Source organism: Pseudomonas sp. S3_C06 (assembly GCF_054667675.1).
Window position 1 is genome coordinate 5,815,085 of record NZ_CP162747.1, and the last position, 114,673, is coordinate 5,929,757.

The following is a 114,673-nucleotide window of genomic DNA, read 5'->3' on the forward strand; positions in this document are numbered from 1 at the left end:
CACGGCGGGGACGATTCCGATTGCCGGACGTAATGAAGACATCCAGATTTACGAAAAGGCCTTCACGCGCATTGCTCAGTATCTGAAGGACGGCGAGCTGGTGTGCATCTTCCCGGAAGGCAAGTTGACTGCCGATGGCGAGATGAACGAATTCCGGGGCGGGCTGACGCGGATTCTTGAGGAGACGCCAGTGCCGGTGATTCCGTTGGCGTTGCAGGGGTTGTGGGGGAGTTTCTTCAGTCGCGATCCGAATAAAGGTGTATTTCGGCGGTTGTGGTCGCGGGTGACGTTGGTGGCGGGATCGCCGGTGGACGTTGAAGCGGCTGTGCCGGCGCAGTTGCAGGTGTTGGTCGGGGAGTTGCGCGGGGCAGTCAGATAGTCGCTGATTGTGTTGGCGTTATCGCGAGCAGGCTCACTCCTACATTTGAAATGCGTTTCCCTGTAGGAGTGAGCCTGCTCGCGATTGCGGTAGATGCCTAAGCGCTGACCTTAAGGCCAATCAACCCGGTAATGATCAACGCCACACTGGCCAGGCGAATCAACGCCATTGATTCGCCAAACAGGATAATCCCGGCAATCACCGTACCCACGGCACCAACACCGGTCCAGATCGCATAGGCCGTGCCCAGCGGCAATTCCTTCATCGCAAGACCCAGCAGGCCCAGGCTGATGGCCATGGCCGCGATGGTCAGAACGGTGGGGAGTGGGCGGGTGAAACCGTCGGTGTATTTCAGGCCGACGGCCCAGCCGACTTCGAACAGGCCGGCGAAAAACAGAATGATCCAGGACATGAAAGACCTCCATCGATTGACGGGGTCGTCCCCAGATTAATGACTCGATCGAGCCGCAGGGTCGTCCCCGCGTTGCGCAATAGTTTGACGAGCATTAACCCGGGGATCAAGTTTCGAGGTCAGTCAGCCGCTCGCTGCGCCAGTGTTTCGCGATCTTCCTTTTCACTCATACGCCGGAAGTACGTCGACAGCAGTGCGCCGGAAATATTGTGCCAGACGCTGAACAGCGCACTCGGCACCGCCGCCAACGGCGAAAAATGCGCACTGGCCAATGCCGCGCCCAACCCTGAATTCTGCATGCCCACTTCCAGCGCCAGCGATTTGCGCTGGGCCAACGGCAACTTGAACAGGCGCCCGGTGAAATAGCCCAGCAAATAACCGAAGCTGTTGTGCAGCATGACCACGGCCATGATCAACAGGCCGGACTCGGCGATTTTCGCCTGACTGGCGGCCACCACGGCGGTGACGATAATCACGATGCTGACCACCGACACCAGCGGCAATACATCCACTGCGTGACGAACCTTGTCACCGAGCAAACGCTGGGCAACCACACCGAGAATGATCGGCAGCAGCACCACTTGCAGGATCGACCAGAACAGCTCCATGAACGACACCGGCAACCACGCTGAAGCCAGCAGCCAGATCAGCGCCGGCGTCAGCAGCGGGGCGAGGAGGGTGGTGACGGCAGCGATGGCCACCGACAATGCCAGGTCGCCGCGAGCCAGCCAGGTCATGACGTTGGAAGAAGTACCACTCGGGCAGCAGCCGACCAGAATCACCCCGACGGCGATTTCCGGCGGCAGGTGAAACACCTGGCAGAGTAACCACGCCACGCCGGGCATGATCACGAAATGTGCAACCACGCCCAGCGCCACGCGCCACGGATGGCGGGCAACGGCAGCGAAGTCGTCGAGTTTGAGGGTCAGGCCCATGCCGAACATGACAAGCCCGAGCAACGGTACGATCGCGCTTTTCAGGCCGAGGAACCATGCAGGTTGCAGGAACGCAATCACCGCGAAAATCAGAACCCAGTAAGCGAAGGTATTGCCGACAAAGCGGCTCAGTGCAGCCAGTGCGCGCATGGCCTGATCCTTATTATTAAATGAACAACACAAAACAAATGTAGGAGTGAGCCTGCTCGCGATAGCGGTCTTTCAATCAACACATTAGTTGAATGTCAGTCCCTCATCGCGAGCAGGCTCACTCCTACAGTTTGGACATCACAAGGCGTTAGATCCCCTGCGGAGTCTCTTCGCCACCCAACGCTTCAACCAGCGCTGGCAGGAAGTCGCCGAAGGTCAGCATCATCAGGGTGAAGCTGGCGTCCAGTTGCCCCAGTGCCTCATCACCGCCGTCCTGTTCCGCTTGATCCTGCAGCAGATCTTCGAACTTCAGACGTTTGACGGTCATCTTGTCATCGAGCATGAACGACAGTTTGTCCTGCCAGGCCAGCGACAGTTGAGTAACGACTTTGCCGGTGCTCAGGTGCAGCTGGATTTCTTCGCTGGTCAGGTCCTGACGTTTGCAGCGGACGATGCCGCCGTCCTCGTGGGTGTCGCGCAGTTCGCACTCGTCCAGTACATAGAAGTCATCGGCCGCTTTCTGCGTGGTGACCCACTCGGTCATGACGGCTGTCGGTGCCATTTTTACCGTCAGCGGACGGACGGGCAGGGTGCCGATTACTTCGCGCAGGGTCGACAGCAGGTCTTCGGCGCGTTTCGGGCTGGCCGAGTTGACCAGAATCAGGCCTTGTTTCGGCGCGATGGCGGCGAAGGTCGACGAGCGACGGATAAAGGCGCGCGGCAGGAACGCCTGGATGATTTCATCCTTGATCTGATCGCGTTCCTTCTTATAGACCTTGCGCATCTGCTCGGCTTCGATCTCTTCGACCTTTTCCTTGACCGCGTCGCGCACGACGCTGCCTGGCAGAATGCGTTCTTCTTTACGCGCGGAAATCAGCAGGAAGTCACCGCTGACGTGCACCAGCGGAGCATCTTCGCCTTTGCCGAACGGCGCGACGAAACCGTAGGTGGTCAACTCCTGGCTTGCACATGGACGCGCCAGTTTGGTGGCCAGTGCAGTTTCCAGCGCCTCGGCATCGACAGGCAGGTCTTGGGTCAGGCGATAGATAAGCAGGTTTTTGAACCACATGGGGTGAGTCTCTCCTTTATACAAAGGGGGGCATTATTGTCTTCGCCGTCTCATAGGCCAACCCTTCTCTAAGCCTTTGGAAGGCCTGAGAAAATTATTTAAAAAAGTGCTTGCCAGAGGTTGGGTCGCTCCGTAGAATGCGCGCCACACCGAAGCGAAGGGTGATTAGCTCAGCTGGGAGAGCGTCTGCCTTACAAGCAGAATGTCGGCGGTTCGATCCCGTCATCACCCACCATTCGTTTCAAGTGTTTAGCGCAGCGGTAGTTCAGTCGGTTAGAATACCGGCCTGTCACGCCGGGGGTCGCGGGTTCGAGTCCCGTCCGCTGCGCCATATTCGGTAACCTGGACCACTGAACGCCAGGTCACCACGGAAGAACCCGCCAAGGCGGGTTTTTTTCTGCTCCAAGGTTGTACCCGCGGGATGTGTCGTTTCACCGGTTTTCGGATTTATTTGAAAAAAACTTCAATTAAATCAACACTTTACGAAAACTTGTGGCATAATGCGTCCCGTAACGAAGCGAAGGGTGATTAGCTCAGCTGGGAGAGCGTCTGCCTTACAAGCAGAATGTCGGCGGTTCGATCCCGTCATCACCCACCATTCGTTTCAAGCGTTTCGCGCAGCGGTAGTTCAGTCGGTTAGAATACCGGCCTGTCACGCCGGGGGTCGCGGGTTCGAGTCCCGTCCGCTGCGCCATATTCGGAATCTGGAACACTGAACGCCAGATTCCACAGAAAGCCCGCCTTGTGCGGGCTTTTTGCTGTCTGGCGTTTGGGTGATTTTTCGCTGCGTATAACTATGTAGTGCCTGCCGGGCGTGCCGCTTTCGGAGAATGGGCGATGTTTTTCATGACTCTCTGCCGTCATGAAATCAAACCCATTGCCTGACGAGAGCTGCCCCAATGTCTGCAAATCCTGCTGAAACCCTTGCTCCGCCCGTCGCCGATGATGTGCAGGCGTTGTCCTTTCTGTCGTCCAGCCCAGCCTTTCTTTCGAGCGATGACGCCGCGGCATGCCTGCACGCTCTGTTGAAGCATCCGCGAAACAGTGAGTTCAATGGATTCATTCTGAAAACTCGCGATGCGCGATTCATTTGCGCACAGCTTATCGAAGCGCCAATAACCGCTGCCGATAATCATCCGGGCGCCACGGTATCCGTTCAGAGCGGCACACCGGCTGTAACAGTCGGCGTAGCGGGGGAGCTGATTATCCCGAGTGGTCTCACTCTCGAAGCAAGTTTTCACGCCCGTCCTGTCAAAGCTCAAGGTATTGATGAGGCCACCGCCGAATGGATTCAGCGCACTCGTTTTTTCGCGATAGCGGATTTGTCGGCCGTGATGAGTTCGCATCGTAAATATTCAAAATGTTATCTGGCCGCACGTAACGGTGGCCTGCTTTCCTACACATCGAAAAATCGGCCTTTTGAACAGGAGCTAGCGCCCCGGCTTTCCAGGAAAAATGATGGTCAGCCACGACAATTCGAGACGTTGTATGAAAATGGTTCGATTCCCAGCAGTCTGTGGATCTTGCTGGCTTTGGCGGCCGGGGATGTAAGGGTCGTGGTAAACGGTGATCTTTGGCGGCGCCGAGGGCAGCTCAAAGCCAGTTGGAGGGCGGACCTTCTGCAGGTGCCGGCTAAAATCGAATCAATGCCGATTTTCGGGCCGATTTTTCGCGATGCCAAGGATGTTGCGCTCTACCTGCGAAACCAATTGCCTGCGCCGACCGCTGTTCTGCCCAACACAGGCTTCATTCTTAAACATAATGTCAGTGACTTCTTTATCGTCACCGAGCCGGTTTCCAGTGATTACGCCACCTTTGACCAAGAGCGAATGTTTCCCAAGGGGCGGCAGGGCACGCCATTGATCCCTCGCGAGTTTCGGATGCATGGCCTTTACCATTCAATCCTGCCTCTGCCTGCGGCGCTCCTGGCACCTCGTGAGGCGGAACTTCAGCAGAATTTCTTTTCTGCAGCGGATCTCAAGGTCGGTCTGGAACGTGTCAGCGTGGCACCGCATCAACGTTTATTTGTCGTCACCCCCGACGGGGCGGTGCTGCGTTTTGCCAAGCCAATAATGCCCAAGGTCCGGGCGTTGCTCGTTGAGTTGGCGGACAGTCTCGAGCAGAAAATAATCTCAGGTGCGATCACACCGCAGATGCTGGTCGACAAAGTGGCGAGCGCCGGCATTCTCAGCGTCCTGCTGGCAAGCAAAACCTGGCCCGACACTGGAAGGATCCGCGCATCAGCCACTGCCATTACACAATGATCACTCGCCATTTCGCTGATGGCGATAGTCACTGACGGCCTCGTAAACCGCTTTGCGCAACCGGTTGATTCCGCCGATCGGTCGATGCGCCTCAATGCCAAACCACGGGTTGAACGCCAGATTGTCGCATTGCAGATTCAGCGCCGGAGTATCGAAATCCTGCGGTGGCAAAGTGATCCGCGCGACGGTTTCGAAGGGCGAATCCTGCTCGCGCCATTCGATGCTGGTGTCCTCGATCGGCATGTATTGATGGGCATCCTGACGCTGGATCTGCAGTACGAAACAGGCCGGCACGCGATCCGTCGACAACTGCTGATTCAACGCGCTGCGCAGGAAGTTCGGCAGGTCGTGGTTCTGTTTGGGCAATGTGTACGCAGGGCAATTGTCCGGATCCGGCGCGACCCGGAACTTTGCATTCGCCTCACCGAATTTGTAGGGCGAAACTGAAAAGTAGGTAGTCCCGGTCGGGCTGTCCGGCGGCGGCGACAAGGTTGCCAGTGCAATAAACAAATGACGGATCTGCCAGGTGCGTGGATCCCATCCGGGGAAAAACGCCATGACCTTTTTGCCTTCAGCCTGTGCCGCCACGTTCTGACGGTACTCGGCGACATCACTGACAAAGAAGTTCGGGTGGCTGAACATCACGAAGTCCTGTTCAGGCTGTGCCTGGCGGTTGCCGAGCAGCTGTTTTGCGGAAACGTCGAGCAGTTTGATCGCCATACCCCTGGCGTCGCGAATGCTGTCGAACTGCGGGTAGGCATTGCCGTTGGACAGACGAATCATCGCTTGCCAGGTTTTGCCTGGCTCACTGAACACGCCCTGTCGCAGCGACTGCGCGAGTTCCGGCAGCACCTGCACTTGCGCCTTCACACAGCCATGGGCCTTGGCATGGGCGTCGCGAAGATACCGTGTGCTTTCGCGATGCTGATCGACGATGCGCACGGCGGTCTGGATCACGTCCTGGGTCATTGCCGCTTCGCCGGGTGGAATCTGTTCCAGCGCCGACACCGGGCCGCGGTGTTGCCAGGCAAACCATGCTGCGGCGATGGCCCAGCCGAGCAGGCCAATGGCGAGCGCTATCAGCAGCGCTTTGCCAAGCAGACGCCCAAGCCATAACCAGATTCTGGCCAGCAGTGACTGTTCTTTCTTGAAGGTCGAGATCATGGCAATTGCGCCTCCAGTGGACCGCCAAGGACTTTCAGGTATTCAAGCAGCGCCCAACGTTCTTCCGGCTGCAACAACCGGCCAATAACGCCGTTACCGCGCTCGCCTGCACGGAATTCATGGCCGCTGTTATGGTTGCCGGTGATCCGCGTATCGAACAGGAAGCCATTGGTAAACGCTTCAGTGCGATACCCCAGGTGGCGCGGATCGAATTCGAAGGTGCCTTTGAAGAAGGTCGTGGCGCGCTCGTCCTGTGGCGACAGCAACTGATAAATGCTCGGCACCGAACCGTTGTGCAGGAACGGCGCGGTGGCCCACACGCCAGCCAGCGGGCGCGCCTTGTAGGCGACTTTTTCGCGCACGCCGATGGGCAGGCCGAAACCGTCCATGCGGGGTTTTTCCTGCGGCGTGATCTTGGCTTCGCGGTAGGCGCGCTCTTCGACAAAAGCGGTGACGTAAGCCAGGCCCTTGGCCACCGACAACTGACTGAGGTCCAGCGGCTCCTTGGGCGTCGGGTGCAGTTTGACGTCCATGGTTTCCAGTTCCTTCAGGTCCCATTGCAGGGCGGTCAGATCGAAACGGTGAGTGGCGATATTGTTGGCGGCATTCGGATCGGTGCCGATGACAGCGACCGGCAGCATGTGCAAATGCTGCACCCAGCGATCACCTTCCTGAGTCTGGCGCGGGACGTGGCAGCCGGCGCAATTCTCGCTGAACAGCGTGCGTCCCTTGGCGGCGAGGGGCTTGTCGATGGCGCCAAACAGCTCCTCTGGCCAGGCGGGCGGCTTGAGCTTTTGCAGGGTTTCTTCGATCTTGTGCAAATCACGCACGCGCACGCTCGAGGCATAACGCGCATCGCCTTGCAGAGGCTGGCCGTTGGTGTCAAAGAAATTCAGAGTGGCGCCGACGCCCAGTGCCTCGCCGATGTTGCGCGCCATCGGCTGCTGCGCCGAGCCGTTCCACTGCACCCAATCAAATGTCCACATGTCCCACAGTTGCGGGTAATCCACTGGCGCATTGGCCACGCGGTAGTTGGCCGGGGATATCGCATCGCCGAACGTCGCATTGGCAATGCGGCCAAAGGCATCGGTGCGACCGGGGCCTTCTTCGGTCGGATAGAGGCCGCGATGGGTATCGTTCCAGGCGACCTTGAGGAATGTGTTCAGAGAGGTTTTGAAGTCTTTGCGCAATTGCTCGTGGCGCGCGTCGTACTCGTCGCCCAGCACGGTTCTGGCAAAACGTTCGAACTTCCATGGGTTGTAGTAAGTCGAGGTCAGGCTTGCCACCAAAGCCTGTCCGAAACTGCCGCCTCGTAAAGTAGGAACACTGGAAGGCAGCACGTGTTGCGCTGTACCGCCGTCAATCCGCACGGCCTGGCCTTTAAAGCGCAATTCGCCGGTGTGGCAAGCGGCGCAAGTGATGTCCAGATATTGCTCGGAGCTGCCCGGATTTTGATGCCGGGCAAAACCGACGGGGAGGTTGCCGGGGTTGTTCGACGTGGCGTTCTGCTGCGGATCGATCAGAAAACCAAAGCGTGCGAGGTAATCGGGTGCGGCGAAACGTTGCTGCGAGAAGGGCAATTCCAGCGCCTGGAACCACTCATAGCGCAGGCCTTTGACCTGCGTGCCCTGAGGCGTGAAATAGTAGGTTTGCCGCTCTTCGTCACTCCACTGATTCAGGTAATGCACCTGCTCGGCGGGGGTGTAGAAGGGCAATTTCGGGTTGGCGACGTAATACAGCACCACGGCGAGAACGAGCACCAGCAGCACGACGATCAGGGTCAGCACACGGATTAAGAGGCGCAAGATAAACATCCTTGTCGAATTGTTGCGCAGTTATGCCTGAGCCGGACCCTATGCGGCAAGTGGCCATTACGCCAGATGATGCAAGCAGAGTCGCCGGGCATTGTCGGGACAAGATGACAGAAGCTTCATCGCGCCTTTGCCCAAATGCGTTTTAATCCCTGAACTTATCGTCGCTTTACTGCTCTCATGCCGGTAGCCATTGGTCGTGGCGGCCTGATAAGCTCGCGGCTTTACTCGATTGCCCTTTCGGCGCATGAACAAGGAAATAGCATGAAACAGCATCGGTTGGCGGCGGCGGTTGCCCTGGTTAGCCTGGTCCTCGCGGGTTGTGATTCGCAGACCAGCGTAGAGCTGAAAACCCCGGCGCAAAAAGCTTCCTACGGTATCGGCCTGAACATGGGCAAGAGCCTGGCTCAGGAAGGCATGGATGATCTGGACTCCAAAGCGGTAGCCCAGGGCATCGAAGATGCCGTCGGCAAGAAAGAACAGAAGCTGAAAGATGAAGAACTGGTCGAAGCCTTTGCCGCGCTGCAAAAGCGTGCTGAAGAGCGCATGGCCAAGATGAGCGAAGAGTCGGCTGCGGCTGGCAAGAAATTCCTCGAAGAAAACGGCAAGAAGGCTGGTGTGACTACCACCGCTTCGGGCCTGCAGTACGAAGTGGTCAAGAAAGCCGACGGCCCACAGCCTAAGCCGACTGACGTAGTGACCGTTCACTACACCGGCAAGCTGACTAACGGCACCGTATTCGACAGTTCCGTCGAGCGCGGCAGCCCGATCGATCTGCCGGTAAGCGGCGTGATTCCGGGTTGGGTTGAAGGTCTGCAACTGATGCACGTTGGCGAGAAGTACAAACTGTACATCCCTAGCGATCTGGCTTACGGCGCTCAGTCGCCAAGCCCGGCAATCCCGGCCAACTCGGTTCTGGTCTTCGACCTGGAACTGCTGGCCATCAAGGATCCAGCCAAAGAAGCTGCCGCTGCCAAGTAATTGGCAAAGGCTTCAACAACAACGCCTCGCTTATGCGGGGCGTTGTTGCATCTGGAGTCTGGCAAGGGTAAACAGAGCGAACCGATGGCGGTCGCGAGAGTCATAGCCATTGAGGCTGCCCGCGCTAGCCGCCCTGAGCAGCCAAGTCAATGAAATGTTGGGGTTTTTTATGTGAGTAAAAAACGCCCGATCTGAGCGCAGCCCTTATGAAACGGGGCTTTCAGCGCTGAAATGCAGCTCTGTTCACAAGGTTATCCACAATTTGTGTGGATAACATTTCAACGGGAGGAATAGATGAAAGCTCCGTGGAATTTCGCTCGATTCCTGCCTCTGGCCGGCCGTTTGTTAGCCCGTGGACGTTTGCCAACCTTATTGTTTGCGGTCGCCAGCAAAGGCGCCGCGCAAGGCAATCGCCTCGGCAAACTCAAAGACGATTTACGTTTACTCCAGGCATTGTGCCTGGCCTATTGGCGCGGTGAGTATCGGGCCATCAGCGGCAAAGCACTGGTTTCGGTGGTGGCGGGTCTGATGTACTTCCTCAGCCCGGTCGATGCGATTCCGGATTTCATTCCCGTGTTCGGCATGCTTGACGACATCGCTGTCCTCGCCTGGCTGATGAAAACCCTCGACGATGAACTCAATGCCTTCCGCCTCTGGCGCAACCGCCAGCAGCCGGAAAAACTGGCAGTCGTCGAACGCCTGCCGGATACCCCCGAACAATTGCAACTTCAGGGGCCGAAAAAGTCCTGATTATCAACCGCCTCTTACAGATAGATACCCCCCGCGACCTTGGCCGCTGTTAGGATTACACTTCTAGGGAAAAGTGCCGACTCGCTAAGTGTTGTTGTCCTACGGGGTAGTCATGGATATTCAGATAATTGCACGCGATGGCGAACCCGAATACGCGGTTCTGCCGTGGGCTCAGTATCAGGCTCTACTAAAAGCAGCAGGCATCAACGAAGCACCGTCGCGTCCGGCAGCCACGCCGCTCGCGGCCTCACCAGACACGATTCTTCCAGGTCTGGATCAACTACGCAGTTTGCGCGAAGGGAAGGGCATCGCCATTGAGGCGTTGGCCCGCACGGTAGGCATCAGCCCGTCATATCTGGCCATGATCGAAAGTGGCGAGCGTCAGCCCGACGCCGCGATTCGCCGCAGCCTGGCCTGGGAATTGACGGTGCCAGGGTGGAGGGATGAATCGTGAGCGTACGCATTAGTCGTCAACATTGGGACGGATTGCTGGGGGAACTGGATCAGGCGCGTCGCCAGCGCCATCTGCTGACTTATCGGGCCTTGCTGGAGCGGTTGCAACTGCCGACACCGGCGATGCAGACCCTGACCGCCGCCCTCGAGCATCTGGCCGCGCTGGATGCGAAGGCCGAACAACCGTTGCGCAGTTCGCTGGTGATCAGTCAGGGCGCGAGCCGTCTGCCACGCACCGGTTTCTTTGAGTGTGTCGAACGTCTGGGGCGTTTTTCCGGGCCATCCGATGGTGTAGCTGCGGCCTCTTGGCATGCTTCGGAAGTCGTCCGGGTTTTTGAATACGAGTACCCGGAATCGGCGGAGGCCTGAGTGTTTTTACGACTCAAGGCGCGGGCGAGCTACTGGCTGGCCCGCCGGCTGTTTCACTGGTCATGGTTTGTCCGCCAACCACGTGGCTGGCGTTGGCTTGAGGGTCAGTTTGCGCGCATGGCCAATCTCGGCGATGTCAGTGCGCAAAGCTTTTATGGGCACATCCTGACCTTTCGTGGCGTCGGCCTCGGAGCACGTGAAGAAGGTGTGCGCCTATTGCGGCTGGCGGCACTTGCGGGTGATGGCAAGGCGGCTTATCAGGTCGGCGTGATCAGCCTGGCCGGAACCCCGAGCAAGCCCCCGGATCCTGTTGAAGCCGCACGCTGGTGGGGTATGGCTGCCAAGGCCGGACACCCGTTGGCTGAGCTCAAATTGAAAGAGCTGAGCGCTCGGGATTCAACGCAGTAAATCCAATTGTGTCCGTCCTGATAAACGCGGCGTGAGGTTTTCCTCACGCCGCGTTTGCGTTTTGCGTGCCTGTTTATCTATTGCTCTTTTATTACAGACAAGTCCTACAGCCATCGCCTACTTGCCTGACTTCTTTCCTGATTGATCCCCCGCACAGTTCCCGCGCCTAATTTTTTTGCGCGAGGGAACGCTCATGTTTGATCCACTTATTCAGTCCACTTCGCACACCCGCGTGCGCTGATGGAAGCCGTCACCCGCATCGAGCAAGCACTCGACAGCTTTCCCGCCACCCTCAGTATTTACCGCGAACAGCTCAGGCATTGGGCCAGTCGAGCGGCGGACAAGGTCAGCCACGCGGCGGATCTGCCGTCGTTGATGGGTATGGAGCGGGTCATCCGCTTCGGTGCCGACAGCACTGCCGTCAGCAGCACTGACAACGAATTTTTCTCAGGTGTCGTCCAGTGCCCGAAGAGCAGGGTGATGGAGATCGAGAGCAAGTTTGAGTCGGTGTACGACATTGCGCTCGGCAACATTGTGGTCGATGTGATCGCCATGGATGGTGGTGAAACCACGCCCGTGACGCTCGACGCGCAGGGCAAGGGCTCGTTCAGAGGCGTCGCGGGGAAGTTCTACCGGGTGCAGGTGCACAGCGAGGTCACTGAGAGTCAGGTCGAGGCCCTGTTCAAAGCCTATGACGGCCTGACCGCTGAGCTGGACGGCTGGTTACGCAGCGAGTGGCAGGGTTTCAAACCGCAGTGGTCGCAGTCGGTGGCGACGGCAGCGGGCAACGGCATGCTTGCCGGGAGTTGGGCGGCGATCGAGGGGGTGTGGGACAGCATTGGCCTGCTGTCGGACATTCTCAAGGATCCCGGAGCGTTCGCCGAGCGGCTGGGTGAGGGCGCCACGCAGTTGATGGCGCTGGCAGCGACAGCCCCCGACGTCATGGAAAAGCTTCAACTGCTGGTCAGTGACGAAGCTGCACTGTGTTTATTGCTGCGCACGGCCAGCCTTTGGCTGGAGATGCTGCCGCCCAGTGAAATCGCCGGCAAAACCGCGGAAGCGGCGTCGATGATGATGGTGCAGTTGCTCATCGATGTGCTGATCAGTGTCGTTCTGACGTTCGTCAGTGGTGGCGCAGGCATCGCTTATCTGACGTTGCGTCTGGCGGATCGCGCCGTTCAATTGCTGTCGGCGGTGAAGCGTTTGGTGAAGGCGATGTTCGGCATCGTCGAAGGGTTCATCAAATACGTCGATCAATACAAAGCCGTTGCCGCCCGCGGCATCGCCGCCGGGGTGAAAAAGGGCCGGATGCAGTTGCGCTGGGATGCGCAGCGCAACACCTTGTTGAAGAAAGACGAGCATCACGACGACTCGCCGGATCAGGCGAAAAATCCCAACGGTGACGGCGCTGATTGCGTGCCCTTCACCTGCACCAACGGCTGTCCGGTGTCGATGGTCACCGGCGAAGAACTGCTGACCCTGACTGATGGGGTGCTTGATGGCGTGTTGCCGTTTGAGTTCACGCGGTTGTATCGCTCTAGTGCCGCTGAGATCGATGTCGGGCTGGGGTTTGGCTGGAGTCATTCGCTGGCGCATCGGCTGGAGTTTTTCGCCGATGAGGTTGTTTGGGTCGATCACGAGAACCGGCGCACCTGCTTTCCGCTGCCGAGTATTGAGCGCCCGGCGATTCACAACAGCCTGTCACGGGGGGCGATTTTCCTGGGCGATGAACCGGAAGAGCTGATCCTCGCACTGGCCGGGGAAACGGCGCGGTTTTATCACTTTCGTGCAGGACGGCTGACGGCGATCAGCGATGCCTATGGCAATCGTCTGACGGTGCAGCGCGATCGATCTGACCGGGTGCAACGCCTGGATAACGGCGCCGGGCGCTCGCTGCTGTTGCGCTATGACCGCGCGCAGTTGCTGGGTGTCGATTACCAGGTGTTTCGCGAGGGTGTCTGGAGCACCGAACAGGCGCTGGTCAGTTACCGCTACGACGCCTATCAGCACCTGATCGAAGCCAGCAATGCCGTCGGTGAAAGCGAGCGTTACGACTACGACGACACGCACGTGATTCTGCAGCGGCAACTGGCCGGCGGCGCGAGTTTTTTCTGGGAGTGGGAGCGGTCGGGGAAAGCCGCACGTTGCGTGCGTCACTGGGCGTCGTTTTCGCAGATGGACACCCGTTACGTCTGGAATGACGACGGCAGCGTCGCGGTGCATTACGTCGATGGCACCGAAGAGGTTTACGTCCACGACGAGCGTGCGCGGCTGGTGCGCAAGGTCGAGGCCGACGGTGGCGAGCAGCTCAAGGCCTATGACTCTTCGGGTCGCTTGATTGCCGAGCAGGATGCCTTGGGCGCGGTCACCGAATACCGCTACGACGAGGTCGGACGGCTGGTGGCGCTGATTCCGCCGGACGAGGCGCCCACGTCCTACGAGTATCGCAACGGCTTCCTGCATAAACGCTCTCGCGGTGACGCGGTGTGGATCTACCGGCGCAATGCCGAGGGTGATGTCACCGAAGCGGTCGACCCCGACGGCCAGGTCACCCATTACTACTACGACACCCGGGGTCAGTTGCTGTCGATCCGCTATCCGGACAGCAGCCGCCATCGCCTGGTCTGGAATGCCCTCGGCCAGTTGACCGAGGAAACCCTGACCGACGGCGGCGTGCGGCGTTTTTCCTACGATGCGCTGGGGCGACGGACCACAACCGCGGACGAACACGGTGCGGTCACCCGGCAACATTGGGACGCCGTCGGCCGACTGATTCAGGCGACATTTCCTGACGGTGCGACCCGCGCCTACAGCTACGGCGCCTACGGTCAGGTCACTGCCGAGCGCGATGAGCTCGGGCACATCACCCGCTACGAATACGACGATGACCTGCACCTGGTCTCGCGGCGGATCAACCCCGATGGCACACGGGTGCAGTACCGCTACGACCATGCGCAACTGCTGCTCACCGAGATTGAAAACGAATCGGGGGAAAAGTACCGGCTGGATTACACACCGACCGGGCTGATTCGTCAGGAAAGCGGTTTTGACGGCCGGCGCACGGCGTACGCCTATGACCTCAACGGCCATCTGCTGGAGAAGACCGAGTTCGGCGATGACGGCTCTTGTTTGCTCACTGCGTATGAGCGCGATGCTGCCGGGCGTCTGCTGATCAAGACCCTGCCCGACGGCCTCAAGGTCACCTACCAATACGACCGTCTCGGCCGTTTGATTGGCGTCGACGACGGCCAGCAACACCCGCTGGCCTTCGAGTACGACCGCCAGGACCGGCTGATCACCGAGCATCAGGGCTGGGGCACTCTGCGCTACCGCTACGACGCCTGCGGCCAGCTCAAGCGCATGCGTCTGCCGGACAACAGCGTGCTCGACTACCGCCACGCCAAGGGTGGCGCGCTGACCGGCATCGACCTCAATGGGGCCGAGTTGAGCCGTCACGTCTACCGGTCCGGCCGCGAACGGCAACGTCAGCAAGGCCTGCTGCTCAGCGAATATACCTACGACGATCAGGGACGATTACTCGCCCACGCCGTAGGCCATCAGCGCGATGCGTTGTACCGCCGCGATTATGCCTACAGCGCCAACGGCAATCTCGCGCATATCGCCGACAGCCGCCACGGCCAGCGCACCTACGGCTACGACGCCCTCGACCGGCTGATCCGCGTACGCCACTCACGCGACGAACTGCCGGAAAGCTTCGCCCACGACCCGGCCGGCAACCTGCTGATGCAGGACCGCCCCGGCCCGAGCCAGATCCAGGGCAATCGCTTGCTCATGCAGGGCGACCGTCATTACGACTACGACGCCTTCGGCAACCTGATCCGCGAGCGTCGTGGCCGCGCCCAGACACTCGTTACCGAATACCGCTACGACTGCCAGCACCGCCTGATCGGCCTGACCCGCCCGGACGGCCAGACCGCCAGTTACCAATACGACGCCTTCGGCCGGCGCATCCGCAAAACCGTCGGCGACGCCACCACCGAGTTCTTCTGGCAAGGCGACCACCTCGTCGCCGAAAGCAGCGAAAGCGAATACCGCAGCTACGTCTACGAACCCGGCACCTTCCGCCCCCTCGCGCTGCTCGACGGCAAAGGTCCGAAAAAAGCCTGCCCGTTCTACTACCAACTCGACCACCTCGGCACCCCGCAGGAACTCACCGACTACAGCGGCGACATCGTCTGGTCCGCGCAATACCACGCCTACGGCAAAGTCGCCGCACTGACCCTGGCCGGCGAGGACTACCTGAACCAGCCACTGCGCTTTCAGGGGCAGTACTTCGACGGCGAAAGCGGCCTGCATTACAACCGCCACCGGTATTACGACCCGAGGCTGGGGCGATATCTGACGCCGGATCCGATCAAGTTGGCCGGTGGGTTGAATCAGTACCAGTACGTGCCGAATCCGACAGGGTGGGTAGATCCGCTGGGGTTGAGCTCTAACTGCCCACCGCCGAATAAGCCTGGGTGTGAGGTGCCGGGTGGGATTGACGGGGCCAAGGTTGATGAGGGTGAACCAGCGCTGCCGAAGATGACGGCGCAGGAGCGTAGGGCGAGGATAGATGAGTTGGCGGAGGCGAATGCGAAGCGACGGGTATTGGAATATGAAAATATTTATGGCATGCACACCGTTGAAAAGCACAGCCCGGAAATTTCGGATAGAGCACTTAAGCAGCGCGCTATTAATGGTGCGAACCCTCATACAGGAGTTGTTCCAAGGCGTGCACGAGGCAACCTTAGTTCGCAGTTTTATAATTGGCGCATGCACTTAGGGGCGTTAAATAAAGCGATGACGAAAGATAAGCATGGTCTGATAATGCATAACGGAGTGGATCAGAATAACAATCCAATAGTGAGGCTAGAGTTGCCGGGTGCGGGGCGTGGGTACAGGCCAAATAGAAGGGATGTTCAAAATCCTATTTTAAATGAGCACCTAAATTGGTTTGAGGTAAAATTTGATGAAGTAAATACGCAAAAACCATTTACAGGATTCCCTACATAGGTGAAGTGATGCTGAAAAATCCCTACCTTAACGAAGCGTTTGAACCGAATTTAATGTGGTTTGTAGGAGTGCTTGATGTTTATGATCGGGAAGAAACTCGAGGTGCAGAGCTTGAGATCTATAACCCCAATGTTTCTGCCGATAGAGAGTTGTTAATTAAAAGGTATTGTCTGAATCTTCCGTATCTTACCTGTAGACATAAACTAGTATTGGTTGAAAGCTTGGAAGAGAAACTCAGAAATCCAAAGTATGACTTCCAGCTCCTGTTTGAAATCGATCCGTACGAAGCTGCAAGTTGGCCTCGTGAAGAGTGGGATGCCCTAGAAAACCCCCGAGGTTTTTTCCAGGATATCTACCGGTTTGCGATGGAGGTTTGGGAGCATGATCTAGCAAAAGCCGCTAGTGAAGATCGGTCCACATGGTAGTTTTCGGTTGTTCTATAACATCAACGATGGCCTGAAACGAGCGCTTCGATAAAGGGCAGCGCCTTCATGCTCTCGATAACATGCACGCTATACCCCGGAACATTCTTCGCATGATGCTTCGCCTGGGAAGCCATTTCCGCAAGCTGACTGGCGTCGAGTTGTGCGCAGGCTTCAGGGTGTAGATGCACCACGCCAATGGAAAGCGACAACAGCGGAAACTCCTGCCGCACCCCTTGGCGATTCGGCGCAATAAAACATCCCGCCTCAAGGTGTTCAGACCGGTAGAAACGTCGGCATTGGCTCTGAAAGTCATCAAGCAGTTGATTGAGGCGTTTGCGCCAGTCTTCCGGGCCGAGGACGAGCAGGAAGTCGTCGCCGCCAATATGGCCAACGAAGTCGCGGGACGGGTCGACCCGTTCATTCAGGCATTGCGCCAGGCACAGCAGAACTTCATCACCCCGTCCGTAGCCGTAGATATCGTTAAAGGGTTTGAAGCTGTCGATGTCGACGTAGCAGATGACGGATTCTCGTCCCTGTTGCAGCAGGCGAGTCAGGCACTGCTGGATCGGCACATTGCCAGGCAGCAGAGTCAGTGGGTTAGCGTAGCGAGCCTGTTGGATTTTCAGTTCGGTAATCAGTTTGAGCACATCAATCACTCTGCCAAGGCCGAGATACCCGCCGTTGAGGGTGATGATGAAGTCTTCTTCGATGCGCTGACGGGCACGGCTGGTGATCAGGCGGCTGACCTGTTGCAGCGACTGGCTCATTTCCACGGCGAGGAAGTCGTCGTTCATCAGGCGACTGATCGGTTTACGGGCGAACAGGTCGGTGGCGAACGGTTTGAGCAGGGCATCGGACAGGGAATGACGATGGACGATGCCGCAGGGTTGGCCTTGTTCGTCGAGTACCGCCAGTGAATTGAGGTTGGCCTGGCGGCGAAAGGCCTCCAGTACGTTGGCGGTGGGTGTGTCGCGATGCACGGCCGGTTGCTCGTTGAGCAGGGCGCTGAGGTCGCTGCCTTCGTCGTTCAGCGCAACGCTGCTGCTGTCGTGTTTGGGCATCAAGGCGCGGGCATCGCGCGGTGGTTGTTCCTGAGGGCGGCCGAGCAAGTAACCCTGAACCAGATCGACACCCATCTCGGTCAGCACCGCGAGTTCTTCCGGCAACTCGATGCCTTCGGCGATGACTTGCGCCCGAGAGGCTTTGGCGATTTGCAGAATCGAGCCGACGAACTCGCGCTTCAACGCATCCTGATGAATGCCGTCGATGAAGTGTCGATCGATCTTCACGTAGTCCGGACGAAGTTCTGACCACAACCGCAGGCTCGAATAGCCGGCACCGAGATCATCCAGTGCAATCGAAAACCCCATTGCCCGATAGTGATGCAAGGCAGTTTGCAGCAACTGAAAGTCGTCGATCGGCGTTTGTTCAGTCAGTTCGATGACGACCTGGCTGGGCGGAATGCCGAAATCCTGCAGCAACTGCAACGTGCGCCCCGGTTGATGCGCGGCTTCAAGCAAGGATTCCGGCGAGACGTTGAGAAATAGTTTGCCCGGCAGTTGCTGCTCGTTGAAGCGGCGACAAGCGCTCTGGCGGCAGGCGATCTCCAGTTCGCTCAAACGTCCGGCCTGACGTGCCACGGCGAACAGCGCGATCGGCGAGTGGAGAGGACTGTTGGAAGGGCCGCGCGTGAGCGCTTCGTAGCCGAGAATGCGGCGTTCGGAGAGGCTGATGATCGGTTGGAACAGGCTGTGTAAACCGCTTTGAGTCAGGATCGAGCTCAAGGCACTCAGCTGTTCGGTCGTGGTCATGGCAATCTCTGGCGATAAAAAAAGGACTGGGAGCGTTCTCGATGAAGAGAGTGGCTCCCAGTCCTTTATTGCACGACAGAATGATGACTGTTTGATGACGATCCGGGGATCGTCAGCATTAAATTGCCATCACCTTACTTCTTGGCCACCTGATTGCTCAGCTTCAGGTAATCCAGCAGCACGCGCCCGGTTTCGCTCAGATAGGCATCGTCTTCCGGTTTGACCTTGTCCGGGTCAGCGGCCGCAAGGGCGTCTTCGTCTTCTTTCTTCAGTTCTTTGAGCGGCTCTTCGCCTTTGGCTTTGCGACGGATGTTTTCCATCGTCAGTTGCTTGGCGTCGATGTCGTTGTGCTGGGCACGGCGTTCGGCTTCGTTGAGGCTGACGGTTTTTTCTTCCATCAGTTTCTGCGCCAGGGCCAGCTTGTCGCGGATGAACACGAACTCGGCATCCTTGGCGGTGCGCGTGTCATGCTCGGACTTGAGCTGGGCCAGGAACGGCTTGAACGGATCGGCCGCCGGTTTGATTGCCGCGCGGATGGTGTCCCACGGCATGGCTTCCGGCAGGGCGCTCTCGCCGATTTCCTTGGTGTCGATCAGCGACGGATAGTCGATGTCCGGCAGCACGCCTTGATGCTGGGTGCTCTGACCGGACACACGGTAGAACTTGGCCAGCGTCAGCTTCAGTTCGCCATGGTTCAGCGGTTGAATGGTCTGCACGGTGCCTTTACCGAAGGTCTGGCCACCGATGATCAGCGCGCGGTGGTAGTCCTGCATGGCGCCGGCGAAGATCTCCGAAGCCGAAGCGGACAAGCGGTTGACCAGCAACGCCATCGGGCCTTTGTAGAACGCGCCCGGGTTTTCATCTTCGAGTACGTCGACACGGCCATCGGCATTTCGTACGAGTACGGTCGGGCCCTTGTCAATGAACAGGCTGGTCAGCTCGGTGGCTTCCTGCAGGGAACCGCCGCCATTGTTGCGCAGGTCGATGACCACGCCGTCGACTTTGTCTTTCTGCAGCTCGGTGAGCAGCTTCTTGACGTCACGGGTAGTGCTCTTGTAATCCGGATCACCGGCACGGAACGCCTTGAAGTCGAGGTAGAAAGCTGGAATCTCGATGACGCCGAGTTTGTAGTCCTTGCCGTCCTGTTTCAGGTTGAGCACGGACTTCTTCACGGCCTGGTCTTCGAGCTTCACCGCTTCCCGGGTGATCGGCACGATCTTGGTGGTCTGGTCGTTCGGCGCATTGCTCGCCGGAATCACTTCCAGACGCACCACGGTGCCTTTCGGACCACGGATCAGTTTGACCACTTCGTCCAGACGCCAGCCGACCACGTCGACCATTTCTTTGTTGCCTTGGGCAACGCCGATGATCTTGTCGGCCGGGGCGACCTGTTTGGTCTTGTCGGCCGGGCCTGCCGGCACCAGACGCACGACTTTCACCTGGTCGTTGTCGCTCTGCAACACGGCACCGATGCCCTCGAGGGACAGGCTCATGTTGATGTCGAAGTTTTCCGCGTTATCCGGCGACAGATAGTTGGTGTGCGGATCGTAAGACATGGCGAAGGTGTTGATGTACGCCTGGAAGATGTCTTCCGGACGGGTCTGGTCCAGGCGCGCCAACTGATTTTTGTAGCGCTTGGTCAGGGTTTCCTGGATCTGCTTCGGCTCTTTGCCGGCGATCTTCATCCGCAGCACTTCGTCCTTGACGCGTTTTCGCCACAGGTCGTCGAGTTCAGCGGTGGATTTGAGCCAAGGGGCGTCCTTGCGATCGATCAGCAAGGTTTCCCTGGTGGTGAAGTCCATCTTGTCGACGCCTTTGTTCAGCTCGGCAAGGGCGAAGTCCAGACGCGACTTGACGCGGTCCAGATAGCGCTTGTAGATGGTGAACCCGGCGTTGAGGTCGCCGCTTTTGAGGAAGTCGTCGAACTGCGTCTTCCACTTGTCGAATTCGCTGATGTCGCTGGCCATGAAGTAGCTGCGCGACGGATCCAGCAGCTTGAGGTAGCTGTCGTAGATGATCACCGAGCGCGCATCGTCGAGCGGCGGCTTGCTGTAGTGGTGACGCTTAAGCAACTCGACGACGTTCAGGCTGGCGATGACTTCATCGCGATCAGGCTGCAATTTGTCCCAGCTGTTGGCTGCGAATGTATTGCCCGACACCGGCAACAAACCGATACCGATGAAAAGAGCGAGGGCGGTGCTGGGGAGCAAATGCTTCATGCTGATTCGACGCGGGGACAATTGATAACGCATATTAGGCCGTCTTTGAAGTCGCCGGTTCTACGAGAGCCGGTCGCATAATGCAAAAAGCCCGGCGCTACAGCTTCGGGCTCAGTCCAGACTCACTATGGAGGCACTGTGAAGGCATTGCAAGGCGTTGACGGTCAAGTGGCATGGGTTGAAGAGCCGAGTCCTACGTGCGATGTAGGACAAGTCCGCATTCGAGTGGCGGCTGCGGGTCTCAATCGCGCCGATTTATTACAGAAAGCAGGGCTCTATCCGCCGCCGCCAGGGGCCAGCCAAGTGCTCGGTCTTGAGTGCTCAGGGGTCATCAGCGAGGTCGGCGCGGGCAGTGCGTGGCAGGTCGGCGATCGGGTTTGCGCCTTGCTGGCCGGGGGCGGCATGGCCGAAGAGGTGGTGGTCGACGGGCGGCACGTGCTGCCGGTTCCCGAAGGCGTCTCGCTGATCGAGGCGGCAGCATTGCCTGAGGTTTATGCAACAGTCTGGCTGAATGTGTTTCAACTTGCGGCGCTCAAACCGGGTGAGAAAGTTCTCTTGCACGCCGGCGCAAGTGGAATCGGTTCAGCCGCCATTCAGTTGTGCAAGGCGTTTGGCAATCCGTGTTGGGTCAGCGTCGGTTCGACCGAGCGTTTGGCTTATTGCGAGGCGCTGGGCGCGCAGGGCGGGGTGGTGCGCACCGATGATCTGGAGAGCCTGCGTGATTTCGGGCCGTTCAATGTGATTCTCGATCCGGTGGGTGGCAATTATTCGGCGTTGAATCTCAAGCTGATGGCGCTGGATGGGCGATGGGTGTTGATCGGTTTGATGGGCGGTCGTGAGGCGAAACTGGATCTGGCGCAGGTCTTGGCCAAGCGTGTGCAGTTGCTCGGCTCGACGTTGCGTAGTCGTGACGATCAGTTCAAGGCGGATCTGTTGAGTGATCTGGGCCAGCAGGTGTGGCCGTTGTTTGCTGAGGGGCGGTTGCGTCCACAGTTGGCCAAGGCGTTTGCGGTGAAGGATGCCGAGGCGGCGTTTGCGGAGTTGGCGAGCAATACTGTTGCTGGAAAACTGGTTTTGGTGATCGACGACAGTCTGAGCTGAGCACGGAAAAGCCCCTCACCCTAACCCTCTCCCAAAGGGAGAGGGGACTGACCGGGTTGTTCTGTCGGGCTACATCGACCTGATGCATCGGGTCGAACTCAGGTTTGGAATATCAGCCTGCCTGTGCAGATTAAATCTTTGTCATTTCCAGAGATGGATTGGCCAGTTGGATTTTTCGGCGTGCTCCAGCAGCACTGGGTCCGGATTCACCACGTGCGGGAAATCCACCTTCAGCAACAGCGGCAGATCATTGCGCGAGTCGGAATAGAAACTCGCACCTTCCAGGTTCTCCTCTTCAGCATCCAGCCACTCCAGCAAGCGAGTGATTTTACCTTCGCGGTAGGTCAGGGTGCCAACGGTGTGTCCGCTGTACACGCCATGGGCGATTTCCAGTTCAATCCCCAGAACTTCATCAATGCCCAGTCGATCGGCAATCGGTCTGACCAGATGCGTGCCCGACGCCGAGATCACCAGAATCCGGTCGCCGGCCTTGCGGTGGGCGGCGATGGTTTTGGTCGCGTCGCTGAAGATGATCGGTTCGATAAAGTCTTCAACCCATGGCCCGACCAAGTGCTCGACTTCTTCCGGCGTGCGGCCGATCAGCGGCTCCAGGCTGAACTCCATGTAGTCTTCCATGCGCAATTTGCCATGGCTGTAGGCGTCCATCAGTTCGTTGTTCTTGCGCATGAACGACTCGGGATCGACCCAGCCGAGGCGCCCCATCTGCTCGCTCCAGAGGGTGGCGCAGTCGCCGTGGATCAAGGTTTCGTCCAGATCAAAAATTGCCAGGGCCATCAGTGCAGTTCTCTCTTCAACGTCAGCAAAGTCATCAGGCTACCTCACACAGGGCCGTTGGATCGATGGAAAGCGCCAGACGCTGACCGTCGGGATGGAGATCGGCCGCCGAGCGGTTGAGCACATCCACCACCAGTTCCACGCCGCGCGCTTCGATCCGGTAGCGGATGACGTTGCCAAGAAGGCTGTGGCTACGGATCTGCGCGTCGAGTTCACCTTCGAGGCTCAATTCGATGGCTTCCGGGCGAATGGCGATGCGGTGGCTGATCGGGCGCTGCAGCAGCTTCGACGCATCGTCGGCATCGAGCAGGTTGTAGTTGCCGATGAAGCCTGCGGCGAACACATCGACGGGTGCGGTGTACAAGGTTTCGGCATCGCCGCTTTGTACGATTTGTCCCTGATTCATCAGGAAAATGCGATCAGACATGGTCAGCGCTTCTTCCTGATCGTGGGTGACGAAAATCGTCGTCAGGCCGAGTTCGCGCTGAATCTGGCGGATCTGTTCACGCAGGTGTTTACGAATCCGCGCATCGAGCGCCGACAGCGGCTCATCGAGCAGCAGCAAACGCGGACGTGTGACCAGCGAGCGGGCGAGGGCCACGCGCTGACATTGTCCGCCGGACAGTTGATGTGGATAGCGGCTGGCGAAGTCGTTCAGTTCAACAAGTTTCAACACCTCGGAAACGCGTTTATGGCTGTCGTCGGCATTGACCTTCTGCATGCGCAAACCGAAGGCGACGTTTTGCTCGACGGTCATATTGGGGAACAGCGCATAACTCTGAAACACCATGCCAATCCCGCGTTTCTGCGGGCTCAACGGCACGATATCGACGCCATCCAGCAGAATCTTGCCGCCATCGACCGGCGTCAGACCGGCAATGCAACGCAGCAGGGTCGACTTGCCGCAGCCGGAGGGGCCGAGCAGGGTGACGAACTCGCCCTTGTTGATCTCGCAGTCAATGTCGCTGAACACGGTGGTGCCGGCGTAACTTTTCTGCAGGTGTTGGACGCTGACATAGCTCATTCGCTTTTGTCCTTGTTCAAGATGTTGGCGATCCAGGTCAGGACCAGCACGAAAAAGAAATACGAAATAACCAGCGCGCTGGTGAAGTGGCCGCTGCTGTTGCGCATGTTGTTCAGATAAACCTGCAAGGTTTCGTAACGCGTGCCGACCAGAATATTGGCGAAGACGAACTCACCGAACAGGAACGAGAACGACAGCAGCAACGCGACCATCAGGCCTTTGCGCAGGTTCGGCAGCACCACCAGAAACGCTGCCTGAAAGGTGCTGGCGCCGAGCAGTTGCGCAGCGTCCATCAGGTCTCGCAGGTTGATCGCTTGCAGGTTGTTGGTGATCGCCCGGTACATGAACGGCAGCGCCACGGTGAAGTAGCAACCGATCAGAATCCACGGCGTGCCGACCATCGCCATCGGCCCGGAACCGTAAAGTTGCAACATTCCCACCGACGACACCACTGGCGGCACCGCGAAGGGCAGCAGGATGAGGATGTTCATCAGCGCATCGAGTTTCGGAAAGTGGTAATGCACCACGAACAGCAGCGGCAGGATCAGTACCACCGACAGCACCAGCGCGCCGACACACACCAGCAGCGACTGGCCGAAGGCGTGAAGAAAGCGCGGATCGCTCCACAACTGGATGTACCACTTGAAGGTGAAACCGCTGGGCAGGATGGTCGCCGACCAACTGCTGGCGATCGAATAGACCAGCGTGCCCACGAGTGGCAGCAAGAGGATGGCGAACAACAGATAAACCACGACGCGGTGGTAGAGGCCGGCCGGGCCGGATTCAGCGCGAGACATGGTAGCTCCTCTTCAACAGCAGTTGATGCACGACGGTGACGATGGTCATCAGCGCCACCAGCACCACGGCCAAAGCGCTGGCCAGATTCGGGTCAAGGGAAATGTCACCGGAGACCATCGCCGCAATCCGGATCGGCAGGACGTTGAAGTTGCCCGTCGTCAACGCGTACACCGTGGCGTAGGCACCGAGGGCGTTGGCCAGCAGGATCACGAATGTACCGAGCAGCGCCGGGGTCAGCACCGGCAAGCCGATATGCCGCCAGAATTGCCAGCCATTGGCGCCAAGCAGTGCGGCGGACTCGCGCCAGTCTTCACGCAAGGCGTCGAAGGCGGGATAGAGCAGCAGCACACCAAGGGGAATCTGGAAGTAGGTGTAGAGGATAATCAGCCCGGTTTTCGAGTACAGGTTGAAATCCTGAATGATCCCCGACTGCTTCAGCATGATCGTGATGCTGCCGTTGAAACCGAGCAGGATGATGAACGCGAAGGCCAAGGGTACGCCGGAAAAATTGCTGGTCATGTTGGCGAAGGCATTCACGAAATTGCGCAGTTTCGAATCGACCCGGCGCAGGGAATACGCACCCAGTACGGCAATGATGATGCCGAACACGCTCGACCAGAAACTGATTTCGAGGCTGTACTGGATCGCCTGCAAATAGAACTTCGAGCTGAAGATCTTGCTGAAGTTGGCCAAGCCCCAGCCGAATTCTTCTGATTGCAGGCTGCTGATCATCACCCAGGTCAGCGGAGCGATTTCGAAGACGATAAAGAACAGCGCGAAGGGCACCACGCACAGGGCTGCCAGCCATTTACCGCGAGTCATTGAGTTCACTTGAGCAACTCCCGGCACACCGGTTTGTCATGGGGCACGCCGAGCAGTTCGCAGACCGTGCCGCAGATTTCGGTCTGCTTCGGTGCGGCGTCAGCGTCGAGGCTGAACGCGTCACCGAGGACAAACAGCGGCACCTGACGCTCTTCCGGCAGCAGGCCGTTGTGCGAGCGATCGTTGTTCATGCCGTGGTCGGCGGTCACCAATACCTGATAGCCAGCGTCGAGCCAGTTCTGCAGATAGTCGGCGAGGATGATGTCGGCGAAGCGCGCGCTGTTGCGGTATTGCGAAGAGTCGAGGCCGTGTTTGTGCCCGGCGTCGTCGATGTTCATCGGATGGATCAGCAGGAAATCCGGATCGTGGCGCAGGCGCAGGTTTTCTGCGTCGGCGAACAGGTGCGAGTCCGGGTAGTGATCGCTCCAGTAGAAATGCCCGTGCTGGATCGGCAGCGACAGATTGTCGGTGTGGCGGTCGCGTGCTGCCACGAACGGCGAACGGTTATACAACTCGCTAACCCAGTGATACGCCGCTGCCGCGGTTTTCAGGCCGGCATCGCGGGCGTAGTGATAAATGCTGCGCTGATTGGACAAGCGCGAGACGTTGTTGTGGACGATGCCGCTGTCGATCGGCGGCACGCCGGTGAGGATGCATTCATAAAGCGGTCGGGACAGGGCCGGCAGTTCGCACTCCAACTGGTAGAGCGCGGCGCGTCCTGCGCCAACATAAGCCTGCAGATGCCCCATGGCGTGACGCGCGACCTCGTAGTTGAGGCCGTCGAGCACGACAAGGATGACGTTGTGCTTCATAGGGGCAAAAACTCCGCGAAACAGGAAATTTCAGATTCAACCGAGATCCCCTGTAGGAGTGAGCCTGCTCGCGATAGCTGTTGAACATTCAACGACAATGTTGACTGAATTACCGCTATCGCGAGCAGGCCCACTCCTACATGGGTTTTGTTTCAGATCACACAGTAGTGATCAGCCGCTTTATTTCATCTCGACGATGACTTCTTCGTTCCACTGCTGTGGCAGGGCCTTGGAAGTCTTTTCCCACGCATCGGCGTCTTTGATCGGGGTGACCTTTTTGTACTGCTCGTTCGGCAGCAGTTTGGCTTTCACGTCTTCCGGCAGTTGCAGGTGTTCGGCGCGGATCGGACGGGCGTTGCCGCGCGCGAGGTTGGTCTGGCCGGCGTCACTGAAGATGTATTCGCGGGTCAGCTTGGCGGCGTTCGGGTTTTTCGCGTACTTGTTGATGATCGTGGTGTAGCCGGAAATCACCGAACCGTCGGACGGGATCAGCACCACGTAGTCATCCGGGTTGGCCATCTTGGCTTTGTAGCTGAGGCCGTTGAAGTCCCAGACCACACCGACTTCGATCTCGCCTTTTTCCATGGTGGCGATGGTCGGGTTAGCCATCGACAGACGACCTTGCTTGGCGATGTCGGCGAACAGCAGCAGCGCAGGCTTGATGTTTTTCTCGTCGCCACCGTTGGCCAGTGCTGCAGCCAGAACGCCGTTGGCGGCTTGTGCGGCGGTGCTCACGTCACCGATGGAAACCTTGTATTTGCCGCCCTTGAGGTCTGCCCATTTGGTCGGTACTTCGGAGCCGTGCAGCAGTTTTTTGTTGACGATGAAGGCGATGGTGCCGGTGTAGGCCAGCGCCCAGTTGCCGTCCTTGTCCTTGGCCCAGTCCGGAACCTGATCCCAGGTGCTTGGCTTGTACGGTTGCACCACGCCTTGCTTGACCGCGATCGGGCCGAAGGCCGCACCGACGTCGCCGATATCGGCGGTGGCGTTATCTTTTTCCGCGGCAAACTTGGCGATTTCCTGGGCCGAGCTCATGTCGGTGTCGATGTGTTTCAGGCCGTAGGTTTTGGCCAGGTCTTCCCAGGTGCCTTTCCAGTTGGCCCAGTCATCGGGCATGCCGACGCTGTTGACGGCACCTTCCGCTTTCGCAGCGGCTTCGAGGGTTTTCAGATCGGTGCCGGCCGCCATGGCGGAGGTGCACATTGCAATGGTCGAGCCTAACAGTGTTGCCAGGAAAAGCTGTTTCATTCCGAAGCTCCTTGGTCGTGTTCAACGCTGCGATTGCGGTGTGTGTTGGTCTAGGTCAGCAATACCTGAGCCAATTTAGGCGGGCTGGATGACACTTTGATGTCGGCGGCCCTGCGGCAGGTCTTTTGTTTGCTCGGTATCAGCGGTTGCCAGATAAGCGTAGACCATGCCCAAGCCCCGGCGGACAAGGGACTTGGCCGATGTATTGCAAGTCATGAGGACGACCGTTCGGTAGTTTTGTCATCTCTCGGTCATCTGCACTGCCTAGGCTTGCAATACCACGCAACGGCTCGATTGCCGTGCGATTTTGCCCTGAAACAGTGCTGGTCTAGTCCAGATAGGTAACGTTGATGCGCGATGAGGCAACAAAAGCGGTGACAGCGATTGGCCAGGTGCTGCAGGAACAACTCGATCACGGGTTGCTGGCGGCGGGCAGCAAGTTGCCGGCTGAGCGCAAGCTCAGTGAGTTGTTCGGTACGACGCGGATTACCGTGCGTGAGGCGTTGTTGCAGTTGGAGGCGCAGGGGCAGATTTATCGCGAGGAGCGACGGGGCTGGTTCGTTTCGCCGCCGCGTCTGGCGTACAACCTGATGCAGCGCAGTCACTTTCACGCAATGGTCAGTGCGCAGGGGCGGGTGCCGTCGACCGAGGTGATTTCGGCACGTTTGCAGCCGGCGTCGGCGGCGGTGTGTGCCTGGTTGCAGTTGCCGGCGTTGTCGAGTGTGATTCAGATTTGTCGGTCACGGCGGATTGATGGGCGGTTGGTGTTGTATGTGGAGCACTATTTGAATCCGCAGTTTTTTCCGGGGATTCTTGAGTTTGATTTGAATCAGTCGATGACCGAGTTGTATGCGCGGCATTACGATTTGCACTATGGGCGGGTGCGTTTTGAGATTGTGCCTACGTCGTTGTCGGTGGATGCGGCGGCGGCTTTACGGGTGTCGGTGGGGAGCCCGGGGTTGCGGATTGCTCGGGTCAATTATGATCAGCATGAGCGGTTGATTGATTGTGATCTGGAGTTTTGGCGGCATGATGCGATTCACGTTGGGGTTGATGTTGTTTGAGCTTTGACCTTGGCGGCCTGTGGGCCGACCAGGCTATTGGGTTCTGTGTGAATATCCGTTTCTGCGGGTGTCGCGGCTGGCGGTTTCGCTCTTACAGCGACTCACTTTTCCAGGCGCCGAAAAGTAAGCAAAAGGCTGGGCCCCGGCGTTCGGCCCGCTCGCTGGGGCTCGGGGTTCCTTCGCTCCGGGATCGATCCGGGGGCATCGCTTCCGGTTTGCTTCGCTGCACCTCCTTTCGATGTGTTCGACTTCGTCGAACGGTCGCTACGCTCCCACCCCCGGATCAATCCCTCCACTCAGCCTGCCGAAGGGGCCGGCACGGCAAGATCAAGAGCGGTACTCGAGCTTGCGCTCATTGTGTTGAGTGGGGCGGCTTTGCCGCGTGGGTTGTTCGCAAATCAAAACTGTGGGAGCCAGCCCTGCTGGCGATGGCGGCCTGACAGCCGACCTGTTTCTGGCAGGCTGCACACGTTCCAAATGTGGGAGCGAGCCTGCTCGCGAAAGCGCCCCCACAGTCACCTCATCCCTATTTGCCTGCCCCCGCATTGGCATACAAATAATCCGTCGCCAACGAGGCCAATGTCCTCACGCCCACCACCAGCGCCGACTCATCCACAAAGAACCCGGGATTATGATTCGGCGCTGCCTTGCTCATGTCCTGATCCCTCGGTGTCACGCCGAGAAACACAAACAGCCCCGGCACTTCCTTGGCAAAGAACGAAAAATCTTCCGCGCCCCCCACCAGCGGTGCATTCACCACATCATCCTTGGCCGCCCACTTCAACGTCGGCAGCATCTTTTCCGTCAGCACCGGATTGTTGATGGTCGGGTCGTATTTTTCGATGATGGTGACGTCGGCTTTGGCGCCGCCGCTTTCGGCGATTTTTTCCACGGTCTGGCGTACGTCGGCATGCAGTTTCTGGCGGATGCCGTAGTCGTAGGAGCGGATCGTGCCGGTCATGTCGACCGTTTCGGGAATGATGTTGTAGCGCGTGCCGCCGTTGATGGTGCCGATGCTGACCACTGACGGATAAGAGGAGATATCGGTGCGGCGGCTGACCACGGTTTGCAGGCCGACGATGGTTTGTGCGCCGACGGTGATCGGGTCGATGCCGTCCCATGGGCGGCCGGCGTGGGTTTGTTTGCCGAGGATTTTGATGCGCAGGTCGTCGGAGCTGGCGAGGGTGGCGCCCGGGCGGTAGGCGATCTGGCCGGCAGGGACGCCGGCCCAGACGTGCAGGCCGAAAACCGCATCGGGTTTCGGTGATTTCATCACGCCTTCCTCGACCATCATTTTCGCGCCCCAGGTGTTTTTGCCGTCGGGGATGAAGTCGCTCGGGCCTTCCTCGGCGGGCTGGAAATAGAACACCACGGTGCCGGGCAGGGTGTCGCGCATGCCCGTGAGAATTTTCGCCGTGCTCAGCAGGATCGCGGTGTGGGCGTCGTGGCCGCAGGCGTGCATGACGTCGACTTCTTTGTCCAGATAGATGCCTTTGGCTTTCGAGGCGAACGGCAGGTCGGCGACTTCCTTGACCGGCAGCGCGTCCATGTCGGCGCGCAGGGCCACGGTCGGGCCGGGCAGGGCGCCTTTGAGGACGGCGACCACGCCGGTACGGGCGACGCCGGTTTTCACTTCCAGGCCCATGGCCTTGAGTTGTTTCGCGACCAGTTCGGCGGTGCGTTTTTCCGTGTTGCCGAGTTCTGGATGAGCGTGGATGTCGCGGCGGGTTTCCAGCAGTTCCGGCTCGAGCTTTTGCGCTTGTTCGGCGATTTGCGTGCGGGTGCTTTCCAGTGTCGCGGCGCCAGCGTGGCTGGCGAACAGGGTGAATAGAACGGCTTGGGCAATGCGCGTCAGTTGCATCGGGTTCTCCTTGATTATTGTTGTCGGGCTTCCCTGCCTGTGACTGCAACCGCGCGCCTGAGTGCTATTCCTTCGGCTGACCGCCACCGGCAGTGATCACTTGCACGCTCATGCGCGGCGTTGCCAGATCGAGTCCGGCTTCGTCGAGATGGCGTTTGAGCGAAAGGTTAAACGCCCGGGACACTTCCCACTGTTTGATCGGCGCGGTCTTGAACCGCGCCCGCAGAATCGCGCTGCCGGATTCGAAACTTTCGACACCCTGAATCTCCAGCGGCGACCAGATGTTGCGCCGCTGCAGCGGATCGGTACGCATCTTCTGCCCGACTTCGCGCATCAGTTTGATCGCGTCGTCGATTTCCATGTTGTACGGCACCGCGACGCGGAAGATCGCGTAGCCGAATTCGCGGGAGTAGTTCTTGATGCTTTTGATTTCGCTGAACGGGATGGTGTGGACGATGCCGTCGATATCCCGCAGGCGCACGGTGCGGATGGTCAGGCCTTCGACGGTGCCGAGGTGGCCGCCGACATCGACGTAGTCATCGATGGCCAGCGAGTCTTCGATGATGATGAACAGACCGGTGATCAGGTCAGCGACCAGAGACTGCGCACCGAAACCGATGGCCAGACCGATCACACCGGCACCGGCCAGCAGTGGCGTGACGTTCATGCCCATGTTCGCCAGCGCGACGATCAGCGCAATGATGAAGATCGCCACGAACAGCACGTTGCGGATCAGCGGCATCATCGTTTGCGCACGGGCATTCGCCAGGCCTTTGCGCGAGCGGGTGAGGGCGTGGTGCACAGCGGTGTCGGCGAGGATCCAGATCAGCCAGGAGAAAATCAGCGTGCCGATCAGGCTGAACAGTTTGACGCTGACGTCATGCCCTTCGCCCTCGGCGAAACCGATCAGCGACTGGCCCCACACGCGCAGGCCGAGTTCGATAAAGACCAGCCACACCAGCAGATGCGCGAGGGTGTAGAAGAAGCTTTTCAGCCGCTCCGAATACAGCGCGTGACGTTTCGGCCCGCGTTGCGGCTTGAGTGAGTGACGGCGCACGAGGCCGTTGATCACCATGCACAACACCAGCAACACGGTGCAGATCAGTGACTGGCGCAGTGCGGTGCTGGTGTCGCCGGCGGAAACGAACGTGGCAAACAGCGAGATGCCGACCAGCACCAGCGCCGGCACGTACCAGAAGGTGCCGAGGATTTCGATGGTGTCGCTGAGGGCGCGGCGGGTCAGGCGTCGTGACAGCGGCTGGTTGCGGATCAAGTGCGCGATCGGTCGACGGAAACGCAGAATGAACAGGCCGGTCGACAGTGCCGCGAGGACATTGGCGATGGTCGCGGCGGTGTGGGCCAGATGCACGCCGAGGCTTTCGATCAGGCGCGGATCATTCAGCGCTTCGCCGAACGCGGCGAAGCTGCCGATCAGCCACAGCGGACGGAACGCCTGATGACGCAGGATATACAGCGCACGATGGCGGTGCGGGCCATCGAGCAGGGAAAACGCGATCACGCAGATCGCCGAGAAGCAGGTGCCGACCACCAGCGCATAGGCCAGCACCATCGCCAGGCTTTTGCCCAGCGACGACGGCAGGGCGTAGCTCATGTAGACGGTCATCACCAACGCGATCAGCCACGGCCCGAGCTTGCGCAAAGCGAAGCGCAGCATGTCGAGGGCCTTGGGGTGTTGCGGCAATTCTTCGGTGAGGCCGAAGCGCATGCGCACCCGGTGACCGAGCCAGATCAGCGCAGCGGCGAGCAGACTCCACACCATCAGGATCATGGCGAAGCCGAAAATGATCGGCAGCCATTCGTTGGCCGGTAGCATCATCGCGCTCAGTTCGTCCTTGGCCAGATCGAACTCGTTGCCCCAGCGGTTGAGCGGGCTGTCAGCGCCGGTGAATTGTTTTTCGAAGTTGGACAGAGTGCCGCCGATCAGGCCAAGCACGCCTTCTTCGGGACTGGCTTGGGCTTTTTTGGTGGCGTCGCGCAGCTTCTTCAGATCGGTCAGCAACTGTGCGCGTTGCTTGTCGTTTTCCAGCGACTTGATGACTTCGTCGAGGGACTGGCCGAGCGGTTCCTGGGCTTCCGGTTGGGCTTTGTTGGTGTTGAGCAGACCGGGCAAGCCGACCGCGTGGGCGGGCGCCAGCGGCAACAGCGTCATCAGGCAGATGAGGAACAGACTGGGCAAAGCAAAAAAACGAGCGAACACTAGGCGGTCAACCTCGCAAGGGGCGGATTCGCTGGAGTGTACGAGGCCCACTAAAGCAATGCGAGCCGGGCGCGGATTTTATTCGTTGAGTTTGGCGAGGATCTTGTACACCACGGTGGCGAGGATCGTCAGCATGCCGACCCACATGGCAAACACCCCGGCGTTCTTGTCGCGGAAGTTGAAGCCGATGGCCAGCAGGATCATTCCGCTCAGAATCGGAACGAGCATGGCGTGGAACGAAGACATCGAGATCATGGAGACTGCCTTGTCGAAATGAATGATGTAAGTCTAGGTCGGTTTTGGCGGAGCGGTTCTGATGTGTATCAGAATTGAGCCGGTTTCAGGATGAAATTTGTAGGGTCTGAACTGGCGCTTTCGCGAGCAGGCTCGCTCCCACAGTTTGGAATGCATTCCAGGGTGGGAGCCAGTCTGCTGGCGAAGTTTTACGGCAACTCGCGGCAGGCGTAGAACGCGCTGAGCACTTTAACCAGGTGCGCCAGGTCGTGGCTGCCGCACAGTTCGCGGATCGAGTGCATGGCGAAGGTCGGCAGGCCGATATCAACGGTGCGCACGCCGAGGTGGCTGGCGGTGATCGGGCCGATGGTCGAGCCACAGCCCATGTCGCTGCGTACCACGAAGCTTTGCACCGGGACTTCTTCGGCCATGCACAGATGACGGAAGAAGCCGGCGGTTTCGCTGTTGGTCGCATAGCGCTGGTTGCTGTTGACCTTGATCACCGGGCCGGCGTTGAGTTTCGGGCCGTGGTTGGCGTCGTGCTTTTCGGCGTAGTTGGGGTGTACACCGTGGGCGTTGTCGGCCGAGACCAGCAGGGATTTCTGGATGGTGCGGACGAACTCGTCACCTTCCGGCAGCAGACGGCGCAGGGTCTGTTCGAGCATCGGGCCGTCGGCACCGCAGGCCGAGCAGGAACCGACTTCTTCGTGGTCGTTGCACACCAGCACGCAGGTTTCGTCGGTTTCGGCGGTGAGCAAAGCTTGCAGGCCGGCGTAGCACGACAACAGGTTATCGAGGCGCGCGCCGGCAATGAAGTCGCCATTGAGGCCAATCACTGCAGCACTTTGCGTGTCGTAGAAGCTCAGCTCGTAATCGAGCACGACGTCGGCGTTCAAGCCATGTTCGCGGGCCAGTTGATCGGTGAGCACGGCGCGGAAATCGACACGCTCGTCACCGGCAAACTGCGCGAGGATTGGCGGCAGTTCGGTCTGCGCGTTGATCGCCCAGCCCTGATTGGCTTCACGGTTGAGGTGAATGGCCAGGTTCGGAATGATGGCGATCGGCGCTTTGAAGTCGATCAACTGGCTTTCGACTTTGCCGTCGCGGCGGAAGGTCACGCGGCCGGCCAGCGACAGGTCGCGGTCGAACCACGGTGCCAGCAACGCACCGCCGTAGACTTCAACGCCCAGTTGCCAGAAACCCTGACGCTGCAGTTCAGGTTGCGGCTTGACCCGCAGGCACGGGCTGTCGGTGTGTGCGCCAACCAGGCGGATGCCGCCGTGCAGGGGGGAGGTGCGGCCCATTTTGATCGCGACGATCGAAGAGTCGTTACGGGTGACGTAGTAGCGGCCGTTAGGCTCGGTGGTCCATGGCTCACGCTCGTCGAGGCGCACGAAACCGGCGGCCTCCAGACGCTGAACCAGACTGGCGGTGGCGTGGAACGGGGTAGGGGAGGCCTTGAGAAAGTCGATCAGGCCTTGGTTCAACTCTTCGCGCATAAGAAACTCCAGACAGCAATGGGCGGGAGTTTAACGCATCGGCCGGGGAATTGAATCTGCACCCGAACCCTTGTGGGAGCGAGCCTGCTCGCGAAAGCGATTGATCAGTCAACATCAATGCTGAATGTAAAACCGCTTTCGCGAGCAGGCTCGCTCCCACAGGGAGTCAGTGTGGTCTTTCAGAACGGCGCGGGGCACTCGAAGCGCAGGCGTTCGCCGGTTTGCGGATGGGTGAAGCTGAGCATGCTCGCGTGCAGGCACAAACGGGGCCATGCCGCCAGCGCCTGCTCATGGGCGTAGAGCCCGTCACCGAGCAGCGGATGCCCGATCGACAGCATGTGCACGCGCAATTGATGCGAACGGCCAGTAATCGGCGTCAGCTCTACACGACACCAGTCACCGCAACGCTCCAGCACACGCCAGAAAGTCAGCGCATGCTTGCCGAATTCATGGTCGACCACATGACGCGGCTTGGTCGGTGGGTCGTAACGCAGCGGCAAGTCGATGCTGCCACTGTCGAGTTCCGGCTGACCCCAGGCCAACGCGGTGTAGGCCTTTTCGGTTTCGCGGTCGTGAAACTGGCGCGACAGTTCGCGATGAGTGTCGGCGTCACGCGCGAGCAAAATGATGCCGGAGGTTTCCCAGTCCAGGCGATGGACGATGCGCGCTTCCGGGTAGCCGTTTTCCTGCAAACGGGTAATCAGGCAGTCTTTGTTGTCGTCAGCGCGACCGGGCACCGAAAGCAGCAAGGTCGGTTTGTCGACCACCAGTACAGCGGCGTCCTGATGAATGATGCGGATGTTGGACAGCGGCATTAAAACAGCCTCGTAACAAATGCCAACGGCGGCTCGGAACTGCTGATAACCCTGTAGGAGCTGCCGAAGGCTGCGATCTTTTGACTTTGAAGATCAAAAGATCGCAGCCTTCGGCAGCTCCTGCACAAGCATCAATAGTCCGAGCCGCCGTAGCGACTGCCAAATCGACTCAGCGATCGGGCAGGGTGATGTTGAGTTCCAGAATCGAGCAACTGCCCTGGCTTTCCAGTGCAACATGTACGTCGTCGTTGCCGATGTTGACGTACTTGCGGATCACGTCGACCAGTTCCTTCTGCAAGGCTGGCAAGTAATCCGGCGTGCTGCGCTGGCCGCGCTCATGCGCCACGATGATCTGTAGACGCTCTTTCGCTACCGAGGCGGTACTTGGCTTTTTGTTGGCACGAAAGAAGTCAAAAAGGTTCATTACCTACCTCCAAACAGGCGCTCGAAGAATCCCTTCTTCTCGACATCGAGGAAACGGTGGGCTTTTTCTTTGCCCAGCAAACGGTCGACGGTATCGCTGTACGCCTGACCGGCATCGCTCTGGTCGTCGAGAATCACCGGAACGCCCTGGTTGGATGCCTTGAGCACCGCCTGGGATTCCGGGATCACGCCGAGCAGCGTTACCGAGAGGATTTCCTTGACGTCTTCAACGCCCAGCATTTCGCCCTTTTCAACACGCTCCGGGTGGTAGCGGGTGATCAGCAGGTGTTCCTTGATCGGATCTTCGCCACGTTCGGCGCGGCGCGATTTGCTCGCCAGCAGGCCGAGCATGCGGTCCGAATCTCGTACCGAAGACACTTCCGGGTTGGTCACGACGATCGCTTCGTCAGCGAAGTACATGGCCAGGTGCGCACCTTTTTCGATGCCCGCCGGGGAGTCGCAGACGACGAACTCGAATTGTTCCTTGAGCTCCATCAGGACTTTTTCCACGCCTTCGACAGTCAGCGCGTCTTTGTCGCGGGTCTGACTGGCGGCCAGTACGTAGAGGTTTTCCAGGCGCTTGTCTTTGATCAGCGCTTGTTGCAGGTTGGCTTCGCCGTTGACCACGTTGACGAAGTCATACACCACGCGGCGCTCGCAACCCATGATCAGGTCAAGGTTACGCAAGCCCACGTCGAAGTCGACGATCACTGTTTTGTGGCCGCGCAGTGCGAGGCCGGTACCGATAGCGGCGCTGGTGGTGGTCTTACCCACACCACCCTTGCCGGATGTAACCACGAGAATCTTGGCCAAGGTGTTTCACCCCTAAGGAAGAAGGACTTTTTAGCCCCTGAAAAACATCTCTTGAAAACTACTGCAGTCGGACAGCCTTGGCTGGAATTCGGCGTTGAGCCTTTTTCCTACTTCGTTTGAGCCGTTTTCGCTACGTTTTAGAGATGCTTGGAAAATGCGGCAGTATCCGTTAAAGCCGAATGATGTTCAACACGTCGCCCGACAGGCTGACCTGTACGCCCGAGCCCCACATCGGGTCGCGGCGCAAATCTTCGGAAACCTTGTAATGACCGGCGATGGAGATCAGTTCAGCGCTCAATTGCTGACAGAAAATCCGTGCCTTGGTGTCACCCTTCACGCCGGCCAGCGCCCGACCACGCATCGGGCCGTATACATGGATGTTGCCATCGGCGAGAAGTTCCGCCCCCGGACTGACCGAAGACACCACGACCAGATCGCCACCCTGCGCGTATATCTGTTGGCCACCACGTACTGGCGTGGTGATGACGCGGGTCGGTTTGACCGTTGGCTCCGGCGGTTTTTCCGGCTTCTTTTTGACTTCGGCTTCGGGAGTTTCCAGCGGCCGTTCGCGGGCGCCCGACGGCGGCAGCACCGGAATGTCGATGGCGATGGCGGCGGCGATGTCTTCGATGCGGCTGGCGCGAATCGCCAGGGTGCGCAGGCCATGTTGACGGCAGACGCGCATCAGGCCCGGCAGATCGACGGCGCCTTCGCTCGGCGGCAGTTTGTCCAGCGCCAGAACCAGCGGCGCGTTGCTGAAGAAGTTCGGCGCCTGGGCGACTTTGGCGGCCAATTGCCGATCGAGGCTTTCGAGGTCGTTACGGGCCAGTTCCAGCACAGTAATGGCCAGCATGCTGCCCTTGAGCTGGAATACGGGATCTTGGTCTAACGGTTCGGTTTGGCTCATGTCGGCATACAACGGCTTGTCACTAAAAGTGCCGAGACTTATAACGAGAACGCCCGCGAGCCGCAAGCCGGGTCGAACGATGTAGAATGCGCGGCCACTGTATTTACGGAAGCTTTAATGGATCGCCCGCGTTTTCGAAAAGCATTTTTATCGCCACGCTTCTGGCCGCTCTGGTGCGGTCTGGGGCTTTTGTGGCTGATCGTGCAGCTGCCTTATCCGGCGTTGCTGACCATCGGTCGAGTTTTGGGCGCCTTGATGTATCGCGTGGCTGGCGACCGGCGGCGCATCGCCAAGCGCAATCTTGAGCTGTGCTTCCCGGAAAAATCCGCTGCCGAGCGCAAACGTCTGCTCAAGGAAAACTTCGCCTCCACCGGAATCGCCTTTTTTGAAATGGCCATAAGCTGGTGGTGGTCGCGTGAGCGCCTGGCCAAGCTGGCCCATGTCGAAGGCCTGGAGCATTTGCAAAAGGCCCAGCGCGAAGGCAAAGGCGTGATCCTGATGGCCGCGCATTTCACCACGCTGGAAATCGGTGCAGCGCTGCTCGGCCAGCAGCACACCATCGACGGCATGTACCGCGAGCACAAGAATCCGTTGTTTGACTATGTTCAGCGTCAGGGCCGTGAGCGGCACAACCTCGATTCGCTGGCGGTGGAGCGTGACGACGTGCGCGGCATGCTCAAGTTGCTGCGTTCCGGTCGGGCGATCTGGTACGCACCGGATCAGGACTATGGCGCCAAGCAGAGCATCTTCGTGCCGCTGTTCGGCATTCAGGCGGCGACCGTGACGGCGACCACCAAGTTCGCGCGTCTCGGCAAAGCGCTGGTGGTGCCGTTCACGCAGGAGCGTCTGGCCGACGGCAGCGGTTATCGGTTGGTGATTCATCCGCCGCTGGAAGATTTCCCCGGCGAAACCGAAGAAGCCGACTGCATTCGCATCAATCGGTGGGTCGAGAGCGCTTTACGTGCCTGCCCTGAGCAATACCTGTGGGCGCATCGACGCTTCAAGAGCCGTCCACCGGGCGAGCCGAAGTTGTACGCCAAACGCGGTTGATTGACCCATCCCTATAAGCACCATGGAGCGTTGCGATGAGCCCAGCTGAACCGGTCACAGGTTTGATTCTTTCCGGCGGCGGGGCTCGGGCGGCGTATCAGGTGGGCGTGTTGGCGGCGATTGCCGAATTGCTGCCGTTGGGTTCGGACAATCCGTTTCCGGTGATCGTCGGCACCTCGGCCGGGGCGATCAACGCCGTCAGCCTCGCCAGTGGCGCAACCGATTTTCGCGCTGCGATCGAGCGTCTCACCTTGTTCTGGCAAGGCTTTCGCAGCCATCGCGTGCTACGCAGTGACTGGCCCGGTGTTATTCGTCAGGCCAGCCGCTTTGTCAGCCACAGCTTGTTGGGGATGGGGCGGCAACTACCGGTGGCGTTGCTCAACAGTTCACCGCTGCGCAAACTGCTCAATGAAAAACTGCACATGCCTGGCATCGCCGAATCCATCGCGCGCAAGCAATTGCATGCGGTGGCGGTGACCGCGTTCGGCTATGAGTCGGGGCAAGCGGTGACGTTCTATCAGGGCGGCGGCACGATCGATTCATGGCTGCGCCATCGGCGTATTGGTGTGCCGACGCAACTGTCGGTGGACCACTTGCTGGCCAGTTCGGCGATTCCGTTGTTGTTCGCGCCGGTGAAAATTGGCGATGAATACTTTGGCGATGGCGCGGTGCGGCAGTCGGCGCCGATCAGCCCGGCGCTGCACTTGGGCGCGAGCCGGGTGCTGGTGGTCGGTGTCAGCGGCAACCCGCGCGGGTTTGATCCGCAGCAGCCGCTGGAGCGCACTTACACGGGGCAACAGCCGACGCTGGCGCAGATTGGCGGGCACATGCTCAACAGCACGTTCATCGACAGCCTCGAGAGCGATATCGAGTTGCTCCAGCGTCTCAACCAGTTCAGCCACTTGATGCCTGCCGGCACGCCGACGCGCGAGCTGGGCGTGGCGCCGGTGGAGGTGCTGGTGATTTCGCCGAGTCAGCCGATCGACGAGATTGCGGCGCGGCATCGCCAGGAGTTGCCGGCGGCGTTGCGTTTGTTTCTGCGTGGGCCGGGGGCGACCAAGACCAGTGGGGCAGGGGTGTTGAGTTATCTGCTGTTCGAGGCGGGGTATTGCAGCGAGTTGATTGATCTGGGGCGCAGGGATGCATTGGCCAAGCGCGAGGAGCTTTGCCGGTTTTTGGGCATATCCGAGGCGGTGGTCCCGGCCTGAAATCTGCGGGGAGGCCTTCGCGAGCAGGCTCGCTCCCACATTGGAACTCGGTCGAATGTGGGAGCGAGCCTGCTCGCGAAGCTCTTGAAATCAGAAGTGGAACTTCACCAGGAAGCTCGTGGTGCTCTGATTGGTCTTGAACGCACCGGTGTCGTCGATGCCGTACTTGTCTTTCCAGTAGTCGTATTCAACACCGACATACAACTGCTTCTCGCCAAAACTCAACGCCTTGCCCAAGTCGTATTTGACCTGTGGGTTGAAGTGCAGGTTGGCGTGGTAGTCGCCTTTGGAGTTGGAGTCGTTGTCGGTGACCCAGTCCATGAAGCCGTCGATCAGGATGTCCGACTTCCCGACCGGGATGGTGTAGGACCAGACCGGGGTGATCTGCCAGACGTTGTCACCGGCGCGAGCACCCTGGGTGTGACGCTGGTAGAAGTTCAGCTGGAAGTAGTCGAAGCCCGGAATCGCCAGGTCGAAGCCTGGACCGATCAGGTACGACTCGGTGTCGCCTTCGCCGAACTCGTAAGTCATCGCCACCAGGACGTCTTTGATCGGGCCGAACTCGATTTTCTGGTCGAGCACTTTGCCCAGCGAGATGCGCGGGCTGAACTCACCGTAGTAGGTGTTTGGACCGTTGCTGAAGTCCTTGCCACCGTTGTAGAAGATCTTGTCGAAGAAGAAGAAGTTGTCCCCATAAGTCCACGCATCGGCGTGCTCGAAGGTAACGGTTTGCTGGATGCGCGGGTTGACCTGGAAGTCCTTGCCATACAGGTAGGTCAGGCTGTTGTTCTGCCACTGCAGCAGGCCCTCGGCCATGGCCTGGCCGCCGGCCAACATCGATCCCGCGAGCATCAGGCTGGTGCACATACGTTTCATTCGGTTGCTCCCAAAGTAGGTGTTCCACGTTTATTTTTTTAAGATCGGCGCTCTGGTGTGGCGCCTTTTTTCGTTGCTGCAAAAGTCATCCGATCGGTCAGCTTCGTTGCTGTTAGCAAGAGCCGAGCCAAGGCTTTCGAAAAGCAAAAAAACACCCGCTCGGCTGCTGAAAAACAGTCGATTGAGTGTGTTTTCGGGATGCCTCGGTACTGACCGGGGCCGGGATAAGTTGGCTTTTCGGTCAGGAATTAAATCCGGGCTTTTTTTTAGACCGAATTCAAGAGGCCGCGGAGAATACTGACTCAACGGCCAGGCCTCAAGTGCCCCGCAACAGAGCACCGACGACAGGTATGGGGCACGGTTGCGGGCCATCTTAAAAGTGCACCTTGACCAGCAGGCTGGCGGTGTTCTGATTGGTGTCGAAGTTGTGCGTGTTTTCGACACCGTATTTATTTTTCCAATAACTGTATTCGGTGCCGACATACAGTTGCTTGTGGCTCCAGCCGAGGGCTTTGCCCAAGTCATATTTGATCTGCGGATTGATGTGCAGGTTGGCGTGGTAGGTGCCGCGCGAGTTCTCATCGTTGTCGACCACCCAATCGAGGTAGCCGTCGATCAGCACATCGGAATTGCCCAGGGGAAAGCTGTAGGACCAGCCGGGGGTGATCTGCCAGACGCCGTCGCCGGGGCGCGGGCCTTCGGTCTGGCGGCGGAAAATGTTCAGGGTGACGTAGTTGAAACCGGGCACCTTGAGGTCGAAGCCGGGGCCGATCAGATAGGCCTCGCTGTCACCTTCGCCGTACTCGTAAGTCATGGCGAGCAAGACGTCTTTGATCGGGCCGAACTCGAGCTTCTGGTCGAAGATCTTGCCGAACGAGAAGCGCGGGGTGAATTCACCGTAGAACGCGTGCGGGCCTTTGTTCGCGTCTTCTTTGCCGTTGTAGAAGATCTTGTCGACGAACAGGAAGTTGTCGCCGTACTTCCACTTGTCGGCGTGCTCGAAGGTCAGCGTCTGCTGAATCGACGGGTTGATCGCGAAGTTCTTGCCGTACAGATAGCTGAGGCTGTTGGTCTGCCACAGCAGCAAATCGCCGGCCATGGCCTGACTCGCGGCCAGCAGGCCGCCACTCAACAGAACGTTGGTTTGCGTGCGAATCATCTGTTGCTCCCTCTTGTTTTTATTGTTTGAGGCGCAGAGCTGTTGCGCGCCCTTGTAGGAGTGAGCCTGCTCGCGAAGAGGGCGTGTCAGTCGCCATCACTGTTGAATGACATACCGCTTTCGCGAGCAGGCTCGCTCCCACAGGGTTTTGTGGTGACTCCGTCAGTGCTGGTGGGCGTGGCAGTCGTTGATCGCTGCGCGCTCTTTGCCGCCGAGAATGTTGAACAGCAGGTTCAGCGTCAGCGCGCTGAGCGTTGCCATGGCGATGCCGCTGTGGGTAATCGGGCTCATCCACATTGGCAGGTGCGCGAAGAACTCCGGACGTACCACCGGGATCAGGCCCATGCCGATGCTCACCGCGACCAGCAACTGGTTGCGACGGTCACCGATGTCGGCTTCCTGGAGAATCTTGATGCCGGTGGCCGCGACCATTCCGAACATCGCAATCGCTGCGCCGCCGAGTACCGCCGGCGGAATCGACGCCACCAGAAACGCTGCTTTCGGCAGCAGGCTCAACACGATCAGCAAGCCACCGGCAACGATGGTCACCGAGCGGCAACGTACACCGGTCATCTGCACCAAACCGATGTTCTGCGCGAAAGAGGAGTGGGTAAACGTGTTGAAGAAACCCGCCACGAACGAGGCGCCGGCATCGCACAGCAAGCCGCGACGCAGCATGCGTGGGCAGACTTCCTGGCCGGTGATCTTGCCCAGCGCCAAAAACATCCCGGTCGACTCGACGAAGATGATCACCACCACCAGACACATCGACAGGATCGGTGCCAGTTCGAATTTCGGCATGCCGAAATGCAGTGGAGTGACGAATTGAACCCATGGCGCGTTGGCCATGCCACTCAGATCGACCATGCCGATCGCGCCGCACAGGATGTAGCCGAAGCACATGCCGATCAGTACGGAAATGTTGACCCAGAATCCGCGCATGAAGCGGTGGACCAGCAGAATGGTACCCAACACCAGTGCGGCGATGGCCAGATAAATCGGTGAGCCGAATTGCGCTGCGGCGGCGCCGCCACCGGCCCAGTTCACGGCCACGGGGAACAGCGACAAACCGATCGAGGTGATGACCGTGCCGGTCACCAGCGGCGGAAAGAAGCGCACGACTTTGGACATGAACGGCGCGATGAGCATGCCGAAGAAACCGGCGGCAATCGTCGCACCGAAGATGCCTTGCAGGCCGATACCGGGCATGCCGGCCATGGCGACCATGCTGCCGACAGCTGCAAAACTGGCGCCCATCATCACCGGCATGCGAATGCCCATCGGGCCGATGCCCATGGACTGCACGATGGTGGCGATACCGGCGACCAGCAGGTCGGCGTTGATCAGGAAGGCAATTTCTTCACGACTCAGGCCAGCGGCCTGTCCAATGATCAGCGGCACCGCGATGGCACCACCGTACATCAGCAGAACATGTTGCAAACCGACCAGGATCAGTTGCAAAAGGGGCAATCGCTGAATGGCGGGTGCGTCGGGGATGCGCGCTTTGGACAGCTCGGACATGCAACACCTCGGATCTTTTTATTCTTGTGATTGAACAGCTGCCGGGTTGCTCACAGCTGTTTCTGTGCATCAGGTAAACCGCGTTAAGGCGATTCGCGAGCAGGCTCGCTCCCACAGGGATTGAAGGTGTCCTTGTGGGAGCGAGCCTGCTCGCGAAGCTTTGTTGCTTAGTTGGTCTGTGCTCCCTGGGCAATCCATGCACCGATCAGGTCACGTTCCTGCTGGGTCATCTGCGTGATGTTGCCCAGTGGCATGATCTGCGTGGTGATGGCTTGCGCCTGGATGCGCGCCGCGTTCTGACGGATCTGCTCAGGGGTGTCGAGCATCACACCCGCTGGAGCTGCGCTGAACAACGGACTGGTTGGTTTGGCCGAGTGGCAAACCGCACAACGTTCTTGAATCACGGTGTGGACTTTGTCAAAGCCAGGACCTGCGTTGGAGGCTTGTGCGGGCGCAGCAGGTTCAGCAGGGGCTGCCGGTGCTGCTTCAGCCGGTTTCGCGCCACCGCCCAGTGCCGTTTCCGGCAGCGGTTGGTATTCGATTTTCGCTGGCGCCTTGGCCACTTCCGGCGCGGTCGACATCGGCATCGGGCCGGTGACGTACGCCAGACTGATCATGCCCACCGCTGCCACAGGCAAGGTCCAGGCAAACTTGTGGCTGTCGTGACGGGTGTTGAAGTAATGACGCACCAACACCGCCAACACGGCGATCCCGGCCAGGATCAACCAGTTGTACTGGCTGCCATAGGTGCTCGGGAAGTGGTTGCTGATCATGATGAACAGCACCGGCAGGGTGAAGTAGTTGTTGTGACGCGAACGCAGCAAGCCTTTGGCTGGCAGCGCCGGATCCGGCGTGCGGTTCTCGGCAATCGCCGCCACCAGTGCGCGTTGCGCCGGCATGATGATGCGGAACACGTTACCGACCATGATGGTGCCGATGATCGCGCCGACGTGCAGGTATGCACCACGACCGCTGAACACTTTGCTGAAGCCATACGCCGCGCCGATGATCAGCACGAACAGAATGAAGCCCAGCAGAGCAGGGCGTTTGCCCAAGGCCGAGTCGCACAGGAAGGAGTAGATGAACCAGCCGAGGAACAGCGAGCCGATACCGATGGCCACGCCTTCAGGGCCGCTCAGTGTGCTGCCCGGAGCCAGCAGGTAGAGCGTTGGATTGGAGTAGAACACCACGCACAGCAGCGCGATACCCGACATCCAGGTGAAGTAGGCTTCCCACTTGAACCAGTGCAGGTTCTCCGGCATCGCCGGCGGGGCCAGTTTGTATTTTTCGAGGTGATAGATACCGCCACCGTGGATCGCCCACAGGTCACCGGCCAGACCGGTTTTCGGGTTGACGCGGTTGAGGTTGTTCTCCAGCCAGACGAAGTAGAACGACGCGCCGATCCAGGCCACGCCAGTAATCATGTGAACCCAGCGCACGCTCAGGTTCAGCCATTCCAACAGATGTGCTTCCACAGTCTTTACCTCTCGCCTGTCACTCTTGTTGTCGAGTGATCAGACCTTCTCTTATTGGTGGGGGGCGAGGATCAAACGCTCATCCTCTTTGAAAAAATGCTCATCGCAGTTATTGCCTGTGCCACTGCGATCAACCACCAGGAAGTCATCCCGCTTTTCGATCGTCAGCACCGGATGGTGCCAAACGCCGCGATGGTAATTAATGCCCTGCCTGCCGTTGGTGACGAAGGCGCGGACCAAGCCTGATACAGGTTCATCGCCAAGTGGCGCGACCACGATCAGAAAGGGGTTGCCGAGCAGCGGTATGAAAGCCTGGCTGCCCAGCGGATGGCGTTCCAGCATGCAAACGGTCAGCGGCATGTCCTGCGCGTCGGCGCGGAAAATGCTGATGATCGCGTTGTCCTCAGGCTGAGCGGTTTCGACCGTCGCCAGTTTATGGAAGCGCATGGTCGAACCGTTGTTGATCATGAAGTGATCGCTGCCGTCGGTTTCGATCACGTCACCGAAAGGGGCGAAGGCTTCTTTGGTCAGCGGTTCAATCGTTAGTGTGCGCATGCTGTTCTTCTTTTCCGAATTCTGTGTTGACTGTTCTGACGCCTTCGCGAGCAGGCTCGCTCCCACAGGGGAATGCATTCCAAATGTGGGAGCGAGCCTGCTCGCGAATGGGTTCAACCTTATTTAGCGACCTTGCCGAGAACGCGCAGGCGACTCACACCACCATCCGGGAACACGTTCAGGCGGATGTGGGTGATCGGGCCCAGCGCTTTGATCTGCTCGACGAAGGTGTGCTCGGCGTGCATTTCCAGCTTCTGGCTTGGCAGCAGTTCACGCCAGAACAGCGACTGGGTTTCGATCTGGCTGTCAGTACCGCCCTTGACGAACGCGCCCTGGATCGAGCAAGTGTCCGGGTAGTTGCCTTTGAAGTGCAGGGTGTCGACGACGATCTTCTCGATCTCGCCCGGGTGACCCAGCGCGACGATCACCCAGTCATTGCCCGGCGTGCGGCGACGTGCGGTTTCCCAGCCGTCGCCCATGTTGATGCCACGACCCGGGTTGAGGATGTTGCTCATGCGGCCGAAGTGTTCGTCGGAGCAGGCGAGGGCGCGGCCACCATTGAGGGCTGCTGCCAGATCGACTTGCTCGTTGTCGCCAACAGCGGACCAGTCGCGGAACGGAATGCCATACACGCGCAGACGGGCGACACCGCCGTCCGGGTAGATGTTGAAGCGCAGGTGGCTGAACGCTTGGTCGTTGCTGATTTCGTGGTAGTGGTGGCTGTTGCCCTGCAGCTCGACGGCCGACAGCACTTCCGTCCACTGGGTGTTTTCATCAGGCTCGCCCGACGCCAGGAAGCACGCTTCCAGAGAGGCCGATGGCGGGAAGTTGCCGGTGAAGAATGAAGTGTCGATGTCCACGCCTTTGATCGAGCCCGGTACGCCCAGACGGATCACTGCGCTGTCGAAGCCTTCGAAGCGCTTGCGGCGCGATTCCCAGCCGTCCATCCACTTGCCGTTGTCATCGAACACGCCCTCCTTCCATACGGCCGGGGTCGGTTGGAACAGACGATTGGCGTCTGCGAACCAGTCATCGGTGACCGAGATGATTTTGGTGCCCAGACGGGCATCGGCCAGGTTGACGAATTTTTCGAAAGGTACGGCGTAAGCTTTCATTCTTCTTGTCTGCCTTTAAAAAAGTGGCTGGGGATGCTTGCAAGACCCTGGGTGCTCTCCGCGTCTGATGCACTCGGGTCAGGCTTCGCTAAAGAGTCAGTAAACGGAACAGGGCGATCTTGTTGATCTCCGCCAGCGCGCATTTGAACTCGGTGTCTTGCGAGTTGTGAATACGCGTTTCGAACGCCGCGAGGATCTGATGCCGGTTGCTGCCTTTTACCGCCATGATGAAGGGAAACTTGAACTTGGCTTTGTAGGCGTCGTTCAGCTCGGTGAAGCGCTGGAACTCTTCGGCCGTGCATTGGTGAATACCGGCGCCAGCTTGTTCATTGGTGCTGGCTTCGGTCAGTTGGCCCTGGACGGCAGCTTTGCCGGCCAGGTCCGGGTGAGCGTTGATCAGGGCCAGCTGACTGGCGTGATCGGCGCTCAACAGGATGTCGCTCATGCGCTGGTGCAGGGTTTCGATCTCGTCGATCGACGCGTCCGCGCCCAGGTCGTAGGCCTTCTCGGCTACCCATGGCGAATGTTCGTAGATGTCGGCGAAAGCGTTGACGAAAGCGTCGCGGCTCAGGATCGACGGTTGCAGGGTTTGAAAGCGGCTCATTGGGCGGCCCCTTGGTACGGCTGGGTTTCGTGCCAGTGACGCGCGATATCGACGCGGCGGCTGAACCACACCTGTTCATGACTTTTGGCGTATTCGATAAAGCGTTTGAGCGAAGCGATGCGACCCGGACGGCCGATCAGGCGGCAGTGCAGACCGATAGAGAGCATTTTCGGTGCTTCAGCGCCTTCGGCGTAGAGCACGTCGAACGCGTCTTTGAGGTATTCGAAGAAATCGTCACCCTTGTTGAAACCCTGCACTTGGGTGAAGCGCATGTCGTTGGTGTCGAGGGTGTACGGGATCACCAGATGCGGCTTGCCGGTCGGGTTGTTCGGTTCCCAGTAGGGCAGGTCGTCGTCGTAGGTATCGCAGTCGTAGAGGAAACCACCTTCTTCCATGACCAGACGACGGGTGTTCGGCCCGGTGCGGCCGGTGTACCAGCCCAGTGGGCGCTCACCGGTGATTTCGGTGAGGATGCGGATCGCTTCGAGCATGTGCTCGCGTTCCTGCGCTTCGTCCATGTACTGGTAGTCGATCCAGCGGTAGCCGTGGTTGCAGATCTCGTGGCCGGCATCGACCATTGCGCGGATCACGTCCGGGTGGCGCTGGGCGGCCATGGCGACGGCGAAGATGGTCAACGGAATGTCGAATTCCTTGAACAGTTTCAGAATCCGCCAGACGCCGGCACGGCTGCCATACTCGTAAAGCGATTCCATGCTCATGTTGCGCGCGCCTTGCAGCGGCTGAGCGGCAACCATTTCAGACAGGAAGGCTTCGGATTCTTTGTCGCCGTGCAGAATGTTGCGCTCGCCGCCTTCTTCGTAATTGAGTACGAACGACAGGGCGATGCGGGCATTGCCCGGCCAGTGTGGGTGAGGAGGGTTACTGCCGTAACCGATCAGGTCGCGTGGGTAGTCAGCGCTCACTGCAGTCTTCCTTCTTGTTCGTTGACAGATGTATGTGGCGGCCTGGCAGGCTGGCGTCACAGCGATGGGCTGATTGTATACAACTTTATTCGCAATTTGTAAGCCTGAATTTTCGCATTTTTCACCGACTGTCATCTTTTACTGTTATTGGCGTGAGCCTGCAAGAAACCTGCCTGACCAGTCAGCTAATGGATAGGAGGTTCAATGAATAGGCGTATCGCTGGCTCATCGGCAGGAAACCCCCGAATGGCGGGGGTGATGTGAAGAATGTCGTTTTTATTGTGTACAATTTTTTTGAAAAGTGTCTTAATCAATCGCTCGCCGCAGCGTTTCGTGCTCCGAATCGGTGCGGTCTCCTTTTTATCTGACTTCGGGAGGCGCGAGGTCTGACTGCTCCACGCAGGCAGGCGCGCAGAATCAATGGGACGTTTGACAACACACGTTTTGGACGCTGCACACGGTTGCCCGGGCAGTTCGATCAAGGTCGAGCTGTACCGCGTTGAAGGTTCGCACCTGGAATTGGTCGCCAGTGCGGTCACCAACAGCGATGGCCGGGTCGATGCGCCGCTGCTGCAAGGCGACGATTATCGCACCGGCGTTTATCAGGTTCAGTTCCACGCGGGCGATTACTACCGCGCCCGTGGCGTTCAGTTGCCGGAACCGGCCTTTCTGGACGTGGTTGTGCTGCGCTTCGGCATTTCTGCCGAACAGGATCACTACCATGTGCCATTGCTGATTTCGCCGTACAGCTATTCCACGTACCGGGGCAGCTGACCCCCAAGCAGCTGCCCCCACCGGGAAGCGACTGCGCATATAGCTTCTTTGGTCTTTCGCCCGCTCACACTGCGGGCTTTTTTTCGTCTGCGCACTTGCCTGTCAATGAATGGCAGGCCAAGAGATGGCTGAGATTTTCAGCTCAAGTGAATTTCGCCAGTTTGCGTTGCGTCGAGGAAGAGTCAGCGAAGCCTGGTGATGACAAGACTGTTTCCCTTGGCGGAATGCGGATCGTTGGTACCCACTAAATAAATGATCTTGTCCGCAGCGAGATGATCTTGCAGGGTTATTTTGTCGTGGAGTGCGATTTTATTGACCAGTGCCTTTTTCTTCAGCCAGACAGTCGGGTCCTCGGCAAACATGCTGTCGCCCCTGAATTTGTTGGTGAGCAGGATGAACACCGTATCGATACCCTGTCGCTGGATCAGCAGTGCATCCTGCGCTTTATTGCGAAAGCTATAAGACACCCGGTAGCCATTTCCGCGAAGAACAACGTTGAACAAATCGCGTATGGAGTGACCCTCTGTCAGATAGTGCGTTTCGAAAAACGTGTGTGCCTTGAAGTCGATTCGCTGCAATCCTTCAGCGGAAGGCAGAGGCATATGGACGTAATCGTTCGCGTCGACCGCAAGGGGGGAAAGGAGCATCAACGGATCGCTCAAGTCCTGGCGCAGGGTTCTTTGATCGCTTACCGACGTTGGGCGATTTTCCCAGTACTTGATCGTGTCGAATAAATCATTGATACCCGGACCAGTCAGTTCTTCCGAGTGACTGGCCCGATTGAAAATCTCCCGCGCCACCTTGTTCGCGGAGTGATTTGAAAGATAAGCAAAGTGGTCGCTGACGTACTGCGTCAGGCTTTTACGAAATGGCAGGCCATCGACGATTCGCCATGAGTCTGCAGCGTGGCCGGCTCTCGAATCCGCCAGCTTCACCACGCCTTGGGGTTGTAACTGTGGAGTAGTGAGGAGCATGTTTTCGAAAGCATCGAAACGTGTGGCAGAAAACTGTGGATGTTTGATAAACGCCAGCGCGTCAACAGCGTGCGTGGGTTGATCAAGTATGGAAAAGTGCCTGCCGGCGATTTCGATGGAGTCGCCTGCAATGGGTTTTGTGGCGCTCCCCCAGGTTTGCCAGTCGCCAGGATTGTTTACAGGAATCGATGGGTCGAGCAGGTCGCTGTCTCCGGGCAAGCGCGCACGTTTGCTCGGGCCTGGGCTGGCCTCTTCCGGCGGCTGGAGGGTTCGCGAGGTGCCCGGTTGTGGATCCGGTTGCGCACTTGCGGTCTGCAACTGGAGGCGCCAGAGAAATTGCCCGGGAATCTGTTCGACAGTTAAATCGGGCACGTTCGTAGTCGTCGCAGAGGTGAGTTTGTATTCGCCTCGTTCATTCCTGCGAACCATGATGGTTCCGTCTGCAATATCGACGTAGGTTTTCCCCCGTGGCCCTTTTCTGATGCCATTCGGGGATTCATGTGCGGCCGGAAGCAATGTCGCCAGATACGGGTCGACGAAGAGAATCGTTGATGGCAGTTCGGCAGCCACTCCAGGCACCGGCAGACGTCCCGTCGCGGATCGGGCGACATACCACGGTGCTTCAAGGCGCCAGCGTGGCTGGCCGTCGATTTTTCTCAGAATAGGCGGCGTTACCCCCGGTGCCGCGGGCCACGGGATTTGGTAGATACCGTCGCTGTTGAGTTCTGCCCGGTAATATCCGCCTTCTTCCAGCTGTGCGTAAATCTGCCCTTCCGGTGTTACATACAGCCCGTCAACGGATTCGTGCGCCCGTAACAGGTGAGCCTGCAATCCTGGCAGGGAAATCTCTGCCAGCCGGGCGTTGGCTTCGGTAATCAGCGGATCGGTAATGTAGCTCACCACCACATGGGGCTCGGCTACGACGTCGCGGCCTGACGCAGTGGCAATCAACGGGTCGGGCCCTCGATGGGGGGCAGGAGATAAAGTGGCAGGATGTCCGGTGTTGCTTGCACGGTCCGTGACGACATCGACTTCGATCACGGGCCTGGTGGTTGTGGATGTGTCGGGCGACACAGGGCGAACGGTGATTTTGCTCGTTTTAATCATGGCAATTACTCTAAAACGGTCCTTCGTCATATCGCCGACTGGCTCGATTGATTTCTCATCGATCCCTGATGATAAAAAGCGTGATTTGCCCCAACGCATCGGTCTGGATTCCACCGAGCAGATAGCTGATCCGGTTTTCCTGCCGGTAAGCCGCGAGAGGCTTTTGTCCACTGATCGGGGTTTGCAATAACGCTCCATTCAGTTCGGCACCCTCTGCGCTAAATCGCGGCAGTCTGCCGTTGACGAGAGCTGGCAGTTTGAGCACAAACACATGATCGATTTTCTCGCGATGAAACACTAACGCGTCGCCATCGAGCCTCTGCTCCGTTGGGGTCACGACGTAACCGTCATCGTTCAGAAGCTGGCTGAACAGTCTTCGCAGGTGGGCCGCAGTCGGCTTGCTGGCGTAGTCGTTCCAGTGCCTGGGGAAGCGTCCCGGATCAAAATCCAGGCGCATCAGACCTTCACCGAGCGCTAAGGGAATCGCCAGGGTATCCGCCGTTTCGGGCTGGCTGCGTAACATCAACAGTGGGTCAGCCAGTTCTCGATGTGGCGCCTTGCGCAGCCCCCTGTTTTCCCAAAAGCGAAACACCTGATTGAGCATTGCCAACCCCGGGCCGATGATGATCTCGGAGCGGTTCGCTTGATTGAACATGGCCCGGGCAAGTGAACTGACCGATAGATCCGACAGGTATTTGAAGGTTCTGGAAATGTACTGCGTGATCGGCATTTCAAACGGAACGACGTCGTCCAGTACCGTCCAGTGTTCGGATCGTTTAACGGCGAATTTTGGCTGCAGCGACGGGTTATCCCGCAGCATGAATTCGAAGGCGTCATACAGGGCCGGTGAAAACAAGGGATGTTGCAGATACACCAGATGCGGGTCCGGTCCCAGTTGCTGTTGCACGATCCGGTAAAACTGTCCGTCTATTTCAATGTGCTGACCCAACTGCGGCCGGATACTGCGCCCCCAGTTTCGCCACAAGCCGAAACTCAGGTTGATCGCCTCGGGATTGGCTGACAGCAAGCTTTCGGTCAGCGCATGCGTGGTATCTGCCCCTTCGTCCACATGAGGGCGTTTGCTGGGGCCTGCCGTGGCTTCTGGCATTTCGGTCGCGACGACACCCGCTTCCCCGGTGGAACTCTGCGAGTCAGGTTGGTCGTCAGCAAACTTGCGTCGCCACAGTCGGGTTCCGGGAATCTGTTCGAACAGCAACGTGGACGAGTTGCGTGTCGTCGCAGAGGTTTGCTCATACTGACCGTCGGCGTTTTTACGCACCCTGACGGTGCCATGCGCGGTGTCGATGTAGGTCTTGCGGTGCTTGTCGTAGCGGATTCCTTCGGCGGTATACAGGGGCGAAGAGAGCAGGGCGGCGTCATCGGGGGCCAGGTACATTGGCTGTTCGACAGCGGGCCCTTCAGCGCCCGCATTTCGCCTGTCGCTCTCTGAGTGTTGCGTCATCCAGGCCGGTCGTTCGAAAGTCCACAGGGGTTGGCGTTCTGCTTTGACCAGAAAGGGTCCAGGCAGGTGCGGAGCGAACGGGAAAGGAATCTGGTAGCGACCATCGCGCTGAAGTTCGACCAACAGGTGCCCTTCATGCTCGACATGGGCATATAGCTTGCCGTCAGGGCTGATGAACAGTCCGCTTTCGGCATCCATACGCTGCAGCAGATGTACTTGATCGGCAGGCCAGGTGATTGAGCGCAGAGCGGCTGCGACTGACAGTGGCGAAGGCGCTGGTATTTCGTTGACGTGCACTGATGGTTGCCGCGCAGGTGTGTCTGGCAAACCTGTGGAGGATTGTGTGGTGATCAGGCTTTCGCCCGAGAGTCTGTGGGAGGTGCTCCCGGTGTTCGGACGGATATCGGGCGCAGTAATCCCTGCCACACGCTTCGGTGGTTTGACCATTGATTTAATCTCGCTGTGTGAAATGAGCGGTTGTTCAGATTGAGGGTTGCCCACAGGCACTTGCGGACAACTCGCTGAAAAGCCAGTTGGCGCAGTCAACCTTCTCTGACAATGAACAGGGTCGAGCTATCGGGGGATATCTGCTCTTTGCCGCCCAGCAGATAAATCACTTCGTATTTTTGCAAATGCTCGGCCAGCGCCTGTTTATCCTTTGCACTGAGTGTGCTCAGGAAAAGCGGTTGGGAAAGTTCGGAACCAACGGCGGTATAACGAGGAACAGGTCCTTGCGTAGCAGGGGACAACCTCAACACGAACACAGCGGCGATGCCGTCGCGGTGAAAGATCATGACGTCTTCGCCACTCGGATGCGGATGTCTTTTCGGATTGATGCTGTAGCCGCTGAGCCCAAGGAACCTTTCGAACAAGTCGCGTGTGCTTGAAGGGTTCGGCATGATATCCGGTTGTTGGACGTCGAAGTCCAGTCGCTGCAATCGGTTCGAGGAGTACGCCGGCAAGGAGAGTGTTCCGCCGGCATATTGGGCATGGTGCTGGGCGGGCAATGTGGGTAGCAGCATCAGCGGGTCGGAAAGAACGCGCTGGGGCGAGGTGTTGTTGATTCTGTCTGTCCAGTGCCGAAACGTCTGCGTCATTACCGACAGCCCAGCGGCATCAATCCCTTGATGTGTAGACACACGATCAAACACGGCTCTGGCGAGGTTATTTGCCGAATGTTCAGACAGGTGGCTCATGGCCCGGGATGCATATTGCGTAGGCGACATTTCAAACGGCAGTTGATTATCCACCACCCTCCATTGGCCATCGCGTTTAAGCACCCATTTCGGCTGCTTCGAGGGTTCATGGCGCAGCATGTTTTCGAATCCGTCAAAATCCTCAGGTTTAAACCCCGGGTGTTGCAGATAAACCAGTTCGGTATCGGCGCGTAAAACCTGCTTCACCGTCGGATAGTGCAGTCCATCTATCTCGATCGACTCACCCGTTTGCGGTTTCGTGGTTTTTCCCCAGTTCTTCCACTGTGCCGTGGACAAATCCAGCGCAGGTGACCGTTGGACCGACAGGCGTCTGACCAGCGTGCCTGCATTCGATGTCACGTCGACTTCTTCGGACAGGTGTGGGCGCTTGCTCGGACCGGGCGTGGCATCGGTCGTTTCAGTGGACGCTGCGTCGGTTGCGGCTCGATGGCCTTGTCGAGGCCCGTCAATTTCACGCCAGAGCTTAGAGCCTGGAATCTGTTCAACCCTTTTACCCGTCGGCGTCGATTCTCCGGCATACGTCTGCCTCCAACCGTCCGGGGTACTGCCCAGCATGATCATGCCGCCTTGCATTTCGACATACACTTTATTGTGCTTGTCGTACCGAATTCCCTCTTTGGTGTCTGGCTGCAACTTCAGCCGGTTTGCCGATTCGGCGTTGATAAAGACCGGGTGTTGCACTCGCCCGCTTGTGGAGCTGCTTGCGACCGCTGCCTGCTGGTTTTCGCTGTAGTGAAGGGCTACCCAATTTGCGACATTTGATGGGCCAGCACCCTCAGGGAAGTGGTGAACGATGACCGAGGGGCGCTCGGCGACGGGAGCCGGAAGGTGGTGGATGGTGATAGTGGGGCGGTGTTCGGGCAACGCCCCAAAGGCGCTTGAAGAAGACGAACCGGCTGCGGCAGGCAGGCTAGCAGTGCCTGGAACAGGATGAACGATTTCGCCGGTAGTGGCCCCTCGAGGATTGCCTGAATGTTCGGTGGGTGTCCCGGACGAATCGGCTGGAAGCGTGCGCGGAACTTTCTTGGGTGGCTTGGCCATTGGGTGACTCCTTGGAATTGCTGATCCGGTCGTTTGCATAGAGGCAGATGATCAGGTCGACGCGGTGAAGCTCTCTGACCACTGACTGTGGAGGGGGCATGTTCGTGAAAAAATCTCCCGGATGTGCGGTACATATGTATTGCTCTGCCAGCAAGTACCGCACGATGTTGCACAATCTTCCAAGTGTGAAAAAACGCTCGCCGGCGCACGGCCGACGAGCGTTTTTTATCGTTCCTCAGCGCTCTCTGATGATGAATACCGAGTCCGGAGTCGACTCGACCTTCAAGACGCCACCGATCAGCCATACCACTTTGTTTTGTGCCGTTGCGGTGGTCAGGGCGAGAAACGCATCGTTGCCAATCCTCGCCGGCAACCCCGGGTCTGCCAGTTCATTCCCCGGGGTGTGCGACAGGCCGACATGTTCTACCGAGCCCAATTTCAGAAAGTAAACCTGATCATGGGTGGCATGCCTGAACACCAGCGTTGGCATGTGATGTTCGTGTGTCAGTGGAAAAACGTCGTAGCCGCTGCGAATCAGCAAGGCACCGAGCAGGCGTCTGAGGTTCAGGTCTGTGGGGTACGTTTTATAGTGGCCCCACTCGATGGGAAACCGCTGTGGATCGAAGGTGAGCCGTTGCAGTTCGCTGTCCACCTGGGAGGGCATCGGAATAAGCTTTTTTCTTCCGGCATCGATGGATGGCGCCACCGCGAGCATATTGAGCGGGTCGGCGTACGCCGGTGCGGTGGGAAACGGCTTCTGCTTCCACTGATGCAGGACAGCCTGAATATTGACCAGGCCGGTGCCGGTAATGACGGCGGAGTTGTCTGCCAGTTCGTAGAGTCTTCTCGCAACAGCCCATGAGGTCGGCGTAGAAAAGTCGGGAAACGCACTGGCCACCGACTGCGCTAAAGGCTCCTCGAAAAAGCGTTTGCCGGGGTGTACTTCTCCCGGATCGTTACCGATGCGAAAGGTGGCAACAGGTTGCAGTGACGGTGCTGTGCGCAGCATCGTTTCAAAGGCAACGAAGCCGGCCGGGGCAAAGTCAGGGTGCTGCACAAAATAGACTTTTGGTGAGCGGTTGGAGCCAATCGGCACGATCGGATAATGAAACCAGCCAAGCTGCACCGACTCGACCACTGGCGGCTTGTTCAAATGCCCCCACTGTAACCAGAAGAACGGTGTCTGTTCGGTCGGGACGGTGGCGTCGAGAGTGGCCGCTGGAAATGGCTCGGGTGGCCTGGACGTATCAAGGCGTGGACGTTTGCTGGGGCCGGGTACTTGCTCGTCCGGTTCCGCGGCGGGCCGGGACTGACCCGCAACAGGACTGTCAGCGGCCTGTGCTGTTTGAACCCTTTGGCGCCAGAGTAGCGTGCCGGGCATCTGTTCAAACGTCAGATTGAGCGAGTCTCTGCTGGTCGCTGAGGCATATCGGTATTCACCCTGTTGGTTTTTACGCACCATCACCGTGCCTTCTGCCGTATCGACGAAGGTTTGCTTGAGCTTGTTGTAACGGATCCCTCCGATGAAAGTTCCGCTCGGGTCAGGGTGTTTGCATCCTCCGGCGACAGGTAGGCGAGGGGCTGCGCTGTGACAGGCGTCTCGGATCGGGTCCGCATGGGTTGCCAGCCGGGGCGCTGAATGTGCCAACTGGTCAGGCCTTCAGACCTCGTTACCACCGGTCCCGGCACACCGGGTGCAAAGGTCAGCGGCACGTAATAGTTGCCTCGCCGATCCTGTTCGACGACGAACCGGCCTTCGTTGCCGAGTTGGGCGTAGGTTCGTTGATCCGGTCCGGTGAACAGTCCGGGGGTTTCTGCGACCGGTGTCAGCTCATTCAAACGGTTCTGTGGCCAGGCTATCGCACTGCGCGCGGAGCTGTAGGTGTCGCTACCGAGGCCCGGCATTTCGCTGACGGTAACAGCCGGTGGCCGTGTGACTGAGGTCCCGGACGCCGTAGATCCAGTGGTCGAATCGATGCCAGACATCGGGGTGTCGGGCAAGTGAATACTGTGAGGAGCGCCTGAACCTGCTTGCACAGGTCTTGTTGTAACTGTTGTATCGGCGGCGGCTGCTGTCACAGAAACTTTCTTGGGGGGCTTGGCCATACTCAATTACTCGTGGAGGGGTGATATCGAGCGCAAAAAGCGTCTCGTCGCATTGTTCAGGCGCACTCGTCGACATCCCGCAGAGCCGTGGCCGGGAACGAGATGAAGAAGTCGGGTTACTTCAATTTCGGAGTGCGCGAGGGGAATGGGGCTTGGCTGATGGAGGCAGGTTACGCAGGAGGAACCTTGAGCAAGGTAATCAGGGGGGCCTGATGGGTACAACGATTGACGACCCGAAGTTCTGAAAACTCAACGCGGGATTTGTCGCTACGCAGGATCCAGCTGTAAGCGGAAAAACTGTAGCTGAACGCTCCCGGCCAGTTGTCGGCAAAGATGATATTGCGCACTTTGACCTCTTGATTGGCCATCGACGCAAAAGCGTCAGGCAAGGCTTTTGTCGAGTCAGGCTCTTCAAAGAACCGCGCATCAAGCCCATCCAGATAGATCCGGTCAAAGGAAAGATCCACTACATGGACAATGCCATGTTCGGAAATAACGCGTACCTGATCGATCAGGTCTTCTTCGTTTTCGTAAACCGGTAGATGAACAATGCAGGAGCCGATGAGTAACTGATTGTTTTCCAGTTTGACCTCGACCTTGCCGAGCTTGGTCGCATCGAGTTCCCAGGTCGATGAGTAAGGCAGTCTTGTCACAGCGTTCGCCAACGCACCAGGGGTCGTGAGTTTCAAGGTCATATTGGCAACCAGATGGACCAGGTAGGTGGCACCTTCACCTTCCAGGCTTTCCATCGCGGTCCGAATGGCTCTGGACTCGATGCTGGCGCAAGCATTCAGTGCATTGAGCTTGTACGCCTCGTTTGACGGCAACTCATAGGCGAATTGCTTCTGTCGAAATTTCAAGGGCAAGCGAAGTGGTGTTGTCCAGTGCTTGAAGGAATGCATCTCGTAATTGTCGTCGGCCGGAGCCACGTCTGTTTCAGGTGTAAGCCCGGCATTAAGAGCGACGCCGTCATTGAAAATCAGCAAATATTTATGACTGGGGCGAACAGCCATGGTCCGCAGGATCTTGATCATGTTCTTTGGATCAGAACCGCCACGCGCCCAGGAAAAGTGTTTTAGCGTCACGATCTTTTCGCCAAAGTGATAGGTCAGATCACAGCCGGCTATTAGATCTTCACGTTTTTCGGACTGCCTTGCACTAAAGTGCGCTTCAACTTTGCTCAATTCGTCGCTGGCGTAATCCAGGTAAACGAAGGTGACGACGTCGGGACGATCGGCTGAATAGAATGTGACACTTTGCTCGGAGCGCGGGATGTAATAACGCGCTTCATGCTGGTGCTTTGTCCAGCATTCGGAGTTGTAAACAATCAGCGGTTTCGCGGGTTGCCCGTGTTTAATGATGTCGACTTCGATATCGATATTTTTGCCGCTTTCGATTGTTTCAGGCAGATCAGGTTTCAGCTGATAACGGTCCTTGGTCAAAAAGACCAGTTTGCCGTTTTTCAGTCGGGTTTCTTTCTCGTCTGTTTCATAGATGTCGTGGATGACGACGACGCTTTTTGGCTTGTCGTAAAAGTAGAATCCGGAGGTAATGATCAGCGAATTCTTTTCGATTGCCCAACTTTCAATGAGATCGATCGGCCAGTTCAATTCAATGGTACTTTGCTGTTTACCATCCTCGAAGATGCACACACGACCTTCCAGGTGGTCGATGAAATACTCGTCGATACCTTCTTCACCCGAGGCTGTTGCACTTTTATGCAACAACTGTATCTGGTCGTTTCCAGCCCCCGCTTTTATGACGTCCTGGCCGCGAGACTTGATAATGTTGCGCTCATGGGTGCCTGTCACTACGTTCGCCGCGCCGCTCAGGGTTTCAACGTTTTCGATATTTTCCAAAAGACTGTGAAATTTATAAGTCGCGCCGTCCTCTGCATCGGGATTCGGAGTTCTTACCTGCAGTGTGCCTGCGCTTAAATCGATGTCATATCCTTTCGGCGTCTGGTGAACACCGTTCAGAGACAGGGTGTCGTTACCGGCGCCCCCCTTCACCTTCGAATAGGTTGATACTTCGATGTTTTTCTTGATCAGATCGGCGGCAGCCTCGAACACGAAGTGATCGTTTTTTTCACCACCTGTCAGGTCTTTGATCCCCGAGCCATAGTGGAAAATATTCGGTTTTTTTATCACTCCTTTGATCGAATCACGACCGTCACCCAAGTACCACAAGGTATTTTTGTTTTCCCCGGCAACGCCTACTACTGCGCCGGGCATATCCTTGGTAACGCCGTCGCTAGCATCAATAGTGTCGTCCCCACCGCGTATTACGGGTACGTTTTCCGTTTGCCAAGAGTCTATTTTCGTCCACCAGTTGCGCTTCCAGACTTGCGTGGGAACGAGATCAACTTCAAACGAGCCATTGACGACGGCTTCGGTGGAATCCTTTAGCTGAACGTCGAGCAATCTGCGAGCATTGCGTTTTAGCTGTTCCGTGTGCTGGATCAGGGTTCTTGCCTGGTTGTAGCGGTCCTTGACGCCTTGCTCGACGTCCCACATGCAGAATGAAAGGAAGCCTGAGCGCCACCGCTCACCCAGGGTCAGTTCAATGTAGTCATCAATGTCATCGACAATGCGCACCGCGCCATACACCTGTGATCCGATTGCCAGAAACGCACCGAACAAAAGGCCCGCCGGACCCACAAAAGACAATCCTGCCATTGCCGCTGTACCGAGGATAACGGTCATGGCCGCGCTGGTGATGCTCAACCCGGCGCTGATGTAATGATCCATGGCTTCTTTGCCGGTGGCATTGCTTGCTGCCTTCAGGGAGTTGACGGTGGTGTACACATCAAATGGCAAAGTCAGCGCCCCGCCAATCAAGCCACCGGATCGACTCAACCTCAGCGCAAACCTGGTTTTGGCGAAATCCTTGAAAGCATTTTTTCCGGCCGCCAGCATCTCGTTGGCAATCTTGCTGACGCCAACGTCAACGGCGATAGAGCCAATTTCCGAGGCAACACCTGTGGCGTTGATTACAACCTCTTTGGTATCGCCGGATTTCATCGCAACCAATATTCCGCGCAATCCCGTGTATATCCCGAATGCCTGGAGTCCGACACTGGAGCCGACTGTCAAGTGGGCCTTTACCGAGGCGACCCAGCGCCGAGTATTGTTTGGTAGTTGCGTGTGCTGCAAATCCAGCTTCTGCGCAGAGCTCAGAAGCTTCTCGATTTTGCTGCGGTAGTTTCCAGGATCAACCTCGATTGATGATGTTTCTCGGGTTATGTTCGGGGCGGTTATCGGGCGGTGGCTGGCCATGTCGAACAGCAAAGAAGGCAATAGATAAATATCGTAACCCGTCGCGGACTTCATATGATGTGCGATATCGCTGGCGCTGAATTGTAACGAGTTGATGAATGAGCGCTTGGGAATGCGGAAGAATGTGTTTGTGCCGTTCAGCGGGTGCCCGTCAATTGTCGCACCCAAGGCGTCGAGGGATACCCGTGTTATCGATATCTCGCCAATTTGTATTGGCCCGAACACCGAGTCGTTAGTTCTTAACTGTTCGATTTTTCGCTTTTGAGGCTGGTCCAGTGGCTTGTCGGAATTGCTGTTGATGTCGATGGTTGAATCAGTATGTTTGTTCGACTCGGCGTGCATATCGGTAATGACGACTGCATCACTGTCTATTAAAGCTTCGCTTATCAGGGTGGCCATTTGAACTTCCTTGTTCTGGCGGGTGGGAAAAACAGGCCGAGATAGTACGGGGGACGTACGAGGAATGTATATAAACGGGTTGTTGCGGTGTATTGCATATCAAAGGCATGCAATTACTGTCGGGAGAATCTGTAGTGCGCAATGCCAATCGGTCGTGGAGAACACCAGCCAGACTCGGATCTTGCAAGTCTGGCTGGCTGCAGCCAAGTAACAATCAGTCAAACAACCATTCAAATGCCTCAGTGACTGCTGAGTAACGATGCTGCCCCAGCGCCGCCGAACAAACCGGCGCTGATCCGGTTAAACCAGCTCTGTCCTTTGCCGCTGCGCAGATAACGCGCGGCACCGTGGGCGCCCAGACCGTAGGCCAGTTTGCACAGCAGATCCAGCAGGGTCCAGGTTACGATCATCACCAGCAGTTGTGGCAGGAATGGTTGCTCGGCACTGAGAAACTGCGGCAGAAACGCGGCGAAGAACAGGATGTCTTTGGGGTTGCTGGCACCGAGCACGAAAGCGCGTCCGAACAACGCGCGAAAACGTGGCACAGGCGCGGCTTGCGGCACGTCAGCGCCGACTGCTGGCTGACGCGATTGTTGCCAGCTCTGCCAGGCGAGGTAGAACAGATACAGTGCGCCGACGATTTTCAGCACGCTGAAGAGTTGCTCCGAGGCCAGCAGCAATGCGCCAAGGCCCAATGCCGATGCACTGAGCAGACAGATCGAAGCCGTCACGCCGCCGAGAAATGCCGGGTAGGAACGACGCAAACCGTAATTCAGACTGTTGCTGATCATCAGCAACGACAGTGGCCCCGGAATCAGGATCACCACCAATGCAGCACCGCTGAACAGCAGCCAGGTTTCCAGACTCATCACTTTGCTCCTTTCTATTGTTATCAAGATGCACAAAAGCCCCACCCGCAAAGGTGAGGCTGTTTGGAAACCTGAACCGCGTAGCGCTTACAGGAAAATGAACTTGGCGATGAAGATCGCGCAGAGCACCCACAGGCTGACGGAGATTTCCTTGTACTTGCCGGTACCGGCCTTCAACGCCACGTAGGTGATGAAGCCCAGCGCAATGCCGTCGGCGACCGAGAAGGTCAGCGGCATCATGATTGCGGTCACGATGGCCGGGATCGCATCAGTGGCTTCGTCCCATTCGATGTGGGCCATGCCGCCCATCATCAGCATCGCAACGTAGATCAGTGCACCGGCGGTGGCGTAAGCGGGAATCATGCCGGCCAGCGGTGCGAAAAACATCGCCGCTATAAATAGCACACCTACAGTGACGGCGGTAAGACCAGTCCGACCACCAGCGGCCACGCCGGCAGCACTTTCCACATAGCTGGTGACTGGAGGCACACCGACCACGGCGCCGAAAACGCTGGAGGCACTGTCGGCTTTCATGGCGCGGGAGAGGTTTTCGATACGGCCGTCAGCGTTGACCAGATTGGCGCGCTGGGCCACGCCCATCAGGGTGCCGGCGGTGTCGAACATGTGCACAAAGAGGAAGGCCAGCACCACGCTGATCATGCTGACGTTGAACACGCCGGCGACGTTCATGGCCATGAAGGTCGGCGCCAGACTCGGCGGCGTCGACATGATCCCTTCGTAGTGCACGATGCCCAGGCCCCAACCGGCGAGGGTCACGGTGATGATGCTGATGAGGATCGCGCCGAATACACGGTGATAGCTGAGGATTGCAATCATCAGGAAGCAGATGGCCGCTAGCAGCGGGCCGGGTTCACGCAGGGAGCCGAGTTTGATCAGCGTCGCCGGACTGTCGACGACGATGCCTGCGGTTTTCAGACCGATCAGGCCGAGGAACAGACCGACACCGGCGCCCATCGCAAAACGCAGACTGACTGGAATACTGTTGAGCAGCCACTCGCGAATCCGTGAGAAGGTCAGGATCATGAACAACACGCCCGAGACAAACACCGCACCGAGCGCGGTTTCCCAGTTGTAGCCCATGGTGCCGACCACGGTGTAGGTGAAGAACGCGTTGAGGCCCATGCCCGGCGCCAAACCCACCGGCCAGTTGGCGTAGAGGCCCATCAACAGGCAGCCCAATGCAGCGGCGATACAGGTGGCGACGAAGGCTGCACCGTGATCGATCCCGGCATCGGCCATGATGTTCGGGTTGACGAAGATGATGTAGGCCATGGTAATGAAGGTTGTCAGACCGGCAATCAGCTCGGTCTTCACCGTGGTGCCATGCAAGCTGAGTTTAAACAGACGTTCCAGCAAGCCACTGCGTAATGGTGGCGAGAGGTCCAGCGTCGATGCTTCGGATTTGCGGCTTTCCACAGCGAGTACTCCTCAAGAGTTTTATTGTTATTTCCAGGGCCGGACCCATGAGGGGTGGCAGCGGCCCTTTGAGGCATACGCGAATTTGTTGACCATGCGGTCAGGAACTCGCACGCTGTGGATTATGCTTTTGTGTACAAATAAAGCAAATATTGTTTTTGGTTTTGTTTACGAAAGTTCCGTCGATAGCGATATATCGCCTGTACTGGCCCCTTCGCGAGCAGGCTCGCTCCCACATTTGAAATGCGTTCCCCTGTGGGAGCGAGCTTGCTCGCGAAGAGGCAGTCCCATTCAATCGAGAGCCGTCTGACTTTTCCCCAATGCCAGATTCACCGCCAACCAGCCATTCACCGCCGCCTCCCCAGCCTCGGCGAACACCCGCTCCAGCAACTTCACCTGCTCACGCCGCAAAGCCTGCTCAAACTTCGCGCCTTCTGCCGTCAACTCCAGCAGGCGCTTACGCTTGTCGGCCTCGGACGCCACGCTGTCCACCAAATGCATTTCCTGCAACTGCCGCAACGGCATGTTCAGCGCCTGCTTGCTCACACCGAGCAATGCCAACAACTCCTTCACGCTCAAGTTCGGATACCGCGCGATGAAAAACACAATGCGTTGATGCACTCGGGAGAGGCCGCGCCGCTCGAGCATTTCATCAGCCTTGGCGGTGAACGCCTGATAGCCGAAGAAAAAAGCTTCCATCGCCTGTTGCTGACTGGATGGGTTTTTAAGGTCAAGCATGTTGACGTACTCGCTCAAGCTGTCGTAATTTCAGTCAATCAGTTTGACTCATATTTCACACGCCTCGCTACCGGTGACTTCCATGGCTTTTTCCGAACGTGTCTCGCGCCTTAAAAGTTCTTTGATTCGTGAAATCCTTGCCGCCGCCCAGCGCCCGGAAGTCATGTCGTTTGCGGGCGGCTTGCCCGCCGAAGCCATGTTGCCGAAGGTCGAGTGGGCCGAAATGCCGCTGTCGCTCGGCCAATATGGCATGAGCGAAGGCGAGCCGGCATTGCGCGAAGCCTTGGCCGCGGAGGCGAGGGCGCTTGGCCTGGAATGTCAGGCGAGTCAGGTTCTGGTGGTCAGCGGTTCCCAGCAAACCCTCGATCTGGCGGCCAAGCTGTATATCGACAAGGGCACGGAGATTTTGCTGGAAGCGCCGACCTATCTCGCCGCGCTGCAAATCTTTCAGTTGTTCGGTGCTGATTGCCTGACCGTGCCGCAAGAGTCCGACGGCCCCAACCTCGCGCAATTGCGCGAGCGTCTGGAGCAACATCGTCCGGCGTTCATCTATTTGATCCCGACCTTCCAGAACCCGTCAGCCGTGCGCTACAGCGAAGCCAAACGCGCAGCGGTCGCGGCGTTGCTCGATGAATTCGGCGTCACCCTGATCGAAGACGAACCCTACCGCGATCTGACTTTCGATGGCGGCAGCGCCAAACCGATTGCCGGTCGACTGAAAGAATCCAGCTGGATCTACACCGGTACCGTATCGAAAACCCTGCTGCCGGGTCTGCGCGTTGGCTATCTGATCGCCAGTCCCGATCTGTTTCCGCACTTGCTCAAACTCAAGCAATCGGCGGATCTGCACACCAATCGCATCGGTCAATGGCAGGCGTTGCAGTGGATCGGTACTGACAAGTATCAGCAGCATCTGAGCGAGTTGCGCGGCTTCTATCGACAGCGGCGGGATGCCTTCCAGGCGGCGCTGGAAACACATTTTTCTGATCTGGCGGATTGGAACACGCCACAGGGCGGGCTGTTTTTCTGGCTGACGTTGAAGCAGCCGCTGGACACGCGAACGTTGCTCAATGAGGCGTTGGCCAATGATGTGGCGTTTATGCCGGGGGAGCCGTTCTTTCCAGAACCGGATAACCATCATGGGCACTTGCGCTTGAATTTCAGCCACATTGATCCGTCGCGGCTGGATGAAGGATTGAAGCGATTGGCGGCGGTGGTGCGTCAGGCGCAGCTGGATAAGGCTGCCTGAAAACAAATAAACCGGCTCACAGGCCGGTTTATTTTTGACTGGGATTCGTGGTGACTGAGAGGGCCTCTTCGCGAGCAGGCTCGCTCCCACAGTGGAAATGCATTCCAATGGTGGGAAGGGGCCATCAGCCCCAATACAGAAACATCAGACCGCCGCGAAGCGCTTATCCAGATAATCAATGATCACCTTGGACTCATACATCCAGGTCGTCTGCCCGTTCTCTTCAATCCGCAGGCAAGGCACCTTGATCCGGCCGCCCTGATCCAGCAAGGCCTGACGATCCTGTTCATTGTTCTTCGCATCCTTCAGCGTCACCGGCACATTCAAACGACGCAAGGTGCGGCGGGTTTTCACGCAGAACGGGCAGGCGTGGAACTGATACAAGGTCAGGTCTTTTGCAGCTGCATCCACCTGAGCCTGAGCAGCGGCGGGGCGCTTTTTCTTGCCCGGACGGGTGATGAAGTCGATGAAGATAACCAGTTGGCCGAGGCCGACACGAAGCGCTTTGACGAACACGTTGAAGCCTCACGGTGCATATTGAGAAAGGCGCGCAGCTTACCCGATTTTTCACGGACGAAAAAAAACCGGCGATGAATGCCGGTTTTCTTCGTGCCGCAAATTACTTGATGAGGCTGAGGAATTCGCTGCGGGTCGCTGCGTTTTCACGGAACTCACCGAGCATCACCGAGGTGATCATCGACGAATTCTGCTTCTCGACACCGCGCATCATCATGCACATGTGCTTGGCCTCGATCACCACGGCAACGCCCAGCGCGCCGGTGACTTGTTGCACTGCATCGGCGATCTGACGGCTGAGGTTTTCCTGAATCTGCAGGCGGCGGGCGTACATGTCGACGATCCGCGCGACCTTCGACAGGCCCAGCACTTTGCCGCTCGGGATGTACGCAACGTGCGCCTTGCCGATGAACGGCAGCAGGTGGTGTTCGCACAACGAGTACAACTCGATGTCCTTGACCAGCACCATTTCGCTGTTGTCGGAGCTGAACAGGGCACCGTTGGTAACCTCTTCGAGCGTCTGTTCATAACCGCGGCAGAGGTACTGCATGGCTTTGGCGGCACGCTTTGGCGTGTCGAGCAGGCCCTCGCGGGACACGTCCTCGCCCAATTGGCCGAGAATCGCGGTGTAATTCTGTTCCAGGGACATGAAACTACCTGTGGGGATTTTCGCAAAGGGCAAGGGTACGGTGGCGGACACAACCCTGCAAGTTCGGTGTAACGCGATTATTCGTCGCGGCCTTCCATCATGGTGCGTTTGAGCATCACGTAAACCGCGCCGGCACCACCGTGTTTCGCCTGGCATGAGCAGAAACCCAGCACTTGGGCATGCTGGCGCAACCAGGTGTTGACGTGGCTTTTGATCATCGGCCGCTTGCCGTCCAGGCGCACGGCCTTGCCGTGGGTGACGCGTACGCAGCGGATTTCGAATTTGGTCGCTTCGGCGAGAAACGCCCAGAGGGTTTCGCGGGCCTTTTCCACGCTCATGCCGTGCAGGTCGAGGCTGCCTTCGAACGGAATCTGGCCGACCTTGAGCTTGCGCATCTGACTTTCCTGCACGCCGTCGCGGGCCCACATCAACTCGTCTTCCGGGCCGACGTCGATCACGAATTGATCGGACAGACCATCCACGGTAGCAGTGTCGGTGCGCACGGTGGCGGACTGGCGCAGCTTGGCAATTTGCGCGCGGTCAGCCTTGGGTTTGCCGGTGTCGGCGCGGTCGTGCTTGATCGGCTTGACGCCTTGGATCGCACTTTTGAACAGGGAAAAATCGTCGTCTTGCATGTCAGCCTCCGCGAAGGGCGGCCAGTTTACCCAAGTCGAAACAAAACGGCCCGGCAAAAAGCCAGGCCGGTGAGTCAGTCGTGTTTTTTCATCAGGTGCGGGGACATGTTCAGTTCCCGCGATTGCCGTGCGCGACGGCGGCAGCGGCGCCACAGGGCGACACCGAAATACAGAAACAGCAAGCCGACCGCCAGAATGATCGCCGAGCCCATCGGCGTAGCGTTCAAGTCACCGAGTGCCGGTGGGCGCCCGAGCAGGCTGGCCGCCCCGGCCATCGCCAGCAGCACGCCGAACGTCGCCAGAATGGCCGCGATCGCCGCGCCGAATCGAAATCGCCAGTTGCTTTGGCCTTTGGGCCGCAAGCGGCGTGCGTCAAATCCATCGGATAACTTCATTCCGACCTTCCTCAATGGGTATCGGCCCTTCGACCGGGAGTTGACCGGGTTGTTCCTGAGGCTATGGCATTTGCGGCAAATGAGAGGACTTTGCGGATGAGCGGCGTGCTGAGCCGCTCATCAGAGCAGATCAGATCAGGTCTTGAGTCAGTGCGAGGGTGGCAAAGTTATCCGCCATGATCGCCATTTCAGCTTCCTGCACGACTGCGGCGCTGAGCACACGGCCTTTGAATGGCAGGTCGCGGGTGGCGCAGGCGTCTTCTACCAACGTGCAACGGAAACCCAGATTTTTAGCCGCGCGCACCGTGGTGCTGACGCTGGAGTGGCTCATGAAACCGCAGACGATCAAGTCCAGCGAGCCAAGGTTTTGCAGACGATCGAGTAATTCGGTGCCATGGAAGGCGCTCGGCAGCAGTTTGCCGATAATGGTTTCATCACCTTGTGGCTCCAGGCCCGGGATGAACTCGCCGCGCTCGCCCTGCGGGTCGAACAGGCCACCGACGGTGCCGAGATGACGCACGTGCACGATCGGCCGACCGGCTGCACGGGCTGCGGCAACCACTTGTTTGATGTTCGCGACGGCCGCGTCCATGCCGCTCAGGGCCAGGGGGCCACTGAGGTATTCTTTCTGGGCATCGATGATGACCACGGTGGCATGGCTCAGTGTGGCCGCTGCGTAACCGCGACCGCTGAGTTGAAACATCGTTTTTGGAACGGACATTCTGGGGCTCCTTGGGGTGGGGCTTTTGCGACATTGTCCTCTGGCTGAGCGGTTCTGTGAATCGCTACCATCGTAGGCACCGTCGTTACTGGCCTGCAGCCTTGTCAAGTTACACGTTCTGTTCAATAGCTGATGCAAAAAACAGAAAACTCCTACCGTCGGGGCTATGTTTTTCCTGCGTCGTCGTCACGCGTTTTGGCTGGTAGAATCGCCAGTCGTTTTTTCTGGAGTTCTGCCCCGTGATCACTTCCCGACTTCGTACCCTGCGCGACCACATTCGTTGGGCCGTCAGCCGCTTCCATGGGGAGGATCTGTTTTTCGGCCATGGCACCGACAATGCCTGGGACGAAGCCCGGCAACTGGTGCTCGGCGCGTTGCACCTGCCGTGGGAAATCGCCGACAGCTATCTCGATTGCGCGCTGGAAGACGACGAGCTGGTCAACCTGCAACGCCTGCTCAAGCGCCGTATCGAAGAACGCATTCCCACCGCTTACCTGTTGGGTGAAGCGTGGTTCTGCGGCATGTCGTTCATCGTTGATGAGCGTGTGTTGATCCCGCGTTCGCCGATTGGCGAGTTGATCGAAAACCACTTCGCCCCGTGGATCGGCACCGAACCTGCGCGGATTCTCGACCTGTGCACCGGTTCCGGTTGCATCGGTATCGCCTGTGCCTACGAGTTCCAGAACGCCGAAGTGGTGCTGGCGGATCTGTCGTTCGAAGCGCTGGAAGTGGCCAACCAGAACATCGAGCGCCATGGCGTTGATGAGCGCGTCTATACCGTTCAGGGTGATGGTTTTGATGGTTTGCCGGGTCAGCGCTTCGACCTGATCGTGTCGAACCCGCCCTACGTGGATGCGGAAGATTTCGCTGACATGCCGGACGAGTATCAGCATGAGCCTGAGCTGGGTCTGGCGTGTGGCGATGATGGTTTGAATCTGGTTCGGCGGATGCTGGCTGAAGCGGCGGATCACCTGACCGAGAAGGGCTTGCTGATTGTCGAAGTGGGCAACAGCCAGGTGCACGTTGACGCGCTGTACCCGGAAGTCGATTTTGCCTGGCTCGAATTCGAGCGTGGTGGGCATGGGGTGTTCATGCTGACGGCGGAACAGTGCCGCGATCATCAGGCCTTGTTCGCTTCCCGCATCTAATCGAGACTGATCGTTCCCACGCTCTGCGTGGGAATGCCTCAATGGACGCTCTGCGTCCGCTGTTGGGACGCGGAGCGTCCCCGGCTGCATTCCCAAGCGGAGCGTGGGAACGATCAGGCAGGGTTGGTGTACGACACAAATCCTGTGGGAGCGAGCCTGCTCGCGAATGGCCGCGACGCGGTCTCAAGCCATCAACGGTGCGTAGCAATCCAGATCAACAGCCCCGCCTGAAACACCGCAAACGCCACCAGACACGTAATCGTGAAGCGCAACCCGGCGTCTTCACGCTTGAACTTGCTGACTTTGTCTTCCTGCTTCTTCAGCTTCACTTCCTGCTCGGCCAGATTCTGTTCGGCCTGTTGAAGCATTTGCGCCGCTTCAAGAATCTCGACGATCTGCAGCTTTTCGCTGTTCCAGTCGCCGAGCAAATCCCCAACCTGCACTTCCTTGACGCTGCCCTTCAAATGCTGGGCATCGGCGTACACCACATCAAAACCATGCACACGCAGGAAATGATCGCGGCGCAGACGCGTGTCTTCGTTCAGCGCGTCCTTGTTGTTCAAATCCATGCCGTCGACGGTGTAGGTCGGCCAGCGCTTTTTCGCCCAATTGATGCCTTGCGCGGCCATGTAACGGCCGATGCCACGGTTCATCGGTTCGATCTGCAGGCCGCTGTCCGGGCCGAAGTGCACACGCCTGGTGGTGTGATCAACCCACACATCCAGCTGATTCTGCTCTTTGCGCACACGCTGACCGGGTAGTTTGATCGCCATGCGCATCAGGCTTTTTTCTTTGCTGCTGCGCTCGGCATAGCCGAACTCGACGAAGCGCAAGGGGCGCCCGCCAGTGTTGCGGTCGGTTTGCAGCGGGGCCAGGCGGAGCATCTTGTGGTGCTCGACGTGGACATCCGCCCACGGCAGCTCGACCGCTGGCGGTGCGTCTTTTTCAGCGGTGGTGTCGGGTGAAGTCTGGGTATCAGTCATAACGGCGAGATCCTGTCCAAGCCCTGCTTGCCGCCAGCCATTGCGCTGGCGACAAAGGCTTATCGGCCGTTTTTTGCAGGACTAGAGGGCAAACAACGGTTAACTGGCGCGAAGTCCGTCAATAAATTCGATGATTTTGCTGCCCAGTTCCGCAGCCAGCGGCAAATTAGGATCCTTGTACGAAGCCAATTGCCGCTTCATATCGTTGTGCACGATGCGCATGACGTGGTTCATGCCTTCGATCACCACCAGATCGGCGTCCGGTTTGACGGCTTTGAGGCGTTTCGCGTCCTCGGTACCGACCTGAATGTCGTTGCTGCCCTGAACAATCAGCGCCGGCATCTTCAGTTGCGCGAAGGCTTTTGCCGGATCCTGACGGAACAGTGAAATCAGATACGGCTGCACACTCGGGCGGAAAATCACCTGCAACGGCTGCGGCACATTGTCATCGGTGTGACCGGCCTTGAGGCTGTCGAGCAGTTCGTTACTGCGCAGCATCAGCGGTGGCGGCAGGCTGCGGGCCAATTGCTCGCGGATCACCTGATCGACCGGTCGGGCACTGCCGGACAGAGAAATCACCGCCGCCGCATCGACTTTCGGCGCAGCGAGGCTGGCAATCAGCGCGCCTTCACTGTGGCCGAGCAGGATCAGTTTGCCGAAACGCGGATCGGCCTTGAGCTTCTGCCCCCATGCCACCGCATCCGCGGCGTAGGCTTCTATCGACAAATTGCGCTCATCCGGCGTCGCCGCCAGGCTCGCGGCCACCCCGCGTTTGTCATAACGCACGCTGGCGATATTGTGTTTAGCCAGCACCCAGGCCAAGCGCTTGAGGCTATCGTTGCGCCCGCCGTCGGGGTTGTTTCCGTCACGGTCTGTAGGACCCGAGCCAGAAATAATCAGGACAACCGGCACCGGGTTGTCAGATTTTGGCAGCAGCAGCGAACCGAAAAGTTCGCCGGTGCCGGTATCCAAAGTAACCGGGCGTTGTAGGACCGTCGCTTGGGCAAAGCCCGTAAAGAGGGTAAGACTCAAGATCAAAACTCGCAGCATCATCACGCCATCATTCGCCAAGGTGCCGGTTGGACTCGCCAGCACCACTAAGGTTCGAGGATGAACTACTCGGTTAGCCTGCGTATACTGGCGCGCATCACGAATTTGGGTTTGATTTCACGGAGCGTCCTGCATGTCCGGCAATACCTACGGCAAGTTGTTCACTGTCACCACCGCTGGCGAAAGCCATGGTCCGGCGTTGGTCGCGATTGTCGACGGCTGCCCACCGGGCCTGGAGATCTCCCTCGAAGACCTGCAGCGCGACCTCGATCGGCGCAAGCCGGGCACCAGCCGCCACACCACCCAGCGTCAGGAAGCCGACGAAGTCGAAATCCTTTCCGGCGTGTTCGAAGGACGCACCACCGGTTGCTCGATCGGCCTGCTGATCCGCAACACCGACCAGAAGTCCAAGGACTACTCGGCGATCAAGGATCTATTCCGCCCGGCCCACGCCGACTACACCTATCACCACAAATACGGTGAGCGCGACTACCGTGGCGGTGGCCGCAGCTCGGCGCGCGAAACCGCGATGCGCGTGGCGGCGGGCGCGATTGCCAAAAAGTATCTGGCCAGCCAAGGCATCGTCATTCGTGGCTACATGAGCCAGCTCGGCCCGATCGAAATCCCGTTCAAGACCTGGGATTCGGTGGAGGAGAATGCCTTCTTCAGCCCCGATCCAGACAAAGTCCCGGAGCTGGAAGCCTACATGGATCAGTTGCGTCGCGACCAAGACTCGGTCGGCGCGAAAATCACCGTCGTCGCCGAAGGCGTGATGCCGGGTCTGGGCGAGCCGATTTTCGACCGCCTCGACGCTGAGCTGGCTCATGCGCTGATGAGCATCAACGCCGTCAAAGGCGTGGAAATCGGCGCCGGTTTTGCGTCGGTCGCTCAACGCGGCACCGAACACCGCGATGAAATGACCCCGGAAGGTTTCCTCAGCAACAACGCGGGCGGCATCCTCGGCGGTATCTCCTCCGGTCAGCCGATCGTTGCGCATCTGGCGTTGAAGCCGACTTCCAGCATCACCACCCCGGGCCGTTCGATCGACATCCACGGCAACCCGGTCGATGTCATCACCAAGGGCCGTCACGACCCGTGCGTGGGCATCCGCGCCACGCCGATTGCCGAAGCGATGATGGCCATCGTGTTGATGGATCACCTGCTGCGTCACCGTGGCCAGAACGCCGATGTGCGCGTGAGCACGCCGGTGCTGGGTCAGCTTTGATGGCAGGCCTTAAAGCCGTCGCGGCATAACCGTGGCGGCGCTCCCTTACTGGCGGCTGTCCAGTTTCTATCTGTTCTATTTCGCCTTGCTCGGTTCGACAGCGCCGTTTCTGGCGCTGTACTTCGATCACCTCGGCTTCAGTCCGGCGCGGATTGGTGAACTGGTCGCCATCCCGATGCTGATGCGCTGTGTGGCGCCGAACATCTGGGGCTGGCTCGGCGATTACACCGGCAAACGCCTGGCCATCGTGCGCTTCGGCGCGGTGTGCACGCTGCTGACCTTCTCGTTGATTTTCGTCAGCAAGACCTACGCCTGGCTGGCGATGGTCATGGCGCTGCACGCATTCTTCTGGCACGCGGTGCTGCCGCAATTCGAAGTCATCACCCTGGCGCATTTACAGGGGCAGACTTCGCGTTACAGCCAGATTCGCCTGTGGGGCTCGATCGGTTTCATCATCACCGTGGTCGCGCTCGGCCGGTTGTTCGAATGGCTCAGCCTCGATATCTACCCGGCGGCGCTGGTGCTGATCATGGCCGGCATCGTCCTCAGCAGTCTGTGGGTGCCGAATGCGCAACCGCCGCAGGGCAATCGGCCGAACGGCGAGGGCTTTCTCAAACAGCTGCGCAATCCCGGCGTGCTGGCGTTTTACGGTTGCGTGGCGTTGATGCAGATGAGCCACGGCCCGTATTACACCTTTCTGACCCTGCACCTTGAACGACTCGGCTACACACGCGGCACCATCGGCATGCTCTGGGCCGTGGGTGTGGTCGCCGAAGTGCTGATGTTCATGGCGATGAGCCGGATTCTTGCGCGGTTTTCCCTGCGTCGGGTACTGATGGCGAGTTTTCTGCTGGCGGCGCTGCGCTGGTTGCTGCTAGGTTCGTTCGCCGAGTTTCTCTGGGTGCTGTTGTTCGCGCAGATTCTGCACGCAGCAACCTTCGGCAGTTTTCACGCCGCTGCCATCGCCTTCGTGCAACGTAGCTTCGGCGCCCGCCAGCAAGGGCAGGGCCAGGCGCTGTACGCGGCGCTGGCCGGCACCGGCGGTGCGCTCGGCGCGTTGTATTCCGGTTACAGCTGGAATGCCCTCGGCGCGACATTGACCTTTAGTATTGCCAGTCTCGCGGCACTCGCTGCTGCCGTTATCATTGCCACACGTATGCAAGAGGACAGGCCATGAGCCTTACGCGTGAACAACTCGCCCAGCAAATCGTCGACGCCGGGCGTTTTCTGTATGGTCGCGGCTGGTCGCCGGCCACCAGCAGTAATTACTCGACGCGCCTGTCGCCGAGTGAAGCACTGCTGACCGTATCGGGCAAGCACAAGGGCCAGTTGGGCCTGGACGATGTGCTCGCCACCGACCTTTCCGGCAACAGCCTGGAACCGGGCAAAAAGCCCTCCGCCGAAACCCTGCTGCACACTCAGCTTTACAGCTGGCGTCCGGAGATCGGCGCGGTGCTGCACACCCATTCGGTGAACGCCACGGTGCTGTCGCGCCTGACCCCGGAAGACTTCATCGAGTTTGAAGACTACGAACTGCAAAAAGCCTTCAGCGGTGTTTCGACCCACGAATCGCGAGTGCGCGTGCCGATTTTCGACAACGATCAGGACATTGCGCGCCTCGCCGCCAAGGTGCAGCCTTGGCTCGACGCCCATCCTGATTGCGTCGGTTATCTGATTCGCGGTCACGGCCTCTACACCTGGGGCGCGCAGATGAGCGACGCGCTGCGGCAGATCGAGGCCTTTGAATTTCTGTTTGAATGCGAGTTGAAAACCCGCAGCGTTATGAACCGCCAAGGCTGACTTCACCAGAAGTAGCCCATTTGCCTGATGAAATGCTGTGCCCGACCGGTCTGCAAGAACCGGACGGCAAGGCCGATACCGAGGAATTGCCCCAATGAGCAGCCTGTCCGTCTATCACGTTTCCAGCCCCGACATTCCGAACAAGGTGCTGACCCATTTCGAAGACATCGCCTCGACCTTGGCCGAGCAGGGCGTGCGCTTCGACCGCTGGCAAGCCGCCGCAAAGATTCAGCCCGGCGCCACCCAGGAAGAAGTGATCAGCGCCTATAAAGAGCAGATCGACCAACTGATGACCGAGCGCGGTTACATCACCGTCGACGTGATCAGCCTGAACAGCGATCACCCGCAAAAAGCCGAATTGCGCGCCAAGTTTCTCGAAGAGCACCGTCATGGCGAAGACGAAGTCAGATTTTTCGTCGCCGGCCGTGGCCTGTTTACCTTGCACATCGACGATTATGTCTACGCCGTACTGTGCGAGAAGAACGATTTGATCTCGGTTCCGGCCGGCACCAAACACTGGTTCGACATGGGCGAGCATCCGCACTTTGTCGCGATCCGTCTGTTCAACAACCCGGAAGGCTGGGTTGCCAACTTCACCGGCGAAGACATCGCCGGCCGCTTTCCGCGTCTGGAGGACTGATTCGATGTCGATCAAAGCCATCGTCACTGACATCGAAGGCACCACCAGCGCGGTGAGTTTCGTCTTCGACGTGCTGTTTCCGTATGCCGCTAAACACCTGCCGGATTTCGTCCGCCAGAACGCCGAACGTGCCGATGTTGCCGAGCAACTCGACGCCGTACGCCGTGACAGCAATGCGCCGCAAGCCGATGTTGAACGGGTTGTTGAAATCCTCTTGAGCTGGATCGAGGAAGATCGCAAAGCCACGCCACTCAAGGCCTTGCAAGGCATGGTCTGGGCCCAGGGTTATCACGCCGGGCAGTTGAAGGGGCATGTTTATCCGGATGCCGTTGAAGCGTTGCGACGCTGGCATGCTGCCGGTTATCAACTGTTTGTGTACTCGTCGGGATCGATTCAGGCGCAGAAGCTGATTTTCGGCTGCTCGGAGGCGGGGGATCTGACACCGCTGTTCAGTGGTTACTTCGACACGACGTCGGGGCCCAAGCGTGAGGCGCAGTCGTACACCAATATCCAGAAAGCCATCGGCGTTCAACCGCAGGAGATCCTGTTCCTCTCGGACATCGTCGAAGAACTCGACGCTGCTCAAGCAGCCGGCCTGCAAACCTGCGGCCTGGCCCGTGAAGGCGGGGAGCTGGGAAGCCACGTCACCGTCGACACCTTCACCGGCATCGAACCCGAAGCCTTCTGATCTCACCGATCTAGTGTGGGAGCGAGCCTGCTCGCGAAAGCGTCCGTTCAGCCAGCATTTTCAGTGGATGACACACCCTATTCGCGAGCAGGCTCGCTCCCACAGGGTTTTGCATCAGGCACAAAAAAACAGGCCGTGAAGCGAAAGCTCCACGGCCTGTTTTGTTTAAAGCGCTTTAAAAATTACAGCGAGTGATACGTCGGCAGGGCAAAACGCTGCTGGCTCTGCAGCATGGCAATTTGCGGCAGTTCACTGGCTTGTTCAGCCAGGTCGCGGCGAATTGCACTGATCGCCCACGACAGTTGGTCGCCGGCATGCAGTTGTTGATAAGTCAGTGCACGCTTAAACACTTTGCCGTCGCTGCTGCGCAGAGTCAGCAGAATCCCGCCATCGGGACGTGGCGCAGTGGTGACGTCGAAGTTGGAGAACAGGGAGGTAAATTTTTCTTGGATCAGGCTCATGTCTATCAGCTCCGTATGCACTTGAATGGCAAGCATGCAGAGGAGGTTGCAGCGATTGTGCCAGCATTTGAAAATAATAAAGTTCTTATAAATCAATAAGTTAGAAACTATGAAAATTCAAGTCGTCGTGCAAACTGCATGAATGGCCATCGTGCATCCTGCATTTTGCGGGATCGTTATCGAAACAACGGAACCAATCGCTTACCCGATGATCACCGCCACCGTCGGCCGATCAGCGGATACAAAACATTGCAAAAACCGCGTGTACAGCCCGAGAAGCGCTGACGTATTTTCGATCTCGACCCGCGCTTGAGTGCGCTGGTTGCTTCAAGCAAGCCCGAAAAATAAAAACATCGACCTGCACGCCAAGGTCGGACGGGGAGCTTTCATGAGCCACGCGCCAAGCGACACGATTACCTGGGGCATGATGCTCCGCAAACTGCCGATGATTGCCAAAGCCATTCCGCGAGTGGTCAAGGGCATGAAGGTGGCCAACGTCACGGATCCGACTCAAAGCTGTGGCCTTGGCTGGACATTCGAACAAGCGACGCTGCGCAATCCCGAGGGCCCGGCGTTACTGCAGGGCGATGTGCGGCTGACCTATGCGCAGGTCAACCAGTGGGCCAACCGCATCGCGCACTATCTGAACGGGCAGGGCATCGGCAAGGGCGATGTAGTCGCGGTGTTTATTGAAAACCGCCCGGAATTGCTGGTGACCATTCTGGCGCTGGCCAAGGTCGGCGCGGTCAGCGCGCTGCTCAATACCTCGCAGACGCGCGACACGCTGATCCACAGTGTGAATCTGGTGGCGCCGGTGGCGATTGTGGTCGGCGAAGAACTGCTTCCGGCTTATGCGGCGATTCGCGAGCAAGTGGCGATTACCGCGCCGCGCACCTGGTTTGTCGCCGATCAGGACACCTATAGCCATCCGGGCATTGCGCCCGAAGGCTACGTCAATCTGATCAGCGCCAGTGCCGATGCCTCCAGCGAGAATCCGTCGAGCAGTCAGCAGGTGTTTTTCGACGATCCGTGTTTCTACATTTACACCTCCGGCACCACCGGCCTGCCCAAGGCCGGGGTGTTCAAACATGGCCGCTGGATGCGCAGTTCTGCCAGTTTCGGCATGATCGCCCTCAATATGGGCCCCGACGATGTCGTCTATTGCACCTTGCCGCTGTACCACGCCACCGGTCTCTGCGTGTGCTGGGGCTCGGCAGTCAACGGCGCCTCAGGCTTCGCAATTCGCCGCAAATTCAGCGCCAGCCAGTTCTGGAACGATGTGCGCCGTTATCGCGCGACCACGATCGGCTATGTCGGCGAGTTGTGCCGTTATCTGGTCGATCAACCGGCCAGCGCCGATGACAACCGCCACGACGTGCGCAAAATGATTGGTAACGGCTTGCGCCCGGGCGCCTGGGCCGAGTTCAAGACCCGTTTCGCCGTCGACCACATCTGTGAGCTGTACGCGGCGAGCGACGGCAACATCGGCTTCACTAACATTCTCAACTTCGACAACACCATCGGTTTTTCGCTGATGGCCTGGGAGTTGGTGGCTTACGACCATGACAGCGGTGAGCCGCTGCGCAGCACCGACGGTTTCATGCGCAAGGTCGGCAGGGGCGAGCAGGGCCTGTTGCTGGCGCGGATCGACGAGAAGGCACCGCTGGACGGTTACACCGATCCGCAAAAAACCGCCAAAGTTGTCCTTCACGACGTGTTTAGCAAAGGCGATCGTTTTTTCAACACTGGCGATCTGCTGCGCAACATCGGTTTTGGTCACGCGCAATTTGTTGATCGCCTCGGTGACACCTATCGCTGGAAGGGCGAAAACGTCTCGACCACTGAAGTCGAAAACCTGCTGCTGCAACATCCGCACATCTCCGAGGCGGTGGCGTATGGCGTGGAGATCCGCAATACCAACGGCCGCGCCGGCATGGCGGCGATTACGCCGGCGGAATCCCTCGCGACCCTGGATTTCGCCGAGTTGCTGACCTTCGCCCGCGAACGTATGCCGGCCTACGCGGTACCGTTGTTCCTGCGGGTGAAGGTGAAAATGGAAACCACCGGGACCTTCAAATACCAGAAAACCCGACTGAAAAATGAAGGTTTCGACCCTGGCCAGACGGGCGATGATCCGATCTACGCATGGCTGCCTGGCACGCAGACTTACGTTCGGGTCACCGATGAGGTGCTGGCGGAAATTCATCAAGGCAAGCATCGTTATTGAATCTGGCTATGAGTCGGCTTGAGAAAAAGGGGGTGACAGCCACCGTCTCGCTCGGGAAACTGTCGGCTTTCCGATTGACCGAAAGTGGAGTTGCCCCATGTCCGACCAAAGCCGCCAGATGACCCCTGAAGAAGCTGCCGAATTCACCGAGCAGGTTTTCAACAAGGCGCGCGACGGTGATGCCGAGATGCTCGATCGCCTGGTCACCGCCGGTTTGCCGGTCAACCTGAAAAACAGCAAGGGTGACACGCTGCTGATGCTGGCCAGTTACTACGGCCATGTCGATGCGGTGAACGTACTGCTTAAACACAAGGCTGACCCGGAAATGCGCAATGGCAACGGCCAGAGCCCGATTGCCGGTGCGGCGTTCAAAGGCGATCTGGCGGTGGTCAGGGCGTTGGTCGAGGCGGGCGCCGAGATTGAAGGCTCGTCGTTCGATGGGCGTACGGCGTTGATGATGGCGGCGATGTTCAACCGTGTTGAAATCGTTGATTACCTGATCAGCAAAGGCGCCAACGCGCAAGCCAAGGACGCCAACGGCGTGACGGCGCTGGACGCGGCCCGCACCATGGGCGCGGTCGACACCACCGCACAGCTGGAAAAACTGTTGGGTTGATAAGATCAGAAGATCGCAGCCTGCGGCAGTTCCTGCACGGATCCCTTGTAGGTGCTGCCGCGGGCTGCGATCTTTTGCTTTGTGCGCTATCCTCCGCGCCCTCGAAATTCACCTGCCACAGGATCCGCCCTCATGAAAGCCGCACTCGCCGAACTCATCAGCAAAATCAGCTCCGGCTGCATGGGCGAGGACGAGATCCTGAAAGTCGCCGACGAAGCGGCGCAGGCCTACGCCGATGCGGATGCCTTTCTGACCGCCAATCCGGACATCAACTACGACGACACCTTCCCGATTCCGCTGGGCGAGTGGGTCGTGGTCGGCAGCCTGCCGGAAACCGTGCTGTTCCAGGCAGACACCTATGTCGACCTGTTCGCGCAGATCGTCGCCTCGTTTGGCCCGGGTGTGGATTTCAACCTCAAGCCCAAGCAATTGGCCAAGACCGAAGCCCTGACTGCACTCAACCGCATCCAGGTGCAGATGAGCAGCATGAACAAGGAAAACGGCGGCTACACGCTGATGAACTTCAGCCAGTTGCTCGACGACGAACTGCAGATGGTTTTGGTCTACGGCAACGACGTACCTCGCGTACTGGAGTTGTGCGCCGAAGTCGGCATCGCCGCCGCTCCTTCGCTGGAAGCCTTGAAGATCGCCGTTCACGTCTGAACGCAATAAAAGGGAACCCTGCGCGCGACCGTCTATCCTAAAAGTGCATGCCACTATTCTGGAGCGACACCATGGGTTCCACGTTCAACGGTCTGATTGGCCTGATCATTCTTGCCCTCGACATCTGGGCCATCATCAACGTGTTGAAAAGCGGCGCGACCACCGGGATGAAAATCGTCTGGGTGCTGCTGATCATCCTCCTGCCGGTGCTGGGCCTGATCATCTGGGCGATCGCCGGACCGCGCGGCAACGTGCGGATCTGAATCAGCTAACACCGCAATACCCCTCTAGGAGCGAGCCTGCTCGCGAACGCGGTAGATCAGTCATCGACAATGTTGGCTGACACGCCGCCTTCGCGAGCAGGCTCGCTCCCACATGGGATTGTGGTGGGCCGATGAAGTGAGGTTCGACCTGTCATCTTCGGCAACGTAGAATGCGCGCCTTTCCCGGGCAATCGTCCCCACGATTGACGCCCGCGCATTCATCGGAGCACTTCACCATGACCGTTACCAAAACCAGCGAGTACCTGGAAACCCTCTACGAAGGCTACGGCCAGCGTTTTCGCATGGAAAAACTGCTGCACGAAGTGCGCACCGAACACCAGCACCTGGTGATCTTCCAGAACCCGCGCATGGGCCGTGTCATGGCACTGGACGGCGTGATTCAGACCACCGAAGCCGACGAATTCATCTACCACGAAATGCTCACCCACGTGCCGATCCTCGCCCACGGCAGCGCCAAGCGCGTGTTGATCATCGGCGGTGGTGACGGCGGCATGCTCCGTGAAGTGACCAAACACGCCGGCGTCGAGCACATCACCATGGTCGAGATCGACGGCACCGTGGTCGACATGTGCAAAGAGTTCCTGCCGAACCATTCCAGCGGCGCCTACGACGATCCGCGTCTGAACCTGGTGATCGACGACGGCATGCGTTTCGTCGCCACCACCACGGAAAAGTTCGACGTGATCATCTCTGACTCCACTGACCCGATCGGCCCGGGCGAAGTGCTGTTCTCGGAAAACTTCTACCAGGCGTGCCACCGCTGCCTGAACGAGGGCGGCATCCTCGTGACCCAGAACGGCACGCCGTTCATGCAGATCGACGAAGTGAAAACCACGGCCGGTCGCCTGAACAGCCTGTTCCCGGACTGGCACTTTTATCAGGCTGCGGTGCCGACCTACATTGGCGGCTCGATGACCTTTGCCTGGGGCTCGACCAACCCGGCTTACCGCAAGCTGAGCCGTGAAACCCTGCAACAGCGCTTCATCGGCAGCGGCATCGTCACCCGCTACTACAACCCGGAAATCCACATCGGCGCATTCGCCTTGCCGCAGTACGTGCTGCAGGCGATCAACAAGCCAAGCAACGACTAAAAGAACACTGCAACTCCCCTGTGGGAGCGAGCTTGCTCGCGAAATCGGACTGTCAGCCAACATATTTGTTGAATGAAAAACCGCTTTCGCGAGCAAGCTCGCTCCCACATTTGCTTCCCCGTAATGTAGATGTCGTTTTATTCACGTTCGTGCGCTGTAATCCTTTTGAACCAACTTTCGGCGCACCAGTCGATTTAGGTGTAAGCCCATTTGCGGGTTTGATCGAGGAGGCACCGATGCAAAAGTGGAAAGTCACTTTCGTGGACGATCATGGTGAAATTGTCGATGAGGTGTTCGAGCGCGCGGAATGCCCCAGCGACGATGAGGCCGCTCGATTGATCAAGGCACGGCTCCTGCCCGTCGCCGCCGAACTGGATCTGAACGATCTGGAAGGGCGCACCGCCGATGCTGGCGTCAAAAGCCTGAAAACCCAGAACAGCATCGAAATCCGCAGCATCACCCCAATCTGAAAATCTTCCTTCATCCGAAGCAACCAGGCCTTGGCAGCAGCTCTATCTTGGGGCTACTCTGCAAGCGAGATCAGCGAACGGATCGCTAAGGTCTGGTCTTGTCAGCTACATGCTTGTTCCCGCGTGCAACCACGTTGCCGTCGTACTTTGGCCACAGGCCCGGGGCGGGAATACGGAAAGTCTATCCATCTATGCGAGGGGGACGATTCATGAGCACAGCCTATCAAGAAGACATCAGCAGCAATGTTCTGCGCCGCATGAAAGAAGGCGGTTTCGATTTTTCCCGATTCCATCCCATCGAGTTCTACGCGATTTTCCCGGACGAGGAGCGGGCGCGCAGGGCGGCAGGCAAATTTCGCGGTGAATCCATCAATGCCCAGGTCAGCGTGCGTGATGACGGTGCGTGGGCGCTGGAATTAAGCAAAGTGATGTACGCGACCTATGACGATATCGGCGACTTCGAGCAGGGATTCTCTGCCGTGGTTGAACCTCTGGGCGGCATTATCGAAGGCTGGGGTGTGAAACAGGAGGTGCGCAACCGCCACCGTTTGAACTGATCTCTGGTTTCATTTGTTGAACAACGGCTGACCTTCGGGTTGGCCGTTGTCATTTCCGGCGTAAGCAAACGCTGTGGCAAAACCCTGAAACAAGAAACCGAGGCAAAAAAAAGCCACCGGAGAGGGTGGCTAAAAGGGAAGACCGATAAGGAGAGGAAACCGGTCAGGGTTACAGCGGGGCGGGCTGCCGAGGCAATCCCGATCAGTTGAGCTGGGCGCTTCGTGACGTGGTAGTCGGCGAAGTTTTGCAGCGAATGCGCGGATTATCCGCAGGCAGCGCCGGGCAGTGAAATCAACTCTGACTATGCTGGTGATAGGCGATGCAGTGCGTCGCAATGAAGCGGGGGCAATCCGGTTGGGGCATTTGCCGCACAGGAATGGTGCGGTGTCTGTAGCGTGAATATCCAACCGATTGAAATCAAAGCGTTTATGCCGATGGCACGGGCCTTGCGAAGGCCTGTAGGTCCGGGTGACAAGGAGTACGGCATGATCCGCACCTATTTTGATGAGATGTACGATGCCGGCGGCCAGGTTCGCCCGCATTATCGGGAGTTCGCCCGATGGCTGGCCGACACGCCTGACGAGCTGCTGGCTCAACGGCGACGCGAGGCCGATCTGCTGTTCCATCGCGCCGGCATTACTTTCACGCTCTATGGGGATGAGCAGGGCACCGAGCGCCTGATTCCCTTCGACACCATTCCGCGCAGCATTCCCGCCAGCGAGTGGCGGATCGTCGAGCGCGGCTGCATCCAGCGGGTCAAGGCGCTGAACATGTTTCTCGCCGACCTCTATCACGAGCAGCGCATCATCAAGGCCGGGATCATTCCTGCCGAACAGGTGCTGGCCAACGAGCAATATCAGTTGGCGATGCAAGGTCTGGATCTGCACCGCGATATCTATTCGCACATCTCCGGCGTCGATCTGGTGCGCGATGGCGACGGCACCTATTACGTGCTTGAAGACAACCTGCGCACACCGAGTGGCGTCAGCTACATGCTCGAAGACCGCAAGATGATGATGCGCCTGTTCCCGGAGCTGTTCGCCGCCCAGCGCATTGCGCCAATCGATCACTACCCGAACCTGCTGCTCGACACCCTGAAGAGCTCGAGCCCGATTGACGACCCGAGTGTGGTGGTGCTGACGCCGGGTCGCTTCAACAGTGCATTCTTCGAACACGCGTTTTTGGCGCGGGAAATGGGCGTGGAGCTGGTCGAGGGCGCGGATCTGTTCGTGCGTGATGACAAGGTCTTCATGCGCACCACCGACGGCCCGAAAGCGGTGGACGTGATCTACCGCCGGCTCGACGACGCTTTCCTCGATCCTCTGGCGTTCAACCCGGACTCAATGCTCGGCGTGCCGGGGCTGCTGTCGTCCTATCGCTCCGGCAACGTAGTACTGGCCAACGCCATCGGCACCGGTGTGGCGGACGACAAATCGGTGTATCCGTTTGTCACTGACATGATCCGTTTTTATCTCGACGAAGAACCGATCCTGAAGAACGTTCCGACCTGGCAGTGCCGCAATCCGTCTGAACTTTCCCATGTGCTGGCCAATCTTCCAGATCTGGTGGTCAAGGAAACCCAAGGCTCCGGCGGGTACGGAATGCTGGTGGGTCCGGCGTCGACGACGGCCGAAATCGACGCGTTCCGCGAGCGGATCAAGGCCAAGCCCCACGCGTATATCGCGCAACCGACGCTGTCGCTGTCGACTTGTCCGACCTTTGTCGAAAACGGCATTGCGCCGCGCCATATCGACTTGCGTCCGTTTGTGCTGTCCGGTCGCGAAACCCGCGTGGTGCCCGGCGGTTTGACCCGCGTCGCGCTGCGCGAAGGCTCTCTGGTGGTGAACTCCTCCCAGGGCGGCGGAACCAAGGACACCTGGGTGGTCGAGGATTGAAGGAAGCTTGCCATGTTAAGTAGAACTGCCTCGGATCTGTATTGGATGTCGCGTTACCTGGAGCGGGCGGAAAACCTCGCCCGGATGCTCGACATCAGTTATTCGCTGTCGCTGATGCCGCAGGACGGTCGCGGCGATGGTCTGCACGAACTGGCGATGCCGCTGCTGATCACCGGCACCCTTGATGATTATCTGGAGCGTCACGGCGCGTTGCATGCCGAACGCCTGCTGCACTTTTTTGCCCTTGATGCGGCTAATCCGGCGAGCATCTACAGTTGCCTCGGCGCGGCGCGGGCCAGCGCCCATGCTGTACGTGGACGCATCACCGCAGACATGTGGGAAAACATCAACGCGACGTGGCTGGAGATTCGCGGGATCGCCGAGCAGGGTCTGAGCCGTTACGGCATGAGCCGCTTTTGCGAATGGATCAAGGAACGCTCGCACCTGTTTCGTGGCGCGTCCTACGGCACGATCATGCGCAACGATGCGTTTCGCTTTATTCGTCTCGGCACGTTTATCGAGCGCGCCGACAACACCCTGCGGTTGCTCGATGCACGTTATGAAATGGCCGGCGATCAGGCTGAAGCGGTCAGTGACGGCACGGCACACGCTTATTACCAGTGGAGTGCCTTGCTGCGCGCCTTGTCGTCATTCGAGGCCTACACCGAAATCTACCGCGATGCGCCCGGCGCCCGTCACGTCGCCGAGTTGCTGCTGTTGCGTGCCGATGTCCCTCGTTCACTGCGCGCCTGCACCGAGGAGATCGATCAGATTCTCGCGCAGTTGCCCGGCGCCAATGGCCGACCGGCCCAGCGCCTCGCGGCAGAGATGGACGCGCGCCTGCGCTACACCGGCATCAACGAAATTCTCGAGGAAGGCCTGCACGCCTGGCTGACCGAATTCATCCCGCTGGTGCGCCAGTTGGGTAACGCCATTCACAGTTCCTACCTGGAGGCTGCATGAGACTTTCCATAAGCCACGAGACCACCTATCACTACGAAGATCAGGTGCGGGCGAGCATCCAGTACCTGCGGCTGACACCCCACGACAGCGAGCGTCAGCACGTGTTGAGCTGGCAACTCGACCTGCCACGCCCGGTGCGCGCGCAACTCGATCCGTTCGGCAACATCCTGCACGTGCTGACCATGGATGAACCGCACGAAGCGATCATCATTGGTGCTCGCGGTCAGGTTGATATCGATGAGCTGCGCGAGGCCGAGCATGAGAGTCAGTCGGCGCTGCCGTTCCTGCGCTTTACCCGATTGACCGAGGCCGACGAGGCATTGCGCGCGTTCGCCGAGAGATCCTGCAAGCAGCGGCGCGATCGCACCGCGCTGATCGATCTGATGCACGGTTTGAATCAGCACATGACCTACACTCCGGGTTCCACCGAAGTCGACACCAGCGCGGCGGAAGCCTTCGCCGGGCGTGCCGGGGTTTGTCAGGATCACGCTCATGCGTTCCTGGCTTGTGCACGTAGTCTCGGGATTCCGTCGCGTTATGTGTCGGGCTACTTGTACAGCGAAGATTGCGAGCATCTGGCCAGCCATGCCTGGGCGGAGGCCTGGCTGGATGACGCCTGGTACAGCTTTGACGTGACCAATGAACTGGCGCGGCCGGAGCGGCATCTGAAACTGGCGGTGGGTCTGGATTATCTGGATGCCTGCCCGGTGCGCGGCATGCGCCGGGGCGGTGGGTGTGAGCAGATGCATGCGAAAGTGTTCGTCTCACCAACCCCAGTCATCTCCGTACAACAACAGTAACGGGCTAACACAAAACCCTTGTAGGAGTGAGCCTGCTCGCGATAGCGGTCTGACAGTTGAATTATCAGTGTCTGACACTCCGCTATCGCGAGCAGGCTCACTCCTACAAGGAAATGTGCTCAGGGCTTAACCTTGCGCCCAGCCATGTGTTTCAAATATCCCACCAACATCTGCAAATCGCCATCCGGCAACACCTCCACCGAAAACCCCGGCATCTTCGCCTGCGGCCACTGACGCAAACTCTGCGGATCACGAATGTAACGCTTGAGGAAATCCGCGCCGAAATACTCGGTCGGGTTATACGGAATGTTCAAGTCCGGCCCGAACTGCGCATCCCCCGCACCATTCAACCGGTGACAGGCCAGACAATTCTTCTGAAACAGCGCAAAGCCCAGATTGACTGGGTCATCCGCCTTCAACGCAGGATCCGGCAGCAGGGCAGGGAAGCGCTCGGCCACCGGCGCCAAGCGCTTGATGCTCGCGACTTCGAACGGCCATTGCTCCGGGCTGATATTGCCGGCCTGCGGATCGGTCCAGACCAGATAAAACGGCCCGGCGCTGTGCTTGCCCTCTGACAGCGCTGGCCACGGCTGAGCCGGATCCTCAATGGCCAGCCAGGCCCGTGCGCCTTTTGCGTTGAGCAGCGGCGCTGCGGCCAGCTCGGCCGCGAACCCGTCCAGCGCCACCGCTTGCAGGTGATCTTGCGGTTTGATCCCGGTCAGCAGCGCGGCCACAGGTACGGCGCGATAGGTCATGTCCTTTTTGTAGGACACATCGTTTTTGATGGTGAGGGTTTGCACTTGAGGATGCTTGAGCAACTCCTCGGTCTGCCAGGTGCGGCTGTTTGCGCCCAGCTGCAGATCCAACTGTGCGGCAGACAAGGGCATGCTCAGCAGCATTGCCCCGAACACAATGAGCGCTTTCAAATGATCGCCGTCCATGTCGTGAGAGTGCGCAAAGGTTGGCACAGCCACGCTGGCCCGGGTAGCGGGCCAGTCACATTTTCAGTGGCGATGAACAGCACCTGCCGCTCGATTCAGCCGATGACCTTGGTCAGATTCGGCAAAATCAACAACAGCGTCGTGGCGAAAAGAATGAGCCCTGCTTGACGAACTTTCGGTTGTTTGAACATGGCTTGACCGCCTTTATTGTTATTTCCTGATGCTTGCCTGCATATCCATGACGGCAAGCGCTGCACTTCCTGTTGAAGAACGTCGGCCTCGGCAAAACCCGACGACCCTGACGTACATGTACTACCTTAGGGCCCGCGTCACGCTTGGCTTAGATCCATTTCATATGGAGCTGTGGTGAATTGCGATTAAAAAGGCATGAGGCGTATTGCCAGCTTCTGTGCCGCCCGCTTGCTAGACAACTCGCTGACCTGAACCGGTTCACCCAGCCGCCGACGACCGTCCGTCTGAGCGCGTGCGTCAAGCGCATTGAGCGCTGTGGTCATTGAATCAATGGCCGCTCGGGGCAAGAGTGGAGCCACAGGAAATCACTCACCGCCCTGGTTCGAGGACGTCATGACCCAAGCTTTGATATTCGATGCGTTACGTACGCCACGCGGCAAAGGCAAGGCCGATGGCGCCTTGCACAGCGTCAAACCGGTGAACCTGCTGGCCGGTCTGCTGACCGCGCTGCAAGCGCGCACCGCGCTGGACACCAGTCAGGTCGATGACGTGGTGGTCGGCTGCGTGACGCCGATTGGCGATCAGGGCTCGGACATCGCCAAAACCGCTGTGCAAGTCGCCGATTGGGACGTCAGTGTCGCGGGCGTGCAGATCAACCGCTTTTGCGCCTCGGGGCTGGAAGCGGTCAACCTTGGCGCGATGAAAGTGCGTTCGGGCTTCGAAGACCTGGTGGTGGTCGGTGGCGTCGAGTCGATGTCGCGGGTACCGATGGGCAGCGATGGCGGCGCCTGGGCGCTGGACCCGCAGACCAATCTGCACAGTCATTTCACCCCGCAAGGTGTTGGCGCGGACCTTATCGCCACGCTGGAAGGCTTCAGTCGACAGGACGTCGATGCCTACGCCTTGCACTCGCAACAGAAAGCTGCACGGGCGCGGGGCGACGGCTCGTTCAACAAGTCGCTGGTACCGGTGCAGGACCAGAACGGCATCATCTTGCTCGATCACGATGAGTTCATTCGTGCCGAGTCGACCCTTGAAGGCTTGGGCAAGCTCAAGCCGAGCTTCGAAATGATCGGGCAGATGGGTTTCGACGCGACGGCATTGCGGGTCTACAGCCATGTCGAGCGAATCAACCACGTGCATACGCCGGGCAACAGTTCCGGGATCGTCGATGGCGCGGCGCTGATGTTGATCGGCTCTGAAGCCAAAGGACGGGCGCTGGGCCTGCAACCGCGGGCGCGCATTGTCGCCACAGCGGTCACCAGTACCGACCCGACCATCATGCTCACCGGCCCTGCGCCGGCGACGCGAAAGGCACTGGCCAAAGCCGGGTTGCGCGTTGAAGACATCGACCTGTTCGAGGTCAACGAAGCGTTCGCTTCGGTGGTGCTGAAATTCATCAAGGACATGGCTGTCGATCCGGACAAGGTCAATGTCAACGGCGGCTCCATCGCCATGGGCCACCCGCTGGGCGCCACCGGTTGCGCGATCCTCGGGACTTTGCTCGATGAGCTGGAAGCCCGGCGCCTGCGCTATGGCCTGGCGACGCTGTGCGTCGGCGGCGGCATGGGCATTGCCACCATCATCGAACGCCTCTGAGCCCCGAATACAAGGAACCTTGTTATGAGCGAAGCCATTCGTTACGAAAAAGGCCAGGACGCTATCGTCGTGCTGACCATCGACATGCCGGGCCAAAGCGCCAACACCATGAACGCCGTGTACCGCGAGGCGATGGCCGAGTGTGTCGCCCGTCTGGTGGATGAAAAAGACCACATTGCCGGGGTCATCATCACCTCGGCGAAGAAAACCTTCTTTGCCGGCGGCGACCTCAATGAGCTGATCAAGGTCGGCAAGCCTGAAGCCAAAGCTTTCTACGACATGGTGCTGACCCTCAAAGCGCAATTGCGTACTTTGGAAACCCTTGGCAAACCGGTGGTCGCGGCGATCAACGGCGCGGCGCTGGGCGGCGGTTGGGAAATCTGCCTCGCCTGTCATCATCGCGTGGTGCTGGACGATGCATCGGTGCAACTCGGTCTGCCGGAAGTGACTCTCGGCCTGTTGCCGGGCGGCGGCGGGGTGGTGCGCATGGTGCGTATGCTTGGCATCGAAAAGGCGCTGCCGTATTTGCTCGAAGGCAAGAAAGTGCGTCCGCAACAGGCGTTACAGGCGGGTTTGATTGATGAACTGGCGGCGGATCGCGATGAATTGCTGGCCAAGGCGCGCGCCTGGATCGTTGCCAATCCGACGGCAGTGCAGCGCTGGGATGTGAAGGGTTATCAGATTCCGGGCGGCACGCCGTCGAACCCGAAAGTCGCGCAGATGCTGGCGATTGCGCCGTCGATTCTGCGCAGTAAGACCCAAGGGACAATGCCGGCGTCGGAGAAAATCCTCTGCGCGGCAGTCGAGGGCGCTCAGGTCGATTTCGACACCGCGCACCTGATCGAAACCCGTTACTTCACTGAACTGACCACCGGGCAGATCTCGAAAAACCTGATCGGCACGTTCTGGTTTCAACTCAATGAGATCAACGCCGGAGGTTCGCGGCCACAGGGCTTTGCGCCTTATAAGACGCAGAAGGTCGGCGTGCTCGGCGCCGGGATGATGGGCGCGGGGATTGCATTTGTCAGTGCTTTGGCGGGGATTGAAGTGGTGCTCAAGGACGTCAATCTGGCTGCCGCCGAAAAAGGCAAAGCACATTCTGCCGCGTTACTGGACAAGAAAGTCGCTCGCGGTCAGATGGATGCTTCGAAGCGTGATGAGGTGTTGGCGCGCATCACCCCATCCGAAAGTGATGCGGACCTCGCGGGTTGCGATCTGATCATCGAAGCGGTGTTTGAAGATCGCAATCTCAAGGCCAAGGTTTCCTCTGCCGCCCAGCAAATTGTCGGCGCCGAAGCTGTCATCGCCTCGAATACATCGACGCTGCCGATCACCGGCCTGGCAAAGGCTGTGCCTGATCCTGGAAAATTCATCGGTCTGCATTTCTTCAGTCCGGTAGAGAAAATGCCATTGGTGGAAATCATCAAAGGCGCGCAGACCAGCGACGAAACCCTGGCTCGAGGTTTCGATTTCGTCCTGCAAATCAAGAAGACCCCGATTGTGGTCAACGACAGTCGCGGCTTCTTTACCTCGCGGGTATTCGGCACGTTCACCAATGAAGGCATTGCCATGCTTGGTGAAGGCGTGAGCGCGCCAATGATCGAGACCGAAGCGCGCAAGGCCGGGATGCCGGTCGGACCTCTGGCGATCTCCGACGAAGTTTCCCTCAGCCTGATGAGCCATATCCGTCAGCAAACCGCCAAGGACCTACAGGCAGAAGGGAAATCGCTGATTGAGCACCCGGCCTTCGCCGTGATTGACTTGCTGCTTAACGAATACAAGCGTCCGGGCAAAGCGGCGGGTGGCGGTTTCTACGATTACCCGGCCGGTGCACAGAAACATTTGTGGCCCGAGTTGAAGACGCATTTCGAAAAGGCTGATGGGCAGATTTCGCCCAAAGACGTGCGCGACCGGCTGCTGTTCGTGCAAGCGATCGAAACCGTGCGCTGTGTGGAGGAGGGTGTGCTGACCTCGACGGCAGACGCCAACGTTGGCTCGATCTTCGGTATCGGTTTTGCAGCGTGGACGGGCGGCGCATTGCAGTTCATCAACCAATACGGGGTGAAGGATTTCGTCGCCCGTGCGCAGTATCTGGCCGAGCAGTATGGCGAGCGTTTCGCACCGCCAGCGTTGCTGCTGGATAAAGCGGCAAAAGGTGAAATGTTCTAAGGGCAGCGAGCATTCCGGGGCTTGCCTTGCCAGGGTGTTTCAAGGCAGGCTCTGGGGTGTTCATTATTCCCATCACGTGTCAGGTATTTTTTATGTCGCTACGCATCTGCATTCTGGAAACCGACATCCTGCGTCCGGAACTGGTCGATCAATATCAGGGTTACGGGCAGATGTTCCAGCGCCTGTTCTCGCAGCAACCGATTGCCGCCGAGTTCACCGTCTACAACGTGATGCAGGGCGAATACCCGAGCGACGACCTGAGCTTCGACGCGTACCTGGTCACCGGCAGCAAGGCTGACTCGTTCGGTACTGATCCGTGGATCCAGACCCTCAAGGAATACCTGCTGACTCGTTACGAGCGTGGCGACAAACTGCTCGGCGTGTGCTTCGGCCATCAACTGCTGGCGCTGTTGCTCGGTGGCAAGAGCGAGCGTGCGACGCAGGGTTGGGGTGTCGGCACCCATAACTACAAACTGGCGGCGAAGGCGCCTTGGATGAGCCCGGTGCGTGAGGAACTGACGCTGCTGATCAGCCATCAGGATCAGGTCACAGCGCTGCCGGAAAACGCGACGGTTATTGCTTCCAGCGATTTCTGCCCGTTCGCGGCGTATCACATCAATGATCAGGTGCTGTGCTTCCAGGGGCACCCGGAGTTCATCCACGATTATTCGCGAGCATTGCTCGATTTGCGCCAGGAGGCGCTCGGTTCGCAGATATACAGCAAAGGCGTGGCGAGTCTGGAGCAAGAGCACCATGGTGCGACGGTTGCGGAGTGGATGATGCGTTTTGTGGCGCATAAGCCAGAAACTGTCTAAGGCCAAAAGCTTCGCGAGCAGGCTCGCTCCCGCATTAGATTTTCGGTGCACCACCGATCAATGTGGGAGCGAGCCTGCTCGCGAATGTTCCAGACAACTCGGTCTGCTCTACAACCACCCGGATTTCTTGAAACTCGCCCACAAACTCACACACCCCACCGCAATAAACCCCAGCACGCCGAAATAGCCGTAGTGCCAACTCAACTCCGGCATGTTCTGGAAGTTCATCCCGTAAATCCCCGCCACCGCCGTCGGAAACGCCAGAATCGCCGCCCAGGCAGCAAACTTGCGCTGCACCACGCTTTGCCGTGAGGCCTCGAGCAATACCCCAATCTCAATGGTCTGGCTGGCAATGTCGGCGAGCGTGCTCAGGTCTTCCATCTGCCGCGTGACGTGGATCTGCACATCGCGGAAGTACGGGCGCATGTTCTTGTCGATGAACGGGAAGCTCAGCTTCTGCAGTTCCTCGCCAATCTCCACCATCGGCGCCGCGTACCGGCGCAGGCGTACAACGTCACGGCGCAAGCCATGCAGCCTCTGAATGTCACGCTCATTCAGTGCGCTACACAGCACGTTGCGCTCCAGTTCATCGATTTCGGCATGGATCGCTTCACCGACTGGCTGATAGTTCTCGATGACGAAATCGAGCAGCGCATAGAGTACGAAATCTTCCCCATGCTCCAGCAACAGTGGACGCGCCTCACAACGTTGGCGGACATGGGCGTAGGACGCCGAGTGGCCGTTACGCGCGGTGATGATGTAGCCCTTGCCGGCAAAGATGTGCGTCTCGATAAATTGCAGAACGCCGTTTTCGCGTATAGGCGAGTAGGTGACGATAAACAAAGCGTCGCCAAAGGTTTCCAGCTTCGGTCGACTGTGTTTTTCCAGAGCATCTTCGATGGCCAGTTCGTGCAGGTTGAACTGACGTTGCAGATTGGACAGTTCTTGAGCGTCCGGCTCTTCCAGACCGATCCAGACAAAATGTCCGGTTTTCGCGGCCCAGGCGGCGCCTTCGTCGAGGCTAATATTGGTGACTTTCTTGCCTGCGCTGTACACCGCAGCAGCAACAACTCGACCCATGGTGGTGATTCACTTCTTCTTGGCAGGTGGCAGGGAATGCAAGGCTTCAGCTTAGCCGTGTCGCTGCTTGAGAGTCAGTGAAATCTGTACAGTTCACCGGGCAAAAGAAAACCCGCACAGGGCGGGTTTGCTTTTCACGCGGCTTGTAGCTGTCGATCCATCGAATCGATGCACTCGCGCATCTGTTCGCGGCACTGATTGATGAGCATGGGCATGTCATCCATGGTCAATCCGGCTGTGGGAATTGCCGGCAGCGAGCGTATGAGGACTTTCCCGCTGCGCCAGCGATTCAGACGCATGTGCTTGATGTAACTGCTCACGCAAACCGGAACGATCGGTACACCAGCGGCAATTGCCATCTGGAACGCGCCTTTCTTGAAGGGCAGCAATTCTTCGCCGAGGTTGCGCGTGCCTTCCGGGAACACCCAGATCGAGGTGTCTTCGTTCTGCAAGGTATTGGTGGTGGTCAACATCGACTGGCGCGCTTTGTGCGCATTCCCGCGATCGATCAGTACATTGCCAGCCAGCCAGAACAGTTGCCCGAACAGCGGCACCCACTTCAGGCTCTTCTTGCCGATACACACAGTACGACGGGGCACGACGTTGCCGAACACGAACAGATCGTAGTTGGACTGATGGTTGGCGATGATCACGCAGCTGTCAGGCTTGTTCATCAAGCCACTGACGTCCGTTTTCACCCGCAGGCGCAAAATGCACATGGCTGGCAATGCGTAGAGGCGGGCGCACAGACGGCTGTTGTCCGGATTGAACGGACGGCAGATCCCGAGGATCACCCCGAGCACGCCCGCCAGAATAAAGTGCAGGCCCATCAATAACATACGAAACACGAACAGCATTTTCAGGCCCCACCGGGACAAAAGGTGGCGCAGTGTACGGATGTGCACTATTTTCGGCAATTGCCGCTATAGAGTGCGGAGATAGCCGATGTTTAAGCGCATGTTTCAGACTTGCTTGTCAGACCCGTCCTAGAGCAGCCACGGCGTCTTCAACCGAGCGTGCAAGAAAAAGCCCGACACGATGGTCGGGCTTTTCTTTATTGCATGTGTCTGGGGTTAACCGAGATGTTCCTGATCCTGGATGATCGCGTTATCCAGGGTTTCCAGCAGCGCCTTGCGTACTTTCAACTTGGTGTTTTTGTGCGCGAGCATGTTGATCTTCTTCAGCTGACGCGCAGCGGCGAGGGCGGCACCTTGCAACTCCTCGGCGGAAACCACTTTGTCGAGGAAACCGGCATCCACGGCGCTTTGCGGATCGAACATCTCGCCGTTGATCACTGAGCGGTGGAACGCCGAACGACGCAGACGATCACGCGCCAGCTCGATACCAGCGTGGTGCATGGTCATGCCGATCTGCACTTCGTTCAGGCCGATGCTGAACGGACCGTCGACGCCGATACGGTAGTCGGCAGATAACAGAATGAAAGCGCCTTTTGCCACAGCATGACCCGGGCAAGCGACGATGACCGGGAACGGGTGAGAGAGCAGGCGACGCGCCAACGTCGAACCGGCAGTCACAAGCGCCACGGCTTCTTTAGGGCCGGCGGTCATCACTTTCAGATCGTAGCCGCCGGACAGAATCCCTGGCTGACCGGTAATGATCACGATGGCACGATCAGTCACTGCCTGATCCAGCGCCGCGTTGAATGCCGCAATCACGTCCGGAGAAATGGCATTGACCTTGCCATTGCTCAAGGTCAGGGTCGCGATACCGTCTTCGAGGTGGTAGGAAATCAACTCACTCATGACGCTATTCCTTGTAAGAAAGATGGGCAGACGTTACCCACCGCCGCAGGCTAGGTAAAGCGCCGTGACTGACCCGCCAGTCACCGTTTCCCGGCGTAGCCAGCGCGGCGAGGCATTCTGCTTCTATATAGAAGGGTCACCTCCACCGAAGATTGGCCGGTTTGCCATGGCCTGACGGTCGGCGAAACGGCTTTTTCTCTTAACCGCATGAAAATTCTGAAAAAAAGTTTGCCATCGCAAAAGCTTTCGACTACATTAGCGCGCCTCGACAGACAGAACATGTTTGAAGAGATACGGTGAAGTGTCCGAGTGGCTTAAGGAGCACGCCTGGAAAGTGTGTATACAGGAAACTGTATCGAGAGTTCGAATCTCTCCTTCACCGCCACATTAAGTACACAAAACCCCTGACTTCGAGAGAAGTCAGGGGTTTTGTGCATTCTGGCGTCCGGATTTTATTGGCGGCGAGTTGAGTTCAGCGTTGAGCGATTACAATCGCCGACTTATCTATCAGTAAAGGAACGCCATTCCATGATCATTTCCACCACTCACGCCATTGAAGGCCGGCAGATCACGGCCTATCTGGACATCGTCAGTGCCGAGTCGGTGCAGGGCGTGAATGTGATCCGTGACATGTTTGCCGGTATGCGCGACTTTTTCGGCGGGCGTTCGCAGACCCTGGAGCGGGCTTTGAAGGAGGCGCGTATTCAGGCGACCGAAGAAATACGGGAGCGTGCGCGTGCTCTGCAGGCTGATGCGGTGGTCGGGGTGGATTTCGAGATCAGCATGCCCGGCGGCAAGGGCGGGATGGTTGTGGTGTTTGCGACGGGAACGGCGGTCAAGTTGCGCTGAGTTTGCTTGACGGTGTGTGAGCCCGTTCAGAGATTGAACGGGCTCAATCTTTCTGTGTAATCAGCCTTGTGGCTTGAGGATCACAGCGCCTCTCGCGTCATAGGTGAGCGGCGTGTCGATGGCGACAAGCGGAGGTGTGTCGGAAGGTTGGTTCGGTTGCACTGGCTGGCTCGGATGGTAAATGACGCCAGGCTGCAGAACCGGCGTATCGGGGCCCGGATATTTGATGGTGATTTCACCGGAAGCGATCTTGTCCTTGAGTTTTTCCGCCCCGGCTTTGCCGGCTGCGATTTGTTCGTCCGTGAGCTTTACGACAGGTAGATTCGGGAATCCGTTGATTTGCATGTTCTCTCCTTGAGATTCATTTGTATGAAAAAGGGCAACGGCCTACCTCCGGAATTCTTTAGCGGTGTAGGACCAATGGCAATTCTTCGCGTTGAGTTTTTGTAGGCCATTCGTCGGGCATCAGGAGATCTGAATAACAAGTCCAGGAATGACCAGCTAGTCTCAAAAGCGTTGGAGGTCGATATTTTTTCAGGCGAATGGGTTTTTGCCGGTGTCGACCGGTGGCGAAGGGGCGATGGTATGACTGATCCGTATATCGAAGACGATGGCGCTGAATTTTCCTTCAATAACTGTGTACGGTGCGGTCAGACCGAGTACCAGTCAGGCTTTGGCGAGGACCGGGTGCAGACCGGCAAGATCAAATCCACAGCACCGAAAGGGCCGAAGGCAAAATTTCTGCCCAAAGTCAGCGCGCGATCCAGAAAATAATCTGTCACTGCATAACCCCGTCATTGAACGGGGTTTTTTATGGCTGATTGAGTGAGGACATGTCCTACGCAGTTTGGTGGCGAATGCAGTGGGCTTTCACAAACTTTTCACGTCTACCCCGGTAGGGTGAAGCCATCCGTTAGAAAGCAAGTCTCCAGCCCGTCTCCCCAGCGGGCTTTTTTTTGCCTGTCATAAAACCTTTTCCGGAATCGCTGTCCAATCGGCGCCAAGTGCGCGAAGCCACTGATATCGGCTGGACTTTTTCGCGGCGACGGCATTAAATCCCGGCCCTTTTTGTCATCCCAATTTTTGAGGTTTTCGTCATGCGTTTAACACTGCCTGCTCTGGTTCTGGGGCTTCTGGTTGCTCAAGGTGCAATGGCTGCCGGCGATGGCACCGCTGCGCTGGGCGGTGGTCTGGGTGGCGCGCTGGGTAATGTGGTCGGCCAGAAAATGGGCGGTAGCACTGGCGCGGCAATTGGCGCAGGCGTTGCTGGCGCGGCAGGTAGCGCAATGGCGGCGCGTAAGGGCAGCCGGACGAAAGCGGCGATTGGCGGTGGTGTTGGTGCAGCTGGCGGTTCGGTGATCGGCAACAGCCTGGGCGGCAGAACCGGCGCCACGATTGGTGCAGGCCTGGGCGGCGCAGCTGGTGGCGCGGTGGGCAGCAACTTGTCCAAAGGTCACAAGCGTCACTGAGACTGATCGTTTGTCCGAAAAAGCCCGGCTTGATGTCGGGCTTTTTCATGGCTGAACGTTTTCCCCGTTTGCGTCTCCAATCTCACATAGGCCCATGTCTGGGCGGACTGTCCCGCTTCGGGAACTGTGAGGTTCATATGCGCTTGTCATTATCTGCACTGTTTTTCGGTTTGCTGGTAGCACAAGGGGCGATGGCCGCTGGTGATGGCACCGCCGCTGTGGGTGGCGGCTTGGGCGGCGCGCTCGGCAATGTGGTCGGTGGACAACTCGGTGGCAGTACTGGCGCGGCGGTAGGTGCGGGTGTTGGCGGCGCGGCCGGCAGTGCCGTCGGGGCGAATAAACGCAATCGAACCGAAGCGGCCATTGGTGGTGGTCTCGGCGCGGCGGGTGGCTCGGTCGTCGGCAACAGCCTCGGCGGCTCTACGGGTTCGACCATTGGCGCAGGGTTGGGTGGCGCGGCGGGTGGTGCGGTCGGTAATAACCTCGGTGACGATGGTGGCTCTCATTCGGGTGGTGGTCACAAACACAAGAACAAACATAAAAACCGCCATCATTGATGGTGGGTTAAACGGAAACCCGGCATTTTGCCGGGTTTTTTGCATTTGCTCGTCGGACTCTGGAACGATTGGCTGTAGGGCTTTTCGAAAGTCATACACTCCACCAGATGACGAGGTTTGCCATGACTCCCGAAACTGAAGGCAAGGAAGAGAAAGGTTCGAGTGGACTGCCGTTTATCAATGACCCGGGGAATGAGGATCCGGGGTCGTTGATGGATGATGCGACGGTGCCGTTGAATGATTCGGATGAGGCGGATATGGAGTATGAAGAGGATGAGGATGAGCAGTGAGGGGGAATAGGGTGGGTTGAAAGTCTGGAATTGGTTTTAAGGGCCTGAGTGAACAGGCCCTTTTGGTGGTCGTGTCTAATCGGTTTCTTTTGAGTCAGCCAATACATACAGGTTGCTTATGCCTGACATTTTTTTGATTTTTTTTAGCTCTATATATTCTTTGAGTTCTTTTTTAATGGTTTCTTCATCGCAATATTTTCTATGTTTAGAGGGTCTTTCACGGGCAAAGTTGTATAGGCGCCAAGTATCAAACCCATTGATTTCACCGTTAGGGCCATAGTCAAAATCTACGCTTCCTGTCGATAAATTGATGCGGCAGCCAATACCATGCAATTCATATTTAACGCCTCGAGTGACTCTCCCGCATCGCTTGATTGCCTTGGTGTACCAAAGCCTTCGAATGTCACGAGTGCCAAATTTGCGCTCAAATATCAGCGTGCTGGAATCCACCATGGAGATAAATTCATTTATCAGGATGTCCAAAGTTTCATTTTGATCGCTCATCTTATTCTCCGCTCCAATCTGCCCTAAATGCTGGCTCTAATACGTTTTCACTGTTTTTTTGAGGCGCGTTTTACGTTTTTTAGATTTGATGTGAATCTGAATTCATATTGGTCGAAGTTTGCCTTGCTGCTGCGCGATGCTGGCTGCCTAAAATATAGGTATTGCATTATGTTGGGGTTGGGGTTGTTGTTCTGGTGTTTAGTTGATTTAAATTGGTGGTTTCTAATATAAGTTTATTTTGGCGTGTAAGTTGCGTCGAGTATATATAGGTCATCAGATGGCGACATTTTTTAATTGTCTTTAGCGAAACCAGATCCTTGAATTCTTTTTCGAGTGTTTTCTTGTCGCAGTAATGTTCATATACGAGCGGTCTGTCTAAGGCGTAAATGTAGAGACGCCATACATCAAAACCATTGATCCTGTTATTAGATCCATAATCGAAATTTACTGATTCTGATGGGAAGTGAATGGCGCACCCGACGCCGTGTAGCTCATACTGAATTCCATTGGTCATTTTTCCGCAGCGTTCGATTTTCCCGCTTCGCCATAGTCTTAGAATATTTCGATTACCAAATTTCTCTTCGAGCAGCTTTGTGCCTTCATCGACTTTGGAGAGAAAGTCAGTGATCAGTAGTTCGAGGGGGCTTTTTGGGGTGGTCAATTTTTTCATGCCACCGATGTTTTATGTTTTATGTTTTATGTTTTATGTTTTATGTTTTATGTTTTATGGTGTGGGTCATTCTTCAGGTAAACATTTGGCTCTCGCAGATTTATAAATGAGGTGGTAAAGCTTATCGAGGATTTTTCTGCGGTTGCTGAAACTTTAAAGCGAGAGTCCATTTTTTCGATTGTTAATTTAAAGTTTTTTTGGTTCGGCAATTTTGCTATGAATAATTCCTCTATTTCACTGCATGTTATTCCAATTCGACAAGTGTTGAATCCTATGTTCTTCCATTTTCTTGGAGGAGCGTCCGGGGTTTCGGGTATGTCGAATCCCATGATGATAGTGGAGTAATCGTTTTCGATTTTTAAGGTAAAAAGATTTATTTCGCCAATGGCTATTGGAGAGCTAAAAATCATGTTAAAAAAGGTGCTTCCATGTATGTCGTTCCAATATTTCATGGTTGACTCCTGAAAGAGTGGTGAAAGATACGATAGTTCTCTCAGCGGTGATTTTCACGAGATATTAGTTTAAATGACCAACTCGTGAGGATGGCATCGCTGGCGAAGCATCACCTGAAGAGTGTTCCGAGGTATAGCGTGCATGTGATTGATATCCTCGCCGCTTCCGATATCCTGCACCTGAGCTAATTGGACAACGTTGAGGTCAATACCTATGGATCTCCTATGGAAGCGGGGTTGCCAGCAAAGGGACAACTGATGCGCCAATATTTTTTTTGATCAAAAATGATGGGGGCTTATCCAAGAGTACTTAAATATTACTGTGTGGAGCTTCTCTGATAACCACAAGAATGTGTTTCAACCACGTATTTCCGTCTTGCCAGTCATGCCAATAGCAGTAACAGCATCCAACTTCTTTCAGTAAAAAACCTCGAATTTTATTATCTGTCATATTCATCGCCAGTAAGGCATTGATTTCCTTTATCACTCCTTCCACTATGCAACGTTCTGAGTCTGCTAGGAAAGCTCTAATAACATCGTCTGCCAAGTCAAACTCACACATCCAATCCTCATGAAAATAGGCTCCGAGAAACTGGAATAGCTTAGGAAAATTTTCAGTTGTCATTTACAAAACCCGTCAAGATAAAATAGCCAAGTGGTGAAGTTGTATCTCGTCGCAGCACTAATCTAATACTAAATAGCGGTTCTAGCGTTCCACTCTGTCTTACAACGCCCACGCCAGCAGGAACAGGCACTCGCTCATTAATTACAAAATTATTTGCGTTACTTACTAGAAAATCATCAATATTTACTTTGTTGCTCCTGATAACATTAGAGAGCGCAGCTTCAGCCTCTGCCCTATTATGAAATGTTGACGCAATAGGTATGTTCGGCTCAGCCATTAGTCTAGCTCTCAGTTGAGCCTCCGATCTATTGACATGCCTCGCAATAGCATGTCCACCTCTAGACTCGTGGGCCTCTAAGCCACCTCCTGGAACTATTTCACTGAAGGGGCCATCAGCAACAATCGATCCGGGACAAGGGGTGCAAGTTAACCCCAGCGGATCCACCCACCCCGTCGGATTCGGCACGTACTGGTACTGATTCAAGCCACCCGCCAACTTGATCGGATCCGGCGTCAGATATCGCCCCAGCCTCGGGTCGTAATACCGATGCCGGTTGTAATGCAGGCCGCTTTCGCCGTCGAAGTACTGCCCCTGAAAGCGCAGTGGCTGGTTCAGGTAGTCCTCGCCGGCCAGGGTCAGTGCGGCGACTTTGCCGTAGGCGTCGTATTGCGCGGACCAGACGATGTCGCCGCTGTAGTCGGTGAGTTCCTGCGGGGTGCCGAGGTGGTCGAGTTGGTAGTAGAACGGGCAGGCTTTTTTCGGGCCTTTGCCGTCGAGCAGCGCGAGGGGGCGGAAGGTGCCGGGTTCGTAGACGTAGCTGCGGTATTCGCTTTCGCTGCTTTCGGCGACGAGGTGGTCGCCTTGCCAGAAGAACTCGGTGGTGGCGTCGCCGACGGTTTTGCGGATGCGTCGGCCGAAAGCATCGTAGGCGTAAGTCGCGGTCTGGCCGTCGGGGCGGGTCAGGCCGATCAGGCGGTGCTGGCAGTCGTAGCGGTATTCGGTAACGAGTGTCTGGGCGCGGCCGCGGCGTTCGCGGATCAGGTTGCCGAAGGCGTCGTAATCGTAGTGGCGGTCGCCTTGCAGCAGCAGGCGGTTGCCTTTGATCTGACTCGGGCCGGGGCGGTCCTGCATCAGCAGGTTGCCGGCCGGGTCGTGGGCGAAGCTTTCCGGCAGTTCGTCGCGTGAGTGGCGTACGCGGATCAGCCGGTCGAGGGCGTCGTAGCCGTAGGTGCGCTGGCCGTGGCGGCTGTCGGCAATGTGCGCGAGATTACCGTTGGCGTTGTAGGCATAATCGCGGCGGTACAACGCATCGCGCTGATGGCCTACGGCGTGGGCGAGTAATCGTCCCTGATCGTCGTAGGTATATTCGCTGAGCAGCAGGCCTTGCTGACGTTGCCGTTCGCGGCCGGACTGGTAGACGTGGCGGGTCAGCGGTGTGCCGTTGAGGTCAATCCCGCTCAGCGCGCCACCCTTGGCGTGGCGGTAGTCGAGCACGCTGTTGTCCGGCAGACGCAGACGTTTGAGCTGGCCGCAGGCATCGTAGCGGTAACGCAGGGTGCCCCAGCCCTGATGCTCGGTGATCAAGCGGTTCTGGCGGTCGTACTCGAAGGCCAGCGGGTGTTGCTGGCCGTCGTCGACCCCAATCAAACGACCGAGGCGGTCGTATTGATAGGTGACCTTGATCCCGTCAGGCAGGGTCTTGACCAGAAGACGCCCGGCAGCATCTCTTGCATATCCAGTAATCAGCGTCGAGCCGTCATCACCGAACTCGGTCTTCTCCAGCAGATGCCCGTTGAGGTCGTAGGCGTACGCCGTGCGCCGGCCGTCAAAACCGCTTTCCTGACGAATCAGCCCGGTCGGTGTGTAATCCAGCCGGTACTTTTCCCCCGATTCGTTTTCAATCTCGGTGAGCAGCAGTTGCGCATGGTCGTAGCGGTACTGCACCCGTGTGCCGTCGGGGTTGATCCGCCGCGAAACCAGGTGCAGATCGTCGTCGTATTCATAACGGGTGATACGCCCGAGTTCATCGCGCTCGGCGGTGACCTGACCGTAGGCGCCGTAGCTGTAGGCGCGGGTCGCACCGTCAGGAAATGTCGTCTGAATCAGTCGGCCAACGGCGTCCCAATGCTGACGGGTGACCGCAGCGTGTTCGTCTGCGGTTGTGGTCCGCCGCCCCAATGCATCGTAGGAAAAACGCCGCACGCCACCGTCGGGCAGGGTTTCCTCGGTCAACTGGCCGAGGGCATTCCACACCAGCCGATGGCGGCTGCTGTCCGGATAACGGATCGACAGCAACTGACCCCGGGTGTCGTAGTAGTAATGGGTGACCTGACCGTCGGGGTCGACCGCTTCGGTGACATCACCCTCGGCATTGCGCCGGTAGATCCACACCGCGTCACCGCGCGAACGGCGAAACAGGAAACCGTTGCGATACTCGTAGGACGTGGGCGCGTCATCCGGCGGAATCAGCGCAATCAGCCGTCCGACCTCGTCGTAGCGGTATTCGGTGACCGCGCCTAACGCATCCTGCTCGGCGATCAAGCGCCCGGCATCGTCATAAGCCTTGAGCTGCTCGCCACCGTCGGCCTCGACCTTGCGCACCAGCCGCGCCCGCTCGTCGTGGACGTACGTTTCTTCAGTGCCATCGACGTAATGCACCGCCACGCTGCCGTCGTCATTCCAGACGTAACGGGTGTCCATCTGCGAAAACGACGCCCAGTGACGCACGCAACGCGCGGCTTTCCCCGACCGCTCCCACTCCCAGAAAAAACTCGCGCCGCCGGCCAGTTGCCGCTGCAGGATTACGTGAGCGTCGTCGTAGTCGTAACGCTCGCTGTCACCGACGGCGTTGCTGGCCTCGATCAGGTGTTGATAAGCGTCGTAGCGGTAGCTGACCAGCGCCTGTTCGGTGCTCCAGGCACCGTCGCGAAACACTTGGTAATCAACACCGAGCAACTGCGCGCGGTCATACCGCAACAGCAGCGAGCGCCCGGCGCCGTTGTCCAGTCGCTGCACCCGGTCAGATCGATCGCGCTGCACTGTCAGACGATTGCCATAGGCATCGCTGATCGCCGTCAGCCGTCCTGCGCGAAAGTGATAAAACCGCGCCGTTTCCCCGGCCAGCGCGAGGATCATTTCCTCCGGCTCATCGCCAAGAAAAATCGCCGCCCGCGACAGGCTGTTGTGAATCGCCGGGCGCGAAACGCCAGGAAGCGGAAACCGTGTTCGACGGTTTTCATGGTCGACCCAGACAACAAAGTCACCCTCAAACGCGAGCCGATGCGCCAGCGAATGACTCCAGCCAAACCCCAGCCCGACATCGATCTCGGCGGCGCTAGAGCGATACAACCGCGTGAACTCGAACGGCAACACGCCATCAAGCACCCCATCAGTCAGGGTCAGCAGTTCTTCGCCAGTGACCATCGACACCGGACAACCGTTGGTGCAGGTGCGCGGCACGCAATCGGCGCTGTCACCGTTGGGGTTTTTCGCCTGATCCGGCGAGTCGTCATGCGGCTCATGTCGCTCGATCCGGCTCGAACCGCCAGACTTGTCCCGCACAACAGGCGCCGGATTCGGCACCGTCAACACCACAGAATCAGCCTGACGAATGTTCAGCGGTATCGACGGTGTCGGTTTCAACTCAACGTCACGCACATTGAGCATCAGCGGCTTCAAAACGCTGGCATGCCGCGTCAAATCCGCCGAGGACGTCAGTTCGGCCAAGCGCAAAGCCGAGGCCGCCAGCCATTCCCGCGCCCGTGGCGACTTGACCTTCGCCAGCACCTTGCTGCTCAAGCGCAGCGGCACGCCGACGCCACCCGACAATCCCATCAGCAGAAAACTGATCAGCAGTTCGACCCGCACCTCGGCCACCACTTCGGCCAGGTGCTGCGGCGGCAGCATCTTCAGCCAACTGGTAAACGCGGCCATATGAATGAACAGCAACGGTTCGTCACTGAGGATCAGCAAGCCGTTGGCAATGGCGTCGCTGGAGGCATTCAACAACGCCTCAAGCTCGGCCTCGCTGAGGTATTCCAGAAGCTTTTCGCTGTTGGCCTGCAGGTCGGCGAGGAGGGCGAATACCTGTTTAATGTCGTCCCAAACGCCATTCAGGGCTTTCTCGAATCCACGCCAGTCGGCCTGTTGCAGCTGACCGTAACGCTCAAGAAATCCGGCGCTGGAAAACTCCGTCCACTGGGGTTGAAACCCTGCCCACTCAGCGCGCAGCCAGCCTTCCAGGCCTGCAATGACACCTTCATAAGAGGCATACAGTGCACGCACATGGTCGGTGGACACATCGGGAAAGAAGGTGATGCGATAACGCTGGCCCCGATCGCAGTCGGTCACCTGCAGAATGCCGCTGGGGCCGATGGTGTAATGCAGCGCTTCGCCGAAAGTCAGCACGCCGCCGACATCGGCAAGCACCGGTTCGAGCGTCACCGGGGTGTTGCCAATCGGCACGAACCGCGCGGCCTCGAACATGTGCACCAGCGTCAACGCCCCGCTGGCCGAGCACATGACCACCGATGAACTGAGCGGTTGTTGCGACTTGATCGGCGCGCTGAGACGCACGTCGTTGCCGACAGTGAACACCTGCTCGATATCCAGCGCGGCGCCTGTCCAGAACTGCTCGGCCCAGGCGTCGTAGTGGTTCAGGCACAGGCGGAATTCGCGGATCAGATGTTCGAAGTCCGGCTCATCGGGATTCAAAGCAGCAACAACGAGCAGGCCGATGCTGTTATTCAGGGCCAGCAGCCGATCGGTTGGAAGCATTCGCAGTCTCTCGCGCACATCAAAAAGGTGCGGGGACTTTGCGGGGGATCAATCAGGAAAGAAGTCGGGCGAGTAGGTGTTATCTGTAGGATGTTTCGCTAAATGTCTGCGAGTAGTTCATCGCCCAACAAACATTGCCCGTTGCTCAATGTCTGCCGCGCTCGTTATGCTGCTGAACCCTTTAATCAGATCCGAGCAGCGGCATCACCTGCCGCCTGGGATGTCTTTGTTAACGGATCCGATGATGAATGCACCGCTGAAGGCGTTCGGCCCGATCAAGGCCGTGATTTTCGATATGGACGGTTTGCTGCTGGACACCGAGGGCATTTATACCGAGGTTACCTCGCTGATTGCCCAGCGTTACGGGCGCACCTTCGACTGGAGCGTCAAGCAGAACATCATTGGTCGCGGGGCCAACGATCTGGCCAATTACGTGGTGCAGGCGCTGGATCTGCCGATCACCGCCGAAGAGTTTCTGGTCATCCGTGAACCGCTGATGCGTGAGCGTTTCCCCACCGCGCAGGCGATGCCCGGTGCCGAGGAGCTGATTCGCCATCTCAAGGCGCACAACATCCCGATTGCCGTGGGTACCAGCTCGTCGCGTCAATCGTTCGGGCAGAAAACCACGCTGCACCGCGACTGGTTTGCGTTGTTCGACTTCATCGTCACTGCAGACGATCCGGAAGTCGGCGCGGCCAAACCGGCACCGGATATTTTCCTCACCGCCGCTCGCCGTCTGGGCGTGGCACCTGAGGATTGCCTGGTGTTCGAGGATTCGCCGTTTGGCGTGACCGCTGCGAAAGCCGCAGGCATGACAGCGATCGCCATCCCCGATGCCGCCATGGCCGATGAAAAATACGCACACGCTGACGGGATTCTTCGTACCCTGAAAGCGTTCACGCCCAGTGCCTGTGGTTTGCCGGCGCTGGAATGGGCGTAGACATCTGACACACAAAAACGCCGCCCTTCTTTTACAAGAGGGGCGGCGTTTTTCGTTCAGGCGACTCGGAAAATCAGGCGCCGAAACCACCGTCGATGGTCAGGCTGGCACCGGTGATGTAGCCGGCTTCCGGACCTGCCAGATAAGCGACGAAGCTGGCGATTTCTTCGGCTTTACCGTAACGACCCACCGCCATCAGCGGAATCAGACTCTCGGCGAAATCACCATGCGCCGGGTTCATGTCGGTGTCGACCGGGCCGGGCTGCACGTTGTTGACGGTGATGCCGCGTGGGCCGAGGTCGCGGGCCAGGCCTTTGGTCAAACCGACCAGCGCCGATTTGCTCATTGCATACACACCGCCGCCGGCGAAGGGCATGCGGTCAGCGTTGGTGCTGCCGATGTTGATGATGCGCGCGCCTTCGCCCATGTGTTTGGCGGCTTCCTGCGAGGCGATGAAGACGCTGCGAATGTTGATCGCTACGGTCTGGTCGAAGTCTTCAAGTTTGAAGTCTTCCAGTGGTGCGACGGCCAGCACGCCAGCGTTGTTGACCAGAATGTCGAGGCGGCCAAAAGCTTCGAGCGTGGCGCTGACGGCGTGGCGGATGGCAGCGGCATCGGCGCTGTCGGCCTTGATCGCCAAGGCTTTGCCACCGTTTGCGGTGATGCTGTTCTGCAGCTCTTCGGCTTTTGCGCTGGAGCTGACGTAAGTGAAGGCTACAGCGGCGCCTTCAGCGGCCAGGCGGTTGACGATGGCAGCACCGATACCACGGGAACCGCCTTGAATCAGAGCGACTTTGCCGCTGAGGTGTTGAGTGGTCATGTTCGATCTCCAGACTATTCAAGGCGAAATGCCTTGGTGTTGGTGCCGAGTATCGGCGTGGTATCGACAACTGTGTAGACCATGATTGCTATAGTCTGTGTAAACCAGAAGTTTATAGTGGCGAACATGGAAACCTTCAGCAGCATCGAATGTTTTGTGCGTAGTGCCGAAGTCGGCAGCTTTGCCGAGGCCGCACGACGCTTGAGTCTGACCCCGGCAGCCGTCGGCAAAAGTGTGGCCAAACTCGAAGGGCGGCTCGGCGTGCGGCTGTTCCAGCGTAGTACACGCAGCCTGACGCTGACCGAGGCCGGGCAACTTTTCCTCGATCAGGTGAGTGGCAGTTTGACGACCATTCAAAATGCCGTGGCCAATCTGTCCAGTGTCGAAGGGCTACCGGCGGGAACGCTGAAAGTCAGCATGGGCGCAGCATTTGGCTGTCTGCATATCGTGCCGATGCTCGGTGAGTTTCTACGACGATATCCGGCGATCAATCCGGACTGGCACTTCGATAATCGACAGGTCGATCTGATCGCCCAGGGCTTTGATGCGGCCATCGGTGGCGGTTTCGAACTGCCGCAAGGCGTGATCGCACGCAAGTTGAGCCCGGCGCATCGGATATTGGTCGCGTCCACCGACTATTTACAGGCCAATCCCGAGATCATCGAACCGGACGACCTCAGCCATCACGACGGCATTCTGATCCGCTCGCCGCAAACCGGACGCGTGCGTTCCTGGCAATTGACCGGACGCAATCCACAGAATTGTCGGCCGTTGATGCTCAAGGCGCGAATGACCATGAGTGATTCCGAGGCCGCTTGCAGGACAGCAGCACAAGGCTTGGGAATCGCGCTGGTGAGCATGCCGTTTGCGGTGGGCTATCTGCAGGCGGGGACGTTGCAGCGGGTGTTGCCGGACTGGTTTGTCGATGACGGCAACATCTCGATTTACTACGCCGAGCATAAATTGTTGCCGGGCAAGACGCGGGCGTTTGTCGATTTTCTGATTGAGCAGTTTGCGGAGCGGGGGTTGGCGCAGCGGTTCAGTGCAATTTGAGCTCGGCTTGATACCGAGTTGCAGCCTTCGCGAGCAGGCTCGCTCCCACATTTGGAATGCATTTCCCCTGTGGGAGCGAGCCTGCTCGCGAATGGGGCGACTCGGTTTCCGAGGATGACCTCAGCGGGCAAACCGCCCCGGCCAGCCAATAATGTTCTTCGGCCGTGGCGTTGCATAAGTCCGCACTTTCGACGTCGATAAGCGCAACCGCACCAGCGATTCCGCAATCGTCACCGCCGCCGTCACCCCGTCCACCACCGGCACGCCAGTACGTCGACGAATCTGCTCATCCAGCCCGGCCATGCCGCCGCAACCCAGGCAGATCACCTCGGCTTTGTCCTGCGTCACCGCCAACTCCGCCTGATGCACGATCGCTTCCAGCGCGCGCTGCGGCTCGTGCTCCAGCTCTAGAACGGCCAGGCCACTGGCCCGCACCGATGCACAACGATCCCACAGACCGGACAATTTCAGCCGATCCTCGATCAGCGGCACGGTGCGATCCAGTGTGGTTACCACCGAATACGCGTGCCCCAGAAACATTGCCGTACTCGCCGCCGCATCGGTGATGTCCACTACGGGCACATTGAGCAATTCCTGCAAACCTTCACGGCCATGTTCGCCATAACCGGCCTGAATCACTGCATCGAACGGCTGATCGTAGGACATCACCCGATCCATCACCGCGATGGCCGCCAGATAGCTTTCGAAGTTGCCTTCAATCGAATCGGCGCCGAAGTACGGCGTCAAACCGACAATTTCCGTTCCGGGCGAAGCAACGGCCTGCGCCGAACGGGCGATGGCCTCAGTGATGGATTCGGTGGTGTTGACGTTGACCACGAGAATACGCATGGGGAAATCCTTATAGCGGGCAGTTCTGCGGCCCGAAACCGGGCCGCGAGGGAGTTAATGGCAGACGTTGTCGACAGCGATCGATTCGCCGCTGATGTCGGCGTAGTGCGGTTGGCGTTTGGCGATGATCGGATAGAGCATTCCGGCGATCCCGGCGCCGATCAGCCAAGAAAACGGCGAGACACTGTGGAAGCCCGGAACCAGCGCCAGGACAATGGCGATCAATGCCGCAGGAATAAACGCCGCCACCGCGCGGAAATTGACGCCGTGGCTGTAGTAATAAGCGCCTTTCGGGTCTTCGCTGTAGAGCTGCGGTACGTTGATCCGACCTTTGCGGATCAGCCAGTAGTCGACCATGATCACGCCGTACAACGGGCCGAGCAGGGCGCCGAGACCGGACAGGAAGTACACGATCACCAGCGGGCTGTTGTAGAGATTCCACGGCAGGATCAGCACGGCGATGGTCGCGCTGATCAGCCCGGCGCGGCGGAACGTCAGGTACTTCGGCGCCAGGTTGCTCAGCACGAAGGCCGGGGCGACGAAGTTGGCCATGATGTTCACCGCAACGGTGACGATCAGAAACGCCAGGCAACCGAGCACCAGGAAGAAGGTGTTGGGAATCGAGGCGATGATCTCGGTCGGGCTTTCGATGATCCGGCCATTGATCTGAAATTGCGCACCGCAGAGCAGAACCGTGATCGCGGCGAACACCAGAATATTCACCGGCAAACCCCAGAAGTTTCCTACCTTGATGGTCTTGCGGCATGGCGAAGAGCGGGCGAAGTCGCAGAAATTGAGGATCAACGTGCCGTAGATCGCCAGCCACAAAGCGCCGCCGGCAAAGATGTTGCGCCACATCTCGCCACCGGTCAGTGGTTCGCGGATCGACCAGGCGATGGTCGCGTTGGCCTGGAAGTACATCCACGCGGCGAGGGCGGCCACGGTCAGCAGAATCACCGGTCCGGCAAACGCTTCGTAGCGGCGCACCATTTCCATGCCGTAGGCAAGGATCGCCAGTTGCACGAACCAGATCGCCACGAAACACACCCAACCCAAAGTCGACAGACCCAGAATCGCGTTGTGGTCGTATTCGGCGAAACCGGGATGCACCGCTGTGAGCAGTACGCGGAACACCACTGAGGCCAGGTACGTCTGAATCCCGAACCAGGCAATAGCGATAACCGCCCGGATCAGTGCAGGAATTTGCGCGCCATGGATGCCGAAACTGATCCGGCTGATCACCGGAAACGGCACGCCGGTTTTCTGCCCCATGTAACCGGACAGGTTCATGAAGAAGTACACCAGCGCCGCACCAATCCCCAGCGACAGCAGAATCTGCCAGCCTCCCAGGCCCAAAGCGTAGAGGCCGATGGCGAAGGAGTAGTTGGCGATGTTGTGCACGTCGTTCGTCCACAGGGCGAAGATGCTGTATTTGCCCCAGCGCCGACCCTCGGCCTTGGTCGGCGCGAGATCGCTGTTGTGCAGGCGCGGGCTCAGTTGTAACGGCTCGGTCAGACCGTCATCGGGTAACGGTTGGTCGAGGGCAGAGGCGGGCAGATTCAGCGCGATGTTATTGGAGAGACTTGTACGCATTCCGGCAGGCTCCTGATGTGCAGGGCCGCGATGACTGTGCATGAGCGTTCAGGCTCGACATATCTTCGTCGCGGCCAGCGAACATCACTGGTTACGGGGCATCTGCAGCCTGTACGGGATAGGGCGCTTCAGGCTTGCGGATCGAAAGTGTGTATGTTTTGCAGTTTTGTATACAAAACATGTATGCACTAAAGCCAGATTTGTGCCAGTTGGCGATCTATGCGCAGCCGTGTTCATTTCGAAAAGTTATCGATGAACGCTAAGTGGTTGAAAATAATTGGTTAAAAATTGACCGATTGAACAAGTATTTATTTTTGGCGGGGGATTTTGACAGCGGGCGAGGGCGGGGAGTTTTTAGGCGTGATGTAACTTTTCAGGGCGTGGAAACAAAAAAGTGCACACATAAATGGCACCGATGGTGACATTACTGTGTACACATTTATTGAGTCGCTAGTGACCTTTGTAGGAGTGAGCCTGCTCGCGATAGCGGTGTATCAGCCAAAAAATTCATCGACTGAGACACCGCTATCGCGAGCAGGCTCACTCCTACAGGGGGAAATCAGCGCGGCAGGGCGTTACGCCTTGCTAATGATATTGCCGGCATGCAACCCGCACTCTTTCTGCGTCGCCTCTTCCCACCACCAGCGGCCTTCGCGCTCATGCTGGTTCGGCAGCACCGGGCGGGTGCACGGTTCGCAGCCTATGCTGATGAAGCCGCGTTCATGCAGGCTGTTGTACGGCAGCTCAAGCATGCGGATGTAGCCCCAGATCTCTTCGCTGGTCATCTGCGCCAACGGGTTGAACTTGTACAACGTACGCTCCGGCGTGGAGAACGCGGTGTCGATTTCCATCACCGCCACAGCGCTACGCGTGCCCGGGCTCTGATCGCGGCGCTGGCCGGTGGCCCAGGCTTTGACGCTAGATAGTTTGCGGCGTAGCGGTTCGATTTTGCGGATGCCGCAGCATTCGCCGTGGCCGTCCTTGTAGAAACTGAACAGGCCTTTTTCCTTCACGAACGGTTCCAGTTTCGTGTAGTCCGGCGACACCAGTTCGATGTCGATCTTGTAGTGCTCGCGCACCTGATCGATGAAGCGGTAGGTCTCTGGGTGCAGGCGGCCGGTGTCGAGGCTGAACACCTTGACGTTCTTGTTGAGCTTCCAGGCCATGTCCACCAGCACCACATCCTCGGCGCCGCTGAAAGAGATCCAAAGGTCATCGCCGAACTCGGCAAACGCGAGTTTCAGAATGTCCTGGGCGGATTTATTGGCATAGGTCGTGGCGAGTTCCACGACGTCGAACGTTGCACTCATCAGGGCGGCTTCCTACAGGTCGGTGGCGCTGGGCGCTCTATATGGCGCTGATGGTAACAAAAAGCTGCACGGCTCGGGGGCGTGCTGTGCGTTGCGCGTCTGCATGTGAGTCGCTAGAGTTCGGCCTCGCTCGACTCAAATAATCAATACAAACGGGAGTGTCTTGTGGAAATTGCTTGCCTGGATCTTGAAGGGGTGTTGGTGCCGGAAATCTGGATCGCCTTCGCCGAAAAAACCGGAATCGAATCCCTCAAGGCCACCACCCGGGACATTCCCGATTACGACGTGCTGATGAAGCAGCGTCTGCGCATCCTCGACGAGCACGGCTTGAAGCTGTCGGACATTCAGGAAGTGATCGCCACCCTGAAGCCGCTGGACGGCGCAGTGGAGTTCGTCAACTGGCTGCGTGAGCGCTTTCAGGTGGTGATTCTGTCGGATACGTTCTATGAATTTTCCCAGCCGCTGATGCGCCAACTGGGCTTCCCGACCTTGCTTTGCCATCGTCTGATCACTGACGAAACCGGGCGGGTGACCAGCTATCAGTTGCGTCAGAAAGATCCCAAGCGTCAGTCGGTGCTGGCGTTCAAGAGCCTGTATTACCGGGTGATTGCGGCGGGGGATTCGTATAACGACACGACGATGCTGGGCGAGGCGGATGCGGGGATTCTGTTTCATGCGCCGGAGAATGTGATTCGCGAGTTTCCGCAGTTTCCGGCGGTGCATACGTTTGCCGAGTTGAAGCAGGAATTCCTGAAGGCTTCGAACAGAGAGTTGAGTTTGTAGTCGTCTGAAAAGACGCCATCGCGAGCAGGCTCACTCCTACAGGGGATCGCATTCCAAATGTAGGAGTGAGCCTGCTCGCGATAGCTTTTAAAGGTTCTGCAGGGTTTCGAGGAGGATTCTGACTTTGGTGATCGACTCCTGATACTCCGCCTGCCAATCCGAATCGGCGACAATCCCGCCACCGCCCCAGCAGCACACTTGCCCATCCTTGACCAACAGACTGCGAATCGCGATGGAGCTGTCCATCTCGCCGCGTACGTCCAGATACAGCAACGAGCCGCAATACAAACCGCGTCGGGTCGGTTCCAGCTCATCAATGATCTGCATTGCGCGAATCTTCGGCGCGCCGGTGATAGAGCCGCCGGGGAAACTGCCGGCAATCAAATCCAGTGCGTCGCGATCATCCGCCAGTTCACCGGTGACGCTGCTGACCAGGTGATGCACGTTCGGATAGCTTTCCAGACTGAACAGCTCCGGCACGCGTACCGAGCCGATGCGGCAGGTGCGGCCGAGATCGTTGCGCAGCAGGTCGACGATCATCAGGTTTTCTGCGCGATCCTTGGGGCTGGCCAGCAGTTCGGCGGCGTTGGCCGCATCTTCGGCTGGGGTCAGGCCGCGAGGGCGGGTGCCTTTGATCGGGCGGGTTTCCACCTGGCGTTCGCTGACTTTGACGAAGCGCTCCGGCGACAGGCTCAACACCGCGCCGCCCTCGGGCAGGCTCTGGAAACCGGAGAACGGTGTCGGGCAGGCTTCGCGCAATGCGCAATAAGCCAGCCACGGATCGCCCTGGCACGAAGCGCGGAAGCGTTGGGCGAAGTTGACCTGATAGCAATCGCCGGCCTGGATGTAGTGCTGAATGCGTTCGAAGGCTTGGCGGTAATCGTCGGCCGAGAGGTCGGCGGTCATCGGGGCGTTCAATTTGAACGGGGTCAGCGCATCAGCATGTGGCTGAGTGAATAACGCAATCAGGCGTTGTTTCTCGCCGTCGATCACGGACGGGTGGAAGACCAATTGGCTGGTGGCCATCTGGTGATCGCTGATCAGTGCCCAGGCGTACAGGCCAAAACGCGCGTCCGGCAATTGCAGATCATCCAACGCCTGGCTCGGCAGGTTTTCCAGGTGCCGACCGAAATCGTAGCTCAGGTAACCGATCAAACCGCCAGCGAATGGAAGCTCGAAACTTGCTGGCAAATCAGCCTCACCGAGGCGATTCAGATTGTCACGCAGACGTTGCAGGAAATGATTGCCGCTTTCGTCGGGCAACACCGCCAGTTGTTCCAGCGGCCAGGCGCTGAGCAGGTCATAACGACCACGGTCGGCACTTGGCCGGCCGCTGTCGAGCAGTACGGCGCCGGGCGCGTTGCGGATGGCCGCGAAGTAGTCGGCGGGATTGGCGCGGTAGGGCAGCGGGTGTACGGAACAGGTCAACATGGGCGGGGCAGATCGGCCGTTGAGGCGGGGAGGGGATTGTAGTCCTCTCCGATGCCAGATCAAAGTCAAAAGCCTCCCCCTCACCCCAACCCTCTCCCCCAAGGGGGCGAGGGGGAAAGGGGGCAGATCGGGGGCTTTTCAAAACTTGGGTTCGGCTCGATATCTTGGGGGAGGGAGCCGATCTTCATGCTTTTCAAGGCCTGAGTTCGACTCAAGACGTTCAGGTCGGCGTACCTCGAACATCCACTTCGGTCAGTCCCCTCTCCCTCTGGGAGAGGGCTAGGGTGAGGGGCTTTTAGTTTTTCAGCTCTTAGCCTTCGACCGCAGGAATATGCCCAAACATTTCCTGAGTAAACGCAACCCGCTCTTCAACCGTCTCCGTCACCCCACGCGCCTTCAGCTCTTCCAGTCGCGCTTCCACCGCGTGCGTGCGCAACGTCAGCCCACAGTCATTGGCAATCTGGATATTCAGCCCCGGCCGCGCATTGAGCTCGAGAATCAGCGGGCCTTTCTCCTGATCGAGCACCATGTCCACACCGATATAGCCCAGCCCGCACAGCTCATAACAGCCTGCCGCGAGCTTCATGAAACCGTCCCAGTAGGGCAGTTGCACGCCGTCCACCGCGTTGGTGGTGTCGGGGTGTTTGGTGATGATGTTGTTCAGCCAGGTGCCGCGCAACGTCAAACCGGTGGCCAGATCCACGCCGACGCCGATGGCGCCCTGGTGCAGGTTGGCCTTGCCGCCGGACTGCCGGGTCGGCAAACGCAGCATCGCCATCACCGGATAGCCCATCAACACGATGATGCGGATGTCCGGCACGCCTTCGTAGCTGATGCTTTTGAAGATCTGGTCCGGGGTCACCCGGTATTCGATCAGCGCCCGATCGCGGTGGCCGCCCAGCGAATACAAACCGGTGAGGATGCTCGAGATGTGATGCTCAAGCTCTTCGTGGGCAAGGATCTTGCCCGACACCGTGCGATAGCGACCCTCGAAACGGTCGGCGATGACAATGATGCCGTCACCGCCAGCGCCCTGGGCCGGTTTGATCACGAAGTCGCTGCGCCCGCCGATGATCTCGCCGAGCTTGTCGATTTCCTTTTCGGTGGAGATCACGCCATACAACTCCGGCACGTGAATGCCGGCCTCGATGGCACGTTCCTTGGTGATGATCTTGTCATCGACGATCGGGTACAGGCTGCGCTTGTTGTACTTGAGCACGTAGTCGGCATTACGCCGATTGATGCCCATGATGCCCCGCGCCTCTAGCGCCTTCCAGGTCTTCCAGAAACCGAACATCAGGCGTCAGCCTTCTTCAGGAACGCCTTGAAGCGCACCAGTTCGGTCAGGCGGTAACCGCGATAACGCCCCATCGCCAGCATGAAACCAACCAGAATCAGCAGGATCGCCGGGAAGGTGAACACGAAGTAGACCAACTCAGGCACGGTCATGATCAAGTGCGCCAGAGACGCCGCGAACAGTGTACCAATCGCGACTTTCATCGCATGGCTGGCACCACGTTCTTCCCAGGTGATCGACAGGCGTTCGATGGTCATGGTCAGAATCACCATCGGGAACAGCGCCACCGACAGACCACGTTCCAGCCCGAGCTTATGGCTGAACAGGCTGATCGCCGCGATCAACACCACGACAAAGGTCAACACCACCGAGAGTCGCGGCAGCATTTGCAGCTTCAGGTGTTCCAGATACGAACGTAACGACAGGCCCAGCGCGGTGATCACGGTAAACAGCAGAATGCCGAAACCCAGCTGCGTTTCGCGGAAGGCGAGGGCGATCAGCACCGGGGTGAACGTGCCGAGGGTCTGCAGGCCGATCAGGTTGCGCAGGATCAGGATCACCAGCACGCCGATCGGGATCATCACCATGATCATGAAGGTCTGCTGGGTCTGCAGCGGCAAGCCGTACAGCGAGTATTCGAGGAAGTTGGCGTCGGTGTTTTCGTCGGTCAGCTTGGCCAGACGAATCGCGTTCATCTCGCTGTTGTTCAGGCTGAAGGTCACGTTGGCTTTCTTGCCACCGTCGACGGTGATCAGGTTTTCATCGCCAGTCCACCACAGCAGACGGTCGGTCGGCAGGCCTTGTTCGCCGGTTTCCGGGTTGAAGTACAGCCAGTCGTTGCCGTTGAAGCTGCGCAGCCACAGTTCAGGCATTTGCGGCTGGTCGGCGACGAGGCGGATGGTGTGGACTTTTTCCACCGGCACGTGAGCGATGGACAGCAGCAGCTCGACTATTTTGGCTTTGTGCGCGGTCGACGGATCGCCGGCCAGCAGCAGCTTGACGTTGTCATCGTTGAGGTTGTTGACGCGTTTGATCGCTTCGCCGATGAAGGTTTCGACGTCGGCCGAGTGCTGACGGATCGGCGCGAGCAGGGCTTCGGCGGCGATTTTCTCCGGGCCTTCGATGGCGATGCTGTCGCGGAAGGTCGGGCCTTTGATCTTGGTTTTTTCCGCGGTGTAGC

105 protein-coding genes and 5 tRNA genes (2 of these 110 cut by a window edge) are annotated in these 114,673 nt (G+C 58.2%); 47 read left to right on the forward strand and 63 right to left on the reverse strand.

The features are described from left to right. A protein-coding gene (locus tag AB4N44_RS25900; RefSeq protein WP_150752245.1) for an MFS transporter crosses the window boundary here: on the forward strand, positions 1-379 show its 3' portion. It extends 1,496 nt beyond the left edge of the window; 379 of the gene's 1,875 nt are visible here — the last part of the coding sequence; its start codon lies beyond the left edge, outside the window; the stop codon is at positions 377-379. A 97-nt stretch (positions 380-476) separates the two neighbouring features. Here the strand turns inward: AB4N44_RS25900 and sugE are convergent, their stop codons facing one another. The 3 genes from sugE to rdgC form a co-directional block, all read right to left on the reverse strand. Continuing rightward, entirely contained in the window at positions 477-791 is a 315-nt protein-coding gene (gene sugE / locus AB4N44_RS25905; protein WP_122597317.1) for a quaternary ammonium compound efflux SMR transporter SugE, read from the reverse strand. 119 nt (positions 792-910) lie between these two features. Further along, positions 911-1,876 (reverse strand): bile acid:sodium symporter family protein, encoded by a 966-nt coding sequence (locus tag AB4N44_RS25910; protein ID WP_077571745.1) that lies wholly within the window; start codon positions 1,874-1,876, stop codon positions 911-913. Between the two features lie 148 nt (positions 1,877-2,024). Next, on the reverse strand, positions 2,025-2,945 hold the full coding sequence (gene rdgC / locus AB4N44_RS25915) for a recombination-associated protein RdgC (RefSeq protein ID WP_127926381.1): 921 nt from the start codon (positions 2,943-2,945) through the stop codon (positions 2,025-2,027). Positions 2,946-3,104: 159 nt separating this feature from the next. On the opposite strand from rdgC, the gene AB4N44_RS25920 reads away from it, so the two are divergent. The 5 genes from AB4N44_RS25920 to AB4N44_RS25940 all read left to right on the forward strand — a co-directional run bounded on the left by AB4N44_RS25920 (position 3,105) and on the right by AB4N44_RS25940 (position 5,209). Beyond that, positions 3,105-3,180 (forward strand) — tRNA-Val (locus AB4N44_RS25920). A gap of 19 nt (positions 3,181-3,199) precedes the next feature. After that, positions 3,200-3,276 (forward strand) — tRNA-Asp (locus tag AB4N44_RS25925). A 191-nt stretch (positions 3,277-3,467) separates the two neighbouring features. Further along, positions 3,468-3,543: transfer RNA gene (locus AB4N44_RS25930), tRNA-Val, on the forward strand. Positions 3,544-3,562: 19 nt separating this feature from the next. Further along, positions 3,563-3,639, forward strand: a tRNA-Asp gene (locus AB4N44_RS25935). 205 nt (positions 3,640-3,844) lie between these two features. Then, positions 3,845-5,209 carry a hypothetical protein gene (locus AB4N44_RS25940; RefSeq protein ID WP_460111489.1) on the forward strand — a complete coding sequence of 455 codons (1,365 nt, stop codon included), beginning with the start codon at positions 3,845-3,847 and terminating at the stop codon, positions 5,207-5,209. Here AB4N44_RS25940 and AB4N44_RS25945 read toward each other — a convergent pair whose 3' ends face one another. Then, positions 5,210-6,343, reverse strand: coding sequence for a catalase family protein (locus AB4N44_RS25945; protein WP_460111679.1), 1,134 nt, complete (start codon positions 6,341-6,343; stop codon positions 5,210-5,212). A gap of 26 nt (positions 6,344-6,369) precedes the next feature. After that, a complete protein-coding gene (locus AB4N44_RS25950) occupies positions 6,370-8,178 on the reverse strand; it encodes a di-heme-cytochrome C peroxidase (protein WP_460111486.1) in 1,809 nt (602 codons plus the stop codon). Positions 8,179-8,448: 270 nt separating this feature from the next. Between AB4N44_RS25950 and AB4N44_RS25955 the strand changes: the two genes are divergently transcribed. The 7 genes from AB4N44_RS25955 (at position 8,449) to AB4N44_RS25985 (ending at position 16,586) form a co-directional block, all read left to right on the forward strand. After that, positions 8,449-9,165, forward strand: a complete 717-nt coding sequence (locus AB4N44_RS25955; protein ID WP_007919751.1) for an FKBP-type peptidyl-prolyl cis-trans isomerase — start codon at positions 8,449-8,451, stop codon at positions 9,163-9,165. A gap of 294 nt (positions 9,166-9,459) precedes the next feature. Next, complete coding sequence (locus AB4N44_RS25960; protein WP_122608401.1) at positions 9,460-9,915, forward strand: YkvA family protein; 456 nt, start codon at positions 9,460-9,462, stop codon at positions 9,913-9,915. 112 nt (positions 9,916-10,027) lie between these two features. Next, positions 10,028-10,369, forward strand: a complete 342-nt coding sequence (locus AB4N44_RS25965) for a helix-turn-helix domain-containing protein (protein ID WP_127926385.1) — start codon at positions 10,028-10,030, stop codon at positions 10,367-10,369. Next, complete coding sequence (locus AB4N44_RS25970) at positions 10,366-10,737, forward strand: hypothetical protein (protein ID WP_003223109.1); 372 nt, start codon at positions 10,366-10,368, stop codon at positions 10,735-10,737. Before AB4N44_RS25965 ends, AB4N44_RS25970 begins: the two co-directional genes overlap by 4 nt. Next, positions 10,738-11,145: an SEL1-like repeat protein gene (locus tag AB4N44_RS25975; protein ID WP_150752249.1), complete on the forward strand. Its 408-nt coding sequence runs from the start codon at positions 10,738-10,740 to the stop codon at positions 11,143-11,145. A gap of 240 nt (positions 11,146-11,385) precedes the next feature. Next, positions 11,386-16,161 (forward strand): RHS repeat-associated core domain-containing protein, encoded by a 4,776-nt coding sequence (locus tag AB4N44_RS25980; protein WP_460158136.1) that lies wholly within the window; start codon positions 11,386-11,388, stop codon positions 16,159-16,161. Positions 16,162-16,169: 8 nt separating this feature from the next. Beyond that, positions 16,170-16,586, forward strand: coding sequence for a hypothetical protein (locus tag AB4N44_RS25985; protein ID WP_460111483.1), 417 nt, complete (start codon positions 16,170-16,172; stop codon positions 16,584-16,586). Between the two features lie 20 nt (positions 16,587-16,606). Here AB4N44_RS25985 and AB4N44_RS25990 read toward each other — a convergent pair whose 3' ends face one another. After that, positions 16,607-18,397 (reverse strand): bifunctional diguanylate cyclase/phosphodiesterase, encoded by a 1,791-nt coding sequence (locus tag AB4N44_RS25990; RefSeq protein ID WP_460111480.1) that lies wholly within the window; start codon positions 18,395-18,397, stop codon positions 16,607-16,609. A gap of 134 nt (positions 18,398-18,531) precedes the next feature. Then, on the reverse strand, positions 18,532-20,616 hold the full coding sequence (locus AB4N44_RS25995) for a carboxy terminal-processing peptidase (protein ID WP_174244439.1): 2,085 nt from the start codon (positions 20,614-20,616) through the stop codon (positions 18,532-18,534). 138 nt (positions 20,617-20,754) lie between these two features. On the opposite strand from AB4N44_RS25995, the gene AB4N44_RS26000 reads away from it, so the two are divergent. Further along, positions 20,755-21,717, forward strand: a complete 963-nt coding sequence (locus AB4N44_RS26000) for a zinc-binding dehydrogenase (protein ID WP_127926392.1) — start codon at positions 20,755-20,757, stop codon at positions 21,715-21,717. Between the two features lie 141 nt (positions 21,718-21,858). Here the strand turns inward: AB4N44_RS26000 and AB4N44_RS26005 are convergent, their stop codons facing one another. From AB4N44_RS26005 to AB4N44_RS26035, 7 genes are all read right to left on the reverse strand, one after another. Further along, a complete protein-coding gene (locus AB4N44_RS26005) occupies positions 21,859-22,512 on the reverse strand; it encodes an HAD family hydrolase (RefSeq protein WP_460111479.1) in 654 nt (217 codons plus the stop codon). A gap of 34 nt (positions 22,513-22,546) precedes the next feature. After that, the gene (locus tag AB4N44_RS26010; RefSeq protein ID WP_460111477.1) at positions 22,547-23,536 is read right to left on the reverse strand and encodes an ABC transporter ATP-binding protein; all 990 of its coding nucleotides are present in this window, start codon (positions 23,534-23,536) and stop codon (positions 22,547-22,549) included. After that, a complete protein-coding gene (locus AB4N44_RS26015; RefSeq protein WP_460111475.1) occupies positions 23,533-24,333 on the reverse strand; it encodes an ABC transporter permease in 801 nt (266 codons plus the stop codon). Before AB4N44_RS26015 ends, AB4N44_RS26010 begins: the two co-directional genes overlap by 4 nt. Continuing rightward, positions 24,320-25,156 carry an ABC transporter permease gene (locus AB4N44_RS26020; RefSeq protein ID WP_410479219.1) on the reverse strand — a complete coding sequence of 279 codons (837 nt, stop codon included), beginning with the start codon at positions 25,154-25,156 and terminating at the stop codon, positions 24,320-24,322. Before AB4N44_RS26020 ends, AB4N44_RS26015 begins: the two co-directional genes overlap by 14 nt. A gap of 5 nt (positions 25,157-25,161) precedes the next feature. Continuing rightward, the gene (locus AB4N44_RS26025; protein WP_127926394.1) at positions 25,162-25,968 is read right to left on the reverse strand and encodes an alkaline phosphatase family protein; all 807 of its coding nucleotides are present in this window, start codon (positions 25,966-25,968) and stop codon (positions 25,162-25,164) included. 180 nt (positions 25,969-26,148) lie between these two features. Then, entirely contained in the window at positions 26,149-27,216 is a 1,068-nt protein-coding gene (locus AB4N44_RS26030; RefSeq protein WP_007916337.1) for an ABC transporter substrate-binding protein, read from the reverse strand. 75 nt (positions 27,217-27,291) lie between these two features. Further along, positions 27,292-27,432 carry a hypothetical protein gene (locus AB4N44_RS26035; RefSeq protein ID WP_160038873.1) on the reverse strand — a complete coding sequence of 47 codons (141 nt, stop codon included), beginning with the start codon at positions 27,430-27,432 and terminating at the stop codon, positions 27,292-27,294. A gap of 134 nt (positions 27,433-27,566) precedes the next feature. Here AB4N44_RS26035 and AB4N44_RS26040 point away from each other — a divergent pair, with 134 nt between their 5' ends. Continuing rightward, on the forward strand, positions 27,567-28,280 hold the full coding sequence (locus AB4N44_RS26040) for a UTRA domain-containing protein (protein WP_007916338.1): 714 nt from the start codon (positions 27,567-27,569) through the stop codon (positions 28,278-28,280). 526 nt (positions 28,281-28,806) lie between these two features. On the opposite strand, the gene AB4N44_RS26045 is transcribed toward AB4N44_RS26040, so the two are convergent. The 8 genes from AB4N44_RS26045 to minC form a co-directional block, all read right to left on the reverse strand. Continuing rightward, positions 28,807-30,141 (reverse strand): amidohydrolase, encoded by a 1,335-nt coding sequence (locus AB4N44_RS26045; protein WP_160038875.1) that lies wholly within the window; start codon positions 30,139-30,141, stop codon positions 28,807-28,809. A gap of 64 nt (positions 30,142-30,205) precedes the next feature. Next, a complete protein-coding gene (locus AB4N44_RS26050; protein WP_460111472.1) occupies positions 30,206-32,359 on the reverse strand; it encodes a mechanosensitive ion channel domain-containing protein in 2,154 nt (717 codons plus the stop codon). Positions 32,360-32,437: 78 nt separating this feature from the next. Continuing rightward, positions 32,438-32,614, reverse strand: a complete 177-nt coding sequence (locus AB4N44_RS26055; RefSeq protein WP_174245051.1) for a hypothetical protein — start codon at positions 32,612-32,614, stop codon at positions 32,438-32,440. A 188-nt stretch (positions 32,615-32,802) separates the two neighbouring features. Continuing rightward, positions 32,803-34,092 (reverse strand): M18 family aminopeptidase, encoded by a 1,290-nt coding sequence (locus AB4N44_RS26060; protein ID WP_007919200.1) that lies wholly within the window; start codon positions 34,090-34,092, stop codon positions 32,803-32,805. Positions 34,093-34,271: 179 nt separating this feature from the next. Then, positions 34,272-34,907: an RluA family pseudouridine synthase gene (locus AB4N44_RS26065; protein ID WP_007960625.1), complete on the reverse strand. Its 636-nt coding sequence runs from the start codon at positions 34,905-34,907 to the stop codon at positions 34,272-34,274. 169 nt (positions 34,908-35,076) lie between these two features. After that, positions 35,077-35,331 carry a cell division topological specificity factor MinE gene (gene minE / locus AB4N44_RS26070; protein WP_003223146.1) on the reverse strand — a complete coding sequence of 85 codons (255 nt, stop codon included), beginning with the start codon at positions 35,329-35,331 and terminating at the stop codon, positions 35,077-35,079. Then, positions 35,331-36,143 carry a septum site-determining protein MinD gene (minD, locus tag AB4N44_RS26075; protein WP_007913953.1) on the reverse strand — a complete coding sequence of 271 codons (813 nt, stop codon included), beginning with the start codon at positions 36,141-36,143 and terminating at the stop codon, positions 35,331-35,333. Before minD ends, minE begins: the two co-directional genes overlap by 1 nt. 169 nt (positions 36,144-36,312) lie before the next feature. Further along, entirely contained in the window at positions 36,313-37,050 is a 738-nt protein-coding gene (gene minC, locus AB4N44_RS26080; protein ID WP_026000431.1) for a septum site-determining protein MinC, read from the reverse strand. Positions 37,051-37,167: 117 nt separating this feature from the next. Between minC and AB4N44_RS26085 the strand changes: the two genes are divergently transcribed. Then, complete coding sequence (locus tag AB4N44_RS26085) at positions 37,168-38,100, forward strand: lipid A biosynthesis lauroyl acyltransferase (protein WP_460111470.1); 933 nt, start codon at positions 37,168-37,170, stop codon at positions 38,098-38,100. A gap of 35 nt (positions 38,101-38,135) precedes the next feature. Further along, the gene (locus AB4N44_RS26090) at positions 38,136-39,308 is read left to right on the forward strand and encodes a patatin-like phospholipase family protein (RefSeq protein ID WP_460111468.1); all 1,173 of its coding nucleotides are present in this window, start codon (positions 38,136-38,138) and stop codon (positions 39,306-39,308) included. A 90-nt stretch (positions 39,309-39,398) separates the two neighbouring features. Here the strand turns inward: AB4N44_RS26090 and AB4N44_RS26095 are convergent, their stop codons facing one another. The 8 genes from AB4N44_RS26095 to puuE all read right to left on the reverse strand — a co-directional run bounded on the left by AB4N44_RS26095 (position 39,399) and on the right by puuE (position 47,536). After that, positions 39,399-40,184, reverse strand: coding sequence for an outer membrane protein OmpK (locus AB4N44_RS26095; protein ID WP_095119997.1), 786 nt, complete (start codon positions 40,182-40,184; stop codon positions 39,399-39,401). Between the two features lie 373 nt (positions 40,185-40,557). Next, complete coding sequence (locus AB4N44_RS26100) at positions 40,558-41,343, reverse strand: outer membrane protein OmpK (RefSeq protein ID WP_016982869.1); 786 nt, start codon at positions 41,341-41,343, stop codon at positions 40,558-40,560. A 162-nt stretch (positions 41,344-41,505) separates the two neighbouring features. Further along, a complete protein-coding gene (locus AB4N44_RS26105) occupies positions 41,506-42,864 on the reverse strand; it encodes a nucleobase:cation symporter-2 family protein (protein WP_095114338.1) in 1,359 nt (452 codons plus the stop codon). A 167-nt stretch (positions 42,865-43,031) separates the two neighbouring features. After that, on the reverse strand, positions 43,032-44,339 hold the full coding sequence (locus tag AB4N44_RS26110; RefSeq protein WP_460111465.1) for a urate hydroxylase PuuD: 1,308 nt from the start codon (positions 44,337-44,339) through the stop codon (positions 43,032-43,034). Between the two features lie 51 nt (positions 44,340-44,390). Further along, positions 44,391-44,894, reverse strand: a complete 504-nt coding sequence (locus AB4N44_RS26115) for an ureidoglycolate lyase (protein WP_016982872.1) — start codon at positions 44,892-44,894, stop codon at positions 44,391-44,393. 119 nt (positions 44,895-45,013) lie between these two features. Next, positions 45,014-46,009 (reverse strand): allantoicase, encoded by a 996-nt coding sequence (gene alc / locus AB4N44_RS26120; RefSeq protein WP_007913974.1) that lies wholly within the window; start codon positions 46,007-46,009, stop codon positions 45,014-45,016. An 88-nt stretch (positions 46,010-46,097) separates the two neighbouring features. Continuing rightward, positions 46,098-46,613, reverse strand: a complete 516-nt coding sequence (uraD, locus tag AB4N44_RS26125) for a 2-oxo-4-hydroxy-4-carboxy-5-ureidoimidazoline decarboxylase (RefSeq protein WP_460111462.1) — start codon at positions 46,611-46,613, stop codon at positions 46,098-46,100. After that, positions 46,610-47,536: an allantoinase PuuE gene (gene puuE / locus AB4N44_RS26130; protein WP_460158137.1), complete on the reverse strand. Its 927-nt coding sequence runs from the start codon at positions 47,534-47,536 to the stop codon at positions 46,610-46,612. The genes uraD and puuE overlap by 4 nt, the downstream gene beginning before the upstream one ends. A 420-nt stretch (positions 47,537-47,956) precedes the next feature. On the opposite strand from puuE, the gene uraH reads away from it, so the two are divergent. Further along, the gene (gene uraH, locus AB4N44_RS26135) at positions 47,957-48,310 is read left to right on the forward strand and encodes a hydroxyisourate hydrolase (protein WP_007913983.1); all 354 of its coding nucleotides are present in this window, start codon (positions 47,957-47,959) and stop codon (positions 48,308-48,310) included. Between the two features lie 182 nt (positions 48,311-48,492). Here the strand turns inward: uraH and AB4N44_RS26140 are convergent, their stop codons facing one another. From AB4N44_RS26140 to AB4N44_RS26175, 8 genes are all read right to left on the reverse strand, one after another. Then, positions 48,493-50,490, reverse strand: coding sequence for a hypothetical protein (locus AB4N44_RS26140; RefSeq protein ID WP_460111459.1), 1,998 nt, complete (start codon positions 50,488-50,490; stop codon positions 48,493-48,495). Continuing rightward, a complete protein-coding gene (locus AB4N44_RS26145) occupies positions 50,447-52,300 on the reverse strand; it encodes a hypothetical protein (RefSeq protein ID WP_455805195.1) in 1,854 nt (617 codons plus the stop codon). The genes AB4N44_RS26140 and AB4N44_RS26145 overlap by 44 nt, the downstream gene beginning before the upstream one ends. Before the next feature lie 95 nt (positions 52,301-52,395). Next, complete coding sequence (locus AB4N44_RS26150; protein ID WP_160038883.1) at positions 52,396-54,111, reverse strand: hypothetical protein; 1,716 nt, start codon at positions 54,109-54,111, stop codon at positions 52,396-52,398. 235 nt (positions 54,112-54,346) lie between these two features. Continuing rightward, positions 54,347-55,573, reverse strand: coding sequence for a hypothetical protein (locus AB4N44_RS26155; RefSeq protein WP_460158138.1), 1,227 nt, complete (start codon positions 55,571-55,573; stop codon positions 54,347-54,349). 814 nt (positions 55,574-56,387) lie between these two features. Next, entirely contained in the window at positions 56,388-59,894 is a 3,507-nt protein-coding gene (locus AB4N44_RS26160) for a calcium-binding protein (protein ID WP_460111453.1), read from the reverse strand. A gap of 239 nt (positions 59,895-60,133) precedes the next feature. After that, positions 60,134-60,763, reverse strand: a complete 630-nt coding sequence (locus tag AB4N44_RS26165; protein ID WP_127926409.1) for a LysE family translocator — start codon at positions 60,761-60,763, stop codon at positions 60,134-60,136. 87 nt (positions 60,764-60,850) lie between these two features. Then, positions 60,851-62,200 (reverse strand): NCS2 family permease, encoded by a 1,350-nt coding sequence (locus AB4N44_RS26170; protein ID WP_007914003.1) that lies wholly within the window; start codon positions 62,198-62,200, stop codon positions 60,851-60,853. A 291-nt stretch (positions 62,201-62,491) separates the two neighbouring features. Further along, positions 62,492-62,938, reverse strand: a complete 447-nt coding sequence (locus tag AB4N44_RS26175) for a MarR family winged helix-turn-helix transcriptional regulator (protein ID WP_316917897.1) — start codon at positions 62,936-62,938, stop codon at positions 62,492-62,494. A gap of 82 nt (positions 62,939-63,020) precedes the next feature. Between AB4N44_RS26175 and AB4N44_RS26180 the strand changes: the two genes are divergently transcribed. Continuing rightward, positions 63,021-64,187 carry an aminotransferase-like domain-containing protein gene (locus AB4N44_RS26180; RefSeq protein WP_460111450.1) on the forward strand — a complete coding sequence of 389 codons (1,167 nt, stop codon included), beginning with the start codon at positions 63,021-63,023 and terminating at the stop codon, positions 64,185-64,187. Between the two features lie 144 nt (positions 64,188-64,331). Here the strand turns inward: AB4N44_RS26180 and AB4N44_RS26185 are convergent, their stop codons facing one another. The 5 genes from AB4N44_RS26185 to AB4N44_RS26205 all read right to left on the reverse strand — a co-directional run bounded on the left by AB4N44_RS26185 (position 64,332) and on the right by AB4N44_RS26205 (position 67,103). Further along, on the reverse strand, positions 64,332-64,703 hold the full coding sequence (locus tag AB4N44_RS26185; RefSeq protein ID WP_127926412.1) for a glutaredoxin family protein: 372 nt from the start codon (positions 64,701-64,703) through the stop codon (positions 64,332-64,334). Positions 64,704-64,806: 103 nt separating this feature from the next. Beyond that, the gene (folE, locus tag AB4N44_RS26190) at positions 64,807-65,352 is read right to left on the reverse strand and encodes a GTP cyclohydrolase I FolE (RefSeq protein ID WP_003204506.1); all 546 of its coding nucleotides are present in this window, start codon (positions 65,350-65,352) and stop codon (positions 64,807-64,809) included. A gap of 77 nt (positions 65,353-65,429) precedes the next feature. Next, a complete protein-coding gene (locus AB4N44_RS26195) occupies positions 65,430-65,987 on the reverse strand; it encodes a Smr/MutS family protein (RefSeq protein WP_127926454.1) in 558 nt (185 codons plus the stop codon). 74 nt (positions 65,988-66,061) lie between these two features. After that, positions 66,062-66,382, reverse strand: coding sequence for a hypothetical protein (locus tag AB4N44_RS26200; RefSeq protein ID WP_007914024.1), 321 nt, complete (start codon positions 66,380-66,382; stop codon positions 66,062-66,064). A gap of 130 nt (positions 66,383-66,512) precedes the next feature. Next, positions 66,513-67,103, reverse strand: coding sequence for a cysteine hydrolase family protein (locus AB4N44_RS26205; RefSeq protein ID WP_007914026.1), 591 nt, complete (start codon positions 67,101-67,103; stop codon positions 66,513-66,515). A 239-nt stretch (positions 67,104-67,342) separates the two neighbouring features. Here AB4N44_RS26205 and prmB point away from each other — a divergent pair, with 239 nt between their 5' ends. Next, positions 67,343-68,251 (forward strand): 50S ribosomal protein L3 N(5)-glutamine methyltransferase, encoded by a 909-nt coding sequence (gene prmB, locus AB4N44_RS26210; RefSeq protein ID WP_064118639.1) that lies wholly within the window; start codon positions 67,343-67,345, stop codon positions 68,249-68,251. A 191-nt stretch (positions 68,252-68,442) separates the two neighbouring features. Here the strand turns inward: prmB and AB4N44_RS26215 are convergent, their stop codons facing one another. Further along, positions 68,443-69,234: a hypothetical protein gene (locus tag AB4N44_RS26215; protein WP_460111449.1), complete on the reverse strand. Its 792-nt coding sequence runs from the start codon at positions 69,232-69,234 to the stop codon at positions 68,443-68,445. 99 nt (positions 69,235-69,333) lie between these two features. Beyond that, positions 69,334-70,287, reverse strand: coding sequence for an alpha/beta hydrolase (locus tag AB4N44_RS26220; RefSeq protein ID WP_127926456.1), 954 nt, complete (start codon positions 70,285-70,287; stop codon positions 69,334-69,336). Between the two features lie 130 nt (positions 70,288-70,417). Between AB4N44_RS26220 and aroC the strand changes: the two genes are divergently transcribed. From aroC to mtnC, 5 genes are all read left to right on the forward strand, one after another. Next, positions 70,418-71,509, forward strand: coding sequence for a chorismate synthase (gene aroC / locus AB4N44_RS26225; protein WP_077571784.1), 1,092 nt, complete (start codon positions 70,418-70,420; stop codon positions 71,507-71,509). 31 nt (positions 71,510-71,540) lie between these two features. Then, a complete protein-coding gene (locus AB4N44_RS26230; RefSeq protein ID WP_034151740.1) occupies positions 71,541-72,686 on the forward strand; it encodes an MFS transporter in 1,146 nt (381 codons plus the stop codon). Next, a complete protein-coding gene (locus AB4N44_RS26235) occupies positions 72,683-73,309 on the forward strand; it encodes a methylthioribulose 1-phosphate dehydratase (RefSeq protein ID WP_127926457.1) in 627 nt (208 codons plus the stop codon). Before AB4N44_RS26230 ends, AB4N44_RS26235 begins: the two co-directional genes overlap by 4 nt. A gap of 94 nt (positions 73,310-73,403) precedes the next feature. Beyond that, the gene (locus AB4N44_RS26240) at positions 73,404-73,949 is read left to right on the forward strand and encodes a 1,2-dihydroxy-3-keto-5-methylthiopentene dioxygenase (protein ID WP_102901171.1); all 546 of its coding nucleotides are present in this window, start codon (positions 73,404-73,406) and stop codon (positions 73,947-73,949) included. Positions 73,950-73,953: 4 nt separating this feature from the next. Next, positions 73,954-74,637, forward strand: a complete 684-nt coding sequence (gene mtnC, locus AB4N44_RS26245; RefSeq protein ID WP_127926458.1) for an acireductone synthase — start codon at positions 73,954-73,956, stop codon at positions 74,635-74,637. 182 nt (positions 74,638-74,819) lie between these two features. On the opposite strand, the gene AB4N44_RS26250 is transcribed toward mtnC, so the two are convergent. Beyond that, complete coding sequence (locus AB4N44_RS26250; RefSeq protein ID WP_008080936.1) at positions 74,820-75,098, reverse strand: DUF3509 domain-containing protein; 279 nt, start codon at positions 75,096-75,098, stop codon at positions 74,820-74,822. A gap of 388 nt (positions 75,099-75,486) precedes the next feature. Here AB4N44_RS26250 and AB4N44_RS26255 point away from each other — a divergent pair, with 388 nt between their 5' ends. The 10 genes from AB4N44_RS26255 to AB4N44_RS26300 all read left to right on the forward strand — a co-directional run bounded on the left by AB4N44_RS26255 (position 75,487) and on the right by AB4N44_RS26300 (position 84,665). Then, the gene (locus tag AB4N44_RS26255; protein ID WP_127926460.1) at positions 75,487-77,325 is read left to right on the forward strand and encodes a long-chain-acyl-CoA synthetase; all 1,839 of its coding nucleotides are present in this window, start codon (positions 75,487-75,489) and stop codon (positions 77,323-77,325) included. A 97-nt stretch (positions 77,326-77,422) separates the two neighbouring features. After that, positions 77,423-77,941 (forward strand): ankyrin repeat domain-containing protein, encoded by a 519-nt coding sequence (locus AB4N44_RS26260; protein WP_127926461.1) that lies wholly within the window; start codon positions 77,423-77,425, stop codon positions 77,939-77,941. A gap of 132 nt (positions 77,942-78,073) precedes the next feature. Then, entirely contained in the window at positions 78,074-78,604 is a 531-nt protein-coding gene (locus AB4N44_RS26265; RefSeq protein ID WP_127926462.1) for a hypothetical protein, read from the forward strand. 71 nt (positions 78,605-78,675) lie between these two features. Continuing rightward, positions 78,676-78,867 carry a PLDc N-terminal domain-containing protein gene (locus AB4N44_RS26270; protein ID WP_007914053.1) on the forward strand — a complete coding sequence of 64 codons (192 nt, stop codon included), beginning with the start codon at positions 78,676-78,678 and terminating at the stop codon, positions 78,865-78,867. 236 nt (positions 78,868-79,103) lie between these two features. Next, on the forward strand, positions 79,104-79,979 hold the full coding sequence (speE, locus tag AB4N44_RS26275; RefSeq protein ID WP_016982904.1) for a polyamine aminopropyltransferase: 876 nt from the start codon (positions 79,104-79,106) through the stop codon (positions 79,977-79,979). A 236-nt stretch (positions 79,980-80,215) separates the two neighbouring features. Next, positions 80,216-80,449 carry a hypothetical protein gene (locus tag AB4N44_RS26280; RefSeq protein WP_007914057.1) on the forward strand — a complete coding sequence of 78 codons (234 nt, stop codon included), beginning with the start codon at positions 80,216-80,218 and terminating at the stop codon, positions 80,447-80,449. Between the two features lie 209 nt (positions 80,450-80,658). After that, positions 80,659-81,006, forward strand: a complete 348-nt coding sequence (locus tag AB4N44_RS26285) for a ribonuclease E inhibitor RraB (protein WP_007914059.1) — start codon at positions 80,659-80,661, stop codon at positions 81,004-81,006. A 486-nt stretch (positions 81,007-81,492) separates the two neighbouring features. Continuing rightward, positions 81,493-82,902, forward strand: coding sequence for a circularly permuted type 2 ATP-grasp protein (locus AB4N44_RS26290; RefSeq protein ID WP_016982906.1), 1,410 nt, complete (start codon positions 81,493-81,495; stop codon positions 82,900-82,902). A 12-nt stretch (positions 82,903-82,914) separates the two neighbouring features. Continuing rightward, positions 82,915-83,865 (forward strand): alpha-E domain-containing protein, encoded by a 951-nt coding sequence (locus AB4N44_RS26295; RefSeq protein ID WP_007914063.1) that lies wholly within the window; start codon positions 82,915-82,917, stop codon positions 83,863-83,865. Continuing rightward, positions 83,862-84,665 carry a transglutaminase family protein gene (locus AB4N44_RS26300; protein ID WP_038366909.1) on the forward strand — a complete coding sequence of 268 codons (804 nt, stop codon included), beginning with the start codon at positions 83,862-83,864 and terminating at the stop codon, positions 84,663-84,665. The genes AB4N44_RS26295 and AB4N44_RS26300 overlap by 4 nt, the downstream gene beginning before the upstream one ends. Before the next feature lie 119 nt (positions 84,666-84,784). Here the strand turns inward: AB4N44_RS26300 and AB4N44_RS26305 are convergent, their stop codons facing one another. Then, the gene (locus tag AB4N44_RS26305) at positions 84,785-85,606 is read right to left on the reverse strand and encodes a c-type cytochrome (RefSeq protein WP_460111677.1); all 822 of its coding nucleotides are present in this window, start codon (positions 85,604-85,606) and stop codon (positions 84,785-84,787) included. A 585-nt stretch (positions 85,607-86,191) separates the two neighbouring features. Here AB4N44_RS26305 and AB4N44_RS26310 point away from each other — a divergent pair. The 3 genes from AB4N44_RS26310 to AB4N44_RS26320 all read left to right on the forward strand — a co-directional run bounded on the left by AB4N44_RS26310 (position 86,192) and on the right by AB4N44_RS26320 (position 90,381). Beyond that, complete coding sequence (locus AB4N44_RS26310; RefSeq protein WP_460111443.1) at positions 86,192-87,397, forward strand: acetyl-CoA C-acetyltransferase; 1,206 nt, start codon at positions 86,192-86,194, stop codon at positions 87,395-87,397. A gap of 24 nt (positions 87,398-87,421) precedes the next feature. Next, positions 87,422-89,566, forward strand: coding sequence for a 3-hydroxyacyl-CoA dehydrogenase NAD-binding domain-containing protein (locus tag AB4N44_RS26315; protein ID WP_460111441.1), 2,145 nt, complete (start codon positions 87,422-87,424; stop codon positions 89,564-89,566). A gap of 92 nt (positions 89,567-89,658) precedes the next feature. Next, complete coding sequence (locus AB4N44_RS26320; RefSeq protein ID WP_127926465.1) at positions 89,659-90,381, forward strand: amidotransferase; 723 nt, start codon at positions 89,659-89,661, stop codon at positions 90,379-90,381. Positions 90,382-90,489: 108 nt separating this feature from the next. Here AB4N44_RS26320 and AB4N44_RS26325 read toward each other — a convergent pair whose 3' ends face one another. From AB4N44_RS26325 to AB4N44_RS26335, 3 genes are all read right to left on the reverse strand, one after another. Then, positions 90,490-91,461, reverse strand: a complete 972-nt coding sequence (locus AB4N44_RS26325; protein WP_127926466.1) for a magnesium and cobalt transport protein CorA — start codon at positions 91,459-91,461, stop codon at positions 90,490-90,492. Positions 91,462-91,595: 134 nt separating this feature from the next. After that, positions 91,596-92,318, reverse strand: a complete 723-nt coding sequence (locus tag AB4N44_RS26330; RefSeq protein ID WP_127926467.1) for a lysophospholipid acyltransferase family protein — start codon at positions 92,316-92,318, stop codon at positions 91,596-91,598. 216 nt (positions 92,319-92,534) lie between these two features. Next, positions 92,535-93,224: a crotonase/enoyl-CoA hydratase family protein gene (locus AB4N44_RS26335; RefSeq protein WP_016985527.1), complete on the reverse strand. Its 690-nt coding sequence runs from the start codon at positions 93,222-93,224 to the stop codon at positions 92,535-92,537. 295 nt (positions 93,225-93,519) lie between these two features. On the opposite strand from AB4N44_RS26335, the gene AB4N44_RS26340 reads away from it, so the two are divergent. Then, positions 93,520-93,609: transfer RNA gene (locus tag AB4N44_RS26340), tRNA-Ser, on the forward strand. 143 nt (positions 93,610-93,752) lie between these two features. Further along, positions 93,753-94,073: a YbjQ family protein gene (locus tag AB4N44_RS26345; RefSeq protein ID WP_016985528.1), complete on the forward strand. Its 321-nt coding sequence runs from the start codon at positions 93,753-93,755 to the stop codon at positions 94,071-94,073. A 60-nt stretch (positions 94,074-94,133) separates the two neighbouring features. On the opposite strand, the gene AB4N44_RS26350 is transcribed toward AB4N44_RS26345, so the two are convergent. After that, positions 94,134-94,418, reverse strand: coding sequence for a hypothetical protein (locus tag AB4N44_RS26350; protein WP_127926469.1), 285 nt, complete (start codon positions 94,416-94,418; stop codon positions 94,134-94,136). A gap of 240 nt (positions 94,419-94,658) precedes the next feature. On the opposite strand from AB4N44_RS26350, the gene AB4N44_RS26355 reads away from it, so the two are divergent. The 4 genes from AB4N44_RS26355 to AB4N44_RS26370 all read left to right on the forward strand — a co-directional run bounded on the left by AB4N44_RS26355 (position 94,659) and on the right by AB4N44_RS26370 (position 96,389). Continuing rightward, positions 94,659-94,847, forward strand: coding sequence for a hypothetical protein (locus AB4N44_RS26355; RefSeq protein ID WP_095050941.1), 189 nt, complete (start codon positions 94,659-94,661; stop codon positions 94,845-94,847). A gap of 323 nt (positions 94,848-95,170) precedes the next feature. Next, on the forward strand, positions 95,171-95,542 hold the full coding sequence (locus AB4N44_RS26360) for a glycine zipper domain-containing protein (RefSeq protein WP_016983669.1): 372 nt from the start codon (positions 95,171-95,173) through the stop codon (positions 95,540-95,542). A gap of 137 nt (positions 95,543-95,679) precedes the next feature. After that, the gene (locus AB4N44_RS26365; RefSeq protein WP_007914081.1) at positions 95,680-96,099 is read left to right on the forward strand and encodes a YMGG-like glycine zipper-containing protein; all 420 of its coding nucleotides are present in this window, start codon (positions 95,680-95,682) and stop codon (positions 96,097-96,099) included. A 122-nt stretch (positions 96,100-96,221) separates the two neighbouring features. Further along, positions 96,222-96,389: a hypothetical protein gene (locus AB4N44_RS26370; protein ID WP_007914082.1), complete on the forward strand. Its 168-nt coding sequence runs from the start codon at positions 96,222-96,224 to the stop codon at positions 96,387-96,389. A 75-nt stretch (positions 96,390-96,464) separates the two neighbouring features. Here AB4N44_RS26370 and AB4N44_RS26375 read toward each other — a convergent pair whose 3' ends face one another. The 5 genes from AB4N44_RS26375 to AB4N44_RS26395 form a co-directional block, all read right to left on the reverse strand. Continuing rightward, complete coding sequence (locus AB4N44_RS26375) at positions 96,465-96,893, reverse strand: DUF6896 domain-containing protein (RefSeq protein WP_460111438.1); 429 nt, start codon at positions 96,891-96,893, stop codon at positions 96,465-96,467. Between the two features lie 166 nt (positions 96,894-97,059). Continuing rightward, positions 97,060-97,563 carry a DUF6896 domain-containing protein gene (locus AB4N44_RS26380; RefSeq protein WP_460158139.1) on the reverse strand — a complete coding sequence of 168 codons (504 nt, stop codon included), beginning with the start codon at positions 97,561-97,563 and terminating at the stop codon, positions 97,060-97,062. A 47-nt stretch (positions 97,564-97,610) separates the two neighbouring features. After that, positions 97,611-98,015, reverse strand: coding sequence for an Imm50 family immunity protein (locus AB4N44_RS26385; RefSeq protein WP_460111435.1), 405 nt, complete (start codon positions 98,013-98,015; stop codon positions 97,611-97,613). 310 nt (positions 98,016-98,325) lie between these two features. Next, on the reverse strand, positions 98,326-98,640 hold the full coding sequence (locus AB4N44_RS26390; protein ID WP_460111432.1) for a contact-dependent growth inhibition system immunity protein: 315 nt from the start codon (positions 98,638-98,640) through the stop codon (positions 98,326-98,328). Next, on the reverse strand, positions 98,630-103,417 hold the full coding sequence (locus AB4N44_RS26395; protein ID WP_460111430.1) for an RHS repeat-associated core domain-containing protein: 4,788 nt from the start codon (positions 103,415-103,417) through the stop codon (positions 98,630-98,632). Before AB4N44_RS26395 ends, AB4N44_RS26390 begins: the two co-directional genes overlap by 11 nt. Positions 103,418-103,661: 244 nt before the next feature. Here AB4N44_RS26395 and AB4N44_RS26400 point away from each other — a divergent pair, with 244 nt between their 5' ends. After that, a complete protein-coding gene (locus AB4N44_RS26400; protein ID WP_026000652.1) occupies positions 103,662-104,357 on the forward strand; it encodes an HAD-IA family hydrolase in 696 nt (231 codons plus the stop codon). Positions 104,358-104,430: 73 nt separating this feature from the next. On the opposite strand, the gene AB4N44_RS26405 is transcribed toward AB4N44_RS26400, so the two are convergent. After that, positions 104,431-105,177 (reverse strand): 3-oxoacyl-ACP reductase family protein, encoded by a 747-nt coding sequence (locus AB4N44_RS26405; protein WP_460111428.1) that lies wholly within the window; start codon positions 105,175-105,177, stop codon positions 104,431-104,433. 126 nt (positions 105,178-105,303) lie between these two features. On the opposite strand from AB4N44_RS26405, the gene AB4N44_RS26410 reads away from it, so the two are divergent. Further along, on the forward strand, positions 105,304-106,230 hold the full coding sequence (locus AB4N44_RS26410; RefSeq protein ID WP_460111426.1) for a LysR family transcriptional regulator: 927 nt from the start codon (positions 105,304-105,306) through the stop codon (positions 106,228-106,230). Positions 106,231-106,350: 120 nt separating this feature from the next. Here AB4N44_RS26410 and AB4N44_RS26415 read toward each other — a convergent pair whose 3' ends face one another. The 3 genes from AB4N44_RS26415 to AB4N44_RS26425 form a co-directional block, all read right to left on the reverse strand. Then, positions 106,351-107,079, reverse strand: a complete 729-nt coding sequence (locus tag AB4N44_RS26415; RefSeq protein ID WP_007916448.1) for an aspartate/glutamate racemase family protein — start codon at positions 107,077-107,079, stop codon at positions 106,351-106,353. 54 nt (positions 107,080-107,133) lie between these two features. Continuing rightward, positions 107,134-108,672, reverse strand: a complete 1,539-nt coding sequence (locus AB4N44_RS26420) for an NCS1 family nucleobase:cation symporter-1 (RefSeq protein WP_460111424.1) — start codon at positions 108,670-108,672, stop codon at positions 107,134-107,136. Positions 108,673-109,247: 575 nt separating this feature from the next. Further along, positions 109,248-109,982, reverse strand: a complete 735-nt coding sequence (locus tag AB4N44_RS26425) for a phosphoadenylyl-sulfate reductase (protein ID WP_077571815.1) — start codon at positions 109,980-109,982, stop codon at positions 109,248-109,250. 165 nt (positions 109,983-110,147) lie between these two features. On the opposite strand from AB4N44_RS26425, the gene thrH reads away from it, so the two are divergent. Further along, a complete protein-coding gene (gene thrH / locus AB4N44_RS26430) occupies positions 110,148-110,765 on the forward strand; it encodes a bifunctional phosphoserine phosphatase/homoserine phosphotransferase ThrH (protein ID WP_095047760.1) in 618 nt (205 codons plus the stop codon). Between the two features lie 87 nt (positions 110,766-110,852). On the opposite strand, the gene pabB is transcribed toward thrH, so the two are convergent. From pabB to rloB, 3 genes are all read right to left on the reverse strand, one after another. Beyond that, positions 110,853-112,196 carry an aminodeoxychorismate synthase component I gene (gene pabB / locus AB4N44_RS26435; protein WP_127926477.1) on the reverse strand — a complete coding sequence of 448 codons (1,344 nt, stop codon included), beginning with the start codon at positions 112,194-112,196 and terminating at the stop codon, positions 110,853-110,855. A gap of 310 nt (positions 112,197-112,506) precedes the next feature. Then, positions 112,507-113,493 (reverse strand): alpha-L-glutamate ligase-like protein, encoded by a 987-nt coding sequence (locus AB4N44_RS26440; protein WP_016983747.1) that lies wholly within the window; start codon positions 113,491-113,493, stop codon positions 112,507-112,509. Continuing rightward, on the reverse strand, positions 113,493-114,673 hold the 3' portion of the coding sequence (gene rloB, locus AB4N44_RS26445; RefSeq protein WP_008080999.1) for an osmotic stress tolerance membrane protein RloB. The gene runs 355 nt beyond the window's last position; 1,181 of the gene's 1,536 nt are visible here — the last part of the coding sequence; its start codon lies off the right edge, out of view; it ends in the stop codon at positions 113,493-113,495. The genes AB4N44_RS26440 and rloB overlap by 1 nt, the downstream gene beginning before the upstream one ends.

Coding starts and splice junctions, on each gene's coding strand:
- sugE (WP_122597317.1), bottom strand. CDS start 791: ATGTCCTGGATCATTCTGTTTTTCGCCGGCCTGTTCGAAGTCGGCTGG.
- AB4N44_RS25910 (WP_077571745.1), bottom strand. CDS start 1,876: ATGCGCGCACTGGCTGCACTGAGCCGCTTTGTCGGCAATACCTTCGCT.
- rdgC (WP_127926381.1), bottom strand. CDS start 2,945: ATGTGGTTCAAAAACCTGCTTATCTATCGCCTGACCCAAGACCTGCCT.
- AB4N44_RS25940 (WP_460111489.1), top strand. CDS start 3,845: ATGTCTGCAAATCCTGCTGAAACCCTTGCTCCGCCCGTCGCCGATGAT.
- AB4N44_RS25955 (WP_007919751.1), top strand. CDS start 8,449: ATGAAACAGCATCGGTTGGCGGCGGCGGTTGCCCTGGTTAGCCTGGTC.
- AB4N44_RS25960 (WP_122608401.1), top strand. CDS start 9,460: ATGAAAGCTCCGTGGAATTTCGCTCGATTCCTGCCTCTGGCCGGCCGT.
- AB4N44_RS25965 (WP_127926385.1), top strand. CDS start 10,028: ATGGATATTCAGATAATTGCACGCGATGGCGAACCCGAATACGCGGTT.
- AB4N44_RS25980 (WP_460158136.1), top strand. CDS start 11,386: ATGGAAGCCGTCACCCGCATCGAGCAAGCACTCGACAGCTTTCCCGCC.
- AB4N44_RS25985 (WP_460111483.1), top strand. CDS start 16,170: ATGCTGAAAAATCCCTACCTTAACGAAGCGTTTGAACCGAATTTAATG.
- AB4N44_RS25990 (WP_460111480.1), bottom strand. CDS start 18,397: ATGACCACGACCGAACAGCTGAGTGCCTTGAGCTCGATCCTGACTCAA.
- AB4N44_RS25995 (WP_174244439.1), bottom strand. CDS start 20,616: ATGAAGCATTTGCTCCCCAGCACCGCCCTCGCTCTTTTCATCGGTATC.
- AB4N44_RS26005 (WP_460111479.1), bottom strand. CDS start 22,512: ATGGCCCTGGCAATTTTTGATCTGGACGAAACCTTGATCCACGGCGAC.
- AB4N44_RS26010 (WP_460111477.1), bottom strand. CDS start 23,536: ATGAGCTATGTCAGCGTCCAACACCTGCAGAAAAGTTACGCCGGCACC.
- AB4N44_RS26015 (WP_460111475.1), bottom strand. CDS start 24,333: ATGTCTCGCGCTGAATCCGGCCCGGCCGGCCTCTACCACCGCGTCGTG.
- AB4N44_RS26020 (WP_410479219.1), bottom strand. CDS start 25,156: ATGACTCGCGGTAAATGGCTGGCAGCCCTGTGCGTGGTGCCCTTCGCG.
- AB4N44_RS26025 (WP_127926394.1), bottom strand. CDS start 25,968: ATGAAGCACAACGTCATCCTTGTCGTGCTCGACGGCCTCAACTACGAG.
- AB4N44_RS26030 (WP_007916337.1), bottom strand. CDS start 27,216: ATGAAACAGCTTTTCCTGGCAACACTGTTAGGCTCGACCATTGCAATG.
- AB4N44_RS26035 (WP_160038873.1), bottom strand. CDS start 27,432: ATGACTTGCAATACATCGGCCAAGTCCCTTGTCCGCCGGGGCTTGGGC.
- AB4N44_RS26040 (WP_007916338.1), top strand. CDS start 27,567: ATGCGCGATGAGGCAACAAAAGCGGTGACAGCGATTGGCCAGGTGCTG.
- AB4N44_RS26045 (WP_160038875.1), bottom strand. CDS start 30,141: ATGCAACTGACGCGCATTGCCCAAGCCGTTCTATTCACCCTGTTCGCC.
- AB4N44_RS26055 (WP_174245051.1), bottom strand. CDS start 32,614: ATGATCTCGATGTCTTCGTTCCACGCCATGCTCGTTCCGATTCTGAGC.
- AB4N44_RS26060 (WP_007919200.1), bottom strand. CDS start 34,092: ATGCGCGAAGAGTTGAACCAAGGCCTGATCGACTTTCTCAAGGCCTCC.
- AB4N44_RS26065 (WP_007960625.1), bottom strand. CDS start 34,907: ATGCCGCTGTCCAACATCCGCATCATTCATCAGGACGCCGCTGTACTG.
- minE (WP_003223146.1), bottom strand. CDS start 35,331: ATGAACCTTTTTGACTTCTTTCGTGCCAACAAAAAGCCAAGTACCGCC.
- minC (WP_026000431.1), bottom strand. CDS start 37,050: ATGAGCCAAACCGAACCGTTAGACCAAGATCCCGTATTCCAGCTCAAG.
- AB4N44_RS26085 (WP_460111470.1), top strand. CDS start 37,168: ATGGATCGCCCGCGTTTTCGAAAAGCATTTTTATCGCCACGCTTCTGG.
- AB4N44_RS26090 (WP_460111468.1), top strand. CDS start 38,136: ATGAGCCCAGCTGAACCGGTCACAGGTTTGATTCTTTCCGGCGGCGGG.
- AB4N44_RS26095 (WP_095119997.1), bottom strand. CDS start 40,184: ATGAAACGTATGTGCACCAGCCTGATGCTCGCGGGATCGATGTTGGCC.
- AB4N44_RS26100 (WP_016982869.1), bottom strand. CDS start 41,343: ATGATTCGCACGCAAACCAACGTTCTGTTGAGTGGCGGCCTGCTGGCC.
- AB4N44_RS26105 (WP_095114338.1), bottom strand. CDS start 42,864: ATGTCCGAGCTGTCCAAAGCGCGCATCCCCGACGCACCCGCCATTCAG.
- AB4N44_RS26115 (WP_016982872.1), bottom strand. CDS start 44,894: ATGCGCACACTAACGATTGAACCGCTGACCAAAGAAGCCTTCGCCCCT.
- alc (WP_007913974.1), bottom strand. CDS start 46,009: ATGAAAGCTTACGCCGTACCTTTCGAAAAATTCGTCAACCTGGCCGAT.
- uraD (WP_460111462.1), bottom strand. CDS start 46,613: ATGAGCCGCTTTCAAACCCTGCAACCGTCGATCCTGAGCCGCGACGCT.
- uraH (WP_007913983.1), top strand. CDS start 47,957: ATGGGACGTTTGACAACACACGTTTTGGACGCTGCACACGGTTGCCCG.
- AB4N44_RS26140 (WP_460111459.1), bottom strand. CDS start 50,490: ATGCGTTGGGGCAAATCACGCTTTTTATCATCAGGGATCGATGAGAAA.
- AB4N44_RS26145 (WP_455805195.1), bottom strand. CDS start 52,300: ATGGTCAAACCACCGAAGCGTGTGGCAGGGATTACTGCGCCCGATATC.
- AB4N44_RS26150 (WP_160038883.1), bottom strand. CDS start 54,111: ATGGCCAAGCCACCCAAGAAAGTTCCGCGCACGCTTCCAGCCGATTCG.
- AB4N44_RS26155 (WP_460158138.1), bottom strand. CDS start 55,573: ATGGTGCGTAAAAACCAACAGGGTGAATACCGATATGCCTCAGCGACC.
- AB4N44_RS26160 (WP_460111453.1), bottom strand. CDS start 59,894: ATGGCCACCCTGATAAGCGAAGCTTTAATAGACAGTGATGCAGTCGTC.
- AB4N44_RS26165 (WP_127926409.1), bottom strand. CDS start 60,763: ATGAGTCTGGAAACCTGGCTGCTGTTCAGCGGTGCTGCATTGGTGGTG.
- AB4N44_RS26175 (WP_316917897.1), bottom strand. CDS start 62,938: ATGCTTGACCTTAAAAACCCATCCAGTCAGCAACAGGCGATGGAAGCT.
- AB4N44_RS26180 (WP_460111450.1), top strand. CDS start 63,021: ATGGCTTTTTCCGAACGTGTCTCGCGCCTTAAAAGTTCTTTGATTCGT.
- folE (WP_003204506.1), bottom strand. CDS start 65,352: ATGTCCCTGGAACAGAATTACACCGCGATTCTCGGCCAATTGGGCGAG.
- AB4N44_RS26195 (WP_127926454.1), bottom strand. CDS start 65,987: ATGCAAGACGACGATTTTTCCCTGTTCAAAAGTGCGATCCAAGGCGTC.
- AB4N44_RS26200 (WP_007914024.1), bottom strand. CDS start 66,382: ATGAAGTTATCCGATGGATTTGACGCACGCCGCTTGCGGCCCAAAGGC.
- AB4N44_RS26205 (WP_007914026.1), bottom strand. CDS start 67,103: ATGTCCGTTCCAAAAACGATGTTTCAACTCAGCGGTCGCGGTTACGCA.
- AB4N44_RS26215 (WP_460111449.1), bottom strand. CDS start 69,234: ATGACTGATACCCAGACTTCACCCGACACCACCGCTGAAAAAGACGCA.
- AB4N44_RS26220 (WP_127926456.1), bottom strand. CDS start 70,287: ATGATGCTGCGAGTTTTGATCTTGAGTCTTACCCTCTTTACGGGCTTT.
- aroC (WP_077571784.1), top strand. CDS start 70,418: ATGTCCGGCAATACCTACGGCAAGTTGTTCACTGTCACCACCGCTGGC.
- AB4N44_RS26235 (WP_127926457.1), top strand. CDS start 72,683: ATGAGCCTTACGCGTGAACAACTCGCCCAGCAAATCGTCGACGCCGGG.
- AB4N44_RS26240 (WP_102901171.1), top strand. CDS start 73,404: ATGAGCAGCCTGTCCGTCTATCACGTTTCCAGCCCCGACATTCCGAAC.
- mtnC (WP_127926458.1), top strand. CDS start 73,954: ATGTCGATCAAAGCCATCGTCACTGACATCGAAGGCACCACCAGCGCG.
- AB4N44_RS26250 (WP_008080936.1), bottom strand. CDS start 75,098: ATGAGCCTGATCCAAGAAAAATTTACCTCCCTGTTCTCCAACTTCGAC.
- AB4N44_RS26255 (WP_127926460.1), top strand. CDS start 75,487: ATGAGCCACGCGCCAAGCGACACGATTACCTGGGGCATGATGCTCCGC.
- AB4N44_RS26260 (WP_127926461.1), top strand. CDS start 77,423: ATGTCCGACCAAAGCCGCCAGATGACCCCTGAAGAAGCTGCCGAATTC.
- AB4N44_RS26265 (WP_127926462.1), top strand. CDS start 78,074: ATGAAAGCCGCACTCGCCGAACTCATCAGCAAAATCAGCTCCGGCTGC.
- AB4N44_RS26270 (WP_007914053.1), top strand. CDS start 78,676: ATGGGTTCCACGTTCAACGGTCTGATTGGCCTGATCATTCTTGCCCTC.
- speE (WP_016982904.1), top strand. CDS start 79,104: ATGACCGTTACCAAAACCAGCGAGTACCTGGAAACCCTCTACGAAGGC.
- AB4N44_RS26280 (WP_007914057.1), top strand. CDS start 80,216: ATGCAAAAGTGGAAAGTCACTTTCGTGGACGATCATGGTGAAATTGTC.
- AB4N44_RS26285 (WP_007914059.1), top strand. CDS start 80,659: ATGAGCACAGCCTATCAAGAAGACATCAGCAGCAATGTTCTGCGCCGC.
- AB4N44_RS26290 (WP_016982906.1), top strand. CDS start 81,493: ATGATCCGCACCTATTTTGATGAGATGTACGATGCCGGCGGCCAGGTT.
- AB4N44_RS26295 (WP_007914063.1), top strand. CDS start 82,915: ATGTTAAGTAGAACTGCCTCGGATCTGTATTGGATGTCGCGTTACCTG.
- AB4N44_RS26300 (WP_038366909.1), top strand. CDS start 83,862: ATGAGACTTTCCATAAGCCACGAGACCACCTATCACTACGAAGATCAG.
- AB4N44_RS26305 (WP_460111677.1), bottom strand. CDS start 85,606: ATGGACGGCGATCATTTGAAAGCGCTCATTGTGTTCGGGGCAATGCTG.
- AB4N44_RS26310 (WP_460111443.1), top strand. CDS start 86,192: ATGACCCAAGCTTTGATATTCGATGCGTTACGTACGCCACGCGGCAAA.
- AB4N44_RS26315 (WP_460111441.1), top strand. CDS start 87,422: ATGAGCGAAGCCATTCGTTACGAAAAAGGCCAGGACGCTATCGTCGTG.
- AB4N44_RS26320 (WP_127926465.1), top strand. CDS start 89,659: ATGTCGCTACGCATCTGCATTCTGGAAACCGACATCCTGCGTCCGGAA.
- AB4N44_RS26325 (WP_127926466.1), bottom strand. CDS start 91,461: ATGGGTCGAGTTGTTGCTGCTGCGGTGTACAGCGCAGGCAAGAAAGTC.
- AB4N44_RS26330 (WP_127926467.1), bottom strand. CDS start 92,318: ATGCTGTTCGTGTTTCGTATGTTATTGATGGGCCTGCACTTTATTCTG.
- AB4N44_RS26335 (WP_016985527.1), bottom strand. CDS start 93,224: ATGAGTGAGTTGATTTCCTACCACCTCGAAGACGGTATCGCGACCCTG.
- AB4N44_RS26345 (WP_016985528.1), top strand. CDS start 93,753: ATGATCATTTCCACCACTCACGCCATTGAAGGCCGGCAGATCACGGCC.
- AB4N44_RS26350 (WP_127926469.1), bottom strand. CDS start 94,418: ATGCAAATCAACGGATTCCCGAATCTACCTGTCGTAAAGCTCACGGAC.
- AB4N44_RS26355 (WP_095050941.1), top strand. CDS start 94,659: ATGACTGATCCGTATATCGAAGACGATGGCGCTGAATTTTCCTTCAAT.
- AB4N44_RS26360 (WP_016983669.1), top strand. CDS start 95,171: ATGCGTTTAACACTGCCTGCTCTGGTTCTGGGGCTTCTGGTTGCTCAA.
- AB4N44_RS26365 (WP_007914081.1), top strand. CDS start 95,680: ATGCGCTTGTCATTATCTGCACTGTTTTTCGGTTTGCTGGTAGCACAA.
- AB4N44_RS26370 (WP_007914082.1), top strand. CDS start 96,222: ATGACTCCCGAAACTGAAGGCAAGGAAGAGAAAGGTTCGAGTGGACTG.
- AB4N44_RS26375 (WP_460111438.1), bottom strand. CDS start 96,893: ATGAGCGATCAAAATGAAACTTTGGACATCCTGATAAATGAATTTATC.
- AB4N44_RS26380 (WP_460158139.1), bottom strand. CDS start 97,563: ATGAAAAAATTGACCACCCCAAAAAGCCCCCTCGAACTACTGATCACT.
- AB4N44_RS26385 (WP_460111435.1), bottom strand. CDS start 98,015: ATGAAATATTGGAACGACATACATGGAAGCACCTTTTTTAACATGATT.
- AB4N44_RS26390 (WP_460111432.1), bottom strand. CDS start 98,640: ATGACAACTGAAAATTTTCCTAAGCTATTCCAGTTTCTCGGAGCCTAT.
- AB4N44_RS26395 (WP_460111430.1), bottom strand. CDS start 103,417: ATGCTTCCAACCGATCGGCTGCTGGCCCTGAATAACAGCATCGGCCTG.
- AB4N44_RS26400 (WP_026000652.1), top strand. CDS start 103,662: ATGAATGCACCGCTGAAGGCGTTCGGCCCGATCAAGGCCGTGATTTTC.
- AB4N44_RS26405 (WP_460111428.1), bottom strand. CDS start 105,177: ATGACCACTCAACACCTCAGCGGCAAAGTCGCTCTGATTCAAGGCGGT.
- AB4N44_RS26410 (WP_460111426.1), top strand. CDS start 105,304: ATGGAAACCTTCAGCAGCATCGAATGTTTTGTGCGTAGTGCCGAAGTC.
- AB4N44_RS26415 (WP_007916448.1), bottom strand. CDS start 107,079: ATGCGTATTCTCGTGGTCAACGTCAACACCACCGAATCCATCACTGAG.
- AB4N44_RS26420 (WP_460111424.1), bottom strand. CDS start 108,672: ATGCGTACAAGTCTCTCCAATAACATCGCGCTGAATCTGCCCGCCTCT.
- AB4N44_RS26425 (WP_077571815.1), bottom strand. CDS start 109,982: ATGAGTGCAACGTTCGACGTCGTGGAACTCGCCACGACCTATGCCAAT.
- pabB (WP_127926477.1), bottom strand. CDS start 112,196: ATGTTGACCTGTTCCGTACACCCGCTGCCCTACCGCGCCAATCCCGCC.
- AB4N44_RS26440 (WP_016983747.1), bottom strand. CDS start 113,493: ATGTTCGGTTTCTGGAAGACCTGGAAGGCGCTAGAGGCGCGGGGCATC.